The sequence below is a fragment of the Sphingomonas aliaeris genome, assembly GCF_016743815.1.
In the GTDB taxonomy this organism is placed as follows: Bacteria; Pseudomonadota; Alphaproteobacteria; order Sphingomonadales; family Sphingomonadaceae; genus Sphingomonas; species Sphingomonas aliaeris.
The window spans coordinates 2,306,420-2,419,045 of the sequence record NZ_CP061035.1 but is presented as its reverse complement, the minus strand read 5'-3'; the positions used below and the strand labels follow the sequence as shown (position 1 = coordinate 2,419,045).

Here is a 112,626-nt window from a genome sequence, read left to right as displayed (position 1 = left end):
TCCGTGGGACCAGCGACTGTGTCTCGTCCCCGATGCCGACCTGTTCGATGCGCTGAAGACGGGCAAGGCCGATGTGGTGACGGACCGGATCGCGCGATTCACGCCGGAGGGCATCGCGCTGGAAAGCGGGAAGGAGATTGCCGCCGACGTCATCGTGACCGCGACCGGGCTGGAATTACAATTGCTGAGCGACGTCCAGTTCAGCGTTGACGGCGCGCCGGTCGATCTGGCGAAGACGTTCAATTATAAGGGCATGATGTATTCGGGCGTGCCGAACATGGCGTCGTCCTTCGGCTATACCAACGCGTCGTGGACGCTGAAGGCGGACCTGACCTGCGCCTATGTCTGCCGGTTGCTGAACACGATGAAGAAGCGCGGACTGCGGCAGGCGACGCCGCGGATTTCGGGGGATGAACTGGCGGCGGAACCGTTCCTCGATTTCTCGTCGGGCTATGTCACGCGGGCGATGGAGAAGTTCCCGAAGCAGGGGAACCGCAAGCCGTGGAAGCTGTACCAGAATTACGCGAAGGATCTGGTGACGCTGAAATACGGGTCGGTGGATAAGGAGATGGAGTTCTCCAACCCCGTGCCGGCACGCGCGAAGCGACTGGAAAAGGTCGACGCCTGAGCAGTTGCAGGAACTACTCCGTCTCGAAGCAGTAACCGCTGAACGTGGTTAGCGAGCCATTAATAAAGAACGGGTTTGCGCAAGCCGCAGACCCGTTCTGGTTTAGATAGTTCAAGACTTTTTGGGGCCAAATCAAGCTGCTCTGCGCGATTTTGCGGGGCTGGAGCGGCTGTCCCGAATCGGGATCCGGCGGCGGGAATACGGTTAATGCTCCGTATTTCGGCGATGTTCAAAAGAGAAAAACGGGAGAGAGAAATCGATCCGGCGCGGGTTAAACGCTTCTAATCTAGAAGGATTTTGTTCAGCGCCGGATCGACTGGCTAATTTACCAGGGGCGAACGTTTTCGCCGTAAACCAGCGAAAGCAAAAACTTCAGCATAGATTTTCTCCCTTTTTACGCCCAGTCGGGCGCCCCCATCGTTAAGGGATTCTTAACCCTGTGGCAATCAGCCGGCGGGATAAGATTGTCCCGTTTAGAGCGGGGTTTAAGGGTTCCTTTAGTGGTGACAGCGTACCGGTTTTGTGATGGTGCGCGCCCTCCATACAAACGGTCCGATTCAGGACCCGATTCTGCCTTCCCACGACGGAAGTGCAGCGGAGCATGTGCTTGCACACGCACGAGAAACTGCGGCACCGATTCGGCCGGGTATCGGTCGCGAGCCGCCGGCATGGCCGATGGCGCGTGCGTGGCAATTCCTGTGCCTGGCCGACATCCTGAATTTCGCTGCCTTGCGTCGTCATCTCGGGCGCACGCGAGCCGACCAGCTGGTAATCGATGTCAGCGTGCGGATCGCCGAGGTGCTGCCGGCGGCGCGCGTGCTGATCGTGGGCCGGTCGATACTGGAGCTGGCCTTCGAAGGTGACACGATTGACGATCTGGATGCGGCGCTCGTCAGGTTGAACGACGAGTTCGGTGCGGCGTTCGACCTGGACGGGGAAGCGCACCAGCTGAAGATGCTGTTTGCCGCCGCCGCCGCTCCGGTCGGCAATACCGAGGACGTGCGGTTGGCCGAAGAGGCCGAAGCCGCGATGGAGCAGGCGCGGATCGACCAGCGGACGGTGGTTCGCGACCTGTCCGCCGGAACGCCCGCTTTCGACCGGTTGACCTTGTCGCGCGAACTTGGCCCGGCACTCGCCAATCGCGAGATGTTCCTGCAATATCAGCCGAAGGTGCATGTCCGGCGGCAGCAGATATCGAGTGCCGAGGCACTGGTACGGTGGCAGCATCCGACGCGCGGGCTGGTCCTGCCGGGGGACTTCATCACGCTTGCCGAAGAGATTGGCGAGATCGGGCCGCTGACGCTGTGGACGCTGGAACAGGTGATCGCCGACCAGAAGGTGCTGGCGCGAGACGGCCACGACCTGACGGTGTTCATCAACATATCGGGCCAGTTGCTGGCCGAACGCGACTTCGTGCAGATCGCGTGTGGGATGGTCGAGCAGAGCAACGCCAAGATCGGTTTCGAAATCACCGAAACCGCGGTCATCAGGGATCCAGAGATTGCGATCCGGCATCTGCAACAATGTGCCGACGTCGGGATAACGATCGCGATCGACGATTATGGCGCGGGCCTGTCGTCTCTGGCTTATCTGAAGCAATTGCCGGCGCGCGAACTGAAGATCGACAAGATGTTCGTGCTGCAATTGACCAGCAGCAACCGCGACCCGTTGATCGTGCGATCCACGATCGACCTGGCACACGCGCTGGAGATGGAAGTGACCGCCGAGGGTGTGGAGACCCAGGCGGCGATGGCATTGCTGACGGTTATGGGGTGCGACATGGTGCAGGGCTATCTGATCAGCCGGCCGATCTCGTTCGACGCGTTCCGTCAGTATCTCAGCGACGACAAGCTGAAGGGTACGGAGGAGCAAAAATCGACCTTGTTCACTCGACCGGCCAGTTTCTGGAAAAGCGCCTAGCATCGCCGCGCGAAGAGGTTATCGTTCCTTTAACATCTGTCGGCCAAGATGCTGAAGATGCACCGTTTCTGCCGATACCTGCGCTCTGGAACGCTTGTCTGGCTGGCGGTCGTCGCGCAGCCGGTCGCCGCACGTCCGGCGCCGGCCGCCGGGACGGTCTACCAGGCGGGCGACGGGCAGTTCGATGCGGTGATCGCCGACGCCAAGGCGATGATGCTGATCGACCCGGCGAAGACGATCGGCAAGGCTGCGCAGGCACTTTCGATCGCGGAAAAGCGCACGGGGCGGTCGCGCGCGATCGGCGTCGCCACCGCGCAATGGCTGCAAGGTGAAGCATATCTCCGCCTGAACGACGTCAATCGCGCTGAGCCGCTGATCGATCGCGCAATCAGGCTGGTGGCGACGGCCGGGCGGCCCACGAAGCTCAACGGCGATCTGCTGGTTTCGCGGGGCGGAATCCGCACGTCAAAGGCGCAGGTCGCTGCCGCTTTGTCGGACTATCAGCAAGCGCATAACATCTTCCGCGATATTGGTGACGATCGCAGCCGCGCCACGGCGCTCGTCAACATCGCCCTCCTTTATCAGGAAGCGGAAGACCATGAGAATGCGCTGAAATATTATGGGCAGGCGCTCGACGTACATCGTGCCGATCCGCAGATGTTGTACGTCATCTACAATAATCGCGGAAATGCCTTCAAGGATCTCGGGCGGCTGCCCCAGGCCGAAGCGCAGTATCTCAAGGCGCTGGAGACCGCGCGGCTGCTGAAAAGCAAACCGCAGGAAGCGCGCGTGCTGAGGAATATCGCACGCGGGCAGCTGCAGGCGGGTCGGATCGCCGATGCGGAAAAGGCCATCGCGCAGGGGCTTGCGGCCACGCAGGGCGCGGACGACGACAGTACGCGGAAGGAATTCTGGGTGCTGTCGGCGCAGGCGGCGATGCGGCATGGCCGGTTCGACGAGGCGGCGCGGCTGATCGAGCGTACCTTCATCGACGTCGATCTGACGAAGACCACGCTCGACCAGCGGGAAAGCCACAAGACGGCGTATCTCGTGTACAAGCGCATCGGCGACGAACGTAGCGCGCTGGGGCATCTGGAGGCGCTGAAGCGGCTGGACGAGCAGACCGCGCAACTCGCCTCGTCTGCGAACACCTCCCTTGCGTCCGCGCGCTTCGATTTCGCCAATCAGGAATTGCGTATCGCCCAGTTGAAGGCGACCGAGTTGCAGCGGAATATCGATTTCGAGCGGATGCAGGCGCGGACGCGGCAGAATATCGCGATCGGCATATCGGCCGTCGTCGTCATCATCGTGGGGATGCTGGCGTTCGGCATCGTGACGTTGCGTCGGAGCCGCAATCAGGTCCGCGCCGCGAACATCGACCTGGCCGCGACCAACGATGCGCTGGGCAAGGCACTGGCGGCGAAGACCGAATTCCTGGCGACGACCAGCCACGAGATCCGCACGCCGCTGAATGGAATTCTCGGCATGACGCAGGTGATGCTGGCGGACCGGACGCTGACCGATCAGGTGCGCGACCGGATCGGCGTGGTGCACGGCGCCGGCGTGACGATGCGCGCGCTGGTCGACGACATATTGGACGTCGCCAAGATGGAAACGGGCAACATGACGATCGAGCATGTGCCGTTCGACCTGAAGGCGACTCTGCGCGACGTGGCGCGGCTGTGGGAGGAGCAGGCGGCGGGGAAGGGGGTCGGTTTCATCCTCGATCTGGAGCAGAGCCCGGACTGGATCCAAGGCGACGCGGCACGACTGCGGCAGATCGCCTTCAACCTGTTGTCGAACGCGCTGAAGTTCACGGAAAAGGGATCGGTTTCGCTGAGCGCCGCAGCGCATGACGGGCGGTTGCGCCTGATCGTCAAGGACAGCGGAATCGGCATTCCGGCCGAGAAGTACGAGATGATCTTCGAATCCTTTCGTCAGGTGGATGCTGGCACGACGCGGAAGTTCGGAGGGACGGGGCTGGGGCTGTCGATCTGTCGCAATCTGGCGCGCGCGATGGGCGGCGACGTGCGCGTCGAAAGCGAGATGGGTGTCGGATCGTGCTTCATCATCGATCTGCCGCTGGTGCCGGCAACAGCCCCCGAGGCGATCGCCGACATGGGGACGGGCAAGGCCTTACTGATCGTGGATCGTAGCCCGATCACGCGGAGCATGATGCGGGCGATACTCGAGGAAAAAGCCGGGACGGTGATGTTTGCGGCGTCGGCGGACGAGGCGGTCGAGAAGATGGCCGGGGGACAGATCGCGCAGGTGCTGATCGACGATACGACCATCAAGGCATCGGACGATCGCGATGCGGCGTTGGCCTTAATCGCCGCGGCGGCCGAGGGCGCGGGGGTCCGAACGAGCCTGCTCTGGGCGGCGTCCGATGACTCGGAACATGCGGCGCTATGTGCTACAGGGATCACGCAAGTGATCCCCAAACCGGTGTCCGCAGCGGTATTAATCGAGAAATTGTATATATTTGACAGCGTTCTTCCCAAGCATCTTGTGTCGCGCGCGGCATGAGACGATAGGGTCCGACACCTGATGCTGCTGACTATGCCTCCCCCGGGCGCACGCCCATGAACGTCCTTTTTATCGAGGATGATCCGATGAACCGGCGTGTCGTCGGCGACATGCTGGATGTGGCGGGCGCAACGATGACCGGCGCGGAAAGCGCCGAACTGGGCCTGCAATTGATCGAGGAAAACGATTACGCGATCGTGCTGATCGACCTGCGCATGCCCGGCATGGACGGGATCACCGCGATCCAGCACATCCGCGCCCGGCCCGACGATAAAGCGGCGCTGCCGATCATCGTCGTGACGGCGGATACGGCGGTGGACCTGCGCGAGCGGTGCATCCAGCAGGGCGCGGACGAAGTGCTGTTCAAGCCGGTGGCGATGGACGCGCTGTTCGATGCGATGGGGCGGATGCTGGCCAAGGCGGCCGGGGGCGGGATGATCGGCTGAGGTCGATTGGGCCGGCTGCCGGCCCGTTTCAATCCTTGCGTTTCAGGGCCTCGGTCAAGGATGCCGTCGCGCTGCCTCGGCGCGCCGGTTGCGGCTGTGTCGGCGAGGGTGCCCAGCCGGTCAGGTAGACGACGTCGAACCTCTCGCCCGTGCGGCCATCCGGGTCCGCACGCTCGGCAAAGGCGTTCGCGGCCTTGGCGAGCGTCGTACGGGTAAGCGGCGGAGTGCCGGGAAGCAGGTTGGTCGCCCCCATGCCGCGCAGATCGCGGAACAGGCCGAAGATATCGCCGTAGCGGACGGTCAGCGTCTCGACATCGGCGACCGGCAGCGCGAAGCCCGCGCGCATCAGCAGGTCGCCCGCGGCGCGCACGTCGACTTGCGGGTGAATGCGCGCGGCCGGCGTGTCGCCTTCCGCCTCGCGAAACGCCGCACGGAGGGTCGAGAGTGTCGCGCCGCCGGTGAACGCCGCGAGAAACAGGCCGTCGGGGCGCAGGGCCCGGCGCGCGAGGGTCAGTGCTCCGGGCAGGTCGCTGACCGTGTCGAGCGTGCCGACGGAGACGATCAGGTCGAAGCTTGCGTCGGGGAAGGTCGGGCGATCCTCGTCCGCCTGTATGCCGCCGACCGCGCTTGCGAACAGCGCGCCGGGGTCGGTCCGCGTGATGCGCGCGCCGGGGGGCGGGAGGAAGGCGCCGTCGAAAGTTCCGAGTTCGAGCACGTCGGCAAACTCCCGCTTCACGCTTTCCAGCCGTTCGGCGATGCCGTCCAGCATCGCGAGACGCAGGAAGTCGAACGCCGCAAAGTCCGGCGCGGCACGGTCGCGGCGGAGGCGGCGCAGGTTGCGGTCGAAGATTTCCGGCGGGGTCACGTCCGGGCTTGTGCCGTGGACGGGCGGCGGCGACAAGAGTCCGTGTCGCCTTTGATCGCACCTCTACACTATATCGCCGGGCTTGCGCTGCCGCCGCGCTGCCCCGGATGCGGTGCGGTGATGCAAGAGGATCACCGGTTTTGCGCGAAGTGCTTCGGGCGATTGCGTTTTCTGGCGCCGCCCTGGTGTGCGGCGTGCCACGTGCCGTTCGATTACGACCGGGGCGAGGGCGCGGAGTGTGCGGCGTGCCTGGCCGATCCGCCGCGTCATTCGGGGGTACTTGCGGCGGTCGCTTACGGCGATGTCGCGCGGACCGTGGCGATGCGGTTGAAATATGGCGGGCGTACGGGCTTCGCCGAAACCGCGGCGCGGGCGATGCGGCGGCTGATGCCGGATCATGCCGAACTGCTGGTGCCCGTTCCGCTGCATCGCTGGCGGATCTGGTCGCGCGGGTTCAACCAGTCGGCGCTCATCGCGGCGAAGCTGTCCGCGGCGTCGGGCGTGCCGGTGGACCCTCACGTCCTGCGCCGCGTCAAGGCGACGCCGCCGCTCCGGGGGTTGGGCGCGAAGGGCAGGGCGCGGGTGGTGGCGGGCGCCTTCGGCGTCGCTGACGGCGATCGCTTGCGGGGGAAATCTGTCGTGCTGGTGGACGACGTGCATACGAGCGGGGCGACGACCGACGGCTGTACGCGGGTGTTGCTGCGCGCCGGTGCGGCACGCGTCACGATCCTGTGCTGGGCGCGCGTGCTGGACGAGGCAGGCGCGGACGACGCCTGACGCATTGCCGCCCGCGCGATTGACAAGCGGGCCGGGCGACCACATCTCGTGTTCATGGCCAAAGTCGAAATCTATACCAAAGCCTTCTGCCCGTATTGCGCGCGGGCGATGAAGCTGTTGTCGAGCAAGAACGTGGAGGTCGAGGAATTCGACATCACGATGGGCGGGCCGAAGCGCGCCGAGATGCTCGACCGGTCCAATGGCGGTACGACGGTGCCGCAGATCTTCATCGACGGCACGCACGTCGGCGGATCGGACGATCTGGCAGCACTGGAACGCGCGGGCAAACTGGACGCACTGCTCGGCGCATGAAGGTTGCCGTGTTGCAGATGACGAGCGGGATCAATCCCGCCGCAAATGCTGGCACGCTGACCGGAGCGATCGCCGAAGCCGCTGCAGGCGGTGCGAGGATGCTGTTTACGCCGGAAATGTCGGGCCTGATCGATCGTGATCGCGCGCGGGGTTCGGCGCATATAGTCGATGAGGACGCCGATCCTGTTCTCGAAGCGGTGTGCGAAGCTGCGAAACGTGCCGGGATCTGGGTTCACCTAGGATCGCTCGCCATTCGCCGGGCGGACGGCAAGTTCGCCAATCGTGGGTTCGTGATCGACGGCCAGGGCGAGATCTGCGCGCGGTATGACAAGATCCACCTGTTCGACGTGGATCTGCCGACCGGCGAAAGCTGGCGCAGAATCCGCTGCCTATGTCGGCGGCGATACGGCGACGGTGGTGGCGACGCCGGCCGGGCGGATTGGCCTGTCGATCTGCTATGACATCCGCTTTCCCGATCTTTACCGCGCGTTGAGCGATGCGGGTGCGCAGATCCTGTCGGTGCCCGCGGCCTTCACCCGGCCGACCGGCGTGGCGCACTGGCATGTCCTGTTGCGGGCGCGCGCGATTGAGGCGGGCGCCTGGGTGATCGCGTCCGCGCAGACGGGGGTGCATGAGGATGGCCGCGAGACGTTCGGCCATTCGCTGGTGATCGATCCCTGGGGCGAGATCGTACTGGACATGGGCGAGGCGGCGGGGATCGGTTATGCCGAGATCGATCCGCAGCGCCTGAACGATGTGCGCGCGCGGATCCCCGTGATTGAGCATCGACGCGCCATCCCGGCCGTGACGGCGGCATGATCGTCTTCGACCTGAAATGCCCGCAGGATCACGTGTTCGAGGCGTGGTTCGGATCGAGCAAGGCGTTCGAGGATCAACGCGGTCGCGGGCTGGTCGCGTGCCCGGTGTGCGGAGAAAGCGACGTAGCCAAGGCGGTGATGGCGCCGAATATCGGAGCGAAGGGCAATAGCCGAGTGGTCGCGCCCCCCGCGGCGCGGCCGAACAAAGCAGGCACGCCGAACGCGCCGGTGACGGCTGACACGCTGAAGGCGGCGCTGAAATCGCTGGCGGAGATGCAGTCGAAGATGCTCGAGACGTCGCAATGGGTGGGTCGGAATTTCGCCGACCGCGCACGGGCGATGCATGCGGGGGAGGAAGAGCATGCCCCGATCCACGGTCAATCCACGCTGGCCGAGGCGAAGGCGCTGGTCGAGGACGGCGTGTCGATCGCCCCGCTGATCGTGCCGGTCGTTCCGCCCGAGGCGTTGAACTAGCCGGTGCATCCTGCCGATCACTCATCCGACGAGCGCGACGACGAACCGGCAGGCATAGACCTGTCATGGTACGTTCCGGCGTCCGCCCACGTTCCCGGCGCGATCTTGATCGCGGTGATGGCCGCGTTGTGGGTGGCGCATATCGGAACCGGGGGAATGGTCCGCTGGGGCGTTTCTGCCGCCACGCTCGCCGCAGGCCGCTACGACACGATCTTTCTGCACATGTTCGCGCATGGCGGCGCGGCGCATATCGCGATGAACGCCGTGGCGCTGGCGGTGTTGAGCGGGCCGCTGGTCGCACGGTTGGGCGATCCACCCGGCGCGTGGCTGCGCTATTATGCGATGTTCCTGGCAAGCGGCCTTGCCGGAATGGCGATGTACGTCGGGTTGCAGCCACATGGCGTCATGCCGATGGTGGGCGCATCGGGCGCGATATACGGGCTGCTGGGGCTGCTGATCCGGTTGCCGCGCGAGGGGGAGCCGTTGATGCCCGTACTGTCGCGTCGGACGAAGGCGATCGTCATCGGCCTCGTCAAATCGAACGCATGGCTGATCGTCATATTCGCAGTGATCCCGTTCCTGTTCGGCCAATCCGCCGGGCTGGCATGGGAAGCGCATCTGGGCGGCTTTCTGTTCGGATTGCTCGCGGGCCCCTGGTTCCTGCCGCACGACGCGAGGATGCCGTCGCACCCGGATTGACCGTGTTTCGCTTCATGCGTACCAGCGGAGGCAGTGCCCCCGTAGCTCAGCCGGATAGAGCAACGGTTTCCTAAACCGTAGGCCGCGTGTTCGGATCTCGCCGGGGGCACCAACCTTCATTCGTGGACCGCGGCCGCATCCCGGAGGCTTCGCTCCATAAAGATCATCGTTTTTTTCGATCGATGAACATTAGCGAGAAACCGCTCGAACGGCCTTTTGCGCGGTTTGTTAAATACGATGCGAACCCATGATGAAATAATTCAACTTATTCTGGAAGCATTTGATAGATTGTCTGAATAAATTATCTGGACCGATCCGTGTTTCATCATCCGCGTTCGCCGCGAGAGCATTGCGTGTCTTTTCGGAACATGGCGATTATTGTGAAAAATAGATGACGACGGGCGGTTGCCCGATCGCTAACGACCCGATCGTTCTTCGGTGATTGAGGTGTAAAAGTCGCAATCCGCCGATCGAAATGCCACAATCGGGGATACGATATGAAGACCGTGGCCAAAATGATGATCGCAGTAACCGTCGCGATATCGGGCGTGTCGGCGGCGAATGCTGCACCGATATTTTCGAACACGTTCGGGCCCAATGCAAAGTCGGTCAACACCTCCTTGATCGAAAACGGTGAGACTGTGGTGTCTCAAGGGACGACGATTTCTGGCGGGAGCAATGCAGGGCAGGCGGTCTTCGCACCCGACCTGTCGTATCTGGATTCGATGGGTCCGATAACGCTTTCGTTCGCTGCGCCCGTCTCGGGTTTCGGCCTGAACTTCGTCTCGGACAATCTGGACGTTATCCTGAGCGCGTATGACGACCTTGGCAATCTGCTGGAGAGCGGCATCTTTACGGGCAGCCCGACCCCCAATCTGGTGCGGGCCGGCTATGCAGGGTTTACCGGATATTCCAATATTGCACGGGCGGTGGTCACGACATCGCGCGATAATAGCAGCCTCTATATCGGAACCGTGACTTTCGTGAATGCGGGTGCCGTACCGGAGATGGGTACCTAGGGCATGATGATCGCTGGCTTCGGCATGACGGGCGCCGCACTGCGCACGCGTCGTCATAGCACGAAGGTCTTTTTCGCCTAGCGGTTTTGCCGGACGAGTGTGAAGCCGCTGGTCGAAAGACTGGCGGCTTTTCGCCGAGTTGCGCTGCGGGGCATTGGGTATCTGTGCAGGCCCGATCTTTCCGTAAATTTCTCCACATGATCATGCCTGATTTCGGCGATGCAAGCCCGATGGCCCCTTCCAGATGGGTCGTTTGCCCGGTCTTGCTGGCTGATAAACTCCATATCGTATGACTGCGAGCAGGGTTTTAATAGGCTATGCGATCGGGCAGACCCGATAGTAAATTGATTGCTTATGGAAAATAGAATAGATAATTCAAATAATAACCTGAGTTCAGAGAAGAATTGAGAGCCATGTGACAAAGACTGCTAGGTCGTGGACATCAAGTGTGTTGCTTTCATTTGCTGCTGTTTCTAGTCGAGGTTACTACGTAATCATCTTGTGTCATTTTGAAACGCGCCAGGTTTTGCAAAAAATAGGTGCGGACGAATCATTAAAGGCTTGTTAGCAGCTCGATCATTCTTCGGAGGCGGGGGGCGCTGAGCGCAAACGACCGATGTGGAATGAAAACAACAATCGGAGATACACTGTGAAGATGATGAACAAGGCGCTGCTTGGAGCAGCGGTTGCTGTTTCCGCTCTGTCGGCTGCAACCCCCGCATTAGCGACGGTTTATGTGGTGAACAGAACGATCGGTGGCGCGTCGGTCATAGGAACGATCACCACGGACAGCACCATTGGCGTGATCCGCGAGGGAAATATCACCGACTTTTCGCTGACGTTTGATGGTTCGGCGGGTCCGCTCACGGCCAACAAGGCAACGGGAACGACAATCGTCGTGGGGTCCGCCTTGGTGGCAAGTGCCACGGAAATGACGTTCGACTACTCATCGTCAGAGAATGGCCTCATCCTTGGAATGAATGATTTCTCGGCTTTCCTTTGCAGTGTCTCGGTAGACATATCGTGCACCGGAGGGGATAAGGGCGTAACCCAGATCATTTACAACAATGCCGCCTTCATCCAACCGCTGACCGGTGTTCAGGCGTTCGCAACCGTCGCCACCGCTGCCGTGCCGGAACCGGCGACCTGGGGCATGATGATCGCCGGCTTTGGCGTGATGGGCGCCGCATTGCGCACGCGTCGTCGTACCATGAAGGTCGCTTTTGGCTGAGGGTTCATTCCCCGGACGCGTACGAAGCCGCTGGCCGAAAGGTCGGCGGCTTTTTACATTGTCGCGCGAGGATGGTTGCGCCGCGGGGGGTCGCAGGGCCTTTCCAAGGCCTGCCGGTTCCGACCGCGATGCGAAGCCGTCGCCCGCAAGCGAATCGGGGGCGAAATGATCTTTTAGCCAGCGCCGGCATCTGCGGTCACGAAAAAGGCCCGGACAGCGATGCTGCCGGACCCAGTTCGCTTGTCGCGCGGCGGGCGGCAACGCCCGCGCCGGGCGTTACGCCTTGACGTGTGCAGCGATGTACTTGTTCATCTCGAACATGGTGCACTTGTCGCGGCCGAAAACCTTCTTCAGCTTGTCGTCGGCCAGAATTTCTCTTTTATTTTCAGGGTTCTGGAGGTCATGCTTCTTGATGTACTCCCAGACCTTCGAGATCACTTCGCTGCGCGGCAGCTTGTCGTTGCCGACGATCTCACCGAGCTCGGGCGACGGCTGAACAGGCGCGTGGATGCCGCCGGTCTTGGGGGCCGCTGCCGCAGTTGGGGTCTTCGCCATAAATCTTCCTTCCTGATGTGCCGTTCAAGCCGACATCGATTCACGCCTTTTTCAGCGCGCCCTCCTTGTGCGCCGCCTTTCCGCCATTGTCACTCCTTACGATAAATTGCGGATCGTCCTTTGTTGCCACGACCTTATGGCCTTTTATGTGCGTGGTGCTGGTCTGTTTCTTCTCGACATGGCCGTGCGCGGTGCCGCCATGCGATTTCCAGGTCACTTCGTCGCCCTTCTTCAAATCGCTCATCATCGCTCTCCTTCTGCGATCAAAAGCGCAGGACACAGGGATAAGGTTGCAACAAAAAGGCCCCCGGCAAGACTGCCGGGGGCCGAGGTGGTCGCAACCAGGGTGAGGGGGAAGCGCTCAGAACGCCTTGCGCAGGGTGACGCCGTATGTGCGCGGTTCGTTCGGATAACCGCTGAAGCTGCCGGACTGGATAACGGTCTGGAATGCGCTGAGCAGATACTTGTCCTGCGTCAGGTTGCGTACCCAGAGCTGGACGTCGAGCTTATAGGGGGTCGAGACGCCGAGGCTCGCGTTGACCGTGTTCTGGCTGAACGTGTTGAGGTTCGCCGGCACCGTATCGGTCAGACGTGTCTTGCTGGCGAAATCATATTCGCCGCGCACGAAGGCGCTGTAGCCGTCGCCGAATTCCTGTGTGTAGGTTGCGGAGACGCTGCCGGTCCATTTCGAGATGCCGGCCGGACGACGGCCGGACAGATCGCGAAACTGTGGCGCGAGCGTGCCGGCGGGGGATCCGGCCGGAACCTGGCAGACCGGATCGAATGAGACGCACGTTGCGCGGGTAAACGAGTCGTACTTAGGATCAAGATACGTCACCGCGCCGGTCAACAGGAGCGGGCGGACGGGGCGGTACTGGGCGTCGAGTTCGAAGCCCTTGACCGACTGCTTGCCGGCATTGACCAGAGCGAAGCCGGTGCCGGTAAAGGCGTTCGACTGGAAGCCCTTGATCGACTGCTGGAACACGGCGAGGTTCAGGAAGCCGCCGTTGAAGCGCGCTTTCGCACCCAGTTCATAGACGGTGACGTTTTCCGGATCCGCGGTGCGGCCGACGCCGTTGTTCGGCGGGCGGCTGTCGGACGAGAGGTTGTACGCACCCGCCTTCCAGCCGGTCGAATAGCTCGCATAGACGTTGAGGCGGCTGTCGAGATCGTAGGCGAGACGCCCGGCATAGGTGAACTTGTCGTCCTTCAGAATGCCGCTTTCGTTCGCGTTCGGGAAGTTGACCGGCGCATGGTTGGCGGTGTCGGCATAGAAGAATTGAACCGCGTTCAGACCCGCGAACAGATTGACCGGGATCGTGCCCGGGGCACCCGGCGCAATGATCGAGAGAGGCAGGAAGCCAAGCTCCGGAACATTCCGAAGGTTGAGCAACGCGAACCGGTCGGTCAGCACGACGTTGGACTGCGCCTTCTTCCGATCGTTGAGATAGGCGCCCCCGCCGGTGAACGTCAGGCGGTCGGTGATCTTGAAGTCGAACTGCCCGAAGATCGAGAAGGATCGGTCGTCCAGTTTGTAATTGTCGAAGATGCCTTGGCCCTGCTGGAAATAGGTCGCGCCGGGGCGGACATTCGGATTGACCAGCGACTGGAGCGTTTCGAGCGTCCCGACGGGCGGGGCGCCGTTGGGCAGGCCGTTCGCGCCGCGTCCGACGGTCAGTGCATCGACAAACGCGCGGGAGTCGCGACCGAACAGGATGTTGCGGCCGGTATCAATCTTCTCGTCGGCATAGAAGCCGCCGAGCAGCCAGTTGAAGGGACCCGCATTGTCCGATGCCAGGCGGAATTCCTGTGTGAAGGTCTTGATGCGATCGTTGGTCGTCTGGTTCGAAATATCAGCGCCGGTGAAATCGACGTCGAGTGTCGTGCGGTTGCTCTGCGTACGATAGGAGGTGATCGACGTCAGCTTCGCAAAGCCGAGGCTGAGATCGGCCTGCGCGGAAATGCCCTTGCCGGTCAGGACGTTGTTCGGCGCGGTATTGTAGACCAGTTCGCGGTCGAACAACCGGGCCGGATTGCCTATCGTCGCGCCGACACCGAGAACACCCGCGCGGGGCGCTCCGATCAGGACGGTCGCGGGCCCGTTGAACAGCGTGCTGGCGCCGCAGCAGATTTCATCGATATGGTTCAAATCCGCGATGACACGCAACGAGAAGTCCGACGAGGGCTGGAACAGCAGATCGCCGCGGATCGAGAAGCGGTCGCGGCCATTGACCTCGCCGCCGCTGACGATGTTCCGGAAATAGCCATCGCGCTGGTTGACGTTGCCGTACACGCGGAACGCGACCGTTTCGCTGAGCGGACCGGTGATCGAAGCGTTCGCCTGCATCAGCCCGTAGTTGCCGGCCGTCGCCTCCGCGCGGACGTGCCAGTCGAACTCAGGCAATTTGGTGACGATGCTGATCGCGCCGGCCGACACGTTCTTGCCGAACAGGGTCGATTGCGGGCCGCGCAGGACCTCGATGCGCTGGACGTCGGGAAGATCGGCGATCGCGGAGGCGGATCGCGAGCGATACACGCCGTCGATGAACACGCCGACCGAACTTTCAATACCGATATTGCCGTTGCCGTTGCCGAAGCCGCGGATCGTGAAGTTGGTCTGGCCAGCGCTCTGGAACTGCGTGACGCGCAGCGACGGGACGACGGACTGGAGATTGATGAGATCTACGATCTGCGCCTTCTCGATCGTGTCCACGCCCGTCACCGAGACGGAGATCGGAATATCCTGAAGCGTCTGTTCGCGCTTCGCCGCGGTGACGATGATATCGTCATCGGCCTGGAAGCCGCCGACCTTGTTTCCGGCGTCATCGGTCGGCGTATCGGTGGTCGCCGTCGTGGCGGCATCCGGCGGGACGGTCGTCGGGGGCGGCGGGGCGACCTGAGCGGCAGCCGGCATGGCGATGACCAGGGCGAGCGCGGACGCGGCGAACAGTTCGAATCTCTTCATAGGTTTTCCCTCTCCTGTCTTCGCCGACGATCTTTGGTCGTCTTGCGAGTTGGTCTATCGACCTGACGAGACGTAGCGCTCGCCAGAAAGCGCCGTCAATGGCCTAATATGGCGCAAAACTGCGGGCTTGCACCGCGGTTGTCCAAATGAGACAGGTGCCGCGACATTCATCAAATCCACCGAAACACGGTTGCCGTAGCGTCGCGTGGCATTTCTTCGTTCAAGGACTCATCGATGACCGACCTGGGACCGGATCCGGAAGACGGCGATATTGTCCGCGATCCGAAAAAAATTCCCGTTCCGCAGGAGGTTCAGGATGCAATCCGGACGCTGATCCGCTGGTCCGGGGACGATCCCGAGCGCGAGGGGCTGGTCGATACGCCGGCCCGCGTCGCGCGGGCGTGGAAGGAGTATTGCAGCGGTTATGACGACGATCCGTCGCATCACCTGTCGCGCGTGTTCGAGGAAGTGGGCGGGTATGACGAACTCGTGCTGCTGCGCGATATTCCGTTCCAGTCGCATTGCGAGCATCACATGGCGCCGATCATCGGCAAGGCGCATATTGCCTATCTGCCGCGTAATCATGTCGTCGGCATATCCAAGCTGGCGCGCGTGCTGAACGCCTTCGCACGGCGATTGCAGGTGCAGGAACGGCTGACGGCGGAGGTCGCCGACTGTATCTGGGAAGGGCTGAAGCCGCACGGCGTGGCGGTGGTGATCGAGGCGAGCCACGCCTGCATGACGGCACGTGGCGTGCGGACGCCCGGCGTCGGCATGGTAACGAGCCGGATGATGGGCGTATTCCGCGAGGACGAGCGCGCCCGAAAGGAAGTGCTTGCGCTGATGCATTCGTGACGTGCGTGTCCGCGTGAGAGGGCTGGTCGCGTGAAGGGGCAGGCGGTGCTCGTCACGGGCGGGGCGAAGCGGCTGGGCGCGATCATCGCACGGCGGCTGGCGGCGAATGGTGCGCGTGTCGTGCTGCATTACGGTTCGTCCAAGCGCGAAGCGAATGCGCTGGCGGAGGAGATCGGCGCGGCGGGGGTGGTGCAGGGCGATCTGGCGGATGCACACGCGATACCCGACCTGTTCGATCGCGCACGTGGCGTTGCGGGAATGCCGATTGCCGGGATCGTCAACAGCGCTTCCGCGTTCGACTATGATGCCCCGCCCGATCTCGATCCCAACCTGCTCGCGAAGCTGTACGCGATCGGCCATTCGGCGCCCGTCCTGCTCGCCTCCGCCTTGGCGCGGCAGGCGGATCTGGGGGACGGGGCCGTCGTCAATCTGCTCGACCAGAAAGTGGCGAATTTGAACCCGGATTTCTTTTCCTACACCGGCGGCAAGGTCGCGCTGGCGGGGGCGACGGGGATGCTGTCGCAGGCGCTGGGGCCGCGCATCCGCGTCAATGCGGTCGCGCCGGGCATCACGCTGCCGAGCGGCGACCAGAGCGACGAGGAATTCCGTGCAGTCGCGTCCGAGAATGTGTTGCGGCGTCCGGTCGATCCGCAGGACGTGGCGGGCGCCGTCGCTTTCCTGCTCGGCGCGCGCGGGTTGCATGGGCAGATCGTATATGTCGATGGCGGACAGCGCCTAATGCCCCGCGACCGGGACGTGATGTTCGAGCGCGACCGTGCCTGAATTCACCACGATCCTCGACAGGCTGGCGGTGATGATCCGGCTGGGAATCCACGACTTCGAAGCCGAGCCGCAGCGCGTGATCGTGTCTGTCGAGATGACCGTCGATTATCCCGAGCCGCTGCGCGACGATACGATCGAGCAGGTGCTGGATTATGATTTCGTACGCGAGCGGATCGTCGCGCTTGCGGCCGAGCGGCGCTTCGCCTTGCAGGAGACGTTGTGCGAGACGGTGGCGGGGCTCTGCCTGGCGGATGCGCGGGTGCGGCGGGTAAAGGTTCGGACGATGAAGACGGACGTGTATCCTGATGCTCGGATCGGATGTGAAATCGTACGGGTAAGCGAACCATAAGACCCGTCATTCCCGCGAAGGCGGGAATCCATATTCCGACGATCGGAGCTAGTTCGAAAGGTCAGCCTGTATGGATCCCCGCCTGCGCGGGGATGACGGTGGTGGCAGGTCGGGTTTAGGGTTGGGAAATTACCTCAAGCTCGGTTTGCGGCGCTCAGGACCGCGCGGACGCTGGCGGTGGCTATGTCTGTGTCCAAGCCTACGCCGAAGACCGTCTTGCCCTCCGCGGTGCGGCATTCGACATAGGCGGCGGCCTGCGCGTCGGCGCCGTGGCCGATCGCGTGTTCGCTGTAATCCACCACGTCGAGCAACGGGCCGGTGCTGTCGCCCAGGGCCGCGATGACGCCGGAGATCAGTCCGTTGCCGCGGCCCGAGATCGACCGTTCCTGTCCATCGACCGAGACCCGGCCGACGAACAGGCGCTGTCCGGCGGTGCCGCTTTCCTCATAGTCGACCAGCGCGAAGCGATCGGCGTCGCGCGCGAGATAGGTGCGTTCGAACACCTGCCAGATGTCGGCGGCGTTCAGTTCGCGGCTGGTCTCGTCGGCATAGGCCTGAACGTAGCGGCTGAAATCGGCCTGCAGGCGCTTGGGCAGCTTCAGGCCCTTGTCCTGTTCCAATACCCAGGCGACGCCGCCTTTGCCCGATTGCGAGTTGACGCGGATGACCGCTTCGTAGCTGCGGCCGAGATCGGCGGGGTCGATCGGCAGATAGGGGACTTCCCACAACTCGTCGTTACGGCCGGCCTGCGCCGAAAATCCCTTTTTGATCGCGTCCTGATGACTGCCGGAGAAGGCGGTGAAGACCAGATCGCCGGCATAGGGCGTCCGAGGGTGTACCGGGATGTTGGTGCAATAGTTGATCGTATTGACGATCTCATCGATATCGGAAAAATCAAGTTTAGAATCAACGCCTTGAGTGTACATGTTCAGCGCAACTGTGACGAGATCGCAATTGCCGGTCCGCTCGCCGTTACCCAGTAAACAGCCCTCGACACGGTCCGCGCCCGCCATCATGCCCAGTTCCGCCGCGGCGACGCCGGTGCCGCGATCATTGTGGGTGTGGAGCGAAATCACGACGCTGTCGCGATTTGGAATGTTGCGCCCGAACCATTCGATCTGGTCCGCGTAGATGTTGGGCGTCGCGCATTCGACGGTCGCGGGCAGATTGAAGATGATCGGCTTGTCCGGCGTCGGTTGCAGAACGTCCATCACCGCGGCGCAGACATCGACCGAAAAATCGAGTTCGGCGGTAGAGAAGGTCTCGGGCGAATATTCGAACGTCCAGTCGGTATCCGACTGCGCGGCAGCACAGTCGCGCAGAATCTTCGCGCCTTCGATCGCGATGCCGCGAACCTCGTCGCGCGTCATGCCGAAGACGATCTTGCGCCACGCCGGGCTGACGGCGTTGTACAGATGGACGATCGCGCGCGGGGCACCTTTCAGGCTCTCGAAGCTCTTCTCGATCAGGTCGCGGCGGGATTGCGTAAGGACCTGTATCGTCACGTCGTCGGGGATGCGCCTTGTTCGGACGAGACCGGAAATGAAGTCGAATTCGGTCGCGCCCGCGCTCGGGAAGCCGACCTCGATCTCCTTCAATCCGACCTTGCAGAGCAGATCGAACAGACGCGTCTTCTTCTCGGCATCCATCGGATCGATCAGCGCCTGATTGCCGTCGCGCAGATCGGTGGACAGCCAGCGGGGCGGCTGCGTGATCGTCCTTGACGGCCATTGTCGGTCGGGCAGGTCGATCTGGGGGAAGGGGCGGTATTTAACGGAAGGATCACGCAGCATCGTGTGTCTCGCAGAACTTCGGGTCAGCTTGTCGGGCGGGTCGGTCCCTTAGGCGGTGTCGCTCGCGGGCCGGTATCGGCGCACGGCGAAGGTCGCGCCTAAGGGCGCGTAAGTCGAAGTAGCGGGAGGCGAAGGCCGAACGTCATGTGAGGTGTGCGTAGCGTGGTCGGATGTATCGTGTCCAGTACGGAGTGACCGAGGGCGCGTGGGGAGGGGCAGATTGATCTATGACAATGTAGACCGGCGTGGCAGAGGCTAAGTGGCGCCATGACTTCACAGACCCAGCCGCTGACGCAACTGCTTTACGTCAGCACCAGCAATCCTTCCGGGGCGAAGATCGACCTGCCCAAGATCGTCGAGCAATCGCGGCACAACAACGCGTTGGACGGCGTTAGCGGTCTGTTGTGGAGTGATGGGAAACGTTTCCTGCAAGTGCTTGAAGGACCAGCGGAAAGCGTCTCGACGACGTTCGACCGGATCAAGGGCGACACGCGGCACCATGCGATCGTCGTGCTGCACCAGCGCGCGATTACGGAACGGGAATTCGGAACCTGGACGATGGCGCAACGCCGGGCCGACGACACGGCGGACGACTTCGACGCGAAGATGCAGCGGCTGCTGCGTAATGCGTCGGATACGGTTCGCGGCACGTTTCTCGGGCTGATTGCCGCGCGGGCCTGATCGAGGAGGGCGGCCTCGCGACTGCGCGAGGCCGCCCTCCTTGTTACTTCTGACCCGTCGCTTACTTCTGGAACGCGGCGGCGATCTTCAGCTTCACGGCGTCGGAGACGAAGGGCAGCGCCCCGGCTACGCCGAACTGGCTGCGCTGCACCGTCGTGGTCGCTTCGAAGCCAAGGTTTTCCTTGCCGCCCATCGCCGCCGGCATCTTGCCCGCACCGTAAAAGGTAACGTCGAGCGTTACCGGCTTCGTCACGCCGTTCAGCGTCAGGTTACCGATCACCGTTGCCTTACCCTTCGCGCCCGGCTTCACCGAGGTGGAGACGAACTTCGCGTCGGCAGGAGCGGGGCCGAAGAAATCGGGCTTGCCGCCGTCCTTGCCCGCGCGGAGCATGTGGCTGGTCAGCCCGGCGCTGGCTGTGGTCACCTTGGACACCGGAATGGTCATGTCGACCTTCGCCGCCGCCGGGTTCTTCGGGTCGAACGTCAGCGTGCCGGTAATGTCGCCGAACAGGCCGAAATACGGCGTGAAGCCAAGGTGATCGACAGTCCAGCTGACGAGCGTGTGGTTAGAGTCGGCGGTGTAGGTGCCGCCCGTGATGCCGGCGGTGCTTTTGGACCCGGGCACCTGCATCGCCTGCTGAGCGATCAGGGGGTGGCGATCGCGGCGGAGGCAGCCAGGAGGATGATCGGGAGGCGCATCGGCAAGTTCCTAAAAAGAAGGGGACCGCGCCGGTGTGGTGCGATCCCCCGATTGGCTCAAGTACTGAATGCGAAACGATCCGTTCCGTTCCGCAGGTGCAACGTCAGTTCTTGTCCTTATCGACCAGCGCGTTCTTGCCAATCCACGGCATCATCCCGCGAAGTTCGCTGCCGATCTTCTCGATTGGATGCGCCAGCGCCTGCTTGCGTGCGGCCTTCAGTTCCGGCTGACCGGCGCGGTTGTCGAGGATGAAGTTCTTGACGAAGCGGCCCGACTGGATATCGGCAAGAACTCGCTTCATCTCGGCCTTGGTTTCGGGCGTGATGATGCGCGGTCCGGTGGTGATGTCGCCATATTCGGCCGTGTTGCTGATCGAATAGCGCATGTTGGCGATGCCGCCTTCATACAGCAGATCGACGATCAGCTTGGTTTCGTGAAGGCATTCGAAATAAGCCATTTCCGGCGCATAGCCTGCCTCGACCAGTGTCTCGAACCCGGCCTGGATCAGGTGGGTGATGCCGCCGCACAGAACGGCCTGCTCACCGAACAGATCGGTTTCGCATTCTTCCTTGAAGTTGGTCTGGATGATGCCGCTGCGGCCGCCGCCGCGACGCCCGATGCATAAGCGAGCGCGATGTCGTGCGCGTTGCCCGACGAATCCTGGTCGATCGCGATGAGGCAGGGGACGCCGCCGCCGCGGACATATTCGCTGCGCACGGTGTGGCCGGGGCCCTTCGGCGCGATCATGATGACGTCGAGATCGGCGCGCGGCTCGATCAGGCCGAAATGCACGTTGAGGCCGTGCGCGAAGGCGATCGTCGCACCCTGCTTCAGATTGTCGTGCAGGTCGGTGGCATAGATTGCCGCCTGATGCTCGTCCGGCGCGAGGATCATGACGATGTCGGCCCAAGCGGCGGCTTCCTTGTTCGACTTGACCGCGAAGCCGGCATCGATCGCCTTCTTGGCGGTGGCCGAACCTTCGCGCAGTGCGATCGCGACATCCTTCACGCCGCTGTCGCGCAGATTCTGCGCATGGGCATGGCCCTGCGACCCGTAGCCGACGATGGCGATCTTCTTGTCGGTGATCAGGTTCAGATCGGCGTCGCGATCGTAATAGACTTTCATGATATTCAGGCCCTTCTGTCATCCCCGCGAGGGCGAGTATCCGTCCCGCTGCGGTCGTTGATTATGGATCCCCGCGCGAGCGGGGATGACGGCAAACATGGTAAGCGTAGGTACAATCAGGCGGCGTTCTTGCCTCGCGCCATCGCGACGATGCCGGTGCGAGCGACCTCGATCAGTCCGACCTCGCGCATCAAAGTGATGAACGTATCGATCTTCTCGCGACCGCCGGTCACCTCGAAGACAAAGCTGGTGGTCGTCGCATCCACCACGCGGGCGCGGTAGACGTCGGCCAGGCGTAGCGCTTCGATCCGGTGATCGCCCGTGCCGGCGACCTTCACCAGCGCGAGTTCGCGTTCGACATGCGGGCCGAGCGCGGTCAGATCCGTGACGGAATGGACGGGGATCAGCCGGTCGAGCTGGGCAAGGATCTGCTCCATCGTCTCGGCGCTGGCGGAGGTGACGATCGTTATCCGGCTGACCGCGTGGTCGGCCGTGACGTCCGACACGGTCAGGCTTTCGATATTATAGCCGCGCGCGGTGAACAGGCCGGCGATCCGGGCGAGGATGCCGGGTTCGTTGTCGACCATAACCGCCAGCGTGTGGCGGGATGCTGTTTCGGTTTTTATGTGCATGACTTAAATTCCCCTCCCGCTTGCGGGAGGGGCCAGGGAGGGCAGTTCCCCAAACACGCGGCCGCCCGTGCGAACAGGCCCTCCCCGACCCCCTCCCGCAAGCGGGAGGGGAGATTTTGCGAATTTCCCATCAGACCAGCGCCTTCGCTTCGTCGTCCATCTCGCCGGAGACTTCCTCCGCCTGGAGGATCATGTCGGTATGCGCCGCTCCGCTCGGGATCATCGGGAAGCAGTTCGTCAATTGCGAGACCATGCAGTCGACCATCACGGGTCCGTCATGCGCGAGCATGGCGGCGATACCGTCTTCGAGCTGGTCCATCGTTTCGATCCGGATGCCCTTCCAGCCATAGGCCTCTGCCAGCTTCACGAAGTCTGGCAGCGCATCGCTGTAACTCTCTGAATATCTGCTGGAATAGGTCAGCTCCTGCCACTGGCGAACCATCCCCATATATTGGTTGTTGAGGATGAAGACCTTCACCGGCAATCGATATTGCGTTGCTGTCGCCAGTTCCTGGATGTTCATCTGAATCGAAGCTTCGCCGGCAACATCGATGCATAATGCATTGGGATTGCCCAATTGTGCGCCGATCGCAGCCGGCAGCCCATAGCCCATAGTGCCGAGGCCGCCGCTGGTCAGCCACTTGTTCGGCCCTTCGAAACCGAAATGCTGGGCCGCCCACATCTGATGCTGGCCCACCTCCGTGCTGACGATCGGCGCGCGCTTGTGCGTGGCTTCCCACAACGCGCGGATCGCGCGTTGCGGCATGATTTCTGTCTTGGTGTCGGTGAAGTCGAGGCTGCCCTTCGCGCGCCATTCGTTGATGCGCGACCACCATTCGGCGAGATCCGGCTTGGGATGGCGACGTGCCTTGTACACGCGTACCATATCCTCGAGCGCGTGACCGACATCGGCGATGATCGGAAGGTCGACGCGGACGTTCTTGTTCACGCTAGACCGGTCGATATCGATATGGATCTTGCGGCTCAAAGGGCTGAATGCGTCGAGCCGGCCCGTGACGCGATCATCGAACCGCGCGCCGAGACAGACGATCAGATCCGCCTTGTTCATCGCCATATTGGCTTCGTACGTGCCGTGCATGCCAAGCATGCCGAGCCAGGCGTCGCCGCTGGCGGGATAGGCGCCAAGGCCCATCAACGTCGAGGTGACGGGTGCGCCGGTGATGCGGGCGAGCTCGCGCAACAGTTGCGACGCTGCGGGGCCGGAATTGATGATCCCGCCGCCGGTGTAGAAGATCGGCCGTTCGGCGGCCGCGAGCATGTCCACCGCCTGTTCGATCAAGCTCGGATCGGCCTTGATCTGCGGGCGATACGTCTTGTGCTTGATCGGGCCGGGCTTGGTATAGCGCGCAGTCGCGACCTGAACGTCCTTCGGGATGTCCACGACCACAGGACCGGGGCGTCCGGACGTGGCGATATGGAAAGCCTCGTGCAGCACCGGGCCGAGGCTCGCCGGGTCCTTCACCAGATAATTGTGCTTCGAACAGTGGCGCGTGATGCCGACCGTGTCCGCTTCCTGGAACGCGTCCGTGCCGATCAGGGCGGTCGGGACCTGTCCGGTGATGACGACCATCGGAATCGGATCCATCAGCGCATCGGTGATCCCGGTAACGGCGTTGGTCGCGCCGGGGCCCGAGGTCACGAGCACGACGCCGGGCTTTCCGGTCGACCGGGCATAGCCCTCCGCCGCATGAGTCGCCGCCTGTTCGTGGCGGACGAGGATGTGCTTGATCCGGCCCGAGCGGAAAATCGCGTCGTAGATCGGCAGAACGGCACCGCCCGGATAACCGAACACGATCTCCACGCCGAGATCGCACAGTGCCTCGACCAGTATATCGGCTCCACTCTGTTCCGCGTTCATCATCGTCGTCCTTCCTTGCCGCGCCGCAATAGCGTTTCGGCGGGGGTGCGGCTACCCGTATGATTCGTACGCGTCAAGGGTTATAGTTGTAATAATCTATCATACGAGGCGGCATAATTGGATGTTTCTGTTGCTTCGATACGGGGCCAACCTGGGGGCGATTGATTTCGAAACCAGGTATATTGCCGTTTCGCATATTGGCGCGTGGCGAGGCGTAGGGCATCAAGTGCTTGTTCTCGGGCGATTCTTCCAGCAAGCCAGTCGGCGATTTCGGCAACGCCGATCGCGCGTCGCACCGACAGGTTCGGTGTGATATCGGGGCGCGCGAGCAAAGCCTCCACCTCGGCCACGGCGCCGTCCTGCATCATCGCTTCCGCGCGCGCATCGCACCGGGCGAGCAGCCAGTCGCGATCAGGCAGCAGGATCAGCGGGATGAGGTCGATGCGATCCGCGATGCCGCCTTCCTTATGTGCCTGCCACTGGGCCAGGGTTCGGCCGGTGGACAAAGCGACCTCCAGCGCACGGGCGACGCGGGTGGTGTCTGCGGGGGCGAGGCGGGCCGCGGCTTCGGGATCTGCTTGCTGTAACCGTGCATGCGCCTGCGCGACGGGAAGCGCGCGCACCTCCGCGCGGATCGCAGGGTCGATATCTGGGACGGGGGCGATGCCGTCGAGCAGCGTTCGAAGATACAGGCCGGTGCCGCCGACGAGGATTGGCAGCTTGCCCGCCACCTGCACTTCCGCGATCACGTGCTGCGCGTCGGTCGCCCAGCGCGCGGCGGAACAGCTTTCCGCACCGTCGATATAGCCGAACAGGCGATGCGGAACCCGCGCCTCGTCCTCCACGGTCGGCCGGGCGGAGAGGATGCGGAGATTGGCATAGACCTGCGCGCTGTCGGCGTTGACGACGACGCCGTCATGCGCGGCAGCGAGGTCCATCGCGAGCGCGGACTTGCCGCTGGCGGTCGGCCCTGCGATGAGCGCCACTCGCGGTAGGGATTGCACGATGTTCATTGCGACGCTGATAGCACCGGGGACGCTGTCCGGGGGCGATATTTCCGACGCCCGCGACCGGCTGGCCGAAGGCGGCTGCGTACCGGGGGACGTGACTTGGATCGATGACGGGTTCGCGGCGGACATCGCCTTCACCGAAGCGCCCGACGTGGCGCGTCGCGTGCTCGAAGGGGCATTCGCTGGTGGCGACGTCATCGTGCAGCCGACAGCCGGTCGCGCCAAGGCGCTGCTGGTCGCCGATATGGATTCGACGATGATCACGGTCGAATGCATCGACGAACTGGCCGATTATGCCGGGATCAAGCCGCAGATCGCGGAGATCACCGAACGCGCGATGCGCGGCGAACTGGGTTTCGAGGCGGCGCTGGATGCACGCGTCGGCTTGCTGGAAGGACTGGACGAGAAGGCGATCGACGCGTGCCTGAACGAGCGCGTCGTCATCATGCCGGGCGCGGCGGCGCTGGTGCGGACGATGAAGTCGCGCGGGGCGCTGACGGTATTGGTATCGGGCGGGTTTACGCGCTTTGCCGAGCCGGTGGCGGCAACGATCGGGTTCGATCGCGCGATCGCCAACGTGCTACTGCTGTCGGGCGGCGTGCTGACGGGGAAGGTCGCCAAGCCGATCGTGGGTTCGCACACGAAGCTGGAGACGTTGCTGGCGGCGACCGCCGAGCGCGGGTTGTCGGCGGGGGACACGCTGGCGGTCGGCGACGGGGCGAACGACCTGGCGATGATCGAGCGCGCCGGGCTGGGCGTCGCCTATCGGGCGAAGCCGGTCGTCGCGGCGGCGGCTGCGGCGCGCGTGCAGCATAACGATTTGACGGCGTTGCTATATGCGCAGGGGATCAAGCGGGCCGATTGGGTGGTGGGTTAGGCGCGGCAAGCGTTCGGGAATAGACCCGGTGCTACCAAGCCTACTCAACTACACCGCTCGTCCTGAGCTTGTCGAGGGGCGGGCATACGGGAAAGGTGCTTCGACAGGCTCAGCACGAACGGTTCAGGAATAGTCCCCGCGCCGGGTAAATAGCACCGCCACCGTCACCGCGGCGCAAGCCCGGTAACGGCGGACTATCGCGCCCTCAGCGGATCGGCGAGTTCGGATCGAGGCGCATGTCCAGATACTTGTCCACGCTGCCCATCAGTTCGGGCATTTCGTGTTCGAAGAAGTGGTTCGCCTTCGGGATCGTGTCGTGGTGGATCGTGATGTGCTTCTGCGTGCGCAGTTTGTCGACCAGCTTCTGCGTGGCAAGCGGGGGGACACTTCGTCATTCTCGCCCTGGATGATGATGCCGCTGGCTGGGCAGGGGGCGAGGAAGGTGAAGTCGTACATGTTGGCGGGCGGCGCGACCGAGATGAAGCCGCGAATCTCCGGACGGCGCATCAGCAACTGCATGCCGATCCACGCGCCGAAGCTGAACCCGGCGATCCAGGTGGTCGATGCCTCCGGGTGGAAGCTCTGTACCCAGTCGAGCGCCGATGCCGCGTCGGACAGTTCGCCGATACCGTTGTCGAACGTGCCTTGGCTCTTTCCGACGCCGCGGAAGTTGAAGCGCAACGTCGCGAAGCCACGACGCTGGAACGTCTTGTATAGTTGCTGGACGATCGCGTTGTTCATCGTGCCGCCCGCGGTGGGGTGCGGGTGCAGGATCATCGCGACGGGTGCGCGCGGGCGCGGGCCGGGGGAGAAGCGGCCTTCAAGACGGCCTTCGGGTCCGGGGAAAATGACTTCTGGCATGGCGAAACCTGACTAATCTGTACGCGCAACTTGGGCGCTGGAATGTGGGCGCTATATAAGAGGCGCAGACCTTTTCGCAATTGGAACGACTCCTGACCGCCCACATGGCCCCCGACGCGACATCGCGCATCTATCTGGATCATGCCGCGACGACCGCGATGCTGCCGGTTGCGATCGAGGCGGTTGGGGCGGGTATGCGGCGATGGGCCAACCCGTCCTCCCCCGCATGCCGAGGGGCGCGCGGCCAAGGCTGCGCTGGAGGCGGCGCGGTCGCAGGTGGCGGCGGCCTATGGCTGGGCGGGCGAGACCTTGTTCACCAGCGGCGCGAGCGAATCGCTTGGCATCGTCGCGGCGCGGGCGGATGCGGGGGTGCGGATCATCACGGCGGTGGAGCATGATGCGGTGATGCGTTGGGCCACACCGGACACGATCGTCCTGCCCGTGGGCCGGGATGGCAAGGTGACAAGGGAGGCGTTGGAGCGCGCTGTTTTCGATACCGGCCCTTCCGACGGTCGCGTGCTGGTGACGGTGCAATGGGCGAATAGCGAAACGGGTGTGCGTCAGCCGATCGCGGAGATCGCACGGGTCGTGCATGGCGGCGGCGGGCTGCTGCTGGTCGATGCCGCGCAGATGCCCGCCGGCGCCGATGCGGAGGTTGCCGAACATGCCGATTTCGTCGCCTTGTCGGCGCATAAACGCGGCGGGCCGCCGGGGATCGGGGCCTTGTTGGTCCGCGACCTGGGGACGCTGAGCCCCACGGGCGGGCAGGAGCGGGGATATCGGCCGGGAACGGAGAACCTTCCGGCAGTGTTGGGCTATGCCGCAGCGCTGGCGGAGCCGGAGCCGGTCACGGACTATGCGCGGTTGCGGGCGATGCTGGACGATGCGGTGACGCGGTCCGGTGGCGAAGTCGTCGCGTGCGGATCGCTGCGTCATCCGGCGATCGGCGCGTATCGGATGACCGGCGTGCCGAGTTTCGTGCAGCTGATCGACTTCGATGCGGCGGGTTTCGCGGTGTCGGCGGGTAGCGCCTGCGCCTCGGGCAGCATGAAGCCGAGCCATGTGCTGGCGGCGATCGGGCTGTCCGAGGCGGCGGGGCGCGAGGTGGTGCGCGCGAGTTTCGGGCGGACGACGACCGAAGACGATGTGCGGGCGTTCATCGCCGCGTGGCGCAGGATCGCGCGGGCCAAGCAGCGGTTCGTGGCGTGATTTATCTCGACTACCAGGCGACGACGCCGCTTGCTCCGCAAGCGTTCGAGGCGATGCTTCCGTGGTTGAAGGACGGGTTCGCCAACCCGCATTCGCCGCATTCTGCCGGGCGGCGGGCCAAGGCGGCGGTGGAGGTGGCGCGGGAGCAGGTCGCCGCGCTGATGCCGACGGGCGGACAAGTGAGCTTCACCAGCGGGGCGACCGAGGCGATGAACTGGGCGATCAAGGGCGTTCGCCCGGGCCGGATCGTGACGATCGCGACCGAACATGCGGCGGTGCTGGATAGCGTGGTGGCGTGCGGGCGGCACGGGCGAGAGGTGATCGTGCTGCCGGTTGGGGCGGACGGGCTGGTCGATCTGGAGGCGGCGAGGGGGGCGATCGTTCCGGGAACCGCATTGGTCGCGGCGATGCTGGTCAATAACGAGATCGGCGTAGTTCAGCCGATCGCCGAACTTGCGGATCTGGCCCATGCGTCTGGCGCGTTGATGCTGTGCGACGCAGTACAGGGTTTTGGGCGGGTCGCCATTCCCGGCGGATGCGATTTGATCGCGGTGTCTGCGCACAAGGTACATGGCCCCAAGGGCATCGGCGCGCTGTGGGTTCGCGACGGTGTGACGCTGGAACCCCTGCTGCATGGTGGCGGGCAGGAGGCTGGCGGACGGTCGGGGACGTTGTCGCCAGCCTTGTGTACGGGATTCGGAGTGGCGTCGGCGCTGATGTCGGACCTGCGCGAGGCGGATCAGGCGCATGTCGAACGGTTGTGGCGGATCGCCGTAGAGCGGATGGGCATCAAGACTGCGCTCCCGGGAAAGGGAAGAAACGGCCGCAGGTTGGCCTAGTGGGATTGTCGTATCTGCCTCGAGCCAACCCACCCCGACCCCTCCCTTCCAGGGAGGGCAGTTGGCGGGTGGCGCCTCAACGGATCGGGTGACTTTCGCTATCGCGGGAATTTGAACGTGCGTCGTGACGGGCTCGACGTCGCGCGATTGATGTCGGACCTGCGCGATGTGGCGTTTTCCGCCGGATCGGCGTGCGCGAGCGGATCGGGGCGGTCGAGCCATGTGTTGCGCGCGATCGGCCTTTCGGAGTCGCAGGCGCGGTCGAGCATCCGGCTCGGCTTCGGGCGTTACACGACGGAGGCGGAACTGGTCGAGGGCATCGACCGGATCGCCGCTGCCGCTGCCGGACAGGGGCTTGGAGCATGACGCTTGTACGGTTTATCGGCGCGGACGGTAATGTTCGTGAGGTGCGCGGAGCACCGGGGGACCGGTTGCTGGACCTGGCGCAGGCAGATGGGCAACCGCTGGAAGGGACGTGCGAGGGACAGATGGCTTGTTCGACCTGCCACGTCATCGTCGCGCCCGAAGATTTCGCGCGCCTTCCCAAGGCGGTCGAGGATGAAGAGGATATCTTGGACTTGGCAATGGGCGCCACGCGAACGAGCCGGCTGGCATGTCAGATTTGGCTGCAGGCAGATTGGACCGACTTTACGGTACGGATTCCGGGCGGAGCGCGGAACATGCAAGGACGGTGACCGTTTCGATGCCGTGCCGAAATTGGGCATGGAGGAGAAAACATATGAAATTTCTTGGTTTGATCGCCGCCGGGCTGCTCGGCGCCGTGACGCTGGCGCCGGCTTCGGCGAGCGCTGCTCCGGTCGCCGCAGGTTCCGCGACATTGTTGGTCGCCGGCGTGGTCGCCGCGCCGCAGGCCGTTGTCGTCCGCGAACGCACCGTCGTTCGTCGCGGTCCGGGCTATCGCAACGATCGCCGCAACCGCTGGTCGACCCGTCGCGTGTGCACCAACCGCTGGCGCGGCAACCGCAAGATCCGCACCTGCCGCCAGGTCCGCTATCGTCGCTGACATAAGGCATTGATCGCTTCGCCTGACTTCCCTATCTGAGCCGCGGAAGTCGGGCGGACGTGGTCGTCGCCAACCTGGTCAGATCCGGAAGGAAGCAGCCACAACGATTTCGCCGCGGGTCGTTCCGGCTTCCACCTCAAGCCTTGCTGCGCAAGGATATGTCTGACGATGCGACTTTGTCGTATCGCGCCCGCCGAGCCATTCCAGTTTACGTCGTAACATCTGCAATGTTCGCGAGGCGATCCGCAAGGGCGGCGACAAAGCCGATCGCATCTCCTAGATAGGGGGCGATGTCCGACTCCTTCGATCTTCCCGCTTTCGATCTCGGCGAACCCGTTCAGCCGCAAAAAGCGGAGGCGTATCGCGTTCTTGCGCGCAAATACCGTCCGCAGACCTTTGCCGAACTGATCGGGCAAGATGCGATGGTCACCACGCTCGGCAATGCGATCAAGCGCGGGCGGCTGGCGCATGCGTTCCTGCTGACCGGCGTGCGCGGCGTGGGCAAGACGTCCACCGCGCGATTGATCGCCAAGGCGCTGAACTGCATCGGACCGGACGGCGAGGGCGGGCCGACGATCGATCCGTGCGGGGTGTGCGAACCGTGCCGTGCGATCGCCGAGGGCCGTCATATCGACGTAATCGAGATGGACGCCGCGAGCCATACCGGCGTCGACGACGTGCGCGAGATCATCGACGCGTCGCGCTATGCCGCCGTGTCCGCGCGCTACAAGATCTACATCATCGACGAAGTCCACATGCTGTCGAAGAACGCATTCAATGCGTTGCTGAAGACGCTGGAAGAGCCGCCCGCGCACGTGAAGTTCCTGTTCGCCACGACCGAGGTGAACAAGGTGCCCGTGACCGTACTATCGCGCTGCCAGCGGTTCGATCTGCGGCGCATTTCGGCGGAGCAACTGGCGGCGCATTTCGCGTTCGTATCGCAGGCCGAGCAGGTCGAGGCGGAACCCGAGGCGCTGGCGATGATCGCACGGGCGGCGGAAGGGTCCGCGCGGGACGGTCTGTCGATCCTGGATCAGGCGATCGCGCATGCGGGGATCGAGGGCGGCGGCGTCAAGGCGGCGGCGGTGCGCGACATGCTCGGCCTGTCGGACCGGGGTGCCGTGCGGGATCTGCTCGGACTGCTGCTGGTGGGTGACGGGCTGGGCGCACTGGCGGCGTTGCGGCGGCAATATGATCTGGGCGTCGATCCACAGGCGGTGTTGCGCGCGCTGCTGGAGACGGTGCACAAGGTAACGCTGGTGAAGCTGGGATCGCCACCGGAGGCCGGACAGGCGAACGAGGAGCGCGAGGCGCAGGAGGGGTGGGCGACCGCCATGTCCTTCGCCGCGCTTCACCGGCTGTGGCAGTTGCTGTTGAAGGGCCATGACGAGGTGGCGCGCGCCGCGCTGCCGATCGAGGCGTGCGAAATGGCGTTGCTGCGCGTCGTCCACGCATCGCAAATGCCCGATCCCGGCGAGTTGGCCCGGCAATTGGCGGCAGGCGGTCCCGTATCGATCCCCGCCGCTGCCCCGGCCGCCGCGACGCCATCCGCACCGCCCGCTCCGGCGGAAGCGGCACTGCCCGACACGATCGAGGGGATCATCGGCGTGCTGGAGGCGAATGGCGAATTCGGGCTGGCGGTGAAGCTGGAACGGAGCGCGAGCGTGATCCGCATCGATCCGCCGGAAATGGTGTTGAGTTCGCTGCGTCCGCTTCCCGCGGATATGGTCCGCGACCTGATCGTCGAATTGAAGCGGTGTACGGGACGCGCGTGGAAGGTGACGACGGAGGATGCGCCCGGCGCGCCGACGATCCGCGAACGGCATCTGGAGACTAAAGAGGCGATCCGCGCGGAAATTTTGGCGAGCCCCGTGGTCAAGGCGGCGTTCGATGCGTTTCCCGATGCGGTATTGCCCGAGGAAGAACTGGACCGGCTGGTAGCCGCCAAAAGGAGCGAAAAGGCGTGAAGAGCATCGAAGACATCATGGCGATGGCGCAGAACGTGCAGAACGAACTGACCAAGGCGCAGGCGAACCTCGACACGATTGAGGTCGAGGGTGCGTCGGGTGGCGGTCTGGTGAAGGTGACCGCGTCCGCCAAGGGCCGGATCATCGGCATCGCGATCGACGATTCACTGATCGTCCCGACCGAGAAGCAAATGCTGGAAGATCTGATCGTCGCGGCGTTCAACGACGCGCGGGCCAAGGCGGACACGGCGTCGAACGAGGAAATGGGCAAGCTGACGAGCGGAATGCCGCTGCCACCGGGCTTCAAGCTGCCGTTTTGAGCGCCTGAGCGTTCGACTCATTCCGCCGTGGGTCGTCCGCCGCGCCAGGCGGACAGATCGATCGCACACATCGCGGCGCGACGGGCGTGGGGGCCGCACCAGACGCCCGCGAACCTCAGTTCGGGCGAGAACAGGGTTCGGCGATGGCCGCGGCCGGGCACGCCATCGTCTATGACGAGTTGGCGGACGACGTCTTCAGGTGAGGTGAACCCGTAACTCACTGCTTCCGTGAGATAGATGTCGCCGCTCGCGGCCTTCGATCGGTCGCCCGGTGTCGGTGCCTGTGCGGTGCGATGGCCGATCGCGCCCGTGATCGCCTGATCGTCCGCCAGTAGGCGCGCGGTGCGGGTGAGCGTCGAATCCACGTCCAGCGGGATTCGCGGCGATTGGCGGCGGAGCGCGGTGATCGCCTCGTCGACCGCTGCCGCGCCGTCGATCGACAGGCGGGGGAGCGTCTCGCCCGGCATCGTGTAGAGCCGCTGATCCCGAGGATCAAACAGGCGGCGATAATCTTCCAACGATCGGGCATATCCGACGGGATTGGTGCGCAGGCGATTGATTTCGCCGAGGATTTCGGCTGCCGAGGGATAGCCGGGCGCCGACGCCGGCAACAGGGCGATGATTGGTGCCAGCACGGCGAGACGCAGGGCGCGCATGCTTATCGGAGGCAGGCGTCCAGCCCGCCGTTCCGCACGACACCGACGCGCCGCGTGATGGAATTGCCATGACGGCGCGTGAAGCCGCGGGGAGCCTTTGCCGCGCGTTTTTTAGGAAGCGGCAGGATTGCAGCAAGACGTCCGGCTTCGCTGGGTGACATACGGTCGGCGCCGTGGCCGAAATAGCGGATCGACCCCGCCTCCACGCCGTAGGTGCCGATGCCGGTTTCCGCGACGTTCAGATAGACTTCCATGATGCGGCGCTTGCCCCACAACGTCTCGATCAGGACGGTGAAATACGCCTCCAGCGCTTTGCGGGCATAGCCGCCGCCCTGGATCAGGAAGACGTTCTTCGCCGTCTGCTGACTGATCGTCGATCCGCCGCGGATACGCCCGCCGCGCGCATTGCGGGCCGCGGCGCTGGCGATCGCGGTGAAGTCGAACCCGTGATGCAGGCAGAAGCGTGCATCCTCACCCGCAATCGCGGCGCGGGGCATGTTGGGGTCGATTTCCGACAGCGGCTTCCACTCCTTCGTCACGCCATTTCCGCCGATCAGATCCCCAATCATCGTGAAGGTGATCGGCGGCGGGACGAAGCGGAACAGCAGGACGAGCAGCACCGAGATGAGGGCGAACCACAAGGTGGCTTTCACGATCCAGCCGATGACGCGTCGCACGGGCGAACGGCCGGAGCGGTGGCGCGGCGCCGTTGGGCGAAGCGTGCTGGAGGGGCGGGCGGCGCTCATTGCGCACAGGTGCCGGATTCGGTGGGGTGAGGGAAGGGGGAAGGCGTTTGATTTCGAGCATACGAGGCGACAGGCGACGGGTTTTGCCGCCATTAGCCGTGGCAGTGGCCTATTCCACCGTCGTTTCGAGCGAAGTCGAGAAACAAGCCTTGGATACTGAGGCGAGGGTTTCTCGACTTCGCTCGAAACGAACGGGTTGGGTGGTGTGACCAGTTGGATTCGGCCGATCAGGGATGGCGTGCCAAGTGGGATATGGGGTTCGGCTTGAACGGATCGTGTTCAGACTTGGAAATGACGTTACTTGAGCCGTTCGTGCTGAGCCCGTCGAAGCACCTGTTCAGCACCCACGCCCTTCGACAAGCTCAAGACGAACGTTGGGGGATCGATCTCGCTTCATCACGCGCTCCGCCCTGCCTCAGCGTCCCAAGCCGACCAGGTCGTAAAATGAAAAGGGCCCGCGAGGTAATCCCCGCCGGCCTTCTCGGTTACCGTTTCAGCCTGATCAAACCGCGGCGAGAAGCCGTCGGTCGCCAGCCAGGCGCATCATCGCCTTTTGCAGCTTTTCGAACGCCCGTACCTCGATCTGGCGGACACGCTCGCGGCTGACGCCGTAGACTTGCGACAGTTCCTCGAGCGTCTTGGGATCGTCGGTCAGGCGCCGCTCGGTCAGGATGTGCTGCTCGCGCTCGTTCAAATCGTCCATCGCGCTGGTCAGCATTTCGTGGCGAACGTCGGCTTCCTGCGCCTCCGCGACCACGGTGTCCTGCAACGGTGCGTCGTCCTGCAGCCAATCCTGCCACTGGCCGTCGCCATCCTCGCGCATCGGCACGTTGAGCGAGGTGTCCCCGCCCATCGCCATGCGACGGTTCATGCTAGTCACTTCCGCCTCGGTCACGCCGAGATCGGTGGCGATCTTGGTCAGATGCTCGGGTGACAGATCGCCATCCTCGAACGCGTCGAGCTTGGACTTCATCCGGCGCAGGTTGAAGAACAGCTTCTTCTGCGCGGCGGTCGTGCCCATCTTCACGAGGCTCCACGAGCGCAGGATATATTCCTGGATCGAGGCGCGGATCCACCACATCGCATAGGTCGCGAGCCGGAAGCCGCGATCGGCCTCGAACTTCTTCACGCCCTGCATGAGGCCGATATTACCTTCGGAAATCAGTTCCGACGTGGGCAGGCCGTAGCCGCGATAGCCCATCGCGATCTTCGCCACGAGGCGAAGGTGCGAGGTCACCAGCTGCGCTGCGGCGTCGGTGTCGCCATGTTCCTCGAAGCGCTTCGCGAGCATATATTCCTGCTCGGGCGCGAGGATGGGGAATTTCTTGATTTCCGACAGATAGCGGTTGAGGCTTGCCTCCCCGCCAAGAGCGGGGACCGTGGCTGGCACGTTGCTTTTAGCCATGACTTGATCTCCCTTTGATTTGGATATGCCGCGCTGCGGCGAAACCCGATACCTATACGTTAAGGTGGCTGAACAGTTCCTGCATGTCGGCAGGCATTTCGCTTTCGAACGCCAATGCCTTACTATTGATAGGGTGGATGAACCCCAAATGGGCGGCATGCAACGCCTGGCGGTGGAAATTCAGGGTTTCCAAAAGCAGGCGGTGAGCCTGTTTTGTTCTACCGTAGACCGGGTCGCCCAGCAAGGGGTGGCCGATCGATGTCATGTGCACGCGAACCTGGTGCGTGCGCCCCGTCTCCAGCCGGCATTCGACCAAAGCGGCTTTGTGCAGCGCCTGAACCGTGCGGAAATGCGTCACCGCGCGCTTGCCGCCCTGAACGATCGCGACTTTCTTGCGATCAGTCGCAGACCGGGCAAGCGGGGCATCGACCTTGCCCGCGATCGGCATCGGGATGCCCGCGACGATCGCCTTGTAGCGCCGGTCGATGCTGTGATCGTGGAACTGCCGGGCCAATCCCTCATGCGCGCGGTCGGTTTTCGCCGCGACCATCAGCCCCGACGTGTCCTTGTCGATCCGGTGGACGATCCCGGGCCGCGCGACGCCGCCGATCCCGGACAGGCTGCCGCCGCAATGATGGAGCAACGCGTTGACCAGGGTGCCGTCGAGATTGCCGGCGGCGGGATGGACGACCAACCCGGCCTGCTTCTCGATGACGATCAGGTGCTCGTCCTCATACGCGATCGACAGCGCGATATCCTGCGGTTCGTTATGCGCGGGCGTTGGATCGGGCACGGCAACCTGGAACACGGCCCCTGCCGCCGCCTTGCGCGACGGATCGCGCGACAGGTCCCCGGCGGCATCGCTGACCGCACCGCTGTTGATCAGCACCTTCAGCCGCTCGCGTGAAAGGGTAGGCACCGCTTCCGCCAGAGCACGATCCAGACGCCAGCCGTCGGCCGTGTCGGAAATCGTTGCGGCGATGATGGAAACCCCCGGTTCATGGCTAAGGATGTGGGAATGAGGTTAGAGATTTCAAGCACTCTGCTGGCGCGACTGCTAGCCGACGCGGCGGCGTCTCCACAGGCGGAGATATGCGGTCTGCTGTTCGGATCGGACCGAATGATCGAGGCGGCGGAAACTTGCGCGAACGTCGCTTCGGAACCCGCACGCCGGTTCGAGATCGATCCGGTGGCATTGTTCGCGGCGCATCGGCGGGCGCGGGGCGGGGGAGCGGCGGTGATCGGTTGTTATCATTCGCATCCGTCCGGCGATCCCGTGCCCTCTGTGATCGATGCGGAAAGCGCGATGGGGGATGGGGCGGTGTGGATCATTCTTGGCGGGGGCGAGGCTCTGGCATGGCGGAGTGGGGAGCGGGGGGTGTTCGAGCCGGTTGAGTTGGTGGTGGTTTGAGGTTTTGCTGCCTCCTTCTAAGCTCCCATCCCTGAAAGGGAGGGGTTGGGGGTGGGTCGATGCTCGCTGTACTGTTGGGCTTCAGGCCGCGGCAGCGGTACGCCCGGACGACACCCCCCCGCCCCTCCCTTTCAGGGATGGGAGCTAGAAGATATTAGGAGGGGAGCAAACCAAACCCCTCGCTTGACGGGAAGGTCACCAGGATAAGAAAACCCGCCGGCCACCGCGAATAAGACTCGTCTTGCGGATATCGCGGTGACGTCATGACGCCCTTTGACTTGCACCTTGCGTCCCGCATCGCCAGAAGAGCGCTCACCTCATTTTGCCGAAGCGGACTTTTCCTTCATGACCATCAGCCCGGTCGATTTCGCCAGCCTGCTCTGTTCGCGGTTGTGTCACGATCTGCTTTCCCCCGTGGGCGCGCTCAACAACGGGCTTGAATTGCTGGCGGACGAGCATGACCCCGAGATGCGCCAGCGGTGTCTGGAACTGCTGAACGAAAGCGCCCGCGCGTCGGCCAACAAGCTGAAATTCTTCCGGCTGGCCTTCGGTGCGGCGGGCGGATTTGGTGAGATGGTGGATTCGCGCGAGGCACGCGCCGCGATCGAGGGGCTGTTCGGCGACAACCACCGCGTCAAGCTCGGCTGGCTGATCGAGGACAGCACATTGCCCAAGCCCGCGATCAAGGTGTTGCTGAACCTTGCGCTGATTGCCGGCGACGCGCTGATCCGCGGCGGACAGTTGGATGTCGGTGCCGAAAGCGTCGGCGGAGCGGTGGAGATCGTCGTCCGCGCGGATGGCCCCCGTATCGTGCTGGATCAGGAGATGCGCGGCGCGTTGACCGGCACGAACCCGGAGGCGGTGATCACCCCGCGTGCCGCGGCGGCCTATCTGGTCAACGCGCTGGTCAAGGAAGGCGGCGGGCAGGTGCAGGTGTCCGAGCCGGGTGAACCCGTCCTGCTGTTCGGGGCGTCGTTCCAGGCGGGCTGAATATCGCCGGGACGCAGCGATCGAAAACCTGAACTAACGCGTCCTTAACCAGTGTCGGACAATGGTCCCGGTCAACCACCCGGGGGCCTATGGACGATCTGCTTCAGGAATTTATTGCCGAAACCCGGGAGACGCTCGAAGCGCTTTCCGGCGAGATCGTGGCATGGGAAAGCGATCCTTCCGATCGCCAGCGGCTGGATGCGATCTTCCGCTTCGTCCACACGGTGAAGGGAAGCTGCGGATTTCTGGACCTGCCCCGGCTCGCGCGGTTGAGCCATGCCGCCGAAGACGTGCTGGCGGCCGTGCGCGACGGATCGCGCGCGCCGGACACCAAGCTGGTCAATGCCGTCCTCGCGATCGTCGACCGGATCGGCGAGATCGTCGAGGCGATCGACGCTGGGGTTTCGCTGGCGGATTCGGGTGAGGATCTGCTGATCGCCGCGCTGGACGAAGGATCGGACTCCGTCGCTGTTACCGCCGCGCCGACCAGCCAGCGAACGTCTTCACGCAGTGTGCGGCTGAACGTGGATCTGCTCGACCGGATGATGTCGGGCATGTCGGACATGGTGCTGGCCCGCAACGAACTCGCGCGACGGTTGCGCGACGACGGTGCGGACCCGGCGGTGGAGGCGGCGCTGGAACGCCTGTCGCTGACCGTCGCCGAAATGCGCGACACGGTGACGCGGACCCGCATGCAGAAGATCGACGCGCTGTTTTCCGCGCTGCCCCGGATGGTGCGCGACACTGCCGCCGAACTGGGCAAGGCGGTCACGCTGCATATCGAGGGATCGGACGTCGAACTCGATCGCGAGATGATCGAGATGATGCGCGACCCCTTGGTCCATATGGTCCGCAATTCGATCGACCACGGGATCGAGGCGCCGGCCGGGCGGGCGAAGGCCGGCAAGCGCGAGAACGGCCAATTGACGGTCGCGGCGCGGCAGTCGGGCAACCAGATCATCATCGAGATTTCGGACGACGGTCGCGGCATCGACGTGGACCGGCTGGTCGAGAAGGTCGCCGCGCGCGGGCGTCCGATGCGGGAATTGATCGCGTTGAGCGACAAGGCCAAGCTGGAACTGATCTTCGAACCCGGCCTGTCGACCAAGGACGAGGTCACGTCGATTTCCGGACGCGGCGTCGGGATGGACGTGGTGCGCGCGAACATCGAGCAGATTGGCGGGCGGATCGAGATCGACAATGCGCCGGGGCGGGGGCTGCGTATCGCAATCCATGTACCACTGACGCTGTCGATCATGTCGACCATCGGCGTGGGTGTCGGAGGACAGCGTTTCGCCATTTCACGTCAGGTGATCGAAGAGATCGTCACGCTTCGCGGCGACGCGATCCGCATCGACATGCTGGGCGACACGCCGACCGCGACGGTGCGCGAACGCCGCATGCCGCTGGTCGATCTGGGCGGGATCCTGACGATCGAGCGAACCGATGCGGATGCGCTGCCGATGCTGGTGATCGTCGGCGTTCCGGGCGGCAGCTATGCGCTGGCAGTCGAGACGGTGCTGGATCATGAGGAACTGGTGATCAAGCCGGCCGCTCCGGCGGTGATGGCGGCGGGTGTCTATGCCGGGCAGACCCTGCCCGATAGCGGCCTGCCGATGTTGCTACTGGACTGTGCAGGCATATCCAACGTCGCGGGGCTGGAATTCAAGCGCCAGGTCGGCATCGACGACGTGGTTGCGGAGCCGGTGGCCGAGCAGGTTTCGGCGCTGCTGTTCGACGACCTGGACGGCGTGCGGCGGCTGGTCCCTCTGTCGGTGATCGACCGGGTCGAGCCCGTCACGGCCGATGCGTTCCGGTTTGCGGCGGGGCGGTTGCGACTGACCGTGGAGGGCCGCATCATCCCGCTCGCCGCGATGGCCGAAATCGGCGAGGGTCGCGACGTATCGGTGTTGCGCCTGCGCGATGGCGAGACGGAGGTCGCCTATGCGATCGCCGCCGCGCTGGACATCGTAACGCTGCCCGAAACGATCGTTCCGGCGCGCGAGGCGGGGCCGGTCGCCGGGGTGGCTGCGATGGATGGCGACCAGATTGAGGTGCTCGACGTGCATTGGCTGTTCGCGACGCATGGCGACGACATGCAAAATCGCGTGCCGCCTCTGTGCCTGCTGGACGGAAACGAATCCGCATGGATGACGACGTTCCTGAAGCCCGCGCTCGAAGGGGCGGGTTACCGTGTGGCGACGCGTCTGAAGGCCGGTGAAAAGGCTGCGGTGGTGCTGACGATGGACGACGCCGTGACGCATGCCGCACCGGTCGTCCGTCTGCGCCACGATCGGTCGCAGGCGGCGAATGACGGCAGCGTCTATCGTTACGATCGTCCGGGGCTGCTTGCGGCGCTGCTCCAACGCACCGGTACGGGCCAGGCGGGGGCAATCCGATGAACACGCTATTCCTGATCGCGCACATTGCGGGCCGCGCCGTCGCGATCGATTCGGCGCAGGTCGAATCGGTGGTCGATATCGGCACGGTCATTCCGGTCCCGAGGACCGGCGGACAGGTGCTGGGGCTGGCGGCGTTGCGCAGCCGGGTGGTGACGGTGATCGACACGCGTACGGCGCTGAACCTGCCTGCGGGTGCGGTACCGGCGACGCGTGCGGTCATCACCGCGGTCGAGGGGCATCATTATGCCGTCCTCGTCGATCCGCTGGAGGACGTCGCGCCGTTCGAACTGCTTCCGCTATCGTCCGGCATCGTATTGGACGGGGGCTGGCGAGCAGCCGGATGCGGGATAGTGGAACAGGATGGAGAGCCGCTGCTGGCGATCGACCTGCGCGCATTGCTGCCCGGTCTCACCGCCTTGGCTGCATAATCTGTGGAATTAACGGGACGCTTACGGATTTGCGGCAAACCGTGATCGTTGCGCATAACGGGAAGCATTCATGAAAACGTGCCTGGTCGTCGATGATTCTAAGGTGATCCGCAAAGTCGCGCGACACATATTGGAGACGCTGAACTTTCAGGTTTCCGAAGCCGGCGACGGCAAGGAAGCGCTCGATTCGTGCCTCGCCTCCGCGCCTGACGTCATTCTGCTCGACTGGAACATGCCGGTGATGAGCGGGATGGATTTCCTGCGTGCATTGCGCGTCAGCGCGGTGACGAGCCGCCCGAAGGTCGTCTTCTGCACGACCGAGAACGGAATGGGTCATATCCGCGCCGCGATCGAGGCGGGCGCGGACGAATATGTCATGAAGCCGTTCGATCGCGAGACGTTGGAAAGCAAGCTCCAGATCGTCGGCATGGCCTGAAGGGGCCACCGCCATGACCCTCGCGCCCGTCGAGGCCGCCGCGCCATCCGGGCGACTTGCGGCCACTCATTCCAATCGCCTGCCGACTATGCCCGCCTCGCTTCCGGCAATCCTGATCGTCGATGATTCGGCGGTGGCGCGCGCCGTGATCGGCCGCATGATCGAGGGCAGCCGCCGCTTCGCTCTCGCCGGCACCGTTCCCGACGTGCAGGCCGCACTCGCATTCCTGAAAACCAACCGCGTCGACGCAATCCTGCTCGATATCGAAATGCCGGGCGTCGACGGGCTGACCGCACTGCCCGATTTGATCGTGGCGAGCGACGGCGCGAAGGTGCTGGTCGTATCCTCCTCCTGCGACGATGGCGGTGCCGCGACGATCCAGGCGCTGGCGCTGGGTGCTGCCGACACGCTGGTGAAGCCCGGGGTCGGTGCATTTGCCGGGCGGTTCGCGGATGTCCTGGTCGATAAACTCTCGCGCTTGCTGGTGATCGATCCGGTCGTCCCCGTCGCATCCGCCGCCGTCAGTCCGCCAGCGGCCCGGCCGACGTACCGCACGACGCAGAGCCAGTTCGACATCATCGCGATCGGAGCGTCCACGGGCGGTATCCACGCGCTTAGCCAGTTGCTGCGCGAGGTTCCGGCAGACGTCACGACCCCGATCCTGATCACGCAGCATCTGCCCGAATCGTTCATGCCGTATTTCGCGGCGCAGGTTGCCGTGCTGGCGGGACGCCCCTGCGATGTCGCGACCGACCGGCTGCGGATTCGCGCCGGCCGCGTCATCATTGCGCCCGGCGACGGTCACATGCGTGTCGTGGCATTGGGCGACGGGAACTTTGCCGTCCGTCTGAGCCGCGAACCCGCGCGCAGCGGATGCATGCCATCCGTCGATCCGATGTTCGAAAGCCTTGCCGAGACGCATGGCGCGCGCGCGATGGCCATCGTGCTGAGCGGTATGGGACGCGATGGTAGCGACGGTGCGCGGAAGCTCGTCGATGCGGGTGGCGCCTTGATCGCGCAGGATCGCGAGAGTTCGGTCGTGTGGGGAATGCCTGGCGCGGTCGCACAGTTTGCCGGTGTGATGCTGCCGCCGGGGGAGATCGGTCGGCTGGTTGCCGCCGGACGGAGGCCGTCATGCTGAAGCCTTTACCACGCCGCGTATTCACCCCGCCGACACCGCGCCCGAGCGGGGCGATGCATATCCTGACCGCGGTGCTGGAGCAGCGCACCGGCCAGCAGATCGCAGCGAATCGCGAATGGCGGATCGAAACCGCGCTGAAACCGGTCCTGCGTGAGCGCGGGCTTGACACGCTCGACCAGCTGGCGGGCGAGATCCTGAGCGGTACCGACCCGCTTGTGGCGGATCAGGTGGTCGACGCGCTGCTCAATCAGGAAAGCTCGTTCTTCCGTGACGCTGCGGTGCTGGATACCGTCGCCGCCGCCGTACAGGCGATGCGCGAACAGGCACCGAACCGCAGTATCCGGGTCTGGTCCGCCGGATGTTCGATGGGTCAGGAGCCTTTGTCGCTGGCGATGCTGTTCGACGAACAGGTCGAGGCGAAGGGCGGACGCAAGCCGGAGATCGTCGCTACTGACGTATCGGAAGCGGCACTGGCGCGCGCGCGGCTCGGCCGGTTCTCGCAGTTCGAGATTCAGCGCGGCCTGCCGATCCGGCGGATGATCCGCTGGTTCGATGCCGCCGGCGGCGACTGGGCCGCGAAACCCGAGTTGGTGCGCCAGATCAGTTTCCGCCGTCTCAACCTCGTCGCCGATCCCTTGCCGGCGGGCAAGTTCGACGTCGTCCTGTGCCGTAACGTCCTGCTGTACCTGTCGTCCTCGCTCAGGCGGCAGGTCCTCGACCGTCTCGCCACGGTGTTGCGCCCGGGCGGTTTGCTCGTGCTCGGTGCGGGGGAGACGGTGATCGGACAGACCGAGGCGTTCTGCCCGTCGGCGGAATATCGCGGATTGTACGAGATGATCGGCGGCTGAAGCGTTTACTTTGCGGCGTCGTCGTCGCAAGCGGTGGCAGGTGTCGCACGTTTCCCCCAACGCCCCGGCTTCACGCTGCGCGATTTCGCCGTCGTCATCGTGATGAACATGATGTGGGGGCTGAACATCATCGCCGTGAAAATGGCGGTGACGGAGATTTCCCCGCTGACCGCCGGCTTCCTGCGACAGGCGCTGGTGCTGCTGGTGTGCGGAACGTGGCTGCGCATCGTACCCGGGCGCATGGTTGCGCTGACCGCGCTGGGCATCCTTGTCGGCGGTCTTTTCTACGTTGCGATCAACCTGTCGCTGGCCGTTGCGGACAATGTCGGCGCGCTTGCGATCGCCGGGCAACTGGGCGTACCCTTCTCCATGATCCTAGCAATCATCGTCTTCAAGGAACGCATCCGCCTTCCCCGCATGGCCGGGATCGCTTTGTCGTTTGCCGGCGTCGTCCTGCTGGTGTTCGATCCCGCCGCCGCGCGCGAGGTGCCGGGGCTGGCGCTGACGGCGCTGGCGAGCTTCTTTTGGGCGGTCGGATCGATCATCCAGCGCTACCTGATCGGTGTTCCGGTGCTGACCATCTATGCGTGGATCGGGTTGTGGGGGTCGATCGTGATGGGCCTGCTGGCGTGGCAGGTGGAACCGCAGGCGATGCATGCGATACCAGCACTGCCGCTCGGCGCGCTCGGGTGGGTGGCGTTTTCGGCGATCGGATCGACCGTCATCGGGCAGGGATCGATGTCCTACCTGTTGCAGCGGCATCCGATCAGTCTGGTCACGCCGCTGACCCTGGCGGCGCCGGTCATCTCGGTTTTCGCCGCATCCTATTATTTCGGCACGCCGCTGACCGCGCTTATGCTAACCGGCGGAGGGATCGCGATGCTCGGCGTCGCGATCGTGACGATCCGCACCGCGCGGGTCGGCAGGGAACATGGGGATAGCGCATGAACATCATCGAAACGCCGTCGCCCAATTTCGACGATCGGACGCTGCCGATCACGATGATCGTGCTGCATTATACGGGTATGCAGGATGCGGAGTCCGCGATCCAGCGGCTGACCGATCCGGAAGCCAAGGTGTCGGCGCATTATCTGGTCGCGGAGGACGGCACGATCCTCCGGATGGTCGATGAGGCGAAACGCGCATGGCATGCCGGGCAATCGCACTGGCGCGGCATCACCGATGTCAACAGCGCCAGCATCGGGATCGAGATCGTCAATCCGGGGCACGAACACGGATATCGCCCGTTCCCGGAACAACAGATCGACGCGCTGCTGCCATTGGTCGCGGGTATCAAGGAGCGCTACGATATCGGCCGCGGCGACGTGGTTGGCCATTCGGACATCGCGCCGAAGCGGAAGCAGGACCCAGGCGAGTTGTTCCCCTGGTCCCGGCTGGCGAAGCTGCGGCTTGCGCTGCCCCGGCCGACCAAGAATTTGATGGATCCGGGCTGGACGCAGGGCGGGTTCCTGCTCGCGCTCGAACGCTTCGGCTATGACGTGTCCGACAAGCTTGCGGCGCTCGTCGCGTTCCAGCGGCGATTCCGGCCGGAACTGATCGACGGCGAGATCGATGCGGAATGCCGCTGCATCCTGCTGGCGCTTTTGCTTCCCAAACCGCAGGGCGACGCGTAAGGCACGCGGCGCCAGAGGGTCGGGCGACCGCGGGCGTCTTTCGGGATGCGCGAGGAAAGTCCGGGCTCCACGTAACGACGGTGCCGGGTAACGCCCGGCCGGGGTGACCCGAGGGAAAGTGCCACAGAGAGCAGACGGCGACCGCTTTGGCGACGCCATGGTGAAAGGGTGCGGTAAGAGCGCACCGCGCGCCTGGTAACAGGGGCGGCACGGCAAACCCCACCGGGAGCAAGACCGAATAGGGGCGGCAAATGAGCATCGTTGCTGCTCGTCGCCCGGGTTGGTTGCTTGAGCCTGCATGCGAGTGCAGGCCTAGAGGAATGGTCGCCCAACTTGCGGAAGCAGGTGGACAGAACCCGGCTTACAGACCCTCTGGCGCTTATTTACGGCAAATCCGCGGGGCGCGGTGGCAATTTCGCCCCGCGCCAATTAGATGAGGTCGATGGCGCGTTCCTCTACTCGATCGACTGACTGGGGCTTTCCCCGCTGGCGCGCTTATGGCGAGGCTGGCAGCGAAGCGGTGACCGTGCGGCTCTGCGACCGGCACGGCTGCACCGAAAAGGGCGATTGCCCCGCGCCGAAATCCCCCAACAGCCCCGAACGCTGGTATTTCTGTCAGGAGCATGCCGGCGAGTACAATCGCGGCTGGAACTATTTCGAGGGGCTGACGGCGGAGGAAGCCGCCGAACGCGAGCGCGCGGAGACGCAGACCGCGGAAGGCTATACCGAAAGCCGGCACAACCAGTGGGCCGGGCCGGGCGACGGCAGCCGGTCGCGCGACGAGATGCGCGCGCTGGAGGTGCTCGGGCTCGACCCGGACGTCGATTTCGCGGCGGTCAAGCTGGCGTGGCGCAAGCTCGCCAAGGACAGCCACCCCGATCTTCGGCCCGGCGATGCGGAAGCGGCGAAGCGGTTTCAGGCAGTGCAGGCCGCCTATGACGTCCTGCGCGCTGCCGAAGAGATGCGCGAGTGGAAGCCGGCGGGTTGAAGCTGCCGACGTTGCGGCCCGTGGTACGAAACGTGCGGGCGGAATGGACGGGCACGCTGCTGGTTTGCGGCAAATGTTCGAAGAAGCTGGATGGTGGGTTCGGGCCCAAAGGGCGCGAGCCGCTCGGCAAGGCGCTTCGCCGGCACCTGGGGTTGAAGAAGGGTCGCAAGGCCGCGACCGGCATCGTCGAGGTCAAGTGCCTGGGGATCTGTCCCAAGGGTGCGGTGACGGTCATCGACGGTGCCGATCCGCATAGCTGGAAACTGGTCGCCAAGGGTGCGGACTTGGACGAGGTCGTGGAAACCCTGAACCTTCAGCCGCGTTGATCTCCGGCGTTACGCCTGGGAAATTCAGACGCTATTCAGGGCGGTTAGGCGATATGGAGCCATGTTTGGGAGTTCGGCCATGAAACTCGTTCATCTACTGATCGGCAGTGTTCTTCTCGCAGGCGCCGCTACCGCGGAGGCTCGCACCGGGCTGACCCCGCAACAGCGTCTGGAAAAAGCGGTCGCGGGTCGCGTTGCGGAGCGTCCCGTCAATTGTATCAACCTGCGCGACATCCGTTCGACGGAAATTCTCGACGGGATCGGCATCGTGTACACGACAAATGGCGGCACCGTGTACCTCAACCGGCTGCGCGGTCCGGCCAGTTTTCTCGACGACGATGACATCCTGGTGACGAAGACGTTCAGCAACCAGTTGTGCAACATCGATATCGTGCAGCTGGTCGATCGCAACGGCCGTTTCCCCAAGGGATCGATCTCGCTCGGCGAGTTCGTGCCCTATCCGAAGCCTCCGAAGGCTCGGTCCTGAAACTGGGCGATCATGCTGCGTAGCGCTGCGCGGTTTCGCGGATAAGCGCGATCATGTTGGGAATGCCTTGCGTCCGGTTCGAACTGAGCTGGTTACGCAGGTCGAACGGGCTCAGTTGTCCCTCGATATCGGTGCCCAGTATCGCGTCCGGTGCGCGGTCCTGCACCGTGAGAAGGACCAGCGCGATGATCCCCTTGGTGATCGCCCCATTGCTGTCGGCGAGGAAATGCAGCGTGCTGTCGTCGCGAACCGTCGGATAGACCCAGACCGACGCCGAGCAACCGCGCACCAGGGTCGCATCGGTCTTAAGCGCATCAGGCATCGGTTCCAGCTCGCGCCCCAGATCGATTAGCAGGCGGTAGCGATCGTCGGCGTCGAGGAAGCCGTATTCGTCTTGCAGATCGGTGAGGCTGGGCATTCGGCGGCTATAGCGCGGTTCGCTTCGGTGTGAACCGTGTTTGGGTGAACCGTTCTCGATCGTCATTCCGGACTGGTTCCGGGAGCCACCGTGCTGCGTGGTCTTCGTCAGAAACTTCAAGGGTTTGTATGCCGAGCCGTGGACCCCGGAAACAGTCCGGGGTGACGAAACCACGAGCCCTAAAGGTCCACCCCGGCGGCGATCGCTTCCAGCTTGCGGATGCGTTCCTTGAGGTCCGCGATTTCGATGCGGGCGCTGGCGTTGGGCAGCGCCTGAATTGGGCCGATGTCGCCGCCTGCCTGCAATTCCTGATGCTTCAGTGCGAGCCATCCGCGCCAGCCGGTTAGTCCGGCGAAGGTGACCATGCCGATCGCTCCCAGCGATGCGGCGGCGAGGGTGATATAGAGGTTGGGGTCGTACATAATCCCTGCTCCTTGCGGGTGGGGTTAGCTGCGGTCGCGGAGCCGGTCGATCTCGCGATCGAGGCGGGCGCCGCTGTCGTTGTTTTCGGTGGCGATGCGCTCGAGCACGGCGAGGCGATCCTTCATCGCCTTCAGTTCCTCGCGCAGGTGCCGGTTCTCGGCTTCCGCGGCGCCCTCGTTGCGGGCGGGGGAGAAGCCGGTGCCGGCGTCGTCCCGGTGGGCGCGGTGGCGTGCCTGCACCACCTTGCCGATCGTCACGATCAGGATGATGGCAACGACCATGCTGAATGGGTTGTCGAACATAGAAAACTCCCTGCTTTTATTATCGTTGTGGAGATCACTGCGCCTGGCGAGCTTCACGTTCGAGCCGGCGGGCGGGGCGGTCGACGCGTTCCGTCAACCAGGTGCCGATGGCGGCGATGGCGGCCATTACGCCTAGAAACACGATCATGATTCTATCCTTGAGATTGAAGGCGCGCGATGTCCGCGCAGCCTATGGTGTCAACGGTCGCGCAGCGCGTCGATTTCGCGGGCGGTGCGCTCGGCGGGGTCGGTGGCGATGCGTTCGAGGACGGCGATCCGTTCCTCCAATCGCGAAATCTGTCCGGTGAGACGCTCGTTCTCGGACGATAGCAGGGCGATCTTGCGTTCGTCGCCACTATCCATGCCCGTCCATTTCGAGACGCCGCCCCATTCGTTCTCCAGTGGATACCCATGCTTTGCGCGGATCCAGCTGGTGGCGACCCAACCGATGGTGGAAATCGCGATGATCGCGATGACGAAACCTGGTCCAGCCCAATTCATTGTAAATCTCCCTGTCTGACGGCCTGCGGCTTAGCGCAGGCTGTCGATTTCGTTGGCCAGGCGGCTGTTGCGGCTTGTGTAGTACGTCTCGATGTCGGCGAGCCGGCGATCGATGTCGCGGAAGCTGGAGCGGATTTCCGCGGTTGAGCGCTTCGGGTTGGACCGGACGCCCTGCCAGAACTTCTGGTCCTCTTCGCTGTCATACAGTCCCGAAGGTTTGACATCGGCCATCCAGTTGACCAGCCAGTAGGCCAGCAGGGTCCAGGGAAAGCCCCCGGCGACCGTCAGGAGGACCGCGCCGACCCGGACCCAGGTGACGTCCACCCCGGTATAGTCGGCGATGCCGGCGCAGACGCCGAGCCATTTGCGGTTCTGCTTGTCGACGTAGAATTTGGTGCGGCTGGCGGACATTTCAGTTCCTCCTCGAAAGATAGTCGTCGGACTGGTTGCGGTCGTGCGATTGGCGCGGCTTCCAGTCGGGATTGTCGGCGGCAACGATGCGTTCGACGGTGTTCAGGCGATCTTCCAGCCGGCGCGAGAGCGAGTAGAGCTCGTCGAGAAGGCCTTCGTCCTCCTGAGTGATCTTCGGTGCCTGTTTCCACTTCGTGATGTAGTGGAGGATGATCCACGGCATCCCGATAAAGATCGAGGCGATCGCGATGATGGGCGCGAGATCTTCCATCTCAGCCCTCCCGGCCCATGCGAGCCTTCATTGCAGCCAGTTCGGCATCGACCTTCTCGGCCGATTTCAGTTCGGCGATTTCCTCGTCCAGCGTCTTCGGTGCGCCGCCCAGACCGGCGGCATCCGCCCGGCCCTCGGCCAGGTCGACGCGGCGGTCGAGAATGTCGAAGCGCGAGAATGCGTCTTCCACCTTCTGGCCGGCATACATTTCCCGGACCTTGAAGCGGTTGTGCGCCGTTTCGAGCCGGGTGACGATCTGGTTCTGGCGGGTGCGTGCTTCGCTCAGCTTCTTCTGCAACTTCGCGATGTCTTCCTCCGAAGACCGCAGCGCATCGTCGAGCACCGTGATTTCCGTTTCCAGCTGGGCGCCCATGTCGGCGGCCTTCTGCTTCTCGACCAGGGCGGCCTTGGCAAGATCCTCGCGGCCCTTGCTGAGCGCCAGTTCGGCCTTCTCGGTCCAGCTGTCCTGCAGCTTGTCGAGCTTCGAGATGTGACGACGCATTTCCTTCTGATCCGCGATCGTGCGGGCGGCGGAGGCGCGGACTTCGACCAGGGTTTCCTCCATTTCGAGGATGATCATGCGGATCATCTTCGAGGGGTCTTCCGCCTTGTCGAGCAGGTCGGAGAAGTTGGCAGCGACGATGTCGCGAGTGCGGGAGAAAATGCCCATTGGAAAACTCCTGTTTGAACTGGGGCGATAGGGACGCCGGGGCGGATAAGGGGTTGGGGTCCGCCCCGGCTGCGTGCTGCGGTTACGCTGCAGCGACGGTTGCGGGGGCCGCGACGTGGGCCGGTCCGACCGCTGCGAGCACGGTGACCGAGCTGAACAGAACGGCGAAGAACATGGCGACTACGTTGCGGCGGAGATCGGTGGTCTGTGCGAACATGGTGGAAACTCCCTGAAGACTATGTCGATGCTCGTCTCTGTGACGATTGCCTGAAGCATTGCAGGGACCGTGCCAGTTTCGAAACCCACGGTTTTCCGCCATTTCATAAGGGTTTGAACCCGGTCGGCCATTTTGTGTCTTGCGAAGGCTTGGTAAAATACGCCAAGCTTTGGGAATGGATCGTGCGACGCAGGTCATTGGGCAATCGAACGCCTTTCTCGACGTGCTCGAACGGGCCAGTCGTGCAGCTGCGCTGGATCGACCGGTGCTCGTGATAGGCGAGCGCGGCACGGGCAAGGAACTGGTCGCCGAGCGCCTGCATCGCCTTTCTCCCCGCTGGGACCAGCCGCTCGTCGTGATGAACTGCGCGGCCTTGCCCGAGACGCTGATCGAGGCGGAGCTGTTCGGGCACGAGGCCGGCGCGTTCACCGGGGCGACCAAGGCGCGCGTCGGCCGGTTCGAGGAAGCGGACGGGGGCACGCTGTTCCTCGACGAGTTGGGCACGCTGTCGATGGGGGCGCAGGAGCGGTTGCTGCGTGCGGTCGAATATGGCGAGATCACCCGGATCGGATCGTCGCGCCCGCTGCGCGTCGACGTACGCATCGTCGCGGCGACGAACGAGCATCTTCCCGCGAAGGTCGAATGCCACCAGTTCCGCGCCGATCTGCTCGATCGCCTTAGTTTCGAGGTCGTGACATTGCCGCCGCTGCGCGCCCGTCCGGGGGACGTCATGGTACTTGCGGATCATTTCGGGCGGCGCATGGCGGCGGAGCTGGGGCGCGATAGTTGGGCGGGGTTCGGACGCGATGCGACCGACGCGCTCGTCGATTATCAATGGCCGGGCAACGTCCGCGAATTGCGCAACGTGGTCGAGCGTGCGGTCTATCGCTGGGAACAGAGCGGGCCGATCGAGCATATCGAGTTCGATCCGTTTCATTCGCCATATCAGCCGGTCGGCGTCGCCGCGACGAGCATGTCCCCACCGGTGTCGTCGCCGACGACAACCGCGCCCGAACCGGACTGCAGCGGGGACTTCAAAACCCGGATAGCGCGGTTCGAGCGGGAGTTGCTGGAAAAGGCGCTGGCCGACAGCCGCTTCAATCAGCGTGCGACGGCCGAGGCGTTGGGGTTGAGTTACGATCAGTTGCGGCACGCATTGAAGCGGCACGGGCTAATTTCCGCGGGTCCATCCGAATCGGTTGCGTAACGACGGGGGCGGACCCATTTCCAAAGGCAGGCGTTGCCCAACCGATCCATCCACAGGAGAACATCATGGCTTTCGAACTCCCACCGCTGCCTTACGCCTATGACGCGTTGGAGCCGACGATCTCGAAAGAGACGATGACGTTCCACCACGACAAGCACCACGCGGCCTATACGGCGAAGCTGAACGAAGGCGTGGCCGCCGATCCGAAGCTGGAAGGCAAGACGATCGAGGAGATCCTCGGCATGATCTCGTCGCAGCCGCCGCTCGTGCGCAACAATGGCGGCGGGTTCTGGAACCACGCATTCTTCTGGAAGATCATGGGTCCCGAAGGCACGACCAAGCCGTCGGGAAAGCTGGCCGAAGCGATCGAGACCTATGGCGGGCTCGACAAGCTGAAGGAAGATTTCAACGGCAAGGGTGCGGGCCAGTTCGGTTCGGGCTGGGCCTGGGTGATTGCCGACGAATCGGGCGCGCTGAAGGTCGTATCGACGCCGAACCAGGATAATCCCCTGATGGACGATGCCAAGGACAAGGGCACGCCGATCCTGGGTAATGACGTGTGGGAACACGCATATTACCTGACCTACATGAACGACCGTCCCGGCTATCTGAAGGCGTGGTGGAACGTCGTGAACTGGGACGAAGCCGGCAAGATCTACGACGCCGCTGTTGGCTGAACCCTCGTGTTCCTCCCCGGTGCAGGCCGGGGAGGGACCTTCAACCCTCCGGCGGAACTGGCGCTTCGTCACCCATCGTTAGACCATGCCGTAACAGCATCGGAATGTTGGCGAAGGCAAACAACAACGTCAGCGGAATCGCGCCCCACAATTTGAACCCGACCCAGAAGTCCCAGCTCGTTGACCGCCACACGGCTTCGTTGAGCAGCGCCATGCCGCAGAAGAATACTGCCCAGTTGCGCGTCAGCTTCCGCCAACCGACCGCGTTCAAACCGGGATATGCCGTCTCCAGCAACGCCTGAAGCAGCGGGCGTCCGGTGAGCAGGCCGAAGCCCAGCGTTCCGCCGAAGATGAGATACACGAACGTCGGCTTCATCTGGATGAAGCGTGGATCGTGGAAATACAGCGTCAGGCCGCCGAATACGACGACCAGCACGCCCGAAATCCACAGCATCGGCGATATCCCGCCAAGCTTTACGCGCGACACGACCATCGCGGCGATCGTCGCGAGAATGAAGGCGACTGTGGCGACGATCACCTTGGCGACGACTAAAGCCGCCACCTTATCTACCCCATCCAGGAACGGCGTCGTTTGCGCCACGATTTGCATTGCGAGGGGGCGGGGAGAAGGAAGTTCGTGGCGAAGAAGACGATGAGGGGGCCGTAGTCCAAAGCCAGGCGCAGGCCGGGCGATCCCTTCTTTTCCGGGACGGTCGTGGTCGTCACGTTAATTCTCCCACGCCGGCGATGATCCGGGCCACTTCGTTCGGATCGAACGGGCGGAGATCACCCATCTGTTCGCCGACGCCGATCGCGTGGATCGGCAAGCCGTATTTTTCCGCCGCCGCGACCAGCACGCCGCCGCGCGCGGTGCCGTCCAGCTTGGTCATGACGAGTCCGGTCACGCCCGCTTCCTTGCCGAACACCTCGATCTGGCTGAGCGCGTTCTGGCCGGTCGTGGCGTCGAGGACGAGGACGACATCGTGCGGAGCCGCCGGGTTCAACCGTCCGAGAACACGGCGGATCTTGCTCAGTTCGTCCATCAGTTCGCGCTTGTTCTGCAAGCGGCCGGCGGTGTCCACGATCAGCACGTCGGTGCCGATCGCCGTTGCCTGCTTGACCGCTTCGTAGACGATGCCCGCCGCGTCGCCGCCTTCCTTGCCCGAGATGATCGGGACGCCGACCCGTTCGGCCCAGGTGGCGAGCTGTCCGATCGCGGCGGCGCGGAACGTATCGCCGGCCGCGAGCATCACGGCATAATCCTGCTCCATCAACAAATGCGCGAGCTTCGCGATAGTGGTCGTCTTGCCCGATCCGTTCACGCCGATGACGAGGATCACCTGCGGACGCGGAAACGCCTCGATCTCCAGCGGCTTGGCGACTCTGGCCAGCACCTTCTCGATCTCCTCCGCGACGATCAGGCGGATGCCGAGTTCCTCCATGTTCCGCTCGAAACTGCCCTCGCCCAGCCGGGCGCGGATGCGCGCGGCGGTTTCCGGACCCAGATCGGACGCGATCAGCGCCTCCTCGATCTCGTCGAGCGTTTCGTCGTCCAGACGTGCGGCACCCAGACCCGCGAGATTGCCGATCAGCCGATCGGACGTGCGCTTGAAGCCGCCGAGCAGCTTGTTGTGCCAGGCGGTATTCATGCGGCTGTTCCTGTTAGGTTTTTGCCATCGGTGGCGGTGATCTTGATCGCAGCGATACTGCCGACATCCAGCCGGTCGGCGGGGAAGCGAACATCGGCGAAGTTCGCCGCATGCCCGCGATCGCCGGGCCGCTCGACCAGTATCTGCTGGGTCGATCCGACGAGCGAGGCGAGCCATGCCCGCCGCCGCTCCGCCGCCGCCGCGCGCAACGCAGCGGCGCGAGCCTTGCGCACGGGCATCGCGACCTGCGGCATGCGCGCCGCGGGCGTGCCGTCGCGTTCGGAATAGGGGAAGATATGCGCATGGACGATGTCGCAATCGCCGATCAGCGCGAGCGTATTGGCGGCCATCGCATCATCTTCGGTCGGGAAACCCGCGATCAGGTCCGCTCCGATCGCGATGTCGCCGCGCGCGCGCTTCAACCGCTCGACCAGAGCTACGCTCTGCTGGCGGGAATGGCGGCGCTTCATGCGTTTCAGGATCATGTCGTCGCCCGCCTGAAGGGAAAGGTGAACATGCGGCATGATCCGCTTTTCTCCGGTGAGCAGGTCGAACAAACGGCCGTCGATCTCGATCCCGTCCAGCGACGACAGGCGCAAACGCTCCAGCGCGGGAACATGCCGCAGGATGCGTTCGACCAGCATCCCCAGTGTCGGCGCGCCCGGCAGGTCGGGACCGTAGCTGGTCAGATCGACGCCGGTCAGCACGACCTCGCGGTGCCCCGCATCGACCAGCGCGCCGATCCGGTCGATCACCGCGCCAGCCGGCACCGAACGGCTGTTGCCGCGTCCGAACGGGATCGCGCAGAAGGTGCAGCGATGGTCGCACCCGTTCTGAACCTCGACAAAGGCGCGGGCATGGCCGGAAAAGGCAGGAGTGAATGCCTCGGCGAGATGCGGGGCCGTATCGCGTACTGCCATGATGTCGGCGACGATTACGGGCTCGGCGGAGGCCCAGGCGGCGGGCGTCAGTTTGTCGACGTTGCCGATCACCCGATCGACTTCGGGCATCGCGGCAAAACCGGACGGGTCGATCTGCGCCGCACAGCCGGTAACGACGATTTCCGCGCCCGGGCGGTCGCGGCGCGCGCGACGGATGCGGTCGCGTGTCTCGCGAACTGCGGTGTTGGTCACCGCACAGCTGTTCACGACGACCATGTTCCGCCCGGCGACGAACGCGCGAATCGTCTCGCTTTCCGCGATATTCAGGCGGCAACCCAGGCTGATGATGTCGGGATCGGCGCGAGACGCGGCCGGCGGGATGGGCATGCGCGGTGATCTAGTTGCGAACCCCCGCGAAGTCTACGCGACTATCTGGCGTGACGTTTGTCCACTGGAACCACCGGTTCGCCACCGGATCTGAGCAAACGCTTCTCCGCCAGCAGGCAGCGGACGTTCGTCACGTTGATTGGGCGGCCGTACAAATAGCCCTGACCGCGCGCGCAGCCCAGCGCGCGCAGGCGTTCCTCGATCACCGCCGTCTCGATCCCCTCGGCGGTGATGGGCAGGTTCAGGCTGTCGCCCAGCCGTGTGATTGCGTTGACGATCGCCGCGCTTTCCGGATTGTCGTTGATCGACATGATGAAGCTCTTGTCGATCTTGATCCGGTCGAACGGCAGCGCGCGGAGATGCGCCAGCGATGAATATCCGGTGCCGAAATCGTCCAGCGCCAACCGGATGCCCTGATTTTTCAGGCTGCCGACGATCGACTGCGCGAGCGCGAGATTGGCGAAGAGCGAGCTTTCCGTGATCTCGATCTCCAGCCGATTGGCGGGAAAACCTGTTTCGGTCAGGACCTTGATGATCTTCTGCGCGAGCCACGCATCCTTCAACTGCCACGGCGATATGTTGACCGAGAGCGACAGCGCCGGATCCCAGTCGCGCGCAGCCAGGAACGCCTGACGCATCACCGACAGCGACAGATCCGCAATCATCCCGGTTTCCTCCGCAATGGGAATGAAACGATCGGGAACGATCACGCCGCGCGTCGGATGTTCCCAGCGCGCCAACACTTCGAAGCCGGTCAGCCGCCCCGTCGTCAGGTCGATCTGCTGTTCGAAATAGGGCACGATCTCCAACTGCGGGATCGCGGCGCGCAATCCACTTTCCAGTTCGTTGCGCGCCTGCAGGTCGCGTTCCATCGACTGGTCGAACCAGGCGAAGCGATTGCGGCCGGAATTCTTCGCGGCGTACATCGCGATGTCGCCTGCACGCATCAGCGCATCTATGCTGCCACAATCGAAATCGGACCGTGCGATCCCGACCGAGACGGATATGTGCAGATGCAGTCCATCGACGTGCATGGGCTGGGCGAGCTTGCTGACTAGCCGCTCGGCGACTTGCTCGATCGCACCCGGATCGATCGGATCGAACAGGAAGGCGCAGGCGAATTCGTCGCCGCCCAATCGCGCCGTCAGCGCGCCGGACGGCATGGCGGCGGCAATCTCGTCCGCAACCAGCCGCAGCAGCGCGTCGCCCGCGGCATGGCCGTGCATGTCGTTGACCATCTTGAAATGGTCCAGATCGAGCATCAGCAGCGCGACCGCCCGTCCGCGCCCTTCACCCTGATCGAACATCACCGCGCCTTCGTCCGCAAGGCAGCGGCGGTTGAGGAACCCGGTCAGCGGATCCCGCGACGCCAACATCTGCGCGCGCTCCTCGGCGGCGGTGCGGACGCTTACTTCCTGCGCCAGTTCGCGGTGCCGACGCCAACCGAACAGGATCAGGGCGATGTTCAGTAGCAAGGCGATCACGAGCGTCTGGTCCGGCCCCTTCTGCCCGGCCAGATAGCTGTGCAGCCCCATCGACAGAACTGCCGAACCGGTGCCGACGAACAGCAGGATCGACGCGACGGTGATCGCGCCGCTCAATATGTCGCTGCGCGGGGTGACGCGGGCGGGGGAGTGCTGCCGTCGAACGCCATGCGAACGCGTACCTTGTGGTCGAGGAAGCGCAGGGTGTGGAGCAGCTAAGATGTAGATGACGTTAAAGTCGAAACGGGTGTTTCCTGGATTGGAAGGAATATACCGCCATCGACGCGGAGCGGGGTTCGACGTCTGACGCCACATCTTGCCATTCGCGGGATGTTCGGCTAACGACCCCGCGACCGCTCGTCTCCGGACATGCGTGAAAGGCAGCCCAAGGGCTACGCCGGCCGACGAGGTTTCGTCCGCCGGCGTCTTTTGCGTTTGGACGAAGGCCGGCGGTTTGGATGAAAGGTTTCTGAGTGTTCGAAAGCCTGAGTGATCGCCTTGGCGGTGTGTTCGATCGGTTGCGCGGCCGTGGCGCGCTGACCGAGGCGGACGTGCGCGGGGCGATGCGCGAGGTGCGGGTCGCCTTGCTCGAGGCCGACGTCGCACTGCCGGTCGCGCGTGATTTCGTCGAGAAGGTGACGGAGGCCGCCGTCGGCCAGAACGTGTTGCGCTCGGTCACGCCGGGTCAACAGGTCGTCAAGATCGTCAACGACGCGCTGGTCGAGATGCTGGGGTCGGATGCGTCCGAACTCGAACTCGGCGTAACGCCACCTGCCGTCATCATGATGGTCGGCCTGCAAGGGTCGGGCAAGACGACCACGACGGCGAAGATCGCCAAGCGGCTGTCGGCCGGGCAGGGCGGTCGCGAGCGCAAGAAGGTGTTGATGGCGTCGCTGGACGTCAATCGCCCGAACGCGCAGGAACAGCTGGCCGTGCTCGGCACTCAGGCCGACGTGCAGACGCTGCCGATCGTCACCGGGCAGCAGCCGGTCGATATCGCGCGTCGTGCGATGCAGGCGGCGAAGTTGCAGGGCTTCGACGTCCTGATGCTCGATACTGCGGGTCGCCTGCATGTCGATCAGGCGTTGATGGACGAGATGCGCGCCGTCGCCGATGTCGCACAACCGACCGAGATTTTGCTCGTGGTCGACTCGCTGACCGGGCAGGACGCGGTCAACGTCGCCAAGAACTTCTCCGATCAGGTTACCCTGACCGGTGTCGTGCTGACCCGCATGGACGGCGATGCGCGCGGCGGTGCCGCCCTGTCGATGCGCGCCGTGACTGGCAAGCCGATCAAGTTTGCGGGCATGGGCGAAAAGCTCGATGCGCTGGAGGCGTTTCATCCGGCGCGTGTCGCAGGTCGCATCCTCGGCATGGGCGATGTCGTCGGCCTGGTCGAACGTGCGGCCGAAGCCGTTCAGCAGGACGAAGCCGAGGCGATGGCGGCGAAGCTGGCCAAGGGCCAGTTCGACCTCAACGATCTTCGCGCGCAGCTTGCGCAGATGCGACGCATGGGCGGGCTCGGCGCGCTGGCCGGAATGATCCCCGGCATGGCGAAGGCCAAGGCGGCGATGGCCGGCGGCGGGATGGACGAACGGATCCTGCTGCGCATGGACGCGATGATCACGTCGATGACGCAGAAGGAGCGGACCAAGCCCGAAATGATCAATGCCAAGCGCAAGATCAGGATCGCGAAGGGCAGCGGGACGACCGTGCAGGACGTCAACAAGCTGTTGAAGATGCATCTTGAGATGTCGACCGCGATGAAGAAGATCCGGAAGATGGGTGGGCTGAAGGGCATGGCGGCGATGTTCGGCAAGGGCGGCCTGGGCGGTGCGCTTGGCGGTCTTGGCGGCGGTGTCGGCGGCGGGGGGCTTCCCAATCTGGGCGGCGGCGGAGGATCCGGTCTGCCGGGTCTCGGCGGCGGTCAGGCGAAGCTTCCTCCGGGCTTCGAAAATCTGCTCAACAAGAAGAAATAACCCAACCTAACTACTTAGATAACCAAGGATAACATAATGGCTGTAAGCATTCGTCTGACGCGTGGTGGTTCCAAGAAGCGTCCGTATTACAAGATCGTCGTGGCCGATGCCCGCGCACCGCGCGACGGCAAGTTCATCGAGAAGATCGGCACGTACAACCCGCTGCTCGCCAAGGACGACGAGAAGCGCGTCGTGCTCGACACCGATCGTGCGAAGCACTGGCTGAGCGTCGGCGCGCAGCCGACCGATCGCGTCGCGCGCTTCCTCGACGTCGCAGGCGTTCGTGAGCGTGCAGCGCGCAGCAACCCGAACAAGGGCAAGCCGGGCGAGAAGGCGACCGAGCGCGCCGAAGAGCGTGCCACCAAGGCAGCGGAAGCCGAAGAGGCTGCAAAGGCAGCAGCGGCGGCACCTGCTCCGGAGCCAGAGGCCCAGGCCGAGACCGAAGCCGTCATGGCTGCCGAAGTCGAAGCCGCGACCGAAGACCAGCAGGCCTGATCGGCACGATCATGGGCATCGCGCGTTCTATCGCACTCAACAGAGCAGGAGTGCGTGATGCCCAAGGTCGATCCGGAACACGAGAATCGCGATGACGAAGACGCCACCAACGAAGGCGTCTCCGCCACAGACCCCGCCGAAGGGGCCGACGACACGCCCGGCGAGCAACCCGGTTCCGCTTCGGACGGGTGACGGGGAAGATCGTGCAAGTGCGCCCGTCACGCTAGCCGTCATTATCGGCGCGCATGGCGTGATGGGCGAAGTTCGCCTGAAACTGTTCACGGACGATCTTGGCGCCTATGCGTCGTTCAACGGCGGATCGCTGACGTTGAAATCCACCCGCCACGGCAGCAACGGCACGATCGCGCGTATCGCCGAGATCAACGATCGCAACGCCGCCGAGGCTTTGCGTGGGACCGAGCTGACGGTGCTGCGGTCCGAATTGCCGCCGCTGGCGGACGGCGAATATTATCATGCCGATCTGCTGGGCCTTCCCGCCGTGTCCACGGATGGCGAGGCTCTGGGCGTCGTCGTCGCAATCGACGATTTCGGCGCGGGCGACGTGATCGAGGTCGAGCGGCCGACCGAGGACGGCAAACCCGGCAAACGGTTCATGGTCCCGATGAATGCCGACGCGGTACCCGAATGGGACGGGCGCCGGCTCGTGATTGACGCTGCCTTCATCGTTTAGTATATACGGACCGTATATACGGAGGCCATGATGTCAAAGCCTATAAAGACAAAGGTCTTCAAGTCGGGCAATTCGCTTGCAGTACGATTGCCCAAATCGTTGGGTGCCGTTGAAGGGACCGAGATGCTTGTCCGGGAGACCCAGGGCACGTACGTTTTCGAGCCTTTGCCGCCGACGAAAAAGACGATCGACCTGACCGGGATCGCGGGCTCAATTCCATGGCTGAAACTCCTGACTCCGGAAGACCGCGAATTTGAGGACCGCGAACTCGACTGGACCGGAAAGCGCTTAGAAGGTGGATAAGCCGCGATTTTTGATCGATTCAAACATCGCTATCTATGTCCTACGCGATAGCGCATCGCGGCCTGCAGTTCGCATCGGTGAACTTCTGCCGGGAACGGTTGTCACGTCCGCAATAGTCTATGCCGAGATTTTGTTGGGTATCCCGCCAGAGGAGAAGGATGCGAGGATTTCGGTCGAGCGGCTGTTCGAACGGGTTCCGGTGTTGCCGTTCGATGCGGGCGCGGCGCAGGCCTATGCCCGTATTCCGTTCAAGCGCGCGAGATTTGATCGCCTGATTGCGGCACACGCGCTTTCGTTGGGGCTTACCCTTGTGACCAACAACGAAAATGACTTCCGCGATATTCCCGATCTAGCCGTCGAGAACTGGACGCAATGACCTTCGCGGCGACTGTACTGACGCTCTATCCAGAGATGTTTCCCGGGCCACTCGGCGTATCGCTTGCCGGGCGGGCTTTGGGGGGGGCGGTGGAGCCTCGATGCGGTCAATATCCGCAGTTTCGCGACCGACAGACATAGCACGGTGGACGGGACGCCGGCGGGCGGCGGCGCGGGCATGGTATTGCGGCCGGACATCCTAGCCGCGGCGATCGACAGCGTACCGCCGGGACGTCCGGTGCTGGCGATGACGCCACGCGGCACGCCGCTGACGCAGGCGCGCGTTCGCGAGATTGCGGCGGGGGCGGGCGTGACGATCCTGTGCGGCCGGTTCGAGGGGTTCGACGAACGGATCTTCGAGGGCCGGTCGGTGGAAGAGGTGTCGATCGGCGACTACATCCTGTCCGGAGGTGAGATGGGGGCGCTGGTGCTGCTCGACGCTTGCATTCGGCTGCTTCCCGGCGTAATGGGCGCGGCTTCAAGTGGTGTGGACGAGAGCTTCGAAGGAGGCCTGCTCGAATACCCGCAATATACCCGACCATTCGAATGGGAAGGGCGCACGATCCCCGAAGTGTTGCGATCGGGGGATCATGCGAGGATTTCGGCATGGCGCAAGTCGATGGCCGAGACCGACACACGGCTAAGGCGGCCGGATCTTTGGGAGCGTCATGAGGGCGCTCGGGTCCAGTCGCCCTCTGGCGCGCGACGACGAATGAAGGACGAATGAGATGAATCTCATCCAGACGATCGAAGCCGAGAACATCGCGAAGTTTCTCGAGAACAAGAAGATCCCCGAATTCCGCCCCGGCGACACGCTGAAGGTCGGCGTGAAGGTGGTCGAAGGTGAACGTACCCGCGTCCAGAATTACGAAGGCGTGTGCATCGCGCGTTCGAACAAGGGCATGGGCAGCAACTTCACCGTCCGCAAGATTTCGTTCGGCGAAGGCGTGGAGCGTGTGTTCCCGCTCTATTCGCCGAACATCGACAGCATCGAAGTCGTCCGCAAGGGCGCCGTGCGTCGCGCCAAGCTGTATTACCTGCGTGGCCGCACCGGCAAGTCGGCGCGTATCGCCGAGCGTCGCGACACGCGTCCTGCAAAGGGCAGCGCTGCCGCCGAGTGATCGGTCCGGCATCGTGAGATGCGAAAGGCGTCGGGGCTTCGGTCCCGGCGCCTTTTTCGTTGTGCAAGGCGCCGGCGGCTGCCGGTCGAGGAACAATCGTGTCGGGTCCGGGCGTTGGACAGCCGATGAGCTATGCCCAATCCGGTAAGTCCGACCGTATCAAAGGCGCGGTCATCGCGGTCGTGGTGCAGGCTGGTCTCGGCTATGCGCTGATCAGCGGGCTGGCGATGAACTTTACGCAGGCGGCGCGGGACAGTCTGGTCGCGTTCGATATCCTGCCGCCGCCGCCACCTCCGCCGCCGGAGCGACTGGTGCCGCACAAGGTCGTCGCCAAGAAAGCGGAGGGGGCCGCATCACCGCCGAACCTGCGGTCGAAGGCAACGGAGGTCGTCGCGCCGCCGCCGATCATCCTGCCGCCCGTGCCGCCGCCGATACCGGTCGCCGAAAAGCCCGGCATCGGCACCCAAACGACCTCGGGCAATGCCGATATTCGCGGTCCCGGAACCGGCAGCGGCGGGCAGGGCGATGGCAGCGGTAGCGGGCGATACGGCGACGGAGAGGGCGATGGCGGACTGGAGATCCCGCCGCGCCAGACGAAGGGCGGGATCAGCCGCGCGGACTGGCCGTTCGACGTGGCGAATGCCGGGATCGGCGGCAAGGTATCGGTTCGATATGTCGTGACGGTCGACGGCCGCGCAACCGATTGCGAAATCACCGGTTCGAGCGGCAGTCGCGAACTGGATGTGCTGACCTGCCGCCTGATCCTACAGCGCTTCCGGTTCAAGCCTTCCCGCGACGCGAGAGGGCGTCCGGTGCAGTCGGCGATCGAACAGGATCATTACTGGATCAACGAGCGCGGCGATTGATCAGGTAATGCGCCAGACCGTGCCGAGAAGGATCACGACCGCCACCGGCGCGAAGGCGATGAAAAGCCTGACCCGCGGCAGTGCAGCGCCCGCATGGAGATCGGAGGCGGTGATCGCCATTGCCAATGCGGACATCATCGTCCACAGATGATAGCGGAATTCGGATGCGACGCTGAACATCGCATAGCCCATGCCGTACATCACGGCCGACGAAGCAAGCGGGATGACGATCCGGCGCGACGGCAAATGGCTTGAAATGCCAAGTATGCCGATGGCCAACGCGATCCAGACGATCGGCCAGCCGAGCGGCGTGCGGGCCATGACCAAGGCCGCGGCGTCGATCGCCGACAGGACGGGATTGGGGGTGACCGCATAGCCCCATCGGTTCGGAGCAGATTCGACCTGCACCGCGCGCTCGATCTCGTCGGGTACCAGGAAGCGCGTATTGATGTTGAAATGCGCGAGCCGATGCCGCGCATAAGCGATGGGATGCGCGGCGATCGCGCGGGCGAGGAACGCATACGGGCCGACGTGTTGTGCCTTCAAGGCGGCACCGACGTTCGCGAAACCGATCGCGCAGGGTTCTTCGACCCACCATGCGTAACTGTCCCAGCGAATGGGCGTGTAGCAGCGCCGGCTGGTTGCCACCGGATCCGGGACATCCGCGAGCGGGGGAAACGCGTTCACGCCGCTGAACTGCGTGATGCCGGCCAGATCGAAGATGACGAGCGATAGCTCGACCCCGCTCGGGCGCGCGCCGACGAGCCGGTTCGCCAAAGGCATGGCCGCAAGCACAACGATCGCCGAGAAAGCCGACGTCGCTAACAGATGCAGCGGCGTCCGGCGGCTCCAGCGTGGCAGTAGAGCGACGATGAGCGGCAGCCCGGCAAGGAAAGCGTTGAACCGCAACGTCGCCGCGGCGAGGACGAGCATGACGCCCACCGCGCCCAGCGCTGCCCCCGTGGTGCGGCGGTTTCGCCGCGCCAGACGAGCAGCCCGCTTGCCGCCAGCAACGCCCCGGCCATCAGGCAATCCTTCAGCACCGAACCCATCAGCGCCATCGCCAGGGGAAGCGCGCCGCAGGCCACGATCGCAGCCGCCAGACCGATACGGTCGCGCCGCAACGCCCACAAAGAGAGCAGGAGAATGCCACCCCAGAACAGTGCTAGCTGGAGTGCCAGCATGGGGCCCGGTCCGGCGAAGAGCGGGGTGAATTGCCGCCAGAGCCATTCCATCGCCGGCGGGTGCCAGTCGTCGAACTGGCCACTGAGCGCCTGATCATATTGGCGGACCGCATCCCAGGTCATCAGGCCCGGCCGGTAGGCAACGGCCGTGAGCCCGGCTGCGACGATGACTGCGCAGGCGATCAGGATCGTCGTGATCGTCTGTCGTTTCGATCGTCCCGGGGCGAGGGGCATTTGCTGGTCCATCCGGCGCGGCCATGCCCTATAGCAGCGGGGTTAACCATAGCGTCGGGGGTGTGAAAGATGGCGGTCAGGACGCGGTGCCCGTGGGCGGAGTCTTCGCCGGTGATGCAGGCCTATCACGACGAGGAATGGGGCGTACCGGAGCGCGACAGCCGTGCCTTGTGGGAGAAGCTGCAACTGGACGGATTTCAGGCCGGTCTGTCGTGGAGCATTATCCTGAACAAGCGGGATGCATTCCGGGAGCTGTTCGCCGGGTTCGATCCGGAAGCGGTGGCGCGGTTCGGTGCCGACGATGTCGAACGGCTGGTGGTCGATCCGCGCATCATCAGGTCGCGCGCCAAGATCGAGGCGGTGATCGGCAATGCCCGCGCCTATCTGGACATGCGGGCGGCCGGTGAGGATTTTGCGGAGTTCGTGTGGGGAATGGCGGGCGGAGCACCGATCCGGGGGGATGGCGAACACGTGCCGGCCAAGACGCCGCTGTCCGAGGCGATGTCGAAGGCATTGAAGGCGCGCGGTTTCAAGTTCGTCGGTCCGGTGATCGTCTATGCATGGTTGCAGGCTTGCGGTGTCGTGGATGACCATGTCGAGGGATGCTGGCGTCGGTAGGGGAGGCGTCCTTCTCCCCTCCCTGGAAGGGAGGGGCCGGGGGGGCGATGCCCGCGATACGGCACCCGGAAAACAAACGGAGTCGGTACGCCCGGACAATACCCACCCCCAACCCCTCCCTTGCAGGGAGGGGAGTGAAGAAGGTCTGGCCGGGGCTGCCGTAAAATTCCGTTTTGAGGTGCGACTACGACGCCCCCCATCGCCATAATAAAACGTGCCGTATTTATTGCGACGTCATGCCGGCCCGGCCATTGCGGGACCGCGCATACTTTGCGTATTCATCGGGTCATCGAATTGCGGGGGATACGCGATGGCCGACGTGACGATGACCACCGCGATGGAGCCCGATGGCGCGCCGCGTTTGGCGGGACTGGATATCCTGCGCGGCGTCGCGATCCTCGGTATCCTGTTCATGAACATCAACGACATGGGCGGATCGTTATGGGCGTCGTTCGACGACCCACGGCATCTTGGCTGGAGCCAGGCGGATCAGGTCGCCTGGTGGCTGCGCGACGTGCTTGCCAGTGGTACGGCAAGGTGCCTGCTGGAAATGCTGTTTGGAGTCGGCATGGTCATCCTGACCGATCGCGCGGCCAATGCATTGCGGGCGTCCGCTGACGAAGCGGACTCGCCGGGCGGCATGTTGCGGTTCCTGTTCGGCGACTGGGCGGTGATGCGCGGATATTACGCGCGCAACCTGGTCCTGTGGCTGTTTGGCCTGATCCACCTGTTCATCCTGCTCTGGCCCGGTGACATCCTGCACACGTACGGCATTGCGGCGTTGATCGCCCTCCTGTTCCGCCGGCTGGGGCCGAAGACGCTGTTGGGTCTGGGAATGCTGATGGCGCTGGCGCAGCTGTTCGGCGCCGGGTTCAACCTGCATCAGGCGCAGACGCGGCTTGCACAGGTCGAGCAGTTGCAGGGCCGCATCGCGCACAAGCAGAAGCTGACGAAGGACGAGGCGAAGCAGGTCGCGAAGACCGTGGAGCGCAAGAAGGAGCGCGCCAAGGACAAGGCGGAAACGGCGAAGCGAGTCGCGCGGGAGGACAAGGCACGCGGATCCGACACGGCGACGTTCGCGACCTGGGCTGACAGCGCCTGGACAAGCACGCTGTTCATCTGGGGCGTGAACGACGGCATCGGCGACGGCATGATGCTCGAACCGCTGTTTATCTGGGAAGCGTTCAGCTCCATGCTGATCGGCGCCGCTTTGTTTAAATGGGGCGTGATCCAGGGGCGGCGGTCGCGCGCCTTCTACCGCAATACGATGGTGGTGGCGTATGCCATCGGCTTGAGCGGGCGGGCGTATATTGCGTTCGTGGTCATGCGGTTCGACGATTATCCTTACCTGATCTACGCCGTCGGAGAGGTCGCCCGGCTGGCGACGACGCTCGGCCATATCTCGGCCGTGTATCTCCTGCTCGGCACGGCATGGGGGGTGAAGCTGTTGAAGCCGTTCGAGGCGGCGGGGCGGACCGCGCTGACCATTTACATCGCGCAGACGATCATTTGCCTGTGGGTCCTGTACCCGCCCTGGGCGCTGGGGCTGTACGGGCAGCAGGGCTGGATGGCGCTGATGTTGACCGCGGTGGCGGTGAATGCGGTGCTGCTGGTCTGGGCGAACTGGTACGTCCGTCACTATGCGATCGCGCCGGTTGAATGGGCGTGGCGCTCGCTGATCGCGCGGCGGCTCCTGCCGATCGGCAAGCGGAGCAAAGCAGGCGACAATCGCGAAGCCGGCGTTATACCCGCGGCCTGAATCGGGTTGTACGGGAATGGAGATGACGGATGGCGAGACCCTGGGTCGTTATGGGGTTTTTGGCGAGCACGATGCTTGCCACGATCGGGTCGCCCGCAATGGCGGCTGACTCGCCACCCTCCGCTCAGGGTATGGCCAAGGAGCAGGGTCAGGGCCAGCCCCTCACGCTGAAGCGCGTGTTCGGATCGCCCGACCTGTCCGGGCCGCAGCCGCAATCGCTGAAGCTGTCGCCGGACGGCACATTGCTGACATCGCTGCGGCCGCGCGCCGACGAGAAGCAGCGCTTCGATCTCTGGGCGCTGGATACGCGCACCGGGCAGGAGCGCATGCTGGTCGATTCAAAGAAGGTCGGCAGCGGCGCCGAATTGTCCGAAGCCGAGAAGATGCAGCGCGAGCGTGACCGCAGCATCAGCGGCAAGACCGGCATCGTGTCCTATGAATGGTCGCCCGATGGAAAGACGATCCTGGTCCCGATCGACGGCGACCTGTATCTCGCCACGCTGGACGGCAAGGTGTCGCGGCTGACGGATAATGTCGGTGGCGCGCTGAACCCGAAGATCAGCCCCGGCGGCGGTTTCGTGTCCTATGTGCGCGACCAGAATCTGGTCGTCCAGCCGCTGGGCGGTGCGCCGCGTGCGCTGACGTCGGACGGGGCGGGGACGGTGCATTGGGGCGAGGCGGAGTTCGTCGCGCAGGAAGAGATGGGCCGCCGCACCGGCTATTGGTGGGCGCCCGGCGATACGCGCGTCGCGGTCGAGCGGTTCGACGAGGCGCCGGTCGGTGTCGTCACGCGCGCGGCGATCGGCGCGAACGGGACGAAGACATACGATCAGCGCTATCCGGCGGCGGGCACGCCCAATGTCGCAGTCGAACTGTATGTGATGAAGCCGGACGGTTCGGGGAAGGTGAAGGTCGATCTCGGCAGGGACGGTGACATCTATCTCGCGCGGGTCGATTGGGCGCCCGATGGCAGCGCGCTGTACGTGCAGCGCCAGAATCGCGCGCAGACCGTGCTGGACATGCTGAAGGTCGATCCCGCGACCGGCGCTTCGAAGATCCTGTTCAGCGAGAAGGCGAAGCCCAATTCCTGGGTGAACCTCAGCGACGCGTATCGCTTCCTCGACGATGGCAGCCTGATCTGGACGTCGGAACGTAGCGGCTTCGCGCACCTCTATCGCCTCAAGGGCGGCACGTGGACGCAACTGACCAAGGGCGACTGGGTCGTCATGGACCTGGCCGGCGTGGACCAGGCGAAAGGCCGGATATTCTTCACCGGCAACAAGGACGGGGTGCTGGAAAAGCATCTATACGCGGTCGATCTGGCGCGTCCCTCGACACCCGTGCGGCTGACCGAAACCGGCTGGTGGAACGGGGCGACGATGGACGGCGCGGCGTCGCGGATCATCGTCTCGCGCTCCAATCCCGATCAGCCGACCCAGACTTATCTGGCCGATACCAGTGGCAAGCGGCTGTCGTGGATCAACCAGAATGCCCTCGTGGCAGGGCATCCCTATCAGCCGTTCCTGGCGCAGCATCAGGCGACGAAGTTCGGCACGCTGAAGGCGGCGGATGGCAGCACGCTCTATTACGAGATGATCACGCCGCCGTTGCAGCCCGGCAACAAATATCCGGTATTCTTCGAACATTATGGCGGGCCGCATTCGCAGACCGTGTCGCGGAACTGGGGCGGGGCGCTGCACCAGTATCTGGTCGCGCAGGGCTATATCGTCTTCATGATCGACAATCGCGGATCGGCCAATCGCGGCGTCGCCTTCGAAAGCCAGTTGTACCGCGCGGCGGGAACGGTGGAGGTCGAGGACCAGTTGCTGGGCGCGCGCTGGCTGAAGGAACAGCCTTTCGTCGATCCGAAGAAGATCGTCACCTATGGCTGGTCCTACGGCGGCTATATGACGCTGAAGATGCTGGAGGCCGCGCCGGGCGTGTTCGCCGCCGGTGTTGCGGGTGCGCCGGTGACCAAGTGGGAATTGTACGACACCCACTATACCGAGCGGTATATGGGCGACCCGAAAAAGGATGCGAAGGCCTATGCGGCGTCCAGCGCGCTGACGGATGCGGTGAAGATCAAGGATCCAATGCTGCTGATTCACGGCATGTCGGACGACAACGTCTTCTTCGAGAATTCGACCGCGCTCGCGGCCCGCATGCAGGCGGCGTCGACGCCGTTCGAGATGATGTTCTATCCCGGCTTCACCCACCGCGTCGGCGGCCCGCAGGTTGGCGAGCATCTCTGGACGACGATCTTGGACTTCTACCGGCGGCATACGGAAGATTAGGGCCGATCGACATTCAGCCCTGACGGCCTGCAAACGGCGGTTTCGCGCGCTTCCGGTGCTCACGTACCGAGAGTAGGCTGCGCTCCGGGTCACGCAAAACTACCGTTTTCGGCACGTCATCTTCTGAATGTCTATCGGCCTTAGGGGACGGCCGGGTCGGCGGACGATTGAGCCGCCGAGCCGCCGACTATTGGTCGTCATCCCCGCGGAGGCGGGGATCCATATTGGCTTAGCTGTCGGTTCTTATGGAAACCGTGGTGATTATGGATTCCCTGGACTCACGAAAGAAGTGCACCACTGCTAGGGTGGTAGTGCGATGGGGCGAAGATACAGGCAGCTCAGCCTAGACGAGCGGATCGAGATTGCGCGGTTGCATGCCGCCGGGCTGTCGGATCGTGCGATAGCGGCGGCGATCGGCCGGGATCATACGACGATCGGTCGCGAGCGGCGGCGCAATAGCCAGCGGACGAAGGTCTGGGATGGGGGCTATGCCCCGGCGCGGGCGCATGCGCTGGCGGCACGGCGGCGGCGCTGGGACGGTCGCTTCAAGCTGGTACGCCAGCCGGACCTGCGAGAGATCGTGAGGAAAGGCCTTGCGATGGGACATTCCCCCGAACAGATCGCCGGCCGGCTGGCGCGTGATGCTGGTCGCACCGTGATCAGCCATGAGTCAATCTATCGCTACGTCTATCACCGCTCGGCGCAGAAAGACCATTGGCACCGCCTGCTGCCCCGCGCGAAGTTCAGGCGCGGGCGATATGCACGCCGCGGCGGCAGTCCGGCCAGCTTCATCCAGCACCGTATACCCCTGTCCGAACGGCCCGCAGAGGCCGACCGGCGCGACCAGCCGGGCCACTGGGAGGCCGACTACATGCTGTTCGCCCGATACGGTCACAACATCCTCGTCCTGCACGAACGACAGACCCGCTTCACCATTCTCGACAAGCCACCGCACCGCAAAGCCGCCTTGACCGCCAGCCGTATCGCAGCGCACCTGCGCGCCATCCCCCGCGACATGCGGCGCACCATCAGCTTCGATAACGGCACCGAGTTCGCCGAGCATTATCGCCTGCACGATCGTCTCGGCGTCGCCACCTTCTTCTGCGATGTCCGCAGCCCCTGGCAAAAAGGCGGGGTCGAAAATACCATCGGCCGGCTGCGCCGCGTCCTGCCCCGCAAGACCGACCTCGACACGATCACCCACCGGCAACTCCGTGCCTATGCCGAGCGCCTCAACAATACCCCCCAGAAAATGCCTCGACTTCCAGACACCCGCCGAGGCATTCATCGCTCTCTCAAACGGTGCACTTCAAACGTGAATCCACATCCCCGCCTGCGCGGGGATGACGATGTTTGATGTGGCTGAAGTCAAATCCGGGCCTCAGGCCCCAGCGTTGGACAGTCGCTCCAACTGGTCCTCGCTCAATTCCAGCGTGATCGACCCGAGCAGATCCTCGACCTGCTCGACGCTGGTGGCGCTGGCGATCGGTGCGGTGACGCCGGGCTGAGCGGCAAGCCAGGCGAGCGCGATCTGGGCGAGCGTCGCGCCGGTGTCCGCCGCGACCTCGTCCATCGCCGCAAGGACAGCGGCACCTTTTCCTTCCAGCAACTCGCCCATCCGGCCACCCCGAACGCTTTGTCCGAGATCGTCCTTCGTCCGGTACTTGCCGGTCAGGAAGCCCGATGCGAGCCCGTAATAGGGCACCACGCCGATATTGTTGGTGACGCAATAATCCTGCAACTCGCCCTCGAACTTGTGGCGGCTGACCAGATTATATTCCGGCTGCAGCACGTGATAGCTCGGCAGGCCGTGCTTGATCGCGGCGTCGCGCGCAGTTTTCAACCGCATGGCGTGGAAGTTCGACACACCGAGCGCGCGAACCTTGCCCGCCTCGATCAGCTTGGCGAATGCGGCCAGCGCATCCTCCTGCGCGACCGCATCGTCGTCCTGATGCGCGAAATACAGGTCGATCGTCTCCACGCCCAACCGCTGCAACGATGCGTCGCATGCCGCGGCGATACGGGCGGGTGCCAGTTTCTCGCCGCCTTCGCCGGGCAGCATCCCGACCTTGGTCGCGATGAGAACGTCGCCGCGCTTGCCGCTGGCCTTCAGCCATTCGCCGATCATCGTTTCGGATTCGCCGCCGGAATGGCCCGGGACCCACACCGAATAGACGTCCGCCGTATCGATCATCGTGCCGCCACCGGCAACGAAGGCGTCGAGCACGGCAAAACTGGCGGTCTTGTCCGCCGTCCAGCCGAAAACGTTTCCACCCAGGACGAGTGGAGCGATGTGCATATCGGTGGCGCCTAAGCGTCGCGTTGTCGTCATGACATTGACCTTCAAGACGCCGACCTATTGCGGCGGGGCTTTGTTCTTGCCTTCGAGGGCAACGGCGTTGGCATCCACGCTATTGGCGTCGAGCATCACCCTCGCATCGCTCAACTGGTCCGCCTCCCCCTGCGTGACCGTTCCCGGCGCGTCGGTCGTCGATCCGCACGCCGCGAGCGTCAACAGGGGAAGGAGGATCGCCGCCTTCATCACTGTTCGATGGCGTTCCCGGCATCCTTCAATGCAGCACCGGTGGCGTCACGCGCATCGCCGGCGGCATTGTCCAGCGCGGCGCCGGCATTGTCCATCGTCGCTTCGGCAGAACCGAAGGCGCGATCCGCTGCCGCATCGGTGTCGTTGACCGCTGCGCCCATCGTGGCGTTGGCATCCGCGGAAATCTGGTCGGCGGCCTCGGCCGTCTCATTCTGCGCGGCGGGCGAGCATGCGGCGAGCATCGCACCGAGGGTGAAGGTTGCGGCGACGGCGACGAGTTTTTTCATGAAAGATCCAGTTCCGATGTCGTTGAATATCGCGAGCCGTAACGCTAGCGGCACGGTTTAGGGTCCGCAACTGATCGCGCGTTGACCCCATATAAAGATATCTTTATATGACTGTCCCGATGACCCTGGCCCTCGACATATTCCGTGCGCTTGCCGACGCGACGCGATTGCGCATCCTGGCGTTGCTGCGCTCGATGGAATTGTCCGTCGGGGAACTGGCGCAGGTGCTGGGTCAAAGCCAGCCGCGCGTCAGCCGCCATGTGAAGATCCTGTGCGACGCCGGGCTTGCCGAACGCCGCAAGGAAGGCAGCTGGGTGTTCGTCGGCGTCGGAAGCGCGGCGAAGGTCGACCCTGTCGTGGCGGCGCTGGATGCGTGGAACGGGATCGAGGCGGATCACTGGGCGGTCGCGGACGCGGCGCGGCTGGCGGCCGTCCGCGCCGACCGTGCGACATCCGCGGCGGCATGGTTCGAAGCGAATGCAGGGCAGTGGGACGCGATCCGTTCGCTCCATGTCGCGGAGGAACAGGTCGAGGCTGCGATTTCAGACGTGCTGGGTGACGGCCAGATCGGGCGGCTGATCGATATCGGCACGGGGACGGGCCGGATGCTGGAACTGTTCGCCGGACGCGCCAAACACGCGCTGGGGATCGACCGCAGCAGCGAGATGTTGCGACTGGCGCGCGCGAAGCTGTCCGAACGCGGGCTTGCGAATGCGGAATTGCGTCAGGCCGATCTCTATGCCTTGCCGCTGGGGGACGGGGAGGCGGACGCCGCGATCATCCACCACGTCCTGCATTTCGCGCAGCAGCCGGGTGCCGCCATTGCAGAGGCAGCGCGGGTCCTGAGCCCCGGCGGGCGACTGCTGATCGCGGATTTCGCAGCGCACGACCGTGAGGAATTGCGCGCCCGCGACGCGCATACTCGCCTCGGTTTCTCCGACGAACAGATCGCGCAATGGTTCGCCGGCACCGGGCTTGCCCCGGTACGGACGGAAACACTCGAGGGTGGCGAATTGACGGTGAAGTTGTGGCTCGGGCGGAAGCTCGGATCGCCGGTACATGAGGTGAAGGCAGCGTAATGGTTTCGGTCAAGGATATGCAGGAAGCGCGCTATGCGCTGGACGCGCCGTTGTTCGCCGATGTGGCGGGCGATGCGCGGGTGAGCTTCGAATTCTTCCCGCCCAAGACGCAGAAGATGGAAGAGACGCTGTGGGAGTCGGTGCAGACGTTGTCGCCGCTCGGCCCGCGCTTCGTTTCCGTGACGTACGGCGCGGGCGGGACGACGCGCGAGCGGACGCATGCGACGGTCGCCCGGATCGCGCGCGACACGGATATTCCCGCCGCCGCGCACCTGACCTGTGTCGAGGCGACGCGAGAGGAGATCGATGCGGTCGCCAACGATTATTGGGATGCCGGCGTGCGGCACATCGTGGCGTTGCGCGGGGATTCGCCCGTCGCCGGTACGAAGTTCCAGTCGCCGGTGGGCGGTTACGAAAACGCCGCCGCGCTGGTCGCCGGCCTGCGCAAGCTGCATCCGTTCGAGATTTCGGTCGCGGCCTATCCGGAATGTCATCCCGATTCCCCGGATGCGGTTGCGGATCTGGATAATCTGAAGCGCAAGCTGGATGCCGGGGCGAGCCGTGCGATCACGCAATTCTTCCACGAGGCGGAGACGTTCTTCCGGTATCGCGATGCGGTCGCCAAGGCCGGGATCGATGCCGAGATCGTGCCCGGCATCATGCCGATCATGAACTTCGCCAGCGTGCAGCGCATGTCGGCGATGTGCGGAACGGTGGTGCCCGACTGGATGGGCACGTTGTTCGAAGGGCTGGATGATCGCCCGGCCGCGCGGCAACTGGTCTCCGCGACGATCGCGGCGGAATTGTGCCGGCGCCTGTATGCCGGCGGCGTGCGCGATTTCCACTTCTACACGCTGAACCGCGCCGAACTGAGCTTTGCGATCTGCCACCTGTTGGGCATCCGGGCGAAGACGCCCGCGCTGCGGGAACAGGCGGCTTAGTTTTTCTAAGCCCCTCCCCTTCAGGGGAGGGGTAGGGGGTGGGGGATGTCTCACCGAGATACCAGCTTGCTGGACTGCCCCACCCCCAACCCCTCCCCTGAAGGGGAGGGGCTAAGAAGGAAGATACGATGAATATCCGCGAAAAATTCCTCGCCGAGGCGGCCAAGCGCGTGCTGATCACCGACGGCGCGTTCGGTACCGAGATCCAGAACTGGAAGCTGGGCGAGGCCGATTACGCCGGCGACCTTAACCTGGCGAAGGACCAGAAGGGGAATAACGATATCCTGGCGCTGACCAAGCCGGAGGTGCCGGAGACGATCACGCGCGAGTATCTCGATGCCGGGTCGGACATCGTGTCGACCAATACCTTCTCCGCCAACCTGATCTCGCAGGCGGATTACGCCGCCGAGCATCTGGTGCGCGAGATCAACCTGGCATCGGCGCAGATCGCGCGGCGGCTGGCCGATGAATATGCTGCGAAGGACGGTCGTCCGCGTTTCGTGGCCGGCGCGATCGGGCCGACCAACAAGACGCTGTCGCTGTCGCCGGACGTCAACGATCCGGGCTTTCGCGAGATCGATTTCGATTATCTGAAGCAGGTGTACCGTGAACAGATCGACGCGCTGATCGAGGGCGGGGTGGATTTCATCCTGATCGAGACGGTGTTCGACACGCTGAACGCCAAGGCCGGGATCATGGCCGCGCTGGAAGCGGCGCAGGATCTGGGCCGCGACGTACCTATCATGATGTCGATGACGTTGACCGACCTGTCCGGGCGCAACCTGTCGGGGCACACGGTCGAGGCGTTCTGGCACGCGGTGCGGCATGCGAGGCCGGTGACGATCGGGCTGAACTGTTCGTTCGGGGCGGAACAGCTTCGCCCGCACGTCCGCACGCTCAGCGATATCGCGGATACGCTGATCATGGTCTACCCGAATGCGGGCCTGCCCAACGAACTCGGCGAATATGACGAAATGCCGGATACGACCGCCGGGCTGGTGCTGGAATGGGCGAAGGCGGGGCAGGTCAACGTGCTCGGCGGCTGTTGCGGATCGACCCCGGCGCACATCAAGGCGATGGCGGATGCGGTCAAGGGCCTGCCTTCGCGGGCGATCGCGCAGCCTGCCGTGCGGACCAAGCTCGCCGGGCTGGAGCCGATGACGATGGCGGCGTAAAGGCTCCCCTCCCGCTTGCGGGAGGGGCCGGGGAGGGCCTGCCCCCGGACCGCGTTGGATTCAGGCCCTCCCCCGACCCCTCCCGCAAACGGGAGGGGGAAGAAAGATGCTATGACCACCAATTCCTCCGCCAATTTCGTCAATATCGGTGAGCGTACCAACGTCACCGGGTCCGCGCGTTTCAAGAAGCTGATCATGGCGGGCGACTATCCCGCCGCGGTCGAGGTCGCGTTGCAGCAGGTGGAGAGCGGCGCGCAGGTGCTCGACGTCAACATGGACGAAGGGCTGCTCGACGCCGAATATGCGATGACCACGTTCCTGAAGCTGATCGCGGCGGAACCGGATATCGCGCGCATCCCGTTCATGGTCGACAGCTCGAAATGGTCGGTGATCGAGGCGGGGCTGAAATGCGTCAGCGGCAAGCCGATCGTCAATTCGATCAGCATGAAGGAGGGCGAGGAACAGTTCCTTACCCAGGCGCGCAAGTGCATGAATTACGGCGCGGCGGTGGTCGTCATGGCGTTCGACGAGGTCGGGCAGGCAGATACCAAGGCGCGCAAGGTCGAGATTTGCGAACGCGCGTACAAGCTGCTCGTCGGCATCGGCTTCCCGCCCGAGGACATCATCTTCGACCCCAACGTCTTCGCGGTTGCGACGGGGATCGAGGAGCATAACAATTACGGCGTCGACTTCATCGAAGCGTGCGCCGAGATCAAGGCACGCTGCCCGCATGTCCATATTTCGGGCGGGCTGTCGAACCTGAGCTTCAGCTTCCGCGGCAACGAACCCGTGCGCCGCGCGATGCACTCCGTGTTCCTGTATCACGCCATTCCGCAGGGCATGGATATGGCGATCGTCAATGCCGGGCAGCTCGACGTGTACGACACGATCGATCCCGAACTGCGCACCGCGTGCGAGGACGTGATCCTCAACCGCGATCCGGACGCGACCGAGCGGCTGATTGCGCTGGCCGAACGCTATAAGGGCACCGATGCGGTGGCGGAGAAGGCGGCGGCGGAATGGCGCTCGCTGCCCGTCGCCAAGCGGCTGGAATATGCGTTGGTCAAGGGCATCGACGCGCATGTCGTGGACGATACCGAGGAATGCCGTCAGCTGTTCGCGCGCCCGATCGAAGTGATCGAGGGGCCGTTGATGGACGGGATGAACGTGGTCGGCGACCTGTTCGGATCGGGCAAGATGTTCCTGCCGCAGGTCGTGAAGTCGGCGCGCGTTATGAAGAAGGCCGTCGCGCATCTACTGCCCTTCATCGAGGCGGCGAAGGAGCCGGGCGCGCGCGGCAAGGGCAAGATCATCATGGCGACCGTCAAGGGCGACGTGCATGATATCGGCAAGAACATCGTCGGCGTGGTCCTGCAGTGCAACGGCTTCGACGTGGTCGACATGGGCGTCATGGTGGCATGGCCCGACATCCTGAAGGCAGCGAACGAGAACGATGCCGACATGATCGGCCTGTCCGGGCTGATAACCCCGTCCCTGGACGAAATGGTCACCGTGGCGGAGGAAATGAAGCGCGCCGGGATGACGATGCCGCTGCTGATCGGCGGCGCCACGACGTCCAAGGTGCATACCGCGCTGCGCATTTCGCCGGCTTACGATGGCCCGGTGGTCCATGTGCTGGACGCCAGCCGCGCTGTCGGCGTCGCATCGACTTTGGTGTCGGACACGATCCGAGACGAATTCGTCAAGAAGACGTCGGACGAGTATGAAGCGGTTCGTATCTCCCGCGCGAACAAAGGGCAGAACGACCTGCTGCCGCTCGCCAAGGCGCGCGCCAATCCCTTCGGGGCCGACATGGCGCTGAAGCCGCCGGCACCTGCCAAGCCCGGCGTGCACGTGTTCCGCGACTGGGACCTGAGCGACCTGCGCGAACTGATCGACTGGACGCCGTTCTTCCGTGCGTGGGAGCTGGCCGGGAATTATCCCGCCATTTTGACCGACGAAGTGGTCGGCGAAAGCGCGACTTCGCTGTTCGAGGACGCGCAGGCGATGCTCGACAAGATCATCGCGGAAAAGTGGCTGACGGCGCGCGGCGTGGCGGGGTTGTGGTCCTGCGCGCGGCATGACGACGATGTGATCGTGGACCTGAAGGGCGATTTCAACGCGGAGGAATTGCGCGGGCTGGACATGCTCAATCTGGTCGAAGGCACCGACGTCGTGCGCCTGCCGTTCCTGCGACAGCAGATCGCCAAGCGCGAGGGGCGGGCCAATATGTGCCTCGCCGATTTCGTCGATCCCAAGGGCGACTGGATCGGTGGCTTCGCGGTGTCGATCCACGGTATCGAGCCGCATCTGGCGCGCTTCAAGGCGGCGATCGACGATTATTCGGACATCCTGCTGAAGGCGCTGGCGGATCGCTTGGCGGAAGCGTTCGCGGAACGGTTGCACCAGCATGTCCGTCAGGACCTGTGGGGCTATGCGCCGGACGAGCAACTGACCAACGAGGCGCTGATCCGCGAACAGTATCGCGGCATCCGCCCGGCGCCCGGCTATCCCGCCTGCCCGGAACACAGCTTGAAGACGCAATTGTTCGAGATGCTCGACGCGCATCACGCCACCGGCGTTACGCTGACCGAGAGTTTCGCGATGCTGCCGACGGCGGCCGTCAGCGGCTTCTATTTCGGGCACCCGCAGGCCGAATATTTCGGCGTGGCGCGGATCGGCCCGGATCAGGTGCAGGATTACGCGACACGGCGCGGCGTCAGCCTTGAACAGGCACAGCGCTGGCTTCGGCCGAATCTGGATTAACCCTCAATTCGGCTTCACGCCGGTCGCATCCCTCGTCATGGCCTTGGACGAGGAGAATTCTGATGCGCCGGTTGTTGCCCCTGCTTGCGATCGCACTGTCCGCGCCCGTTTTGGCCGAGCAGCCCCGCGCGCCGTTCGTCATCGAGGCGACGGGTGAAGGCTTCGCGACGTTGGACGCGGCGGTACAATCGGTGCGCATGGGCACGGCGACGATCCTGATCGCCCCCGGCGTCTATCACGAATGCACCGTGCAGGCGGGCGGACACATCACGTTCAAGGCGGTCCAGGCGGGCACCGCGATCTTCGAGCGGACGGTGTGCGAGGACAAGGCGGCGTTCGTCCTGCGCGGCAACGGGTCGGTCGTGGACGGCATCGTATTTCGCGGCTTCAGTGTCAGCGATGGCAACGGTGCGGGCATCCGCGCGGAAATGGGCGACCTTGTCGTCCGCAACGCAATGTTCCTCGACAGTCAGGAAGGGATTCTCGGCGGGGAGCCGACGAACCAGCGGATCACGATCGACCGGTCGACCTTTTCCGGGCTTGGCCAGTGCGATCAGGCGGTGAATTGCAGCCATTCGATCTATCTCGGCAACAAGGGGTCGGTGACGATCACCAATTCCCGGTTCGAACGCGGAACGGGCGGGCATTACGTGAAGCTGCGCGTGCCGAACGTCACGATCGCCAACAACAGCTTCGACGACACGGCGGGCAGGAGGACCAATTACATGATCGACCTGTCGGAAGGCGGCACGGGCGTGATCCAGGGCAATACGTTCGTGCAGGGGCGCGGCAAGGAGAATGGCGGCGCGCTGATCGTCATTGCCGCAGAGGCAAAGACCTACGGATCGGCAGGATTGCGGATCGAAAGCAACGATGCGCGGCTGGCGCCGGGTGCGGCCGGAAATCCTGCATTCGTTGCGGATTACAGCCATGATCGGCTGGCCATCGGCGCGAACCGGCTGGGTCCGGGCGTTCGTGCGTTCGAGACCCGCTGACCCCGGCGGGTTACATCATCGGTACGAGTTTTTGCGGGGGCCGGGGTCCATTTCGCTCGAAGGCGGCACCGGCGGCGGCGGCGGCGGCGGAGGGGCTGCTTCCTGAACCGGTTCGGTGGGTTGGGTGACCGGCGCCGGCGACGGCGTTTGCGTGGCGGCGATCGATGCCGAGGAAGTGCCCACCGTTTCGCAGGCGACGCCGTTCATGTTGCCGTCTAGCGCGGCCCGGTAGCCGGGCTGGCCCATGCGCAACGGGGCTGCTCCGGCGGCGCGAACCGCGTCGCAATCAGCGTATATTTCGGCCGGAATCGAAACGGCTGCGACCGCCGGTTGAGAAGGGGCGGGGGGCGCGGTGAGGGCGAAGATCGCGGCGAACATGAAAATGCTCGCCGCGATGGTCATAATGATAAAGCGCTGGTTCACGGCGACAATGTATAGTGCCTAGGAGTTGCCGGACGGTTACCGTCGCCCGGAACTTCGCTCTCGATCTCGCGCGCTGGTCGCTATTTGCACGGCGCCCCGCCCGCATTCAGGTCCAGACAGCGACCATCCACACCCGGAACCTTCAACGCGATCGTCCTGGCAAGCGTCGGCGCGATGTCGACCGTCTCGATCCCGCCGGCATGTTCGAACCGGGCCATGCCATTTCGCCAGAACAGGATCGGCACCCGACGATCGTAATTATACGGGCTGCCATGCGTCGCGACCGAACCGCCGTTCGTCGTCGGGATCGGCGTCACGCGTGGTTTGAGGAATACGACGAGGTCCCCCGAGCGCGGCGCATAAAAGGACGCACGCGCCTTCTCGATCAGCGTCCAGTTCTCCGGCGTGCCCTTCGGCATCGGGCTGGCCGCAATCTGTTCGGCAGTCAGTACCAAGGCGACCTGCGGCATCGCCTTGTAACGCGCGACGGCCTCCGCAATCACGGCCTTGCGCTGCGCCGGGGTGATCGATTTCGACACCCAGATGTCGCCGTTCGGAATGTCGCCGAACAGCAACGGCGTCGTGATGCCGAGCTTTTCACCGATCGCCTTGCCGACGATCGCGGGTGCCAGATCGACGCTGGCGCGCTGCGCCTCGGGCATGTTCGACAGGATTTCGCGTTCGGGCAAATCGTTGCCGCCATGATCCGCGGTCAGCGCGACTTCGTAATCCACGCCGGTCGCATCCAGCACGGACAGGAATCCGCCCAGATTGCTGTCCAGTTCCGCCATCTGGATGCACATCTCGACGCCTTCGGTGCCGAACGTATGCCCGACATAGTCCGTCGCCGACGCGCCGACGGTGATGATGTCCGTCTGCGGGCCTTGGCCCAGCTTCATGTCCTGGACCATCCCCGCGGCGAGCGCGAAGACGGACGTGTCGAAGGCGGGCGATATGCGGAAGGCGCGCGTGTCGCCGGCCGCCCGATCGAAATGCCCGGTGCCGACCGAACGCCCGTTTCCGAGATCGACGGCCTTGTCGCGCGCGGTGCAGTGCGCGGGGACGGGCAGCGCCGCCTGCGGCTTGGCGAGCAAGGCCGCCACGGCCTGGTTGGCGCGCGTCACGACGGCGGGCGTCGCGCGACCGGCGTAGCTGACGAAGCCCTTGTTGGTCCACCACCACAGCTCGTCGACCTTGTGACCGCCCATCATCACGGCCGCGCGGTCCTTGCCCGCGACCGACACGACGCGCGTCCGCGGATCCGCCGCCTTCATCCGTTCGCCGAGCGTGGGGACGAGAAGATGCTTGTCGGACACGGTATAGTTGGAGGAATCCATCCCCGGAACGCTCTCATCCTCCGCGCAATATACGGTCTTGTCCTTGCGCGGCGTGTTCAGATCGACCCAGTTGTTGGCGATGATGCCGGTATGCGCGGGGCGATAGCCGGTCGTGATCGTGGAATGGCCGGGGCACGTCTCGGTCGCGGCATGGCTCTGGAAACCGGACGGGAAGACGCCGCCCTCCATCAGTCGCGCGAAACCGTCGTTGAAGGTCGAGCGATATTCGCCGAACAGGTCGGCCGAGAACTGGTCGACCGAGATCACGACGATCAGCTTCGGCGGTCCCTTTGGCGCGGACGCGGGCGCGACGGGCACTGGCAAACGCGTCGGCGCCGTCTGGGCGGCGAGCGGCGCGGATGACAGCGCGAGGATGGAAGCGGCGAGCGCGGTGAGGCCGGTCGCGGTATGTTTCACGGCTGCGGGGATCTTCGCTGCGGGGATCTTCACGGGGGATTCCTTACGAGTGCAAAGCGGGAATAGCCCCGCTATGAGCGACGCGAACGGACGCGACAAGATCGGTTGCATGTCGCCCCGCCCGTCTGCCTGACCGTCCGCCTTTAAGACTGGATTTTCGATGCGCGCCTTTTGGGTCATGTTCGTGACACTGCTGACGTTCGGCACCATGCTCGCCACGCCGGCGTCCGGCGAAGGCCCCGGCGCGCTGGGGGCGGGGCCGCATCTGGCGATCCGACTGGTCGCGGAGACGAGCCAGCCGAAAGCGGGCAGCGAGGTGACGCTGGCACTCGACACGCGACCACAGGCGAACTGGCACGGTTACTGGTCCAACCCCGGCGATGCGGGATTTCCGGCGAAGCTCGACTGGACGCTGCCGCAGGGGATGAAGGCGGGGGCGCTTGCCTATCCGGTGCCGGGCACGCTGCTGATCGCCGGGCTGATGAACTATGTCTACGAAACGCCCTATGCGCCGCTGGTCACTCTGACCGTTCCGGCGGGGCTGGCCGCGGGGACGAAACTGCCGGTCCGTCTGAAGATGGATTACCTCGTCTGCACCAGCACGGTGTGCGTGCCCGAACAGGCGACGCTGTCGACCGATCTCATCGTCGGCGACGGCTCGATCACAGCCGAAACGCGCGCGCAGTTCGATACGTGGCGGCGTGCGATCCCCCGGCCGCTGGATGCCAAGGCGACGTGGCAAGTGACGGACGGCGTGGCGAAGATCGCCATTCCCTATCCGGCGAGCGCGCCGCTGTCGGACGCCTATTTCTTCCCGCTGACCACCGGCGCGATCGACTATGCCGCGCCGCAGACGGTGACCCGGTCGGGCGATACGCTAGTTGTTTCGACCAAAGCGACGAAGGGCGGACAACCGCTGGACGGTGTGTTGCGGATCGGCGGGGGCAGCGCATTGGCCGTATCTGCGGTGCCGGGCGTGGTCGCGGCGGGCGGATCGGCGGCGGCAGCGGACTGGTGGCAGACCGCGGTGATCGCATTCGGCGGTGCGGTACTCGGCGGGCTGATCCTCAACATCATGCCCTGCGTCTTTCCGATCCTGAGCCTGAAGGCGCTGAGCCTCGCGCGCGGGCATCTGGACGAGGGCGCGGCGCGGCGCGAGGCGCTGGCCTATGCGGGTGGCGTGATCGCGGTGTGCCTGGCGCTGGGCGGGCTGATCCTCGCGTTGCGGGCGGGGGAAGTGCGGTCGGCTGGGCATTCCAGTTGCAGGATCCGCGTGTCGTTATCGTCCTTCTGCTGCTGACGGTCGCGCTGGCGCTGAATCTCGCGGGGCTGTTCGAGATACCGACGCCGCGTTTCGTCAATCAGGCAGGCGGGGTGGGTGGCGCGTTCGCAACCGGCGCGCTGGCGGCGTTCATCGCCACGCCGTGCACCGGGCCGTTCATGGGGGCGGCGTTGGGCGCGGCCCTGGTCCTGCCCTGGGCGGCGGCGCTGGCCGTGTTCGCCGGTCTTGGCCTCGGACTGGCCTTGCCGTTCCTGGCATTGGGCTTCGTGCCCGCATTCCGCCGGGCGTTGCCGAAGCCGGGTGCGTGGATGGAGACGTTCCGCCATATCCTGAGCATCCCGATGTGGCTGACCGCGCTGGCATTGGCCTGGGTTTTGGGTCGTCAGGCGGGCGTGGACGGGCTGACGCTCGGGCTGGGCGCGGCGCTGGCGCTGGCACTGGTGCTGTGGGTATCGGGTCGGCGGCAGTCGCGGGGGCTGGGCTTCGGAGCAGTGGCGTCGATCGCGTTGATCGTCATCGCGGCGGCATCGGCCTCGCTGGTGCATCCCGCACCGGTGCAGGCGGCGGGCGCTGCCACGGCGAAGGCGGATGCGTTCAGCGAAAAGAAATTGGCCGATCTGCGCGCGCAGGGGCGTCCGGTGTTTGCCTATTTCACCGCCGACTGGTGCCTGACGTGCAAGGTCAACGAGGCGGCGGCGATCGATACGGATGCGACACGCGATGCCTTCGCCAAGAAGAACGTGGCGGTGCTGGTCGGGGACTGGACGGACGGCGACGCGACGCTTGGGCGGTTCATCGAACAGCATAACCGTGCCGGAGTGCCGCTGTACCTGTATTACGCGCCGGGGGCAGCTGAGCCGCAGGTCTTGCCGCAAATCTTGACGCCGGGGGTGTTGGCGGCGCTTTGATCTGACGGGGCGGGCGCGTCTCGCCTTGTTGCCAATCATCCAGTTTGCCCTACGACGCCGGCCGGCGGCGCTGCGCTTGCCGGGCATCGAAGGAAAAGTGCCCCCGGCACTTTTCTTTTTCTTCGATGCTTGTGCAATGCAGCAATACGTCGCAGCATGGAACGGACGACGTTCAGGGGCATTACGGGGTAGATGGGGAAAACACGCGCGTTCGATGAAATCATGGGGCAACCCGGCAGTACGAAGCCGCGCCCGGAACTCGCAAGCCTCGGCCAGTGGATCGAAGACACGCCCGCCCCCGAATTGCTGCGCCGCCAGCACAGCGCCGAGGCGACGTTCCGTCAGCTCGGCATTACTTTCGCAGTCTACGGGGAAAGCGATGCGAGCGAGCGGATCATCCCGTTCGATATCGTGCCCCGCATCTTCCTGGCCGACGAATGGTCGCGCCTGTCCGAAGGGCTGGTGCAGCGGGTCGAAGCGATCAACGCGTTCCTCGACGACATCTATGGCGCACGACGCATCCTGGATGCCGGGGTGCTGCCGCCGGACCTGATCTTCGGCAATGCGCAGTTCCGGCCCGAAATCGCCGGGATGCGCCCGCCGCACGGCATCTGGGCGCACATTTGCGGGATCGATCTGGTGCGTACCGGGCCGGACGATTTCTTCGTGCTTGAGGATAATGCGCGGACGCCGTCCGGGGTCAGCTACATGCTGGAAAACCGCGAGGCGATGCTGCGGCTGTGCCCCGAACTGTTCCGCGAATTCCGCGTCGCGGCGGTGGATTCCTATCCCGACCGGCTGCTGGAAACGATGAAGTCGGTCGCGCCGCACGGCGTGACCAATCCGGTGTGCGTCGTGTTGACCCCCGGCCATTACAACTCGGCCTATTACGAACATAGCTTCCTGGCGGATTCGATGGGAATCGAACTGGTCGAGGCGGCGGATCTGGTCGTCGATGACGACATCGTATGGATGCGCACGATCGCCGGCCGCGTGAAGGTGGACGTGATCTATCGCCGGATCGACGACGATTATCTCGATCCGCTGGTGTTCCGCCCGGATTCGATGCTCGGCGTGCCGGGGCTGATCTCGGCCTATGCGGCGGGCAACGTCGCGTTGCTCAACGCTCCGGGCAACGGCATTGCGGACGACAAGGCGATCTACAGCTACATGCCGGAGATCGTGAAGTTCTACACCGGCGCCGAGGCGAAACTGCCGAACGTCGAGACATGGCGCTGCCGCGAACCGCAGGCGCTGAAGTACGTGCTCGACAATCTGGAGAAAGTGGTCGTCAAGCTGGTCGACGGATCGGGCGGATACGGAATGTTGGTCGGGCCGACCGCGTCAAAGAAGGAGATCGAGGATTTCCGCGCCGCGCTGATCGCCGAGCCGCAGCGGTACATTGCGCAGCCGACCCTGGCATTGTCGACCGTACCGACGCTGGCGGACAGCGGTCTTGCCCCGCGGCATGTGGATTTCCGGCCGTTCGTGCTGACCGGGTCGAAAGGGATACAGGTCGTGCCCGGCGGGTTGACGCGCGTCGCGCTGAAGGAAGGATCTTTGGTCGTCAATTCCTCGCAAGGCGGCGGCACGAAGGACAGCTTCGTGCTGATGGACGGGGGGAACGTACAGCAACAGTCGATGGGCGGCATGAGCCAGTCGCAGGGGAGCGGGGCGCAGTGCTGATGCTGTCGCGGACCGCATCCTCGCTCTATTGGTTGGGCCGGTATATCGAGCGCGCCGACTTCATCGCGCGTCTGGTGGAAGCGACGGTTCGCCTCGACGTATTGTCGCCGCGCCCGGCGGGTGAGGCAGCGTGGCAAAGTGCGCTGCGCGTTACCGAGACGGACGACGCGTTCGACTCGGCGGGCGGCAGTTTGACGCAGCAGCGCGTGGCGCAGTTCCTCACGCTTGACAGCAGTCATCCGGGATCGATCGTCCGCTGTCTCGACATGGCGCGCAACAATGCGCGCGCGGTGCGGACCGCGCTGACGCGCGAGGCGTGGACGGCAATCAACCGCGCATGGCTGATCTTCGATCGGCGTGCGTCGGCGGGCGGGACGGTGGCGACGCTGAATTTGGTCGAGATGGTGCAGACCGAGGCGCGCGGCTTCGAAGGCGCGATCCACAAGATGCTGCGCAACCAGACGACGCAGTTCATCCGGCTGGGACAGGCGGTCGAGCGGGCAGACAATACCGCGCGATTGCTGGACGTGAAATATCATCTTCTGTTGCCCGAAGGCGAGCAGATCGGCGGCGTGGTCGATCGCGACCAATGGACCACGATCCTGCAGACGGTGTCGGCGGTGACCGCCTATCGCTGGCTGTATTCGGAAGGATTGCGGCCCGCCAACGTCATCGACCTGTTGATCGCCCGGCAGGAATTGCCGCGCAGCCTCGCAGCGTCCGTCGAGGAGACGGTCGATATTCTCAGCTTGCTCGCCAAGCGCACCGGTCTGCACGGGGAAGCGGACCGGATGGCGCGGATGCGGCACACGCGGCTGGCCAAGACACGCACGGGGGAGGTGATCGTGAACGGACTGCACCAATATCTACAGGCGTTCCTGACGGAGAATGATCTGCTGCACGCGGCCATCGGCCGGCAGTTCAAGTTCACCTGATGCGGCTCTCGATCGACCACCGCACAACTTACCGCTTTTCGGTGCCGCAAGGACGGCTGACCCAGATGCTCCGCATGACGCCGGAGGATACCGACGACCAGACGGTGGCCGACTGGGATCTGCACGTCGATTGCGACGCGCGGCTGCGTCCCGGGCGGGACGGCTTCGGCAACAATGTGACGATGCTGTACGCGGAAGGGCCGCTCGACGCGATCGAGATCGCCGTGTCGGGCGAGGTGCTGACCAACAGCGCTGACGGCGTGGTGCATGGCACGCACGAAGTCCTGCCGCCCGCATTGTACCTACGGTCCACGCCGCTGACGATCGGCAATGCCGAGATCGCGGAATTTGCGCGGGACTCGGTGGCGGGCACCGACGATCAGATCGCGCGGTTGCACCGGTTGAACCTTGCACTGGCGTCGCGCTTCACTGCGGACCAGCGGCGGCCGAAATCGGGCCAGACCGCGATCGAGGCATTCGGCGGCAGCAGCGCGACCCCGCGCGACATGGCGCATATGTTCCTGGCGGCCGCGCATTCGCTCGGTGTGCCGGCACGCTACATATCGGGCTACAGCATGCGCGCGTTCGGCGGAGAACACCGCCCCGCGCCGCACGGCTGGGCGGAGGCCCATGTCGACCGGCTCGGCTGGGTCGCGTTCGACCCCTGCGCCGGGCGATCCGCTGACGAGGCCTATGTCCGCGTCGCGGTCGCGCTGGATGCGGCCGGTGCGGCGCCCGTCGCCGGATCGCGGCTGGGCGTGGGCGACGAGGAGATGGACGTCGACGTCACCGTCTCGCCCGCGGAGGGGCAGTGACCCTGGGAGGGGATTGAGCGGCGCTGTTCACTCCCAACCGTTCGTCCTGAGCGTGTCGAAGGGCGTGCGCCGGGGACAGGTGCTTCGACAGGCTCAGCACGAACGGGTTAGATGAAGTCATCGCTCTATCGACAGTTCCCCGCAACCGTCCGTCATTCCCGCGTAGGCGGGAATCCATACTGGCTGGCGTTTTCGCCCTATCCGATCGTCGTGATTACGGATCCCGCCTGTGGGGCGATGACGGGGGTGGTAGGGTTCTTTCGTTCGTCACCCCGGACTTGTTCCGGGGTCCACCGGGCGACGAGCCGTGTGCATTGAGCCCCTTGCCGATCCGCTTTCCGTGCCTCGGAACCCGGAACAAGTCCGGGGTGACGGGGGGTGCCGGGGATGCTGGTGGGCGGTGCGTGGGGGATTTCTGTCCGGCCAGACACGACGTCGATCCTGCCCTAAGCCAGTTCGCCTTCCAGCGCCGCCTGCGCCTTGGGCGACACCGCGATCGCGTCGTCGGTCAGCAGCGACCAGCCTTGCGGGCCGAGCACTTCCAGCGGGCGATAGCGCGTCTTGTATTCCATCCGCGCCGAACCCTTCACCCAATAGCCGAGATAGACGTACGGCAGCGACGCGGTTCGCGCGCGCAGGATATGGTCCATGATGATGTAGTTGCCGAGTCCCGGCCGCGCTTCCACATCGGAGTCGAAAAAGCTGTAGATCATCGACAGTCCGTCCGCCTGCTGATCCGTCAGGCAGGCGCCGACCAACCGCCCCGGGCGTCCGTCGACCGATGGCTCGCGATATTCGACGATGAAGCTGTTCACGGGAGAATGCTCGACCATGTCGGCATAATCGCCTTCGTCCATGCCGGCCATTCCGCCGCCCGGATGCCGCTGCGACAGGTACCGGCGCAGCAACTGAAACTGTTCGTCCGTCGCCCAAGGGCGGCAGGCGGTGACTTCGAGATTGCTATGGCGCTTGATCAACTTGCGCTGCGTGGCGTTGGCGACGAAATCCGATGCGACGACGCGCACGGACACGCAGGCGGTGCAACCCGCGCAGCTCGGACGATAGGCGACCGACTGGCTGCGGCGAAACCCGATCCGGCCCAGCGCATCGTTCAATTCGCCGGCATGCGGACCGTTCAGCTCGGTGAACACCTTGCGTTCCTGACGCCCCGGCAGATACGGGCAGGGCGACGGGCTGGTCACGAAGAACCGGGGGAAACGAAATGGCGCAGTCACCGCCTTCTGTCCTCTATTGTGCCCGGCCGAAGCGCCGCTCCCGCAATGTATCGCGCAGCGCGCCGGTGATGAAAAGCGACTTTACCACGATTGATGGTTAACGTTGTCAGAACGGGGGACAATCCGTGCCTCAGGCCAGTTCGACCGGGCTCGCCTCATACCCCGCCTCGTTCAGTGCCGTCATCAGCCGATCGAGATGCGCCCGATCCCGCGTTTCGCATTCTATGTCGGTTATCAGGCCCTTGGCCGGCAATGTCGTGAAAACGCGCTGATGATAGATTTCGATGATGTTGACGCGTTGCTGGTCGAAGATGCGGGCGACATTGAACAAGGCGCCCGGCTGATCCTGCAGCCGGATCCGCAACCGCGCGAGGCGACCCGAGCGCGCAAGATCGCGCAGCAGCACATTGGCGAGCAACCGCGTATCGATATTGCCGCCACACAGCACGACACCGACCGTCTTGCCGCGGAACCGCTCGGGATGTTGCAGTAAAGCGGCAAGACCCGCGGCGCCCGCACCCTCGACCACCGTCTTTTCGATCTGCAGCAACAGGCTGACGGCTTCCTCAAGGCTGCGTTCGCTGACCAGAACGATGTCGTCGACCAGTTCGGCGACCATCGTCGACGTGATGCCGCCCGGTTCCTTGACCGCGATACCTTCGGCCAGCGTGTCGCCCGCACAGGGCATATTCGTGCCGTTGATGCGGTTGTACATCGACGGGAACAGTTCCGCCTCGACTCCGATCACCTCGATCGCCTTGTCCGCCGCGCGCGCGACCGTCGCCATGCCGGAGATCAGCCCGCCCCCGCCGATCGGCGTGATCAGCATGTCGATCGCCGGCACGTCGGCCAGCATCTCGATCGCGACTGTGCCCTGTCCGGCGATGACGCGGATATCGTCGAACGGATGGACGAACGTCAGCCCGCGCTCCGTTTCCAGTTCGCGCGCATGGGCATAGGCGGCATCGAACGTATCGCCGTGCAGCACGACCGTGGCGCGGTGCCCCTCCGTCTGCGTCACTTTCACGGTCGGCGTGTTGGTCGGCATCACGATCGTGGCGGGAATGCCCAGCCGGTGCGCGTGATAGGCGAGGCCCTGCGCATGATTGCCCGCCGATGCCGCGATGACGCCGGGCGTGCCCGCGGGCAATTGCAGCAGCGTGTTCAGCGCGCCGCGCTCCTTATACGCCGCCGTGAACTGCAGATTCTCGAATTTCAGATACACGGTCGCGCCGGTCAGTTCGGACAAGGTGCGGCTGATAAAGGTCGGTGTACGGACGATCTGGTCGGAAATCCGGGCATGCGCGGCACGGATATCGTCGATCGTGACGGGCGGGACGAATGCGGGACGGGGATCGGGCAGGGAATTGGTGGCCATCTGTTCTTCCGTTCGCATCACGCCGGTCGGCGGATCGTTGAGGGCAGCCCCGCGCCCGGTAAGACGGACGATGCTGCGATACGCTCAGCACGATCGGGGAACGCCAGCCGCCTAGACCATCTGGCGCGCGCGGGAAACACCGCTTATCGCGTGGGGCATGGCAAACATAGCTTTCATCGGAACCGGCGTCATGGGCGCGCCGATGGCCGGGCACCTCGCCCGCGCCGGACATAGTGTCACCGTCTACAACCGCACGCGCGCAAAGGCGGAGGCGACCAAGCTGACCGTCGCTGACACGCCCGCAGAGGCGGCGCGCGGCAAGGATGCGGTGATCGCCTGCGTCGGCAATGACGACGACCTGCATGCGGTGACGCTCGGCCCTGACGGCGCGTTCGCCGCGATCGGGGAAGGCGCGGTGTTCATCGATCACACTACGGTGTCCGCCGGGATCGCGCGGCGGCTGGCCGAGGCGCGCGCGCTGGTCGTCGATGCGCCGGTATCGGGTGGTCAGGCGGGTGCGGAAAAGGGCGCGTTGTCCATCATGTGCGGTGGCTCGGCGGCGGCGATGGCGATCGCCGAACCGATCATGCAGGCCTATGCCGCGCGGATCGTGCATGTCGGCGCGGCGGGCGCCGGCCAGACGACCAAGATGGTCAACCAGATCGCGATCGCCGGCGTGCTCCAGGGGCTCAGCGAGGCTTTGCGGTTCGCGCAGGCGTCAAATCTCGATCTCGCCAAGGTGTTCGAGGCGATTTCGGGCGGCGCGGCGCAAAGCTGGCAGATGGTCAATCGCTGGGAAACGATGGGACAGGACAAGTTCGACTTCGGCTTCGCGATCGACTGGATGCGCAAGGATATCGGCCTCGCGCTGGACGAGGCGAAGACCAACGGCGCGGTCCTGCCGGTCGCGGCTTTAGTCGATCAATTCTATGCCGAGGTCCAGAAAATGGGCGGCGCCCGACAGGATACCAGCGCGCTGGTGAGGAGATTACCCAAGTGAAGTTCGTGTCTGATCGTTGCGAAGCCGCTGTTCTCACCTCCCTGGAAGGGAGGGGCCGGGGGTGGGTCGAGGCTTTGCGATACTGCTTCGACGAACCGCGACATCACGGTATCGCCTGGACGCCACCCACCCCCAACCCCTCCCTTTCAGGGAGGGGAGCAGTACTGGCTCTGGCGCTGGCGCTGGCGACAGTCCTTCTACCCGCGCCCGCCAGCGCCGACGCGTTGATCGACAACGTCACCGGCATCACGATGGACAAGGACGGTAAGCCGATCCAGTTCACCGGCCTGCTGATGACCACCGACGGCAAGGTCACCAAGCTGCTCCAGCGCGGCGAGAAGCGTCCGGAAAAGCTCGACTGGCGTGCCGATATGAAGGGCAGGGTGATGCTGCCGGGCTTCGTCGATTCGCACGGCCACGTCATGGAACTGGGGTTCCGGGCGCTCGCGCTGGACCTGTCGGACACGAAGACGCTCGAGGAAGCCAAGGCGAAGATCGCCGCTTATGCCGCGAAGAACACCGATCGCCGCTGGATCCTCGGCGGCGGATGGAATCAGGAGACGTGGGGGCTGGGGCGCTTTCCCACCGCGGCGGATCTGGAAGGCGTCGCGCCCGGCCGGCCGATCTGGCTCAGCCGGGCGGACGGCCATGCCGGATGGGCGAATTCGGTCGCGATGGCGGAGGCGAAAGTCTCGGTGCGCAGCGTGTCGCCGCCTGGCGGCAGGATCGAGAAGACCGGGACGGTCCCCAATGGCGTGTTCGTCGATGCCGCGCAATCTTTGATCGAGAAAACAGTACCACAGCCTTTGCCGGGGGATCGCAATTCGGCGTTCCTGAAGGCACAGGCGATCCTGCTCGGCTTCGGCATCACCGCGACGGCGGACATGGGCACCAGCCTCGACGATTGGCTCGCCTATCGCCGCATGGGCGATCTCGGCGCGATGCGCGTGCGCGTCATGTCCTATGCCAGCGGCGTGGACACGGCGGTGCAGATTGCCGGGCGCGGCCCGACGCCGTGGCTGTACGGCGACAAGTTGCGGCTGGGCGGGGTGAAGCTGTACGCCGATGGTGCGCTTGGATCGCGCGGGGCATGGTTGAAGGCGCCCTATAGCGACGCGCCGAAGCAGAACGGGCTGGGTTTCATGGCGGAGGACGTGATCCGCAACCTGATGAGCCGCGCCGCGCTGGAGGGATTCCAGGTCGCCGTGCATGCGATCGGCGATCAGGCGAATGCGCAGATCCTCGACGGGATCGACGCGATGGTCGACACGTACAAGGGCGATCGACGCTGGCGGATCGAACATGCGCAGATCGTCGCGCCGTCGGATCTGCCGCGCTTCGGCAAGAACGGCATCATCGCATCGATGCAGCCGGTTCATCAGACGAGCGACCGGATCATGGCGGAGGCTCGGCTCGGCTCGGCGCGGCTGACCGGCGCCTATGCGTGGAATTCGATGCTGAAGGCAGGCGCGAAACTCGCGTTCGGATCAGACTATCCGGTCGAAAGCCCCGACCCGTTCGCCGGCTGGGCTGCGGCGTTCACGCGGATGGATGCGCAGGGGCAGCCGTTCGGCGGCTGGCGTCCGGAAGAAGCCGTCACGCGCGAACAGGCGTGGTGGGCTTTCACGCAGGGCGGGGCCTATGCCGGGTTCGCCGAAGAAAAATTCGGGCGTCTTGCGACGGGTCAGCGGGCGGACTTCATCATCGTCGACCGCGACCCGCTCGCCGCGTCGCCGACCGAGCTGCGCGGGACTAAGGTCCTGGAAACATGGGTCGGTGGCGAGAAGGTGTGGGAAGCCAAGTGAAGTCGCGCGCCGGCGCTAACCAGTTCCGGCAACCACATCCCGTATCAATGGGGGACATCGGTACCGAAACGAACGCTTGAGTGTGCCGGGACACGCCCCTAGGGGACGGTTTCGGAGGACTATCATGAAGCTATCGATCGTTGCAGCGGCACTGGCCGCATCTATCCTGTCAGCGGTGCCGGCGTCGGCCGCGACCGTCATCACCGGCACGGATGCGCTGCGCGAATGGAACCTGATCGTTCTCGGCGACCTGTCTTCCAGCTCGGAAGTGGAAGGCCGGACCTTCGTTGGCGGTAACCTGTCGGGCAATTCTTCCAACTATCAGATCCGCACTCCGGCCGCGTCGTCGAACGCGCAACCCGGACTGACCGTAGTCGGCAACGTCGTAGGCAGTACCAAGAATCTGAACGCAGGCGGCGCGGTGATCGGCGGCAATCTGGTCAGCGGCGTCAACATGAACGGCGCCCCGCAGACGTTGCGTGTCGGCGGGACCATCCAGAACACCAACATCAACCAGAACATCGTCCAGTCTGGCCTGGCCGGCACGCCGGGCTTCACGTCGGGGCTGATCGCACAACGCGACGCGCTGGTCAGCTCGATGGCCGGCCTGTCGGGCGCGCTGGCGCAACTGTCCCCGACGGCGTCGGTATCGATCGCGAACAATCGCGCGCTGTTCGAAGCGGCGGGCAACGGCATCGCGGTGTTTTCGCTCACCGCCGCGCAGCTTGGCCAGTTCGGCGAGATTCAGTTTAACCGCAACGGGTTCGATACCGTGGTCGTCAACGTGTCGGGCAAGGCGATCACGCTGAACGACAATTTCCTGGGTAACAGCAACGGGCTGGGCAGCAACGTCATCTGGAACTTCGCCGATGCGACCACGCTGAACCTGACCACCGCGTGGCACGGGTCGATCCTTGCCCCGAACGCCGTGGCGACCACGGCGAACTTCGTCGAGGGCAGCGCGGTGTTCGGCAGCATGGTCCAGAATGGCGAGATCCACCTTGGTGCCTATGCCGGCCGCAATCTCAACGTGACCAGCGCCGTACCAGAGCCGGCCAGCTGGGCGATGATGATCGGCGGCTTCGGCATCCTGGGCGCGGCGCTGCGCCGTCGCCGTTCCGTCACGACCCGCATCGCATACGCCTGAAACGCGACGGGCCACGGTGTCGAGAATGACACCGTGGCCCGTTGCTAATCGTGTTGAAGGATCAGGCGACCGCGATCGCGCCCACTTCGTCCGGCTCGCGCAGCACATAGCCACGGCCCCAGACGGTTTCGATGTAATTCTCGCCTTCGCATGCCAGCGACAGCTTCTTGCGCAGCTTGCAGATGAAGACGTCGATGATCTTCAGTTCCGGTTCGTCCATCCCGCCATACAGGTGGTTGAGGAACATTTCCTTGGTCAGCGTCGTGCCCTTGCGCAGCGACAGCAGTTCCAACATCGCATATTCCTTGCCGGTCAGATGGACGCGGCTGCCATCGACTTCGACCGTCTTGGCATCCAGATTGACGGCAAGCTTGCCGGTGCGGATGACCGACTGGCTGTGGCCCTTCGACCGGCGGACGACGGCGTGGATACGCGCGGTCAGTTCCTCGCGGTGGAACGGCTTGGTCACATAATCGTCCGCGCCGAAGCCGAACGAACGGACCTTGCTATCCATTTCGTTGATCCCGCTCAGGATCAGGACCGGCGTCTGCACCCGTGCGACGCGAACCTTCTTCAGCACGTCGTACCCGTGCATGTCGGGCAGGTTCAGATCCAGCAGGATGATGTCGTAATCATACAGCTTGGCGAGATCGAGGCCTTCCTCGCCCAGATCGGTGGTATAGACATTGAAACCTTCGGTCGTGAGCATCAATTCGATCGCCTTGGCGGTCGTGGGCTCGTCTTCGATCAACAGTACGCGCATCTTGGCCGTCCCCTGTCCATTCGCAGTGTTCGACGACCCCCGTTGGCCCGATCCGACTGCGCCTAAACCATTAACCTCTCCAGTGATGAAGGTAAAAGGTTAATTTCCGATTAAGCGGCACGAAACCGCGAGTCGTCAGGGGGTTAGCTGTTAAGACTCAGCGCATAACGGCTTAAGGCGATCGGCCAGGAAGGCGATCAGCGCCTCGACGCGTGCCGGCCGCAGGTTGCTGGGCGGCGTCAACAGATGCAATGCGATCGGCACCATCGACCAGTTGGTAAGGATTGGTTCCAGCATCCCGCTTTCGAGATCGGGCCCGACGATGAAGTCGGGCAGCACCCCGATGCCCAGGCCCGCGCGCAATGCCGGAAGCAGCGCGTCGCCGCTATTCGCACGCAACGGACCCGCCGGACGCAACGCCGCCTCGCCACCGTCCGGACCGTGGAAGCGCCACGGGCCGGTGACGTTGGTATAGGCGAAACAGGGCCTTTCGCCGAGTTGCGCGGGGTGCGTGGGGCGGCCGTGCTGCGCGAGATAGGCGGGGCTGGCGACGATATGCATCGAGATCGGCCCGATACGGCGCGCCCGGAGCGACGAATCCGGCAGGTCCGCGATTCGCAGCGCGATGTCGAACCCTTCGGCGACGATATCCACCTTGCCGTCGGTCAGATGCAGGTCGATCTCGATCCCCGGATTGGCGGTCAGGAATTCCGCCACCAGCGGGGCGACCTGCACCAGCCCGATCGTCATCGGCGCGGTCAGCCGGACGAGACCGGTGGGGGCGGTCGCCGCGTCGCGCGCCGCCTCTTCCGCCGCCTGCGCCTCGCCCAGGATGCGGGCGGCATATTCGGCCAGCCCCTTGCCGCTCTCGGTCAGCGTCAGGCGGCGCGATGTGCGATGGAACAGGGATTGGTTGAGATGCGCCTCCAGCCGCGTGATCGCCTTGGACACGGTCGCCTTCGATACCCCGATCGCATCCGCCGCGCCGCTGAACGAGCGATGCTCGACGACTTGGGCGAAGATCGCCCAGGCTTCGAAATCGGGCAGGCGCATGCGTCATTCCTCTGAGTTCGTTACGGCTGCGACGATAGCGGACGAAACGATCGGTTTCCAGCGTTTCCATTTACGTCATGATCCAGCGCCCTATCTTGGTTGCAACAGTGAAACGACCGGTCGGGAGATATCAGATGGTCGAGAAACGTACGTTCGAAAGCCTGGGCCATGCCGATCACGGCTGGCTGAATGCCCGCCACCATTTCTCGTTCGCGGATTATTACGATCCCGCGCGGATGGGGTGGGGTGCGATCCGCGTGTGGAACGATGACGAGATCGGTCCGAACAGCGGCTTCCCCGCGCATCCGCACCGCGACATGGAGATCGTGACCTATGTCCGCACCGGCGCGATCACGCATCAGGATTCGATGGGCAACAAGGGCCGGACCGGCGCGGGCGACGTGCAGGTGATGAGCGCCGGCACCGGCGTCCGGCACGCGGAATATAATCTGGAGCCGGAAACGACGACCCTGTTCCAGATCTGGATCGAACCCACGCGAAAGGGTGGATCACCCAGCTGGGGCGCCAAGCCGTTCCCCAAGGACGTGCGCGACGGGCGCTTTGCCGTGCTGGCCAGCGGATTTGCGGAGGATGTCGACGCCTTGCCGATCCGCGCCGATGCCCGCGTGCTCGGCGCGACCGTCAAGGCGGGTGAGACGCTGACCCATACGGTCGGCGAGGGGCGGTATGCCTATCTCGTCCCCGCGACCGGCCGCATCGAGATCGACGGCGTGCCGTTCAAGGCGCGCGACGGCGCGGCACTGGTCGGCGGGAACACCTATGCGATCCGTGCGCTGGACGCTGCGGAGATCGTCCTGGTCGATTCCGAGTAAGCGCGCCCCGCGTTCCGATACCTCAAATCCTCGACGTCCGGCGCGCGCCGGGCGTCGGCACTTCTCACCCTAGGAGCATCCCCGATGACCAAAGTTCTCGTTCTCTATTATTCGTCCTACGGCCATATCGAACAGATGGCTGATGCCGTCGCCGAGGGCGCACGCTCCGCGGGGGCCGAGGTCGATATCCGCCGCGTTCCAGAAACCGCACCCGCGGAGGTCGTGAAATCCGCGGGCTTCAAGGCGGACACCGCGCATGAGGTGATCGGCAACGTCAACGATCTTGCCAATTACGACGCGATCGTCGTCGGCGGCCCGACTCGCTTCGGTCGCATGCCGAGCCAGCTTGCATCCTTCCTCGACCAGGCCGGCGGCCTGTGGATGAAGGGATCGCTGAACGGCAAGGTCGGCGCTGCCTTCACCTCGACCGCGTCGCAGCATGGCGGGCAGGAAACGACCTTGTTCTCGATCATCACCAACCTGCTGCATTTCGGCATGACGATCGTCGGGCTGGACTACGGTTTCCAGGGGCAGATGGGCGTGGACGAGGTCAAGGGCGGCTCGCCTTACGGCGCAACGACGATCGCGGATGGCGACGGCAGCCGCCAGCCGAGCGCCGTCGAACTGGACGGCGCGCGCTATCAGGGCAAGCGGGTCGCCGAGACGGCGGCGAAGCTCAGCGCCTAAGTACTGGATGCCGATGCGTCCCCGAGGTTGGGGGCGCGTCGGTGGTTGAGTGCGCTTACCGTCACCCGGGCAGCGCCCTTACCGTCACCCCGGACTTGTTCCGGGGTCCACGGTGCCGCATGCGCCGCGATAAGAGGTTCGAGGGCTTGCATTCGCGGAGCAGTGGACCCCGGAACAAGTCCGGGGTGACGGATACTGCGTGGGACGTCCAAGGGCCCCGAACCAACCCCACCCCGTTCGTTTCGAGCGAAGTCGAGAAATCCTTGAGGCAGTCCCTGCGGCCCGTTTCTCGACTACGCTCGAAACGAACGGGGGGCGGGCGGCCGCTGTCGGGCGCCGGCGGGGCTACCGCTTCTTCTTTTTCTTCCCCGGTGGGGGCGCCTCCGGCACCGTCACAACAGGTGCAACCGGCACGGGCGCGACCCAGCGATCCAACTGATCGGCGATCCCCGGCCTAGCCGGAAAGCTCATCCGTGCGCGGCCAAACACGGCCCTTGCACGCGACGCGCCCTGGGTCATGATCGAGCGTCCCACCCAGCGCCAATGCCACGGTTCCCACGTTACGTTCTGCGCATTGCCGGAAGGAAAGGACAGTTCGAACCCGAAGCCCGGTGCGTTGACGAGCAGCCACTTTCCAGCCGCGGTCGTCGCCATACAATCGTCTACGTCGGGACAGCCCGGCGACGGGCGGATACCGAAATCGATCGCATAGCCGGTGGCATGTTCGCTGAACCCCGGCGGTCCCACTGATCGCGCGCGCTCGGCCGCATCCTTGCACATCTTCGTCGGCCCGATCTCGCTGCAAAATACGCCGCGCTGGCGAGCGATCGAGCGATAGCAGGAAACGGCGCGCAGGTGCCCGGCGACGCCGGGCACGCCGGCGGCGGCAAGCAGCATGCGCTCCAGATCCGGTGCGGCGTCACGGTGGATCAGGCAGGACTGGCCGAGCGCAAAACCCGCTGGCGCCGGTACGAGATCGGCCGCTTCCGTCTCGCGGTAAGGAATGTGGCCCAGCACGCGCCCGTCCGCTCCGGGCATCACGACCTGCCCTTCGCATAACTGTTCGGGGCTGGCCATCGCGACCGCAGGCGCCAGCCCGACGATCCACGACAGGATCCGTATTGCGCGGTGGCGGGGGGTCTTCACTGGCTTCTCTCTGGCATGCCGGCGCGCGCGGTGGCAAGGGGGGCGGGATGCTTGCAAATCATGTTCTCTTTCTCGACGGCGAAGCGCTGGTCATCGACAAGCCCGCCGGGCTTCCGGTGGATCGGCCGCGCAACGGCTCCATTTCGCTGGAAAACCACCTGGATGGCCTGAAATTCGGCTTCCGGCGCTGGCCGCACGCGGTCCACCGGCTGGACCGCGACACGTCCGGGTGCCTGCTCCTGTCGCGCAATCCGAAGGCGCATGCCCGCTTCCAGCAGGCGTTCGAACAGGGGCTGGTGACAAAGCGCTATCTCGCGGTGCTGGACGGCGTGGTCGAGGGGGAGAGCGGGTTGATCGATCTCGCGCTCGCCAAGATCAGCAGCCAGGAAGAGGGCTGGCGGATAATCGGCGATCCGGCGGGCAAGGCGGCGCGGACCGGTTGGCGCGTGCTGGAGGTGAGGGACGGGCGCAGTTTCGTCGAATTCATGCCGCAGACCGGGCGGACGCACCAGATCCGCGTTCATGCCGCCGAGGCGCTCGGTGCGCCCGTCGTCGGCGATCCGATCTACGGATCGGGCGGCCCGCACACGTTGCTGCATGCCGCGGAACTGACCGTGCCGCGCGAGGGCAAGGACCCGATCGTCGCGGTTGCACCGTTGCCGGAACGCTTCGTCGCTGCCGGTTTCAGCCTGCCATCCGCCGACGCCCCGGTGCCTCCGGTGGTCGAGGCCTGACCTTGCGATGGTCGCGATCCCGATAACACGGACGATTTCGATCGACGACAGCGAACTGATCGAGACCGCGACGCGCTCCGGCGGCCCGGGCGGACAGCACGTCAACACGACGGACAGCGCGGTGATCCTGCGGTTCGACGTCGGCAATTCGCCCGGCCTGCCGCTGGCTGTCAAAAACCGCATCGCGGTGCTCGCCGGATCTCGCCTGACGCGCGACGGCGTTCTCGTCCTGCGCAGCGAAGGCAGCCGGTCGCAGTTGCTCAACCGTCAGGAAGTGCGCGAACGCCTGTTCGACCTGATCCGCGAGGCGACGATCGTCCCGAAGAAGCGCCGCCCGACCAAGCCGTCCAAAGCCGCCAAGGCGCGGCGCGTGGATGCGAAGAAAGGGCGCAGTACGGTCAAGGCCGGGCGAGGTCGCGTTAGCCTGGACTGACGAGGAAGGGGGCTTGCCGCACGCCAGCGACTTGCCCCGTACCCGCCGCCACGCCATCTGTCCGCCAGGTCACGCACGGAGCATCCATGTACCAGTTTGACATTTCCACCGGCACCAAGTCCGACCTCTACCGCGACCTGATCGCGGCGCTGGACGCACTGACCGCGCAGGAGCCGGACCCGATCGCCAATATGGCGAACGCCGCGGCATTGATCTGGGAATATCTGCCCGACCTCAACTGGGCCGGCTTCTACCGTGCGATCGACGGCGAACTCGTCCTCGGGCCATTTCAGGGCAAGGTCGCCTGTATCCGTATCGCGATGGGCAAGGGCGTGTGCGGAACGGCGGCCCAGACGCGCGAGACTCAACTGGTCGAGGACGTCCACGCCTTTCCCGGCCACATCGCATGCGATGCCGCGAGCCGGTCGGAACTCGTCGTCCCGATCGTCCATCAGGGCGAGCTGATCGGCGTGCTCGATCTCGACAGTCCCGAAGCGGCGCGGTTCGACGCGGGCGACGCAGCAGGATGCGAAGCGCTGATGGCATTGCTCGCGCCGAGGCTGCAGGGGTGATCCTGCGTGGGACGGTGCGGACTGTATTAACCCGGCCCGCTTCCCAAACTCGGCTCGCTTCCCACCCCCGTTCGTCCTGAGCTTGTCGAAGGGCGGGCCCAGCAGCACAGGTGATTCGACAGGCTCAGCACGAACGGGGCGGGGAAAGGGTACGTGCCCCTCAACGCCGCGCGCGTTCGCCGAACGTGACGATGCTTTCCGATCCATCCGCCGCGACCGCCGCGACGCCGACCAGATGGTCGTCGACCGGAACGTTCTTCAACAGCGTTTCCGTCGCAGCGACGTCCACGCCGCCGGTCCAGTCGCGCGCGTCCGACTTCCGCCACTTTACGCGGTATTTCACGGCGCCGGGGATCGCCGCCCACGCGACCTTCGTATCGCGCGACAGGTCGCCGGATATCGTCACCTTGTCCGGCGCGGCGGGGGCAGCGGCAAGGCGGCGGATCGTCGCGACGTTGATCGCGGTCACCTTGGCAAGATAGGCGAAGTCCATCCGGTCGATCGTGTCGCCGAACACCACGCCCTTTTCGGTGCGCAAATTCTGGTGTTGCGCGTCCCAATTCTCGACCGAGGATGTGAACCGTACCGCCGGAAAGCCCAGTTTCAGGAACGGTTCGTGATCCCCGCCGCGCCCGAAACGGTCGGGCCGGCGATCGACGAACACGTCCAGGCCGCCGGGCACCGTGCCGGCGATCCCGTCGATCGCCTTGGCCAATGCCCGTGACGGACCGTCATCCTCGCCGCCATTGCCGCGCCGGGCGATCTGCGCCGCAAGATCCTCCGATGCGCGAATCCCTTCGGAGAAGACACGCACTTGCGCCACGTCGCGGACGCCGCCCTGGCCGATCGAATTGCCGACGATGTCGTTGTTGAGCATCGCGGTGACGGTCCAGTTCTTCTCCTTCGCCGTCTCCGCCAGCAATTGCCCGCCGAGCAACCCCTGTTCCTCGCCGGACAGCAAGGCATAGACGATCGTCGCGCGGAACTTCTGCTTCGACAGCAATCGCGCCGCCTCAAGCACCAGCGCGGACCCGGACGCATTGTCGTTCGCACCGGGCGCGTCGATCTTCGCGTCCATGACGTCGGATGCGCGGCTGTCGATATGCGCGGCGACGATCACGACGCGTTTGGGGTCGCTACCTTGCTGAAAACCCAGCACGTCCACGATGTTCGCACCGTCGGGCGTGCGCGGCGAGACCATCGTCCGCGCAATGTTCGAAACCACGATGCACCCGCCGCACGCATCCGCGATCCGCGCCATCTCCGCGCCGCCCCACGCCCGCGCCGCGCCGATCCCGCGCACCGGATCGTCGGGCGAGGACAGAGTGTGCCGCGTACCGAAGCTCACCAGTTTCGCGACACTTGCCTTCAATCGTGCAGGATCGGGCTTGTCCTGCGCGACGGCCGGCTGGGTCAGCGCGAGAGTGAGCAAGGGCGGGGCGAGCAAGGGCAGGTAACGCATCAGGAAAGCCTATCGATATCGTCGCGCGTCAGCGAACCGGGGATGATCATCAGCGGGATGGGCAATACGCCCGCATCCGCGCCGGCGAAATGCGTGACCAGCGGCCCCGGCGCGCCCGCCGCGGCGGCCCCCAGCACGAGGGCGGCGATGTCCGGATTGGCGGCGATCATCTCGCGGATGATCTTGGGCCCGTCGCCCTGCTTCAACGTGATCGACGGCCGCAGTCCGGATTCCTCCAGCAACGTGCCCGCCGCCCCGGCGACGAGCGCCTCGGCATGGACTCGCGCCTCCTCCTCGATCGTCGCCTGCACCCCGCCCCACGGCCCGAATTCGGACGGCGGCATCAACGTCAGAATTTCCACACCCCCTCCCGTCTTCACCGCACGGCGTGCCGCAAAGCGCAAAGCGATGCCTGCTTCGGGCGTTTCGTCAACGACAACCAGATAGATGCGCATATCTTTTCCCTCGAACGCATAGGTGCCGCGATGCGTCGCCCTGCGCAAGGGCCGGTCTTGACCCGGGCGGCGCAGGCGACGAAGGATCGCTTCGCACCGGAATCGAAGCCTGAGGGATGATAATGCCGATCGAGATCAAGATGCCTGCGCTGTCGCCGACGATGGAGGAAGGCACGCTGGCCAAATGGCTGGTCAAGGAAGGCGACGTCGTCAAATCGGGCGATCTCATGGCCGAGATCGAAACCGACAAGGCGACGATGGAGTTCGAAGCCGTCGATGAAGGTACGATCGGCAAGATCATGATCGCCGAGGGTACCGACAATGTGAAGGTCGGCACCGTCATCGCCACATTGCTGGAAGAAGGCGAAAGCGCCGACACGGCCCCGAAGGCCGATGCGCCCAAGGCCGATGCCCCCAAGGCCGAACCAGCCCCCGAGCCCGCCAAATCGGAAGATACCGCCAAGCCGGCTTCACCCGCACCGAAGTCCGCCGCCCCGACGGCATCTACGGCGGCATCGGGCGACCGGATCAAGGCAAGCCCGCTCGCACGCCGCATCGCCGCCGAACAGAGCATCGACCTGTCGACCTTGACCGGATCGGGCCCCAATGGCCGCATCGTGAAGGCGGACCTCGAAGGCGCGACCGCGGGCAGCGCATCCGCGCCGACCGCACAGGCTCAGGCGTCGGCTCCGTCCACCGCCCCGCAGGCTGCGCCCGCCGCCGCTGCAAAGCCTGCCGCGATCCCGGATATCCCGCACGAAGCGACCAAGCTCAGCAACGTCCGCAAGACGATCGCGCGCCGCCTGACCGAATCCAAGCAGCAGGTGCCGCACATCTACCTTACGGTCGACGTCCGCCTCGACGCGTTGCTGAAACTGCGCGGCGAGCTGAACGCGGCGCTGGAATCGCGCGGCGTGAAGCTTTCCGTCAACGACCTGCTCATCAAGGCGCTGGCGGTCAGCCTGATCCAGGTGCCGTCGTGCAACGTCATGTTCACGCCGGATCAGCTGATCAGCTTCCAGCGCGCGGACATCTCCGTCGCGGTCAGCGCGCCTTCGGGTCTGATCACGCCGGTCATCACGCATGCGGATACCAAGACGCTCAGCCAGATCTCGACCGAGATGAAGGACCTCGCCACCCGTGCGCGCGACCAGAAGCTGAAGCCGGAGGAATATACCGGCGGCACGGCAAGCATCAGCAACATGGGCATGTTCGGCATCAAGAATTTCGACGCCGTCATCAACCCGCCACAGGCGATGATCATGGCGATCGGCGCGGGCGAGAAGCGGCCGTATATCGTCGACGGCGAACTCGGAATCGCCACCGTCATGTCCGCGACCGGCAGCTTCGATCACCGCGCGATCGACGGATCGGACGGCGCGCAGCTGATGCAGGCGTTCAAGGCGCTGGTCGAAAATCCGCTGGGCATGGTGGCCTGACATGGGGCCGCGGATGCTCATGGAGCTTCTGCACCTCATCGTCGGGCTCGTCGCGATCCACGTGATCGCGGCGCTGGCGGCTTGGTCCGTACCGAATGCCAGCGTGTCGATCTGGTGGGTCAGCTGGGTCGTGACGGTGATCGTCATCCTCGCATCGATCCGGTCGATCGCGGCGGCGCACCGGCGCGACAAGGACGGGGCGGCGGCGCACCGGAACAGGCAACGCGATGAGCGATAGCCCGCCGGCAACCGCCCCCGCGATCCGCGCGACCGCGATGGCGGCGGATGCCAATCCGTACGGCAAGGTCTTCGTCGGCTGGCTGATGGGCCAGATGGCGCTGGCCGCGGGATCGGTCGCGTCGCGGCATAGCGGCGCACGCTGCCCGGTGGTCGCGGCGGACGGCTTCAGCTTCACCACCCCCGTCAGCATCGGCGAGGAAGTGTCCTTCCACGCCGAGATCGTCGCCACCGGCCGCACCTCGCTGACCGTCGCGGTCCATGTGTGGCGCCGCGATCGCCACGGCGAAGGCGCCTCGAAAGCGGCGACCGGCCGGTTTACCTTGGTGGCGATGGGCGATGACGATCGTCCCCGTCCCGTCGACTCCCACGCAATCGAACAACACGCAGCTCTCGAAGGAAGCGAACTTGGCTGACACCTACGACCTAATCGTACTCGGATCCGGACCCGGCGGCTATGTCGCGGCAATCCGGGGGAGCCAGCTTGGCCTCAAGGTCGCGATCGTCGAGCGCGAGCTGCTCGGCGGAATCTGCCTCAATTGGGGCTGTATCCCGACCAAGGCGCTGCTGCGTTCGGCCGAGATCTTCCATTACATGCAGCACGCCAAGGATTACGGGCTGGCCGCGGAGAAGATCAGTGCCGATCTGGATGCCGTGGTGAAGCGCTCGCGCGGTGTCGCGAAGCAGCTGAACCAGGGTGTCACGCACCTGATGAAGAAGAACAAGATCGCGGTGCATATGGGGACGGGCAAGCTGACCGCCGCGAACAAACTGACCGTCACCGCGGCGGACGGCAAGACGACCGAGCTCGAGGCGAAGAACATCATCCTCGCAACGGGCGCACGCGCACGCGAACTGCCGTTCGCCAAATCCGATGGCAAGCGCGTCTGGACGTATCGCCACGCCATGACGCCGTCTGAAATGCCGACCAAGCTTCTGGTTATCGGATCGGGCGCGATCGGGATCGAATTCGCGAGTTTCTACAATGACATGGGGTCCGAGGTCACCGTGGTCGAAATGCTCGACCGCATCGTGCCGGTCGAGGATGCCGACGTCTCCGCCTTCCTGCAAAAGGCGTTGACCAAGCAGGGCATGACGATCCTGACCGGCGCCGGCGTGGACAAGATCGACGTCGGCGCGAACGGCGTGAAGGCCGCGATCAAGGCGAAGGACGGCACGGTCACGACCAGCGAGTTCAGCCATGTCATCGTCGCGATCGGCATCCTGCCCAATACGGAGGAAATCGGGCTGGAGGCATTGGGCGTCGAGGCGGATCGCGGCTTCCTGAAGACCGGTCCGGATTGCCAGACCAACGTTCCCGGCCTGTATGCGATCGGCGATATCACCGCGCCGCCCTGGCTCGCGCACAAGGCGAGCCACGAAGGCGTCATCGCGGTCGAGGCGATCGTCGGCAACCACCCGCACGCGATGGACCCGCGCAACATTCCGGGCTGCACCTATTGCCACCCGCAGATCGCCAGCGTCGGCCTGACCGAGGCCAAGGCGAAGGAGCAGGGGTATGAAGTAAAGGCCGGCACCTTCCCCTTCATCGGCAACGGCAAGGCGATCGCGTTGGGCGAGGCGGAAGGCTTCGTGAAGACGGTGTTCGACGCGAAAACGGGCGAGCTGCTCGGCGCGCACATGATCGGCGCGGAAGTGACCGAACTGATCCAGGGCTACACGATCGGCAAGACGCTGGAGACGACCGAGGCAGAACTGATGGAAACCGTCTTCCCGCACCCGACCCTGTCCGAAATGATGCACGAAAGCGTACTCGCGGCGTACGGGCGCGCTTTGCATATCTGATCGGCTGTCCCGGGTGTCCGCCCCCGTACGGATCGGCGGGGCGGCGCTCGGGCTGTGCATCGCGACGCTTGCCATCTCCTGGCCGGGCGTGTCGATGTACGACAGCGTGTGGCAGTATGAGCAGGCGCTGAGCGGGCGGTATAACGACTGGCATCCGCCTGTGATGGCGTGGCTGTGGGCAATGCTGCATCCGCTCGGGCGGGGTGCGGCCCCGATGTTCGTGCTGCAGATCCTTTCCTACTGGCTCGGCATCGGGCTTTGGGCGTGCGGGATCGCGCGAACCGGGCGGTGGCGCGCGGCGATCTGCGTGCTGGTTGTCGGCGCGTGCCCGCTGTTTCTTGGCTGGCAGGTCGCCGTGCTGAAGGACGCTCAGATGACGGCGGCCCTGCTCGCGGGAACAGGGCTGATCGCGTGGTGGCGTCTGGCGGATCGCGCGGTGCCGATTGCTGCACTTTTTGCTGCGGGTGGGTTGCTGCTCTACGCGGTGTCCGTGCGCAGCAATGCGTTGTTCGCCGTGGTCCCGCTCGTCATGATGCTGACGCGCTGGAAACCGCTGCGTCGTATCACGATCGGTCTGGCCGCCCTCATGGTCGTGCTGGCGGTGTCGCCGTTCGTCAACACGCGCGTGATCGGTGCAGAACACAGCAATGTCACGCACGCGCAGCCACTGTTCGATCTGGCCGGTATCGCGCATTTCGGCGGGCAGGCCGGACGCGTCGGGCTGCACCACGGCGAACATGCGATGATCGCGACACGACATTGCTACACACCCTTTTTCTGGGATCCGCTGGGCGACGGGGATCGCTGCGGCACGGTGTTCGATCGTTGGAGTGCACTGCCCGCTGGCGAGGTTGGTGGAGCATGGGCCGCTGCGATCCTGCATCACCCGTTCGCTTATGTGAGGCACCGGCTGGCGCATCTCAACTCGACATGGCGCTTCATCGTGCCGTTCCGCTACCCCAGCGCCGCGCCACCGCTCGGCGGCGAGCCCAATAGTCTCGGGCTGCGCAATCCCGGGCCGGCGCATCGCTGGCTCGCGCTGTCGGGCGCGATGCTGGCCGAGACGCCGGTTGGTTGGCCGATCGCGTGGATCATGGTCGCCGCCGGAGTGCTGTTCGTGGCGCGAACCATGTCGGGTCCCGCACGCGATCTGGCCCTCGCGCTCGCGGTATCGGCGCTCATGCTGGAGGCGAGCTTCGCCGTTATCAGCATCGCATCGGATCTGCGCTATCACCTCTGGTCCATGATCGCCGCCGCGCTCGCCGCGATCCTGATCGCGCACCGCGCGGAGCGGCGGGATGTTACGCTTGCCGGCGCGGCGGTCGGCATCGTCGTGGGTGTCGCGATCGTCGCCCGTCTCGCGCTGCCGGTCGGCCCGCTGACCTATCGGGCGATGCTCGGCTGAATCGCACTGGCGCGGCGCGCGTTCGCGGCTAGGATACGGCGCGAAAACACAAAAGGGGTGATGTAGCATGATCAAGTATCTCGGCGCGGCGATCGCGCTGCTCGCGGCTGTGCCCGCATCGGCTGAAACCGTCATCGTCACTGCCGACCGGATGATCGACGTGCTGTCGGGCAAGATGGTCGACCACCCGGCGGTGACGATCGTCGACGGGCGAATCACCGGCATCGCCGACGCGCGCACGATCAAGTTCGGCGGCGACGTCAAGCATATCGATCTCGGCGGCAAGACGATCCTGCCCGGCCTGATCGACATGCACGTCCACCTCACCAGCCTTGCCGAGATCGGCGGCTATCGCGGGCTGCAATATACCGATTCGTTCTGGAGCGCGGTGGGCGTCGGCAATGCGAAGAAGACGCTGGATGCGGGCTTCACGTCGGTGCGCAACGTCGGATCGAGCGATTTCCAGGATGTCGGCCTGCGCGAGGCGATCGATGGCGGCTGGGTGCAGGGGCCGCGCATCACCACCGCGGGCTATGCGATCGGCGCGACCGGCGGGCATTGCGACAACAATTCCCTCCCGCCATCGCTCGACCGCAAGGAAGCCGGGGTGATCAATTCGCCCGAGGAAGCGCGTGCGAAGATCCGCTGGCTGCACAAATACGGCGCGCAGGTAATCAAGATCTGCGCGACCGGCGGCGTCTTCTCGCTCGGCGACAGCGTCGGCGGGCAGCAACTGACGCTGGAGGAGATGAAGGCGATCGCGGACGAGGCGCATATGCTGCACCTGCGGGTGGCGGCGCACGCGCATGGCGACGAGGGCATCCGCACCGCGATCCTCGCCGGGATCGACACGATCGAGCATTGCAGCCTCGCGTCGGACGAGACGATCAAGCTCGCCGCGCAGCGCAAGACGTGGTTCTCGATGGATATTTATAACGACGATTATATCCTCGCCACGGGCACCGCGAACGGGACCGAGCAGGAAAGCCTCGACAAGGAGAAGATGATTGGCCTGAAGCAGCGCCAGACGTTCCAGCGCGCGGTTCGGGCGGGCGTGCGGATGGTCTTCGGATCGGATGCAGGCGTCTATCCGCACGGCGACAATGGCAAGCAGTTCGCCAAGATGGTCGAATGGGGCATGACCCCGATCCAGGCGATCCGCGCCGCCACCAGCGATGCCGCCGAAGCGCTGGGCAAGCCTGAGGACGTCGGCGCGATCGCGGTCGGCCGCTATGGCGATATCGTCGCGGTCGACGGCAATCCGCTGACCGACGTGCGCGTGCTGGAACGCGTCAGCGCGGTCATCAAGGGCGGCGTACAGGTCAAGTAATACCGGTCTCCAAGACTACCGGCGTCGTCCTGTGCCGCTCACGAGACGACGCCGGCGGCAGGCAAGGTTGCGCAACCCAACCACCTGTGTTGATGTGTAAAGAAAAGCGGAGAGCGTGATGGCATCAGCGGCTGAATTGGATCGGGCGCGGGTGCCGTCCCCGCCCGGCCTGCCCGTGGTCGGGCACCTGCACCAGATCGCGCGCGCCGGGCTGATCGGCTATCTGCTGCGCATCAGCCGCGATTTCCCCGCCGGTATCTTCAAGCTGAAATTCGGCAGCCGCGTCGGGCTGTTCGTCACCAACCCCGATCTGGTCGAGGAATTGTGCGACGAGACGCGCTTCCGCAAGATGCCGGGGCCGGGCCTGCGCGTCGTCCGCAAGTTTGCGGGCGACGGCCTGTTCACCGCGTTCAGCGAAGAACCGAACTGGGGCAAGGCGCACCGCATCCTGCTCCCCGCGTTCAGCCAGCGGGCGATGCGCGGCTATTACGACATGATGCTGGAGGTCGCCGACCAGCTCGTCGGCAAATGGTCGCGGCTGAGCGGAACGGACGTGCTCGTCGCGGACGACATGACCCGCTTCACGCTGGATTCGATCGCCATCGCCGGTTTCGGCCACCGCTTCGCCAGTTTCGAACGCGAAGAACTGGACAGTTTCCTGGAAGCGCTCGCCCGCGTGCTGGGTGAATCGCTCAACATGATCACGCGCCTGCCGATCCAGCAGCGTTTCGCCAAGAAGGCGGAGCGACAATATGACGCCGATATCGACGAGATGAACGCGCTGGTCGACGGCATCATCGCCGAACGCCGCGCGCATCCGAACGATGGGAAGGATCTGCTTAACCTGATGATCTCCGCCGTCGATCCGGAAACGGGGGAGGGGCTGGACGACATCAACATCCGCTATCAGGTGCTGACCTTCCTGATCGCCGGGCATGAGACGACGTCCGGCCTTCTCACCTTCTCGCAGCACCTTCTGCTCCGCCACCCGCACGTGTTGGCGCAGGCCTATGCCGAGGTGGACCGCGTGCTGCCCGGCGACAAACGCCTGGATTACAGCGACGTAGCAAAACTCGAAGTCATCGAGCGAATCCTGAAGGAAGGACTGCGGCTATGGCCGACCGCGCCCGCCTTCACGCTCGCGCCGTTCGAGGACGAAGTCATCGGCGGCACCTGGCACCTGCGCAAGGATCGCCCGGTCAACGTCTTCGCCCCCGGCCTGCACCGCGACCCGAGCGTCTGGACCGACCCGGACGAATTCGACATCGACCGCTGGCTGCCCGAGGCGGAGGCGGCACGCCACCCGCATGCCTACAAGCCGTTCGGCAATGGCGAACGCGCGTGCATCGGCCGCCAATTCGCGATGGTCGAGGCGAAGATGGCGCTGGCGATGATCCTGCAGAAATTCGCGATCAGCGATCCGCATTCCTACACGCTGCGGATCAAGGAAACGCTGTCGATCAAGCCCGACGAATTCTACATGCGCGTCCGCCTGCGCCAGCCGCACGAACGGCTGAGCGTCGCGCCCGCGCCCGATGCCACGACCGACGACGCGCCCGTCGCGGCCATATCCGGTTCGGGCCAGAAGTTCGCCGTCCTCTACGGCTCCAGCCTCGGCACCGCGCGCGACATTGCGGAGGAAATCGCCGCACGCGCCAATGTCGACGGGTTCGATACCGTCGTCCGATCGATGGACGAAAGCTTCAAGGGCGGGGCGGAGCCCGAGGACAAGGTGATCGTCATCGTCACCGCCACCTATAACGGCCGCGCCCCCGACAGCGCGCTGGAGGTCGAGCGCGGACTGGATGCGGGCGTGTTCGAAGGCGCCGACTGGTCCGGCGCGCGCTTCGCCGTGCTCGGAATCGGCAACTCGCAATGGCCGAACTATCAGGTCTTCCCCAAGCGGATCGACGCGGCGATCGAGGCGGCGGGCGCGACCCGGCTGCTGCCCCGCGCCGAGGCGGACGGGCAGGGCGATTTCGACGGCGCGGTCGCAGGCTTCGTCCGCGATCTGTGGAAGGCCTTGGGCGCCGAAGCCGCGCCGACCGAAGTCACGTCCTCCCTGTCGCTGCGCATGCTCGATACGCAGGAGGTGCGTGCGCAGGCGCTGCCCGAACATGCGCAACTGCTTGAGATCGTGGGCAATGAGGAGATGGTGCGCCCCGCCGACGGGCTGTGGGATTTCGCGCAGGAACCGCCGCGCCCCTCCACCCGCTTCATCCGCATCCGCCTGCCGGAGGGGCAGGACTATCGCACCGGCGATCACATCGCGGTCTATGCACGCAACCGTCCGGAGCTCGTCACGCGGACGATCGAGCGGCTCGGCCTCGCCGGCGCGGCGCAGTTGCGGCTGGACGGGCAGGGCGGCCGCTTCCGCCACTTGCCGCTCGGCCAGACGGTGACGGTGCGGCAATTGCTCACCGATTTCGTCGAACTGTCCGATCCGCTGCCCAAGCGCGCGCTGTCGGTCGTCGCCGCACAGACGCGCTGCCCCAATACGAAGCGCGAACTTGCCCGGCTGGAGGATGCGTTCGATGCCGAGGTGACGGCTAAGCGCCTGACATTGGTCGACCTGCTCGATCAGCATCCCGCCGCCGAACTGTCGCTGGATGCATTGGTCGAACTCTCCGCCGCGATCGCCCCGCGCTTCTATTCGATCGCCTCCAGCCCGCTCGTGTCGCCGGACGTGGCGGACCTGATCGTCGGCACGATGGCCGCGCCGCATTGGTCGGGCCTCGGCGAACATCGCGGTTTCGCCAGCGGGTACATGCAGCAACTCGCCCCCGGCGACTCCGTGTTCGGCTATGTCCGCCGCCCCAACCCGCCCTTCGCCCCGCCATCGGACACGCGCCTGCCGCTGATCCTGATCGGCCCCGGCACCGGCTTCGCCCCGTTACGCGGCTTCATCCAGGAACGCGCCGCCCAGAAAGCCGCCGGCGCGGATATCGAACGCAGCCTGTTGTTCTTCGGTTGTCGCCATCCCGACCACGACTGGTTCTGCCGCGAAGAGGTCGAGGATTGGGCGGCGCAAGGCGTGATCGACCCGTATCTCGCTTTCTCCGCGGTGGAGAGCCACCCGTGGAAATTTGTGCAGGACGCGCTGTGGGGCGAACAGGAAAAGGTCTGGGCCGCGATTCAGGCGGGTGCGCAGATCTTCCTCTGCGGCGACGGCCGCTTCATGGCCCCCGCCGTCCGCGACACGCTGATCCGCATCCAGATGCAACAGGTGGGGACGGAACATGCGCAGGGCTCGGCGTGGCTGGAGCAGATGATCGAGGATGGGCGCTTCCATCAGGATGTGTTCGGGTTCGGGAAGTAGGGTCCGCTAACGCCCGCCACCAAAAATTTCGTGGCTCCATAGACCCTCGTCAGTATCTGTCATTTTTTTCATGTGACCCTACAAGGCTCGTCAAGGCCGAACTCTGCGTGGCTTGCCTTTTTTCGTCAAATGCTCTCACTAGCCACAATACAATATCGGGGGCGACGATGAGCGACGACACTGTCTTGAAAATAGCCATCTCTGACTTTAAGCGCACCGTGGAAATTACCCGCGATGTAAGATTTCAAGCAAACCTAAGGCTGGCTACCCGACAGAGACTGTCCTCATACATGGTATCATTCCTGTCTCTTTATGTTATTGCGCTTTCTTTGGTGCCAAACATATTGAAGTTGGCCAATTATCAGAATCAGATACTGTTAGCTTGCTCTATAGTCCTTTCTGTATTTGTTATTTTTAAAACCTTATTGAAGGATCTCAAAACTTTTATTATCAAGGTGAATTATTACATCAATGCGCACGCAAGGTGGCGACAGTTTACCACAAGGTGAAGAACATCGACATAGACGCCGACGCCGAAAAGGCTTACCAAATGCTTGAAGATCTGCAAGCAGAGTATCGAGTTGCGCTCGATGAATGCCCGATAAATCATGCGAATGTTGATTTTGCCAGAGAACAGGGACGTAAACCACACCTGTTTCCCCTTGAATATGTTGGCGGTTGGAAGGCAGGAAAGCAGGCGCGGAAGATGGCTTATGGAGCTGTCGGTCCTCACGCCTGGATGACGCTACATCTTTTTGCGATACTCGTGATTTCAATCATTGTTTACAAATACGTTCTTGTCGGCGCTTCAGCCACGGGAGCTATATCAATTTTATCATAGGGGGTTAACCTTGCCTTTTCGTCAGATGTCTCAACCGCGACATGCGTGCTGGCAATAGCTTTCCGGCTCGTGAATGCTCGGAGCGTTGCTTTAGCCAACGAAGCTTTGCAAAGTGACTAGTCAGCTTCCCCGCAATGCTGGACGCCAAAGCTGTCCTACATGCCCACATTCCGTTAATCCCGGTCCGCTCTTTCACATCGCCGACCAACCCCAATCCGCCCGCGCGCAATCACCCCAATATCGTGTGACCTTGTGTGAACTTCGCCCCGCTCCCGCCGCTCGCGAACACCGCGACAGTGTGACCCTGGTGTGACCTTAGTGAGAACTTTAGGCCGGTCCGGCCCTTGCCCCTGCCTTCATCTCGGTTAACATCCCTCCTGGGCGCGGTAGACGCCATAGGAGAGAGATATGCTGCAACTGAGCGGGCAGGACGCGTCGTTCGTCTATCTGGAGACGCCGCACACCCCGATGCATATCGGATCGGTCGGCATCTACGATCCCTCCACCGCGCCGGGCGGGTTCGTCCGGTTCAAGGACATATTGTCCTTCATCGCCTCGCGGCTGGGCGGGGCGCGCAGCTTCCGCCAGCGGCTGGTGCGCGTGCCGTTCGATCTCGATCATCCCTACTGGATCGAGGATCCGGAGTTCGACATCGAATTCCACGTCCGCCACATCGCTTTGCCCAAACCCGGCGACTGGCGGCAATTGTGCATCCAGGTCGCGCGGCTTCACGCTCGTCCGATGGACCTGAACAAGCCGCTTTGGGAATTCACCATCGTCGAGGGGCTCGATAATGTGGAGGGCCTGCCGCCCGGCTGCTTCGCGCTCGTCTCCAAGGTGCATCACGCGGCGATCGACGGTATGTCCGGGGTCGAGATGTCCGCCGCGGTGCATGATCTCGACGCCAGCATGACCCCGCCCGAGGGCGCGGACGACTGGTCGCCCGAGCATATGCCGAACGTCGCCGACCTGTTGATGCGCAGCTATTTCAACTCGTTGCGCCAACCGATGAAGATCGTCGAGACGATCGGCCGATCGCTGCCCGGCATGGCGAAACTGGGCGCGAGCGTCACCAAGGGCGACGTATCGCTCGCCAATACGAAGATGGGCCCCAAGACCCGCTTCAACGGCAAGGTCTCCGCGCACCGCGTCTGGGATGCGGTGCCGTTCAAGCTAGCCGACGTCCGCGCGATGAAGGAGGCGGTGCCGGGCGCGACGGTCAACGACGTGATCCTCGCGGTCGTCGGCGGGGGCTTGCGCAAATATCTGGACGACAAGGGCGAGTTGCCCGCGGAGTCGCTGACGGCAATGGCGCCGATCTCCGTCCGGGGGAGGGAGAGAAGGCGGCGCTCGGCAATCTCGTCTCGGCGATGGTCGTGCCGCTTGGCACGCAGATCGCCGATCCGCTGGAACGTCTGCGCTATGTGCATGAAGCGGCGGTCAATTCGAAGGAGATGACTAACGCAGTCGGCGCCCGCACTCTGGCCGATTACAGCCAGTTGGTGCCAGCGGGTCTCGCCGGGTTGGCGGCACGGCTCTACACCCGCGTCGGTGCGGCGAACGCGCATGCACCGGTCTACAACACCGTCGTGACCAACGTCCCCGGCAGCCGCGTGCCGATGTATTTCTGCGGCGCCCGCATGGTCGCGATGTACGGCACCGCGCCGGTGTTCGATTCGATGGGGCTGATCAATCCGATCTATTCCTATGGCGACACGATCGCGATATCCTTCACCTGCGACCGGGCGATGATGCCGGACCCGGACGCCTATGCGGATGCGTTGCGGCATTCATTTGCCGAACTGCAGGCGGCGACGCAGCATGCGCCGGTCGCGCCGATCCGGGTAAGACCCCGGCCAGTGAAGAAGCCTACCGCAGCCGGTCGGAAGCCGGCAGTCAAGCAAGGAGCAGCATGATGGCCGATACCAAGAACACCACCGACAAGGTCAAGGACACGATCAACGAACGCATCGTCGATCCGGCGAAGAAGGCGGGTGAGGCGATGCGTCAGTCGGGCGCCAAGATCGCCGAGGGCGGGTCCACCGTCAGCATGCGCCTGATCGACCAGGCCGAACAGAATGCCCGCGAAGCCTTCGCCGCACTCCGCGCCGCTGCCGGTGCTAAGGATTTGAGCGAAGTGATGAAAGTTCAGGGCGATTACCTGCGCGAGCAGGGATCACGCAGCATGACGCAGGCCAAGGAAATCGGCGAGCTGATCGTCAAGATCGGCCAGGAATCCGTCGCGCCTCTACGCGGCAAAGACTGACCAAGATTCTCCCCGGCACGGGGAGGGGACCGCTCGGCCGCTTGGCCGAGTGGTGGAGGGGGGCCGTCCACGAGCTACTAGCTCAAGGACGGCCCCCTCCGTCAGACTGAGAGAGATCAGGCCCTACGCGTGCCCGGCAAACGGATAGACGAGCGCCTTCAAACCGCTACGTTCGAAGGGCCGCCATTCGCCATCCGGCTGCGCCAGCCGGTCCGCGATCGCGTACAGCACG

General features: G+C 64.5%; 109 protein-coding genes, 1 tRNA gene, 2 other RNA genes and 10 pseudogenes (2 of these 122 only partly in view). 80 read left to right on the top strand and 42 right to left on the bottom strand.

The genetic code is table 11. The features are described 5' to 3' along the window. The 4 genes from H5J25_RS11390 to H5J25_RS11375 form a co-directional block, all read left to right on the top strand. Positions 1-628, top strand: partial view of a flavin-containing monooxygenase gene (locus tag H5J25_RS11390; RefSeq protein ID WP_202091046.1) — the 3' portion only. It extends 860 nt beyond the left edge of the window; the window shows 628 of its 1,488 coding nt (coding positions 861-1,488); the start codon falls outside the window, past its left edge; the stop codon is at positions 626-628. A 603-nt stretch (positions 629-1,231) separates the two neighbouring features. Continuing rightward, positions 1,232-2,548, top strand: a complete 1,317-nt coding sequence (locus H5J25_RS11385; RefSeq protein ID WP_225883074.1) for an EAL domain-containing protein — start codon at positions 1,232-1,234, stop codon at positions 2,546-2,548. 48 nt (positions 2,549-2,596) lie between these two features. Further along, positions 2,597-5,077 carry an ATP-binding protein gene (locus tag H5J25_RS11380; protein ID WP_225883073.1) on the top strand — a complete coding sequence of 827 codons (2,481 nt, stop codon included), beginning with the start codon at positions 2,597-2,599 and terminating at the stop codon, positions 5,075-5,077. A gap of 56 nt (positions 5,078-5,133) precedes the next feature. Further along, entirely contained in the window at positions 5,134-5,523 is a 390-nt protein-coding gene (locus H5J25_RS11375) for a response regulator (RefSeq protein ID WP_202091042.1), read from the top strand. Between the two features lie 28 nt (positions 5,524-5,551). Here H5J25_RS11375 and H5J25_RS11370 read toward each other — a convergent pair whose 3' ends face one another. Continuing rightward, positions 5,552-6,388 carry a methyltransferase domain-containing protein gene (locus H5J25_RS11370; RefSeq protein ID WP_202096322.1) on the bottom strand — a complete coding sequence of 279 codons (837 nt, stop codon included), beginning with the start codon at positions 6,386-6,388 and terminating at the stop codon, positions 5,552-5,554. Positions 6,389-6,430: 42 nt separating this feature from the next. On the opposite strand from H5J25_RS11370, the gene H5J25_RS11365 reads away from it, so the two are divergent. The 8 genes and pseudogenes from H5J25_RS11365 to H5J25_RS11330 all read left to right on the top strand — a co-directional run bounded on the left by H5J25_RS11365 (position 6,431) and on the right by H5J25_RS11330 (position 11,718). Continuing rightward, a complete protein-coding gene (locus tag H5J25_RS11365; RefSeq protein ID WP_202091040.1) occupies positions 6,431-7,165 on the top strand; it encodes a ComF family protein in 735 nt (244 codons plus the stop codon). Positions 7,166-7,219: 54 nt separating this feature from the next. After that, positions 7,220-7,477 carry a glutaredoxin 3 gene (grxC, locus tag H5J25_RS11360; protein WP_202091038.1) on the top strand — a complete coding sequence of 86 codons (258 nt, stop codon included), beginning with the start codon at positions 7,220-7,222 and terminating at the stop codon, positions 7,475-7,477. Then, positions 7,474-8,296, top strand: a pseudogene (locus H5J25_RS11355) (carbon-nitrogen hydrolase family protein). The gene grxC and the pseudogene H5J25_RS11355 overlap by 4 nt, the downstream one beginning before the upstream one ends. After that, positions 8,293-8,769, top strand: a complete 477-nt coding sequence (locus H5J25_RS11350; protein ID WP_202091036.1) for a DUF1178 family protein — start codon at positions 8,293-8,295, stop codon at positions 8,767-8,769. The pseudogene H5J25_RS11355 and the gene H5J25_RS11350 overlap by 4 nt, the downstream one beginning before the upstream one ends. A gap of 3 nt (positions 8,770-8,772) precedes the next feature. Then, positions 8,773-9,468 carry a rhomboid family intramembrane serine protease gene (locus H5J25_RS11345; protein ID WP_202091035.1) on the top strand — a complete coding sequence of 232 codons (696 nt, stop codon included), beginning with the start codon at positions 8,773-8,775 and terminating at the stop codon, positions 9,466-9,468. A gap of 35 nt (positions 9,469-9,503) precedes the next feature. Then, positions 9,504-9,580 (top strand) — tRNA-Arg (locus H5J25_RS11340). Positions 9,581-9,965: 385 nt separating this feature from the next. Further along, complete coding sequence (locus tag H5J25_RS11335; RefSeq protein WP_202091033.1) at positions 9,966-10,487, top strand: hypothetical protein; 522 nt, start codon at positions 9,966-9,968, stop codon at positions 10,485-10,487. Between the two features lie 655 nt (positions 10,488-11,142). Next, a complete protein-coding gene (locus H5J25_RS11330; protein ID WP_225883520.1) occupies positions 11,143-11,718 on the top strand; it encodes a PEPxxWA-CTERM sorting domain-containing protein in 576 nt (191 codons plus the stop codon). A gap of 276 nt (positions 11,719-11,994) precedes the next feature. Here the strand turns inward: H5J25_RS11330 and H5J25_RS11325 are convergent, their stop codons facing one another. The 3 genes from H5J25_RS11325 to H5J25_RS11315 all read right to left on the bottom strand — a co-directional run bounded on the left by H5J25_RS11325 (position 11,995) and on the right by H5J25_RS11315 (position 15,238). Next, a complete protein-coding gene (locus tag H5J25_RS11325) occupies positions 11,995-12,273 on the bottom strand; it encodes an SWIB/MDM2 domain-containing protein (protein WP_202091029.1) in 279 nt (92 codons plus the stop codon). A 40-nt stretch (positions 12,274-12,313) separates the two neighbouring features. After that, positions 12,314-12,517 carry a hypervirulence associated TUDOR domain-containing protein gene (locus H5J25_RS11320; RefSeq protein ID WP_202091027.1) on the bottom strand — a complete coding sequence of 68 codons (204 nt, stop codon included), beginning with the start codon at positions 12,515-12,517 and terminating at the stop codon, positions 12,314-12,316. 117 nt (positions 12,518-12,634) lie between these two features. Further along, on the bottom strand, positions 12,635-15,238 hold the full coding sequence (locus H5J25_RS11315; protein ID WP_202091025.1) for a TonB-dependent receptor: 2,604 nt from the start codon (positions 15,236-15,238) through the stop codon (positions 12,635-12,637). A 234-nt stretch (positions 15,239-15,472) separates the two neighbouring features. Here H5J25_RS11315 and folE point away from each other — a divergent pair, with 234 nt between their 5' ends. Genes folE through H5J25_RS11300 form a run of 3 tightly spaced genes read left to right on the top strand, consistent with a single transcriptional unit; the run spans position 15,473 to position 17,225 of the window. Beyond that, positions 15,473-16,093: a GTP cyclohydrolase I FolE gene (gene folE / locus H5J25_RS11310; protein ID WP_202091023.1), complete on the top strand. Its 621-nt coding sequence runs from the start codon at positions 15,473-15,475 to the stop codon at positions 16,091-16,093. A gap of 30 nt (positions 16,094-16,123) precedes the next feature. Continuing rightward, on the top strand, positions 16,124-16,876 hold the full coding sequence (locus H5J25_RS11305) for an SDR family oxidoreductase (RefSeq protein ID WP_202091021.1): 753 nt from the start codon (positions 16,124-16,126) through the stop codon (positions 16,874-16,876). After that, positions 16,869-17,225 (top strand): dihydroneopterin aldolase, encoded by a 357-nt coding sequence (locus H5J25_RS11300; RefSeq protein WP_202091019.1) that lies wholly within the window; start codon positions 16,869-16,871, stop codon positions 17,223-17,225. The genes H5J25_RS11305 and H5J25_RS11300 overlap by 8 nt, the downstream gene beginning before the upstream one ends. Before the next feature lie 134 nt (positions 17,226-17,359). Here H5J25_RS11300 and leuA read toward each other — a convergent pair whose 3' ends face one another. Further along, complete coding sequence (gene leuA / locus H5J25_RS11295) at positions 17,360-19,018, bottom strand: 2-isopropylmalate synthase (RefSeq protein ID WP_202091017.1); 1,659 nt, start codon at positions 19,016-19,018, stop codon at positions 17,360-17,362. 267 nt (positions 19,019-19,285) lie between these two features. Here leuA and H5J25_RS11290 point away from each other — a divergent pair, with 267 nt between their 5' ends. Further along, positions 19,286-19,699: a BLUF domain-containing protein gene (locus H5J25_RS11290; protein ID WP_225883072.1), complete on the top strand. Its 414-nt coding sequence runs from the start codon at positions 19,286-19,288 to the stop codon at positions 19,697-19,699. A 61-nt stretch (positions 19,700-19,760) separates the two neighbouring features. On the opposite strand, the gene H5J25_RS11285 is transcribed toward H5J25_RS11290, so the two are convergent. From H5J25_RS11285 to miaA, 5 genes and pseudogenes are all read right to left on the bottom strand, one after another. Beyond that, positions 19,761-20,330 carry a YceI family protein gene (locus tag H5J25_RS11285; protein WP_202091015.1) on the bottom strand — a complete coding sequence of 190 codons (570 nt, stop codon included), beginning with the start codon at positions 20,328-20,330 and terminating at the stop codon, positions 19,761-19,763. Positions 20,331-20,502: 172 nt separating this feature from the next. Next, a pseudogene (ilvC, locus tag H5J25_RS11280) lies at positions 20,503-21,524 on the bottom strand (ketol-acid reductoisomerase). Positions 21,525-21,640: 116 nt separating this feature from the next. Next, entirely contained in the window at positions 21,641-22,156 is a 516-nt protein-coding gene (gene ilvN, locus H5J25_RS11275; RefSeq protein ID WP_202091013.1) for an acetolactate synthase small subunit, read from the bottom strand. Positions 22,157-22,286: 130 nt separating this feature from the next. After that, complete coding sequence (locus tag H5J25_RS11270) at positions 22,287-24,035, bottom strand: acetolactate synthase 3 large subunit (RefSeq protein ID WP_202096320.1); 1,749 nt, start codon at positions 24,033-24,035, stop codon at positions 22,287-22,289. 80 nt (positions 24,036-24,115) lie between these two features. Next, positions 24,116-25,048, bottom strand: coding sequence for a tRNA (adenosine(37)-N6)-dimethylallyltransferase MiaA (miaA, locus tag H5J25_RS11265; RefSeq protein ID WP_202091007.1), 933 nt, complete (start codon positions 25,046-25,048; stop codon positions 24,116-24,118). Here miaA and serB point away from each other — a divergent pair. Beyond that, complete coding sequence (gene serB / locus H5J25_RS11260; protein WP_202091005.1) at positions 25,041-25,922, top strand: phosphoserine phosphatase SerB; 882 nt, start codon at positions 25,041-25,043, stop codon at positions 25,920-25,922. The two genes, miaA and serB, sit on opposite strands and share 8 nt — an antisense overlap. Positions 25,923-26,127: 205 nt before the next feature. Here the strand turns inward: serB and H5J25_RS11255 are convergent. Beyond that, positions 26,128-26,783 (bottom strand): annotated as a pseudogene (locus tag H5J25_RS11255) (alpha/beta hydrolase). Between the two features lie 104 nt (positions 26,784-26,887). On the opposite strand from H5J25_RS11255, the pseudogene H5J25_RS11250 reads away from it, so the two are divergent. The 7 genes and pseudogenes from H5J25_RS11250 (at position 26,888) to H5J25_RS11220 (ending at position 32,142) form a co-directional block, all read left to right on the top strand. Beyond that, positions 26,888-27,992 (top strand): annotated as a pseudogene (locus H5J25_RS11250) (cysteine desulfurase family protein). After that, positions 27,989-29,197, top strand: a pseudogene (locus tag H5J25_RS11245) (cysteine desulfurase family protein). Before H5J25_RS11250 ends, H5J25_RS11245 begins: the two co-directional pseudogenes overlap by 4 nt. Continuing rightward, positions 29,194-29,526, top strand: a complete 333-nt coding sequence (locus H5J25_RS11240; RefSeq protein WP_202091003.1) for a 2Fe-2S iron-sulfur cluster-binding protein — start codon at positions 29,194-29,196, stop codon at positions 29,524-29,526. Before H5J25_RS11245 ends, H5J25_RS11240 begins: the two are co-directional and overlap by 4 nt. Before the next feature lie 44 nt (positions 29,527-29,570). Next, positions 29,571-29,855, top strand: a complete 285-nt coding sequence (locus H5J25_RS11235) for a hypothetical protein (protein ID WP_202091001.1) — start codon at positions 29,571-29,573, stop codon at positions 29,853-29,855. 41 nt (positions 29,856-29,896) lie between these two features. Continuing rightward, an RNA gene (gene ffs / locus H5J25_RS11230) (signal recognition particle sRNA small type) lies at positions 29,897-29,994 on the top strand. Between the two features lie 151 nt (positions 29,995-30,145). Next, positions 30,146-31,822 (top strand): DNA polymerase III subunit gamma/tau, encoded by a 1,677-nt coding sequence (locus H5J25_RS11225; RefSeq protein WP_202090999.1) that lies wholly within the window; start codon positions 30,146-30,148, stop codon positions 31,820-31,822. Then, on the top strand, positions 31,819-32,142 hold the full coding sequence (locus H5J25_RS11220; RefSeq protein ID WP_202090997.1) for a YbaB/EbfC family nucleoid-associated protein: 324 nt from the start codon (positions 31,819-31,821) through the stop codon (positions 32,140-32,142). Before H5J25_RS11225 ends, H5J25_RS11220 begins: the two co-directional genes overlap by 4 nt. Positions 32,143-32,159: 17 nt before the next feature. Here the strand turns inward: H5J25_RS11220 and H5J25_RS11215 are convergent, their stop codons facing one another. The 4 genes from H5J25_RS11215 to H5J25_RS11200 all read right to left on the bottom strand — a co-directional run bounded on the left by H5J25_RS11215 (position 32,160) and on the right by H5J25_RS11200 (position 35,961). After that, entirely contained in the window at positions 32,160-32,798 is a 639-nt protein-coding gene (locus H5J25_RS11215; protein WP_202090995.1) for a CAP domain-containing protein, read from the bottom strand. A gap of 2 nt (positions 32,799-32,800) precedes the next feature. Then, positions 32,801-33,475, bottom strand: a complete 675-nt coding sequence (mtgA, locus tag H5J25_RS11210; RefSeq protein WP_225883519.1) for a monofunctional biosynthetic peptidoglycan transglycosylase — start codon at positions 33,473-33,475, stop codon at positions 32,801-32,803. A 571-nt stretch (positions 33,476-34,046) separates the two neighbouring features. After that, positions 34,047-34,949 carry an RNA polymerase sigma factor RpoH gene (gene rpoH, locus H5J25_RS11205; protein ID WP_055783172.1) on the bottom strand — a complete coding sequence of 301 codons (903 nt, stop codon included), beginning with the start codon at positions 34,947-34,949 and terminating at the stop codon, positions 34,047-34,049. A gap of 52 nt (positions 34,950-35,001) precedes the next feature. Then, complete coding sequence (locus H5J25_RS11200) at positions 35,002-35,961, bottom strand: RluA family pseudouridine synthase (protein ID WP_202096319.1); 960 nt, start codon at positions 35,959-35,961, stop codon at positions 35,002-35,004. A gap of 6 nt (positions 35,962-35,967) precedes the next feature. Here H5J25_RS11200 and H5J25_RS11195 point away from each other — a divergent pair, with 6 nt between their 5' ends. From H5J25_RS11195 to H5J25_RS11135, 13 genes are all read left to right on the top strand, one after another. Beyond that, positions 35,968-36,360: a M67 family metallopeptidase gene (locus H5J25_RS11195; RefSeq protein ID WP_202090991.1), complete on the top strand. Its 393-nt coding sequence runs from the start codon at positions 35,968-35,970 to the stop codon at positions 36,358-36,360. Positions 36,361-36,705: 345 nt separating this feature from the next. Beyond that, positions 36,706-37,350, top strand: coding sequence for a histidine phosphotransferase family protein (locus tag H5J25_RS11190; protein WP_202090989.1), 645 nt, complete (start codon positions 36,706-36,708; stop codon positions 37,348-37,350). 89 nt (positions 37,351-37,439) lie between these two features. Further along, on the top strand, positions 37,440-39,752 hold the full coding sequence (locus tag H5J25_RS11185; protein ID WP_202090986.1) for a chemotaxis protein CheA: 2,313 nt from the start codon (positions 37,440-37,442) through the stop codon (positions 39,750-39,752). Next, positions 39,749-40,180 (top strand): chemotaxis protein CheW, encoded by a 432-nt coding sequence (locus H5J25_RS11180; protein WP_202090984.1) that lies wholly within the window; start codon positions 39,749-39,751, stop codon positions 40,178-40,180. The genes H5J25_RS11185 and H5J25_RS11180 overlap by 4 nt, the downstream gene beginning before the upstream one ends. 70 nt (positions 40,181-40,250) lie before the next feature. After that, entirely contained in the window at positions 40,251-40,616 is a 366-nt protein-coding gene (locus tag H5J25_RS11175; RefSeq protein ID WP_202090982.1) for a response regulator, read from the top strand. Positions 40,617-40,704: 88 nt separating this feature from the next. Then, a complete protein-coding gene (locus H5J25_RS11170; RefSeq protein ID WP_202096318.1) occupies positions 40,705-41,757 on the top strand; it encodes a chemotaxis protein CheB in 1,053 nt (350 codons plus the stop codon). Positions 41,758-41,810: 53 nt separating this feature from the next. Continuing rightward, positions 41,811-42,605 (top strand): CheR family methyltransferase, encoded by a 795-nt coding sequence (locus H5J25_RS11165; RefSeq protein ID WP_202096317.1) that lies wholly within the window; start codon positions 41,811-41,813, stop codon positions 42,603-42,605. A gap of 33 nt (positions 42,606-42,638) precedes the next feature. Continuing rightward, a complete protein-coding gene (locus H5J25_RS11160; RefSeq protein ID WP_225883071.1) occupies positions 42,639-43,553 on the top strand; it encodes a DMT family transporter in 915 nt (304 codons plus the stop codon). Beyond that, entirely contained in the window at positions 43,550-44,239 is a 690-nt protein-coding gene (locus H5J25_RS11155) for an N-acetylmuramoyl-L-alanine amidase (protein WP_202090981.1), read from the top strand. The genes H5J25_RS11160 and H5J25_RS11155 overlap by 4 nt, the downstream gene beginning before the upstream one ends. Before the next feature lie 11 nt (positions 44,240-44,250). Then, an RNA gene (gene rnpB, locus H5J25_RS11150) (RNase P RNA component class A) lies at positions 44,251-44,619 on the top strand. Positions 44,620-44,681: 62 nt separating this feature from the next. After that, positions 44,682-45,227, top strand: coding sequence for a J domain-containing protein (locus H5J25_RS11145; protein WP_202090979.1), 546 nt, complete (start codon positions 44,682-44,684; stop codon positions 45,225-45,227). Beyond that, a complete protein-coding gene (locus tag H5J25_RS11140; protein WP_225883070.1) occupies positions 45,209-45,553 on the top strand; it encodes a thioredoxin domain-containing protein in 345 nt (114 codons plus the stop codon). The genes H5J25_RS11145 and H5J25_RS11140 overlap by 19 nt, the downstream gene beginning before the upstream one ends. A gap of 79 nt (positions 45,554-45,632) precedes the next feature. Next, positions 45,633-46,040, top strand: coding sequence for a hypothetical protein (locus H5J25_RS11135; RefSeq protein ID WP_202090977.1), 408 nt, complete (start codon positions 45,633-45,635; stop codon positions 46,038-46,040). A 10-nt stretch (positions 46,041-46,050) separates the two neighbouring features. Here the strand turns inward: H5J25_RS11135 and H5J25_RS11130 are convergent, their stop codons facing one another. The 8 genes from H5J25_RS11130 to H5J25_RS21175 form a co-directional block, all read right to left on the bottom strand. Next, positions 46,051-46,458 (bottom strand): SufE family protein, encoded by a 408-nt coding sequence (locus tag H5J25_RS11130; protein ID WP_202090975.1) that lies wholly within the window; start codon positions 46,456-46,458, stop codon positions 46,051-46,053. Positions 46,459-46,637: 179 nt separating this feature from the next. Then, positions 46,638-46,880: a hypothetical protein gene (locus H5J25_RS11125; protein ID WP_202090973.1), complete on the bottom strand. Its 243-nt coding sequence runs from the start codon at positions 46,878-46,880 to the stop codon at positions 46,638-46,640. 24 nt (positions 46,881-46,904) lie between these two features. Next, a complete protein-coding gene (locus tag H5J25_RS11120) occupies positions 46,905-47,183 on the bottom strand; it encodes a hypothetical protein (protein ID WP_202090970.1) in 279 nt (92 codons plus the stop codon). A 198-nt stretch (positions 47,184-47,381) separates the two neighbouring features. After that, entirely contained in the window at positions 47,382-47,684 is a 303-nt protein-coding gene (locus H5J25_RS11115) for a hypothetical protein (RefSeq protein ID WP_202090967.1), read from the bottom strand. 30 nt (positions 47,685-47,714) lie between these two features. Beyond that, a complete protein-coding gene (gene pspC, locus H5J25_RS11110) occupies positions 47,715-48,095 on the bottom strand; it encodes an envelope stress response membrane protein PspC (protein ID WP_202090965.1) in 381 nt (126 codons plus the stop codon). Between the two features lies 1 nt (position 48,096). Continuing rightward, positions 48,097-48,366, bottom strand: coding sequence for an envelope stress response membrane protein PspB (pspB, locus tag H5J25_RS11105; protein ID WP_202090955.1), 270 nt, complete (start codon positions 48,364-48,366; stop codon positions 48,097-48,099). Position 48,367: 1 nt separating this feature from the next. After that, positions 48,368-49,036 (bottom strand): phage shock protein PspA, encoded by a 669-nt coding sequence (gene pspA / locus H5J25_RS11100; protein WP_202090952.1) that lies wholly within the window; start codon positions 49,034-49,036, stop codon positions 48,368-48,370. Between the two features lie 82 nt (positions 49,037-49,118). Then, positions 49,119-49,253 (bottom strand): hypothetical protein, encoded by a 135-nt coding sequence (locus tag H5J25_RS21175; RefSeq protein WP_263973928.1) that lies wholly within the window; start codon positions 49,251-49,253, stop codon positions 49,119-49,121. A 175-nt stretch (positions 49,254-49,428) separates the two neighbouring features. Between H5J25_RS21175 and pspF the strand changes: the two genes are divergently transcribed. Together pspF and H5J25_RS11090 are read left to right on the top strand one after the other, a co-directional pair. Next, complete coding sequence (gene pspF, locus H5J25_RS11095) at positions 49,429-50,460, top strand: phage shock protein operon transcriptional activator (protein WP_202090949.1); 1,032 nt, start codon at positions 49,429-49,431, stop codon at positions 50,458-50,460. Positions 50,461-50,525: 65 nt separating this feature from the next. Then, entirely contained in the window at positions 50,526-51,137 is a 612-nt protein-coding gene (locus H5J25_RS11090) for a superoxide dismutase (protein ID WP_202090946.1), read from the top strand. Between the two features lie 40 nt (positions 51,138-51,177). On the opposite strand, the gene H5J25_RS11085 is transcribed toward H5J25_RS11090, so the two are convergent. From H5J25_RS11085 to H5J25_RS11070, 4 genes are all read right to left on the bottom strand, one after another. Next, a complete protein-coding gene (locus tag H5J25_RS11085; protein ID WP_318781367.1) occupies positions 51,178-51,630 on the bottom strand; it encodes an inner membrane-spanning protein YciB in 453 nt (150 codons plus the stop codon). Between the two features lie 229 nt (positions 51,631-51,859). Further along, positions 51,860-52,786, bottom strand: coding sequence for a signal recognition particle-docking protein FtsY (gene ftsY, locus H5J25_RS11080; protein WP_202090941.1), 927 nt, complete (start codon positions 52,784-52,786; stop codon positions 51,860-51,862). Next, complete coding sequence (mtaB, locus tag H5J25_RS11075; protein WP_202090939.1) at positions 52,783-54,054, bottom strand: tRNA (N(6)-L-threonylcarbamoyladenosine(37)-C(2))-methylthiotransferase MtaB; 1,272 nt, start codon at positions 54,052-54,054, stop codon at positions 52,783-52,785. The genes ftsY and mtaB overlap by 4 nt, the downstream gene beginning before the upstream one ends. 41 nt (positions 54,055-54,095) lie before the next feature. Continuing rightward, positions 54,096-55,655 carry a putative bifunctional diguanylate cyclase/phosphodiesterase gene (locus H5J25_RS11070; protein ID WP_404829531.1) on the bottom strand — a complete coding sequence of 520 codons (1,560 nt, stop codon included), beginning with the start codon at positions 55,653-55,655 and terminating at the stop codon, positions 54,096-54,098. A gap of 356 nt (positions 55,656-56,011) precedes the next feature. Here H5J25_RS11070 and ffh point away from each other — a divergent pair, with 356 nt between their 5' ends. The 9 genes and pseudogenes from ffh (at position 56,012) to H5J25_RS11030 (ending at position 61,368) form a co-directional block, all read left to right on the top strand. Next, positions 56,012-57,517, top strand: a complete 1,506-nt coding sequence (gene ffh, locus H5J25_RS11065) for a signal recognition particle protein (RefSeq protein ID WP_202090934.1) — start codon at positions 56,012-56,014, stop codon at positions 57,515-57,517. Positions 57,518-57,553: 36 nt separating this feature from the next. After that, positions 57,554-58,012: a 30S ribosomal protein S16 gene (gene rpsP, locus H5J25_RS11060; protein WP_202090932.1), complete on the top strand. Its 459-nt coding sequence runs from the start codon at positions 57,554-57,556 to the stop codon at positions 58,010-58,012. A 57-nt stretch (positions 58,013-58,069) separates the two neighbouring features. Then, positions 58,070-58,204 carry a hypothetical protein gene (locus tag H5J25_RS21170; protein ID WP_263973985.1) on the top strand — a complete coding sequence of 45 codons (135 nt, stop codon included), beginning with the start codon at positions 58,070-58,072 and terminating at the stop codon, positions 58,202-58,204. Positions 58,205-58,223: 19 nt separating this feature from the next. Further along, positions 58,224-58,703, top strand: a pseudogene (gene rimM / locus H5J25_RS11055) (ribosome maturation factor RimM); the annotation flags it as partial. 99 nt (positions 58,704-58,802) lie between these two features. Further along, a complete protein-coding gene (locus tag H5J25_RS11050; RefSeq protein WP_318781294.1) occupies positions 58,803-59,006 on the top strand; it encodes an AbrB/MazE/SpoVT family DNA-binding domain-containing protein in 204 nt (67 codons plus the stop codon). Then, entirely contained in the window at positions 58,999-59,382 is a 384-nt protein-coding gene (locus H5J25_RS11045) for a type II toxin-antitoxin system VapC family toxin (protein WP_202090928.1), read from the top strand. Before H5J25_RS11050 ends, H5J25_RS11045 begins: the two co-directional genes overlap by 8 nt. Further along, positions 59,379-60,108 (top strand): annotated as a pseudogene (gene trmD / locus H5J25_RS11040) (tRNA (guanosine(37)-N1)-methyltransferase TrmD). Before H5J25_RS11045 ends, trmD begins: the two are co-directional and overlap by 4 nt. Position 60,109: 1 nt before the next feature. Beyond that, a complete protein-coding gene (gene rplS / locus H5J25_RS11035; RefSeq protein WP_202090925.1) occupies positions 60,110-60,502 on the top strand; it encodes a 50S ribosomal protein L19 in 393 nt (130 codons plus the stop codon). 125 nt (positions 60,503-60,627) lie between these two features. Further along, complete coding sequence (locus H5J25_RS11030) at positions 60,628-61,368, top strand: TonB family protein (RefSeq protein ID WP_202090923.1); 741 nt, start codon at positions 60,628-60,630, stop codon at positions 61,366-61,368. On the opposite strand, the gene H5J25_RS11025 is transcribed toward H5J25_RS11030, so the two are convergent. Continuing rightward, entirely contained in the window at positions 61,369-62,301 is a 933-nt protein-coding gene (locus H5J25_RS11025) for a hypothetical protein (protein ID WP_225883069.1), read from the bottom strand. Further along, positions 62,190-62,786: a hypothetical protein gene (locus tag H5J25_RS20720; RefSeq protein ID WP_225883068.1), complete on the bottom strand. Its 597-nt coding sequence runs from the start codon at positions 62,784-62,786 to the stop codon at positions 62,190-62,192. The genes H5J25_RS11025 and H5J25_RS20720 overlap by 112 nt, the downstream gene beginning before the upstream one ends. Positions 62,787-62,855: 69 nt before the next feature. Here H5J25_RS20720 and H5J25_RS11020 point away from each other — a divergent pair, with 69 nt between their 5' ends. The 4 genes and pseudogenes from H5J25_RS11020 (at position 62,856) to H5J25_RS11005 (ending at position 68,776) form a co-directional block, all read left to right on the top strand. Continuing rightward, entirely contained in the window at positions 62,856-63,404 is a 549-nt protein-coding gene (locus tag H5J25_RS11020; protein ID WP_202090921.1) for a DNA-3-methyladenine glycosylase I, read from the top strand. Positions 63,405-63,714: 310 nt separating this feature from the next. Next, positions 63,715-65,163, top strand: coding sequence for a DUF418 domain-containing protein (locus H5J25_RS11015; protein WP_202090919.1), 1,449 nt, complete (start codon positions 63,715-63,717; stop codon positions 65,161-65,163). 29 nt (positions 65,164-65,192) lie between these two features. Beyond that, on the top strand, positions 65,193-67,457 hold the full coding sequence (locus H5J25_RS11010; protein WP_404829529.1) for a S9 family peptidase: 2,265 nt from the start codon (positions 65,193-65,195) through the stop codon (positions 67,455-67,457). A 316-nt stretch (positions 67,458-67,773) separates the two neighbouring features. Beyond that, a pseudogene (locus H5J25_RS11005) lies at positions 67,774-68,776 on the top strand (IS30 family transposase). Between the two features lie 62 nt (positions 68,777-68,838). Here the strand turns inward: H5J25_RS11005 and H5J25_RS11000 are convergent. The 3 genes from H5J25_RS11000 to H5J25_RS10990 are packed head-to-tail and all read right to left on the bottom strand — an operon-like array spanning position 68,839 to position 70,289. Further along, a complete protein-coding gene (locus tag H5J25_RS11000; RefSeq protein WP_202090915.1) occupies positions 68,839-69,789 on the bottom strand; it encodes an aldo/keto reductase in 951 nt (316 codons plus the stop codon). 24 nt (positions 69,790-69,813) lie between these two features. Continuing rightward, positions 69,814-69,999, bottom strand: a complete 186-nt coding sequence (locus tag H5J25_RS10995) for a hypothetical protein (protein ID WP_202090913.1) — start codon at positions 69,997-69,999, stop codon at positions 69,814-69,816. Then, positions 69,999-70,289: a hypothetical protein gene (locus H5J25_RS10990; protein WP_202090911.1), complete on the bottom strand. Its 291-nt coding sequence runs from the start codon at positions 70,287-70,289 to the stop codon at positions 69,999-70,001. Before H5J25_RS10990 ends, H5J25_RS10995 begins: the two co-directional genes overlap by 1 nt. 119 nt (positions 70,290-70,408) lie before the next feature. On the opposite strand from H5J25_RS10990, the gene H5J25_RS10985 reads away from it, so the two are divergent. The 5 genes from H5J25_RS10985 (at position 70,409) to H5J25_RS10965 (ending at position 77,245) form a co-directional block, all read left to right on the top strand. Then, complete coding sequence (locus H5J25_RS10985) at positions 70,409-71,368, top strand: ArsR/SmtB family transcription factor (RefSeq protein WP_202090909.1); 960 nt, start codon at positions 70,409-70,411, stop codon at positions 71,366-71,368. After that, positions 71,368-72,309, top strand: a complete 942-nt coding sequence (metF, locus tag H5J25_RS10980) for a methylenetetrahydrofolate reductase [NAD(P)H] (RefSeq protein ID WP_225883067.1) — start codon at positions 71,368-71,370, stop codon at positions 72,307-72,309. Before H5J25_RS10985 ends, metF begins: the two co-directional genes overlap by 1 nt. Positions 72,310-72,437: 128 nt before the next feature. Further along, positions 72,438-73,484, top strand: coding sequence for a homocysteine S-methyltransferase family protein (locus H5J25_RS10975; RefSeq protein WP_202090904.1), 1,047 nt, complete (start codon positions 72,438-72,440; stop codon positions 73,482-73,484). A gap of 111 nt (positions 73,485-73,595) precedes the next feature. Next, positions 73,596-76,250 (top strand): methionine synthase, encoded by a 2,655-nt coding sequence (gene metH, locus H5J25_RS10970; protein ID WP_202090902.1) that lies wholly within the window; start codon positions 73,596-73,598, stop codon positions 76,248-76,250. 62 nt (positions 76,251-76,312) lie between these two features. Continuing rightward, on the top strand, positions 76,313-77,245 hold the full coding sequence (locus H5J25_RS10965) for a right-handed parallel beta-helix repeat-containing protein (protein ID WP_202090900.1): 933 nt from the start codon (positions 76,313-76,315) through the stop codon (positions 77,243-77,245). Between the two features lie 15 nt (positions 77,246-77,260). Here the strand turns inward: H5J25_RS10965 and H5J25_RS10960 are convergent, their stop codons facing one another. Together H5J25_RS10960 and H5J25_RS10955 are read right to left on the bottom strand one after the other, a co-directional pair. Further along, entirely contained in the window at positions 77,261-77,668 is a 408-nt protein-coding gene (locus H5J25_RS10960) for an excalibur calcium-binding domain-containing protein (protein ID WP_225883066.1), read from the bottom strand. A gap of 80 nt (positions 77,669-77,748) precedes the next feature. Next, the gene (locus H5J25_RS10955) at positions 77,749-79,449 is read right to left on the bottom strand and encodes an alkaline phosphatase family protein (RefSeq protein WP_404829612.1); all 1,701 of its coding nucleotides are present in this window, start codon (positions 79,447-79,449) and stop codon (positions 77,749-77,751) included. Positions 79,450-79,582: 133 nt separating this feature from the next. Between H5J25_RS10955 and H5J25_RS21165 the strand changes: the two are divergent. The 4 genes and pseudogenes from H5J25_RS21165 to H5J25_RS10935 all read left to right on the top strand — a co-directional run bounded on the left by H5J25_RS21165 (position 79,583) and on the right by H5J25_RS10935 (position 85,048). Further along, positions 79,583-81,612 (top strand): annotated as a pseudogene (locus H5J25_RS21165) (protein-disulfide reductase DsbD family protein). A gap of 192 nt (positions 81,613-81,804) precedes the next feature. Then, the gene (locus H5J25_RS10945; RefSeq protein WP_202090894.1) at positions 81,805-83,298 is read left to right on the top strand and encodes a circularly permuted type 2 ATP-grasp protein; all 1,494 of its coding nucleotides are present in this window, start codon (positions 81,805-81,807) and stop codon (positions 83,296-83,298) included. After that, entirely contained in the window at positions 83,298-84,233 is a 936-nt protein-coding gene (locus tag H5J25_RS10940) for an alpha-E domain-containing protein (RefSeq protein ID WP_202090893.1), read from the top strand. Before H5J25_RS10945 ends, H5J25_RS10940 begins: the two co-directional genes overlap by 1 nt. After that, positions 84,233-85,048 (top strand): transglutaminase family protein, encoded by an 816-nt coding sequence (locus H5J25_RS10935; protein ID WP_202090891.1) that lies wholly within the window; start codon positions 84,233-84,235, stop codon positions 85,046-85,048. Before H5J25_RS10940 ends, H5J25_RS10935 begins: the two co-directional genes overlap by 1 nt. A 446-nt stretch (positions 85,049-85,494) precedes the next feature. Here H5J25_RS10935 and H5J25_RS10930 read toward each other — a convergent pair whose 3' ends face one another. Together H5J25_RS10930 and H5J25_RS10925 are read right to left on the bottom strand one after the other, a co-directional pair. After that, positions 85,495-86,283, bottom strand: a complete 789-nt coding sequence (locus H5J25_RS10930; protein WP_202090889.1) for an arginyltransferase — start codon at positions 86,281-86,283, stop codon at positions 85,495-85,497. Between the two features lie 130 nt (positions 86,284-86,413). Then, positions 86,414-87,661 (bottom strand): threonine ammonia-lyase, encoded by a 1,248-nt coding sequence (locus H5J25_RS10925; RefSeq protein WP_202090887.1) that lies wholly within the window; start codon positions 87,659-87,661, stop codon positions 86,414-86,416. A gap of 157 nt (positions 87,662-87,818) precedes the next feature. Here H5J25_RS10925 and H5J25_RS10920 point away from each other — a divergent pair, with 157 nt between their 5' ends. From H5J25_RS10920 to H5J25_RS10910, 3 genes are all read left to right on the top strand, one after another. Then, positions 87,819-88,661, top strand: coding sequence for an NAD(P)-dependent oxidoreductase (locus H5J25_RS10920; protein ID WP_202090885.1), 843 nt, complete (start codon positions 87,819-87,821; stop codon positions 88,659-88,661). Between the two features lie 164 nt (positions 88,662-88,825). Beyond that, on the top strand, positions 88,826-90,466 hold the full coding sequence (locus H5J25_RS10915) for an amidohydrolase (protein ID WP_225883515.1): 1,641 nt from the start codon (positions 88,826-88,828) through the stop codon (positions 90,464-90,466). Positions 90,467-90,590: 124 nt separating this feature from the next. Next, positions 90,591-91,613, top strand: a complete 1,023-nt coding sequence (locus tag H5J25_RS10910) for a choice-of-anchor A family protein (RefSeq protein WP_202090883.1) — start codon at positions 90,591-90,593, stop codon at positions 91,611-91,613. 61 nt (positions 91,614-91,674) lie between these two features. Here H5J25_RS10910 and ctrA read toward each other — a convergent pair whose 3' ends face one another. Further along, positions 91,675-92,376, bottom strand: coding sequence for a response regulator transcription factor CtrA (ctrA, locus tag H5J25_RS10905; RefSeq protein WP_202090881.1), 702 nt, complete (start codon positions 92,374-92,376; stop codon positions 91,675-91,677). Between the two features lie 150 nt (positions 92,377-92,526). Next, on the bottom strand, positions 92,527-93,429 hold the full coding sequence (locus H5J25_RS10900; protein WP_202090879.1) for a LysR family transcriptional regulator: 903 nt from the start codon (positions 93,427-93,429) through the stop codon (positions 92,527-92,529). Between the two features lie 134 nt (positions 93,430-93,563). On the opposite strand from H5J25_RS10900, the gene H5J25_RS10895 reads away from it, so the two are divergent. Further along, a complete protein-coding gene (locus H5J25_RS10895) occupies positions 93,564-94,262 on the top strand; it encodes a pirin family protein (RefSeq protein ID WP_202090877.1) in 699 nt (232 codons plus the stop codon). 84 nt (positions 94,263-94,346) lie between these two features. Beyond that, positions 94,347-94,949: an NAD(P)H:quinone oxidoreductase gene (wrbA, locus tag H5J25_RS10890; RefSeq protein WP_202090875.1), complete on the top strand. Its 603-nt coding sequence runs from the start codon at positions 94,347-94,349 to the stop codon at positions 94,947-94,949. Positions 94,950-95,294: 345 nt separating this feature from the next. Here wrbA and H5J25_RS10885 read toward each other — a convergent pair whose 3' ends face one another. Next, positions 95,295-96,095, bottom strand: coding sequence for a M15 family metallopeptidase (locus H5J25_RS10885; protein WP_225883062.1), 801 nt, complete (start codon positions 96,093-96,095; stop codon positions 95,295-95,297). A gap of 47 nt (positions 96,096-96,142) precedes the next feature. On the opposite strand from H5J25_RS10885, the gene H5J25_RS10880 reads away from it, so the two are divergent. The 3 genes from H5J25_RS10880 (at position 96,143) to H5J25_RS10870 (ending at position 97,834) form a co-directional block, all read left to right on the top strand. Continuing rightward, positions 96,143-96,829 carry an RluA family pseudouridine synthase gene (locus tag H5J25_RS10880; RefSeq protein ID WP_202090873.1) on the top strand — a complete coding sequence of 229 codons (687 nt, stop codon included), beginning with the start codon at positions 96,143-96,145 and terminating at the stop codon, positions 96,827-96,829. Between the two features lie 7 nt (positions 96,830-96,836). Further along, positions 96,837-97,262 (top strand): alternative ribosome rescue aminoacyl-tRNA hydrolase ArfB, encoded by a 426-nt coding sequence (arfB, locus tag H5J25_RS10875; protein WP_202090871.1) that lies wholly within the window; start codon positions 96,837-96,839, stop codon positions 97,260-97,262. Positions 97,263-97,348: 86 nt separating this feature from the next. Then, entirely contained in the window at positions 97,349-97,834 is a 486-nt protein-coding gene (locus H5J25_RS10870; protein ID WP_202090869.1) for a GAF domain-containing protein, read from the top strand. Positions 97,835-97,994: 160 nt separating this feature from the next. Here the strand turns inward: H5J25_RS10870 and H5J25_RS10865 are convergent, their stop codons facing one another. Further along, complete coding sequence (locus H5J25_RS10865) at positions 97,995-99,296, bottom strand: M20/M25/M40 family metallo-hydrolase (RefSeq protein ID WP_202090867.1); 1,302 nt, start codon at positions 99,294-99,296, stop codon at positions 97,995-97,997. Next, positions 99,296-99,751 carry a universal stress protein gene (locus H5J25_RS10860; protein WP_202090863.1) on the bottom strand — a complete coding sequence of 152 codons (456 nt, stop codon included), beginning with the start codon at positions 99,749-99,751 and terminating at the stop codon, positions 99,296-99,298. The genes H5J25_RS10865 and H5J25_RS10860 overlap by 1 nt, the downstream gene beginning before the upstream one ends. 122 nt (positions 99,752-99,873) lie before the next feature. Between H5J25_RS10860 and H5J25_RS10855 the strand changes: the two genes are divergently transcribed. The 11 genes and pseudogenes from H5J25_RS10855 (at position 99,874) to H5J25_RS10800 (ending at position 112,394) form a co-directional block, all read left to right on the top strand. Further along, positions 99,874-101,190 carry a pyruvate dehydrogenase complex dihydrolipoamide acetyltransferase gene (locus tag H5J25_RS10855; RefSeq protein ID WP_202090862.1) on the top strand — a complete coding sequence of 439 codons (1,317 nt, stop codon included), beginning with the start codon at positions 99,874-99,876 and terminating at the stop codon, positions 101,188-101,190. A gap of 13 nt (positions 101,191-101,203) precedes the next feature. Continuing rightward, a complete protein-coding gene (locus H5J25_RS10850; RefSeq protein ID WP_202090860.1) occupies positions 101,204-101,428 on the top strand; it encodes a hypothetical protein in 225 nt (74 codons plus the stop codon). Further along, entirely contained in the window at positions 101,418-101,843 is a 426-nt protein-coding gene (locus H5J25_RS10845; RefSeq protein WP_202090858.1) for an acyl-CoA thioesterase, read from the top strand. The genes H5J25_RS10850 and H5J25_RS10845 overlap by 11 nt, the downstream gene beginning before the upstream one ends. Further along, positions 101,836-103,233 carry a dihydrolipoyl dehydrogenase gene (gene lpdA, locus H5J25_RS10840; RefSeq protein ID WP_202090856.1) on the top strand — a complete coding sequence of 466 codons (1,398 nt, stop codon included), beginning with the start codon at positions 101,836-101,838 and terminating at the stop codon, positions 103,231-103,233. The genes H5J25_RS10845 and lpdA overlap by 8 nt, the downstream gene beginning before the upstream one ends. 13 nt (positions 103,234-103,246) lie before the next feature. Then, positions 103,247-104,638: a hypothetical protein gene (locus tag H5J25_RS10835; RefSeq protein ID WP_225883061.1), complete on the top strand. Its 1,392-nt coding sequence runs from the start codon at positions 103,247-103,249 to the stop codon at positions 104,636-104,638. 67 nt (positions 104,639-104,705) lie between these two features. Beyond that, complete coding sequence (locus H5J25_RS10830) at positions 104,706-105,968, top strand: Xaa-Pro dipeptidase (protein WP_202090854.1); 1,263 nt, start codon at positions 104,706-104,708, stop codon at positions 105,966-105,968. Positions 105,969-106,086: 118 nt separating this feature from the next. Next, positions 106,087-109,287 (top strand): bifunctional cytochrome P450/NADPH--P450 reductase, encoded by a 3,201-nt coding sequence (locus H5J25_RS10825; protein WP_202090852.1) that lies wholly within the window; start codon positions 106,087-106,089, stop codon positions 109,285-109,287. A gap of 167 nt (positions 109,288-109,454) precedes the next feature. After that, a pseudogene (locus H5J25_RS21670) lies at positions 109,455-110,128 on the top strand (SLATT domain-containing protein). Positions 110,129-110,536: 408 nt separating this feature from the next. Further along, entirely contained in the window at positions 110,537-111,586 is a 1,050-nt protein-coding gene (locus H5J25_RS10810) for a wax ester/triacylglycerol synthase domain-containing protein (RefSeq protein WP_202090845.1), read from the top strand. Continuing rightward, positions 111,499-112,044, top strand: coding sequence for a WSD1 family O-acyltransferase (locus tag H5J25_RS10805; protein ID WP_202090843.1), 546 nt, complete (start codon positions 111,499-111,501; stop codon positions 112,042-112,044). Before H5J25_RS10810 ends, H5J25_RS10805 begins: the two co-directional genes overlap by 88 nt. After that, on the top strand, positions 112,044-112,394 hold the full coding sequence (locus H5J25_RS10800) for a phasin family protein (RefSeq protein ID WP_225883060.1): 351 nt from the start codon (positions 112,044-112,046) through the stop codon (positions 112,392-112,394). The genes H5J25_RS10805 and H5J25_RS10800 overlap by 1 nt, the downstream gene beginning before the upstream one ends. A gap of 123 nt (positions 112,395-112,517) precedes the next feature. Here H5J25_RS10800 and H5J25_RS10795 read toward each other — a convergent pair whose 3' ends face one another. Beyond that, positions 112,518-112,626, bottom strand: partial view of an esterase/lipase family protein gene (locus H5J25_RS10795; RefSeq protein ID WP_202090840.1) — the 3' portion only. Its footprint extends 683 nt past the window's final position; 109 of the gene's 792 nt are visible here — the last part of the coding sequence; its start codon lies beyond the right edge, outside the window; its stop codon occupies positions 112,518-112,520.

Excerpts from the sequence above, each read along its gene's own strand:
- H5J25_RS11380 (WP_225883073.1), top strand. The coding sequence starts at position 2,597 with ATGCTGAAGATGCACCGTTTCTGCCGATACCTGCGCTCTGGAACGCTT.
- H5J25_RS11375 (WP_202091042.1), top strand. The coding sequence starts at position 5,134 with ATGAACGTCCTTTTTATCGAGGATGATCCGATGAACCGGCGTGTCGTC.
- grxC (WP_202091038.1), top strand. The coding sequence starts at position 7,220 with ATGGCCAAAGTCGAAATCTATACCAAAGCCTTCTGCCCGTATTGCGCG.
- H5J25_RS11350 (WP_202091036.1), top strand. The coding sequence starts at position 8,293 with ATGATCGTCTTCGACCTGAAATGCCCGCAGGATCACGTGTTCGAGGCG.
- H5J25_RS11335 (WP_202091033.1), top strand. The coding sequence starts at position 9,966 with ATGAAGACCGTGGCCAAAATGATGATCGCAGTAACCGTCGCGATATCG.
- H5J25_RS11330 (WP_225883520.1), top strand. The coding sequence starts at position 11,143 with ATGATGAACAAGGCGCTGCTTGGAGCAGCGGTTGCTGTTTCCGCTCTG.
- H5J25_RS11325 (WP_202091029.1), bottom strand. The coding sequence starts at position 12,273 with ATGGCGAAGACCCCAACTGCGGCAGCGGCCCCCAAGACCGGCGGCATC.
- H5J25_RS11320 (WP_202091027.1), bottom strand. The coding sequence starts at position 12,517 with ATGAGCGATTTGAAGAAGGGCGACGAAGTGACCTGGAAATCGCATGGC.
- H5J25_RS11315 (WP_202091025.1), bottom strand. The coding sequence starts at position 15,238 with ATGAAGAGATTCGAACTGTTCGCCGCGTCCGCGCTCGCCCTGGTCATC.
- folE (WP_202091023.1), top strand. The coding sequence starts at position 15,473 with ATGACCGACCTGGGACCGGATCCGGAAGACGGCGATATTGTCCGCGAT.
- leuA (WP_202091017.1), bottom strand. The coding sequence starts at position 19,018 with ATGCTGCGTGATCCTTCCGTTAAATACCGCCCCTTCCCCCAGATCGAC.
- H5J25_RS11290 (WP_225883072.1), top strand. The coding sequence starts at position 19,286 with ATGACTTCACAGACCCAGCCGCTGACGCAACTGCTTTACGTCAGCACC.
- H5J25_RS11285 (WP_202091015.1), bottom strand. The coding sequence starts at position 20,330 with ATGCAGGTGCCCGGGTCCAAAAGCACCGCCGGCATCACGGGCGGCACC.
- ilvN (WP_202091013.1), bottom strand. The coding sequence starts at position 22,156 with ATGCACATAAAAACCGAAACAGCATCCCGCCACACGCTGGCGGTTATG.
- H5J25_RS11270 (WP_202096320.1), bottom strand. The coding sequence starts at position 24,035 with ATGAACGCGGAACAGAGTGGAGCCGATATACTGGTCGAGGCACTGTGC.
- serB (WP_202091005.1), top strand. The coding sequence starts at position 25,041 with ATGTTCATTGCGACGCTGATAGCACCGGGGACGCTGTCCGGGGGCGAT.
- miaA (WP_202091007.1), bottom strand. The coding sequence starts at position 25,048 with ATGAACATCGTGCAATCCCTACCGCGAGTGGCGCTCATCGCAGGGCCG.
- H5J25_RS11240 (WP_202091003.1), top strand. The coding sequence starts at position 29,194 with ATGACGCTTGTACGGTTTATCGGCGCGGACGGTAATGTTCGTGAGGTG.
- H5J25_RS11235 (WP_202091001.1), top strand. The coding sequence starts at position 29,571 with ATGAAATTTCTTGGTTTGATCGCCGCCGGGCTGCTCGGCGCCGTGACG.
- H5J25_RS11225 (WP_202090999.1), top strand. The coding sequence starts at position 30,146 with ATGTCCGACTCCTTCGATCTTCCCGCTTTCGATCTCGGCGAACCCGTT.
- H5J25_RS11215 (WP_202090995.1), bottom strand. The coding sequence starts at position 32,798 with ATGCGCGCCCTGCGTCTCGCCGTGCTGGCACCAATCATCGCCCTGTTG.
- rpoH (WP_055783172.1), bottom strand. The coding sequence starts at position 34,949 with ATGGCTAAAAGCAACGTGCCAGCCACGGTCCCCGCTCTTGGCGGGGAG.
- H5J25_RS11195 (WP_202090991.1), top strand. The coding sequence starts at position 35,968 with ATGAGGTTAGAGATTTCAAGCACTCTGCTGGCGCGACTGCTAGCCGAC.
- H5J25_RS11190 (WP_202090989.1), top strand. The coding sequence starts at position 36,706 with ATGACCATCAGCCCGGTCGATTTCGCCAGCCTGCTCTGTTCGCGGTTG.
- H5J25_RS11185 (WP_202090986.1), top strand. The coding sequence starts at position 37,440 with ATGGACGATCTGCTTCAGGAATTTATTGCCGAAACCCGGGAGACGCTC.
- H5J25_RS11180 (WP_202090984.1), top strand. The coding sequence starts at position 39,749 with ATGAACACGCTATTCCTGATCGCGCACATTGCGGGCCGCGCCGTCGCG.
- H5J25_RS11175 (WP_202090982.1), top strand. The coding sequence starts at position 40,251 with ATGAAAACGTGCCTGGTCGTCGATGATTCTAAGGTGATCCGCAAAGTC.
- H5J25_RS11170 (WP_202096318.1), top strand. The coding sequence starts at position 40,705 with ATGCCCGCCTCGCTTCCGGCAATCCTGATCGTCGATGATTCGGCGGTG.
- H5J25_RS11165 (WP_202096317.1), top strand. The coding sequence starts at position 41,811 with ATGCATATCCTGACCGCGGTGCTGGAGCAGCGCACCGGCCAGCAGATC.
- H5J25_RS11155 (WP_202090981.1), top strand. The coding sequence starts at position 43,550 with ATGAACATCATCGAAACGCCGTCGCCCAATTTCGACGATCGGACGCTG.
- H5J25_RS11145 (WP_202090979.1), top strand. The coding sequence starts at position 44,682 with ATGGCGCGTTCCTCTACTCGATCGACTGACTGGGGCTTTCCCCGCTGG.
- H5J25_RS11135 (WP_202090977.1), top strand. The coding sequence starts at position 45,633 with ATGAAACTCGTTCATCTACTGATCGGCAGTGTTCTTCTCGCAGGCGCC.
- H5J25_RS11130 (WP_202090975.1), bottom strand. The coding sequence starts at position 46,458 with ATGCCCAGCCTCACCGATCTGCAAGACGAATACGGCTTCCTCGACGCC.
- H5J25_RS11125 (WP_202090973.1), bottom strand. The coding sequence starts at position 46,880 with ATGTACGACCCCAACCTCTATATCACCCTCGCCGCCGCATCGCTGGGA.
- H5J25_RS11120 (WP_202090970.1), bottom strand. The coding sequence starts at position 47,183 with ATGTTCGACAACCCATTCAGCATGGTCGTTGCCATCATCCTGATCGTG.
- H5J25_RS11115 (WP_202090967.1), bottom strand. The coding sequence starts at position 47,684 with ATGAATTGGGCTGGACCAGGTTTCGTCATCGCGATCATCGCGATTTCC.
- pspC (WP_202090965.1), bottom strand. The coding sequence starts at position 48,095 with ATGTCCGCCAGCCGCACCAAATTCTACGTCGACAAGCAGAACCGCAAA.
- pspB (WP_202090955.1), bottom strand. The coding sequence starts at position 48,366 with ATGGAAGATCTCGCGCCCATCATCGCGATCGCCTCGATCTTTATCGGG.
- pspA (WP_202090952.1), bottom strand. The coding sequence starts at position 49,036 with ATGGGCATTTTCTCCCGCACTCGCGACATCGTCGCTGCCAACTTCTCC.
- H5J25_RS21175 (WP_263973928.1), bottom strand. The coding sequence starts at position 49,253 with ATGTTCGCACAGACCACCGATCTCCGCCGCAACGTAGTCGCCATGTTC.
- pspF (WP_202090949.1), top strand. The coding sequence starts at position 49,429 with ATGGATCGTGCGACGCAGGTCATTGGGCAATCGAACGCCTTTCTCGAC.
- H5J25_RS11090 (WP_202090946.1), top strand. The coding sequence starts at position 50,526 with ATGGCTTTCGAACTCCCACCGCTGCCTTACGCCTATGACGCGTTGGAG.
- H5J25_RS11085 (WP_318781367.1), bottom strand. The coding sequence starts at position 51,630 with ATGGTCGTGTCGCGCGTAAAGCTTGGCGGGATATCGCCGATGCTGTGG.
- ftsY (WP_202090941.1), bottom strand. The coding sequence starts at position 52,786 with ATGAATACCGCCTGGCACAACAAGCTGCTCGGCGGCTTCAAGCGCACG.
- mtaB (WP_202090939.1), bottom strand. The coding sequence starts at position 54,054 with ATGCCCATCCCGCCGGCCGCGTCTCGCGCCGATCCCGACATCATCAGC.
- rpsP (WP_202090932.1), top strand. The coding sequence starts at position 57,554 with ATGGCTGTAAGCATTCGTCTGACGCGTGGTGGTTCCAAGAAGCGTCCG.
- H5J25_RS21170 (WP_263973985.1), top strand. The coding sequence starts at position 58,070 with ATGCCCAAGGTCGATCCGGAACACGAGAATCGCGATGACGAAGACGCC.
- rplS (WP_202090925.1), top strand. The coding sequence starts at position 60,110 with ATGAATCTCATCCAGACGATCGAAGCCGAGAACATCGCGAAGTTTCTC.
- H5J25_RS11030 (WP_202090923.1), top strand. The coding sequence starts at position 60,628 with ATGAGCTATGCCCAATCCGGTAAGTCCGACCGTATCAAAGGCGCGGTC.
- H5J25_RS11025 (WP_225883069.1), bottom strand. The coding sequence starts at position 62,301 with ATGCTCGTCCTCGCCGCGGCGACGTTGCGGTTCAACGCTTTCCTTGCC.
- H5J25_RS20720 (WP_225883068.1), bottom strand. The coding sequence starts at position 62,786 with ATGCCCCTCGCCCCGGGACGATCGAAACGACAGACGATCACGACGATC.
- H5J25_RS11020 (WP_202090921.1), top strand. The coding sequence starts at position 62,856 with ATGGCGGTCAGGACGCGGTGCCCGTGGGCGGAGTCTTCGCCGGTGATG.
- H5J25_RS11015 (WP_202090919.1), top strand. The coding sequence starts at position 63,715 with ATGGCCGACGTGACGATGACCACCGCGATGGAGCCCGATGGCGCGCCG.
- H5J25_RS11010 (WP_404829529.1), top strand. The coding sequence starts at position 65,193 with ATGGCGAGACCCTGGGTCGTTATGGGGTTTTTGGCGAGCACGATGCTT.
- H5J25_RS11000 (WP_202090915.1), bottom strand. The coding sequence starts at position 69,789 with ATGACGACAACGCGACGCTTAGGCGCCACCGATATGCACATCGCTCCA.
- H5J25_RS10995 (WP_202090913.1), bottom strand. The coding sequence starts at position 69,999 with ATGAAGGCGGCGATCCTCCTTCCCCTGTTGACGCTCGCGGCGTGCGGA.
- H5J25_RS10990 (WP_202090911.1), bottom strand. The coding sequence starts at position 70,289 with ATGAAAAAACTCGTCGCCGTCGCCGCAACCTTCACCCTCGGTGCGATG.
- H5J25_RS10985 (WP_202090909.1), top strand. The coding sequence starts at position 70,409 with ATGACCCTGGCCCTCGACATATTCCGTGCGCTTGCCGACGCGACGCGA.
- metF (WP_225883067.1), top strand. The coding sequence starts at position 71,368 with ATGGTTTCGGTCAAGGATATGCAGGAAGCGCGCTATGCGCTGGACGCG.
- H5J25_RS10975 (WP_202090904.1), top strand. The coding sequence starts at position 72,438 with ATGAATATCCGCGAAAAATTCCTCGCCGAGGCGGCCAAGCGCGTGCTG.
- metH (WP_202090902.1), top strand. The coding sequence starts at position 73,596 with ATGACCACCAATTCCTCCGCCAATTTCGTCAATATCGGTGAGCGTACC.
- H5J25_RS10965 (WP_202090900.1), top strand. The coding sequence starts at position 76,313 with ATGCGCCGGTTGTTGCCCCTGCTTGCGATCGCACTGTCCGCGCCCGTT.
- H5J25_RS10945 (WP_202090894.1), top strand. The coding sequence starts at position 81,805 with ATGGGGAAAACACGCGCGTTCGATGAAATCATGGGGCAACCCGGCAGT.
- H5J25_RS10940 (WP_202090893.1), top strand. The coding sequence starts at position 83,298 with ATGCTGTCGCGGACCGCATCCTCGCTCTATTGGTTGGGCCGGTATATC.
- H5J25_RS10935 (WP_202090891.1), top strand. The coding sequence starts at position 84,233 with ATGCGGCTCTCGATCGACCACCGCACAACTTACCGCTTTTCGGTGCCG.
- H5J25_RS10925 (WP_202090887.1), bottom strand. The coding sequence starts at position 87,661 with ATGGCCACCAATTCCCTGCCCGATCCCCGTCCCGCATTCGTCCCGCCC.
- H5J25_RS10920 (WP_202090885.1), top strand. The coding sequence starts at position 87,819 with ATGGCAAACATAGCTTTCATCGGAACCGGCGTCATGGGCGCGCCGATG.
- H5J25_RS10910 (WP_202090883.1), top strand. The coding sequence starts at position 90,591 with ATGAAGCTATCGATCGTTGCAGCGGCACTGGCCGCATCTATCCTGTCA.
- ctrA (WP_202090881.1), bottom strand. The coding sequence starts at position 92,376 with ATGCGCGTACTGTTGATCGAAGACGAGCCCACGACCGCCAAGGCGATC.
- H5J25_RS10900 (WP_202090879.1), bottom strand. The coding sequence starts at position 93,429 with ATGCGCCTGCCCGATTTCGAAGCCTGGGCGATCTTCGCCCAAGTCGTC.
- H5J25_RS10895 (WP_202090877.1), top strand. The coding sequence starts at position 93,564 with ATGGTCGAGAAACGTACGTTCGAAAGCCTGGGCCATGCCGATCACGGC.
- wrbA (WP_202090875.1), top strand. The coding sequence starts at position 94,347 with ATGACCAAAGTTCTCGTTCTCTATTATTCGTCCTACGGCCATATCGAA.
- H5J25_RS10880 (WP_202090873.1), top strand. The coding sequence starts at position 96,143 with ATGCTTGCAAATCATGTTCTCTTTCTCGACGGCGAAGCGCTGGTCATC.
- arfB (WP_202090871.1), top strand. The coding sequence starts at position 96,837 with ATGGTCGCGATCCCGATAACACGGACGATTTCGATCGACGACAGCGAA.
- H5J25_RS10870 (WP_202090869.1), top strand. The coding sequence starts at position 97,349 with ATGTACCAGTTTGACATTTCCACCGGCACCAAGTCCGACCTCTACCGC.
- H5J25_RS10865 (WP_202090867.1), bottom strand. The coding sequence starts at position 99,296 with ATGCGTTACCTGCCCTTGCTCGCCCCGCCCTTGCTCACTCTCGCGCTG.
- H5J25_RS10860 (WP_202090863.1), bottom strand. The coding sequence starts at position 99,751 with ATGCGCATCTATCTGGTTGTCGTTGACGAAACGCCCGAAGCAGGCATC.
- H5J25_RS10855 (WP_202090862.1), top strand. The coding sequence starts at position 99,874 with ATGCCGATCGAGATCAAGATGCCTGCGCTGTCGCCGACGATGGAGGAA.
- H5J25_RS10850 (WP_202090860.1), top strand. The coding sequence starts at position 101,204 with ATGCTCATGGAGCTTCTGCACCTCATCGTCGGGCTCGTCGCGATCCAC.
- H5J25_RS10845 (WP_202090858.1), top strand. The coding sequence starts at position 101,418 with ATGAGCGATAGCCCGCCGGCAACCGCCCCCGCGATCCGCGCGACCGCG.
- H5J25_RS10830 (WP_202090854.1), top strand. The coding sequence starts at position 104,706 with ATGATCAAGTATCTCGGCGCGGCGATCGCGCTGCTCGCGGCTGTGCCC.
- H5J25_RS10825 (WP_202090852.1), top strand. The coding sequence starts at position 106,087 with ATGGCATCAGCGGCTGAATTGGATCGGGCGCGGGTGCCGTCCCCGCCC.
- H5J25_RS10810 (WP_202090845.1), top strand. The coding sequence starts at position 110,537 with ATGCTGCAACTGAGCGGGCAGGACGCGTCGTTCGTCTATCTGGAGACG.
- H5J25_RS10805 (WP_202090843.1), top strand. The coding sequence starts at position 111,499 with ATGGTCGTGCCGCTTGGCACGCAGATCGCCGATCCGCTGGAACGTCTG.
- H5J25_RS10800 (WP_225883060.1), top strand. The coding sequence starts at position 112,044 with ATGGCCGATACCAAGAACACCACCGACAAGGTCAAGGACACGATCAAC.